114 protein-coding genes, 1 tRNA gene and 1 pseudogene (1 of these 116 only partly in view) are annotated in these 110,958 nt (G+C 62.8%); 51 read left to right on the top strand and 65 right to left on the bottom strand.

Going from position 1 to position 110,958, the window contains the following annotated elements; genetic code table 11:
- Positions 1-190 carry the 3' end of a cytochrome P450 gene (locus AB4136_RS09750; RefSeq protein ID WP_024923839.1) on the top strand. 1,058 nt of this gene lie to the left of the window's left edge, so the window shows 190 of its 1,248 coding nt (coding positions 1,059-1,248); its start codon lies off the left edge, out of view; it ends in the stop codon at positions 188-190.
- A 55-nt stretch (positions 191-245) separates the two neighbouring features.
- On the opposite strand, the gene AB4136_RS09745 is transcribed toward AB4136_RS09750, so the two are convergent.
- On the bottom strand, positions 246-1,121 hold the full coding sequence (locus tag AB4136_RS09745; RefSeq protein WP_051504864.1) for a metallophosphoesterase: 876 nt from the start codon (positions 1,119-1,121) through the stop codon (positions 246-248).
- A 292-nt stretch (positions 1,122-1,413) separates the two neighbouring features.
- Between AB4136_RS09745 and AB4136_RS09740 the strand changes: the two genes are divergently transcribed.
- Positions 1,414-2,226 carry a methyltransferase domain-containing protein gene (locus AB4136_RS09740; protein ID WP_024923841.1) on the top strand — a complete coding sequence of 271 codons (813 nt, stop codon included), beginning with the start codon at positions 1,414-1,416 and terminating at the stop codon, positions 2,224-2,226.
- A gap of 313 nt (positions 2,227-2,539) precedes the next feature.
- On the top strand, positions 2,540-3,595 hold the full coding sequence (locus AB4136_RS09735) for a DMT family transporter (RefSeq protein ID WP_171020921.1): 1,056 nt from the start codon (positions 2,540-2,542) through the stop codon (positions 3,593-3,595).
- Between the two features lie 104 nt (positions 3,596-3,699).
- On the opposite strand, the gene AB4136_RS09730 is transcribed toward AB4136_RS09735, so the two are convergent.
- The 5 genes from AB4136_RS09730 to AB4136_RS09710 form a co-directional block, all read right to left on the bottom strand.
- On the bottom strand, positions 3,700-4,050 hold the full coding sequence (locus AB4136_RS09730; RefSeq protein WP_024923843.1) for a cupin domain-containing protein: 351 nt from the start codon (positions 4,048-4,050) through the stop codon (positions 3,700-3,702).
- A 44-nt stretch (positions 4,051-4,094) separates the two neighbouring features.
- The gene (locus tag AB4136_RS09725) at positions 4,095-5,378 is read right to left on the bottom strand and encodes an O-acetylhomoserine aminocarboxypropyltransferase (protein WP_137900410.1); all 1,284 of its coding nucleotides are present in this window, start codon (positions 5,376-5,378) and stop codon (positions 4,095-4,097) included.
- A gap of 146 nt (positions 5,379-5,524) precedes the next feature.
- Positions 5,525-6,046: a CoA-binding protein gene (locus tag AB4136_RS09720; protein ID WP_024923845.1), complete on the bottom strand. Its 522-nt coding sequence runs from the start codon at positions 6,044-6,046 to the stop codon at positions 5,525-5,527.
- The gene (locus AB4136_RS09715) at positions 6,043-6,807 is read right to left on the bottom strand and encodes a GNAT family N-acetyltransferase (RefSeq protein ID WP_024923846.1); all 765 of its coding nucleotides are present in this window, start codon (positions 6,805-6,807) and stop codon (positions 6,043-6,045) included. Before AB4136_RS09715 ends, AB4136_RS09720 begins: the two co-directional genes overlap by 4 nt.
- Before the next feature lie 55 nt (positions 6,808-6,862).
- Positions 6,863-7,681 carry an enoyl-CoA hydratase gene (locus AB4136_RS09710; RefSeq protein WP_024923847.1) on the bottom strand — a complete coding sequence of 273 codons (819 nt, stop codon included), beginning with the start codon at positions 7,679-7,681 and terminating at the stop codon, positions 6,863-6,865.
- Positions 7,682-7,849: 168 nt separating this feature from the next.
- On the opposite strand from AB4136_RS09710, the gene AB4136_RS09705 reads away from it, so the two are divergent.
- Entirely contained in the window at positions 7,850-8,290 is a 441-nt protein-coding gene (locus tag AB4136_RS09705; protein WP_024923848.1) for a PaaI family thioesterase, read from the top strand.
- A 122-nt stretch (positions 8,291-8,412) separates the two neighbouring features.
- On the opposite strand, the gene AB4136_RS09700 is transcribed toward AB4136_RS09705, so the two are convergent.
- Positions 8,413-9,270, bottom strand: coding sequence for an NmrA family NAD(P)-binding protein (locus tag AB4136_RS09700; RefSeq protein ID WP_137900409.1), 858 nt, complete (start codon positions 9,268-9,270; stop codon positions 8,413-8,415).
- 155 nt (positions 9,271-9,425) lie between these two features.
- Here AB4136_RS09700 and AB4136_RS09695 point away from each other — a divergent pair, with 155 nt between their 5' ends.
- The 3 genes from AB4136_RS09695 to rpsI all read left to right on the top strand — a co-directional run bounded on the left by AB4136_RS09695 (position 9,426) and on the right by rpsI (position 11,014).
- Positions 9,426-9,854: a winged helix-turn-helix transcriptional regulator gene (locus tag AB4136_RS09695; protein WP_024923850.1), complete on the top strand. Its 429-nt coding sequence runs from the start codon at positions 9,426-9,428 to the stop codon at positions 9,852-9,854.
- 219 nt (positions 9,855-10,073) lie between these two features.
- Positions 10,074-10,535 (top strand): 50S ribosomal protein L13, encoded by a 462-nt coding sequence (gene rplM / locus AB4136_RS09690; RefSeq protein WP_024923851.1) that lies wholly within the window; start codon positions 10,074-10,076, stop codon positions 10,533-10,535.
- A gap of 2 nt (positions 10,536-10,537) precedes the next feature.
- The gene (gene rpsI, locus AB4136_RS09685; RefSeq protein ID WP_024923852.1) at positions 10,538-11,014 is read left to right on the top strand and encodes a 30S ribosomal protein S9; all 477 of its coding nucleotides are present in this window, start codon (positions 10,538-10,540) and stop codon (positions 11,012-11,014) included.
- A 112-nt stretch (positions 11,015-11,126) separates the two neighbouring features.
- On the opposite strand, the gene betI is transcribed toward rpsI, so the two are convergent.
- On the bottom strand, positions 11,127-11,735 hold the full coding sequence (betI, locus tag AB4136_RS09680; RefSeq protein ID WP_024923853.1) for a choline-binding transcriptional repressor BetI: 609 nt from the start codon (positions 11,733-11,735) through the stop codon (positions 11,127-11,129).
- 88 nt (positions 11,736-11,823) lie between these two features.
- On the opposite strand from betI, the gene choX reads away from it, so the two are divergent.
- Both choX and AB4136_RS09670 read left to right on the top strand, forming a co-directional pair.
- Positions 11,824-12,753, top strand: a complete 930-nt coding sequence (gene choX / locus AB4136_RS09675; RefSeq protein ID WP_024923854.1) for a choline ABC transporter substrate-binding protein — start codon at positions 11,824-11,826, stop codon at positions 12,751-12,753.
- Positions 12,750-13,559 (top strand): alpha/beta fold hydrolase, encoded by an 810-nt coding sequence (locus tag AB4136_RS09670; protein WP_024923855.1) that lies wholly within the window; start codon positions 12,750-12,752, stop codon positions 13,557-13,559. The genes choX and AB4136_RS09670 overlap by 4 nt, the downstream gene beginning before the upstream one ends.
- 56 nt (positions 13,560-13,615) lie before the next feature.
- On the opposite strand, the gene AB4136_RS09665 is transcribed toward AB4136_RS09670, so the two are convergent.
- Together AB4136_RS09665 and AB4136_RS09660 are read right to left on the bottom strand one after the other, a co-directional pair.
- A complete protein-coding gene (locus AB4136_RS09665) occupies positions 13,616-14,668 on the bottom strand; it encodes a glycerophosphodiester phosphodiesterase family protein (RefSeq protein ID WP_024923856.1) in 1,053 nt (350 codons plus the stop codon).
- A 187-nt stretch (positions 14,669-14,855) separates the two neighbouring features.
- Positions 14,856-15,479, bottom strand: a complete 624-nt coding sequence (locus AB4136_RS09660; RefSeq protein ID WP_024923857.1) for an invasion associated locus B family protein — start codon at positions 15,477-15,479, stop codon at positions 14,856-14,858.
- A gap of 219 nt (positions 15,480-15,698) precedes the next feature.
- Between AB4136_RS09660 and AB4136_RS09655 the strand changes: the two genes are divergently transcribed.
- On the top strand, positions 15,699-17,513 hold the full coding sequence (locus AB4136_RS09655) for an extracellular solute-binding protein (protein ID WP_024923858.1): 1,815 nt from the start codon (positions 15,699-15,701) through the stop codon (positions 17,511-17,513).
- A 34-nt stretch (positions 17,514-17,547) separates the two neighbouring features.
- Positions 17,548-18,228 (top strand): DsbA family oxidoreductase, encoded by a 681-nt coding sequence (locus AB4136_RS09650; protein WP_024923859.1) that lies wholly within the window; start codon positions 17,548-17,550, stop codon positions 18,226-18,228.
- A 153-nt stretch (positions 18,229-18,381) separates the two neighbouring features.
- On the opposite strand, the gene mfd is transcribed toward AB4136_RS09650, so the two are convergent.
- Both mfd and AB4136_RS09640 read right to left on the bottom strand, forming a co-directional pair.
- Positions 18,382-21,870, bottom strand: a complete 3,489-nt coding sequence (mfd, locus tag AB4136_RS09645) for a transcription-repair coupling factor (RefSeq protein WP_024923860.1) — start codon at positions 21,868-21,870, stop codon at positions 18,382-18,384.
- A 19-nt stretch (positions 21,871-21,889) separates the two neighbouring features.
- On the bottom strand, positions 21,890-22,192 hold the full coding sequence (locus AB4136_RS09640; RefSeq protein ID WP_024923861.1) for an FAD assembly factor SdhE: 303 nt from the start codon (positions 22,190-22,192) through the stop codon (positions 21,890-21,892).
- A gap of 216 nt (positions 22,193-22,408) precedes the next feature.
- Here AB4136_RS09640 and AB4136_RS09635 point away from each other — a divergent pair, with 216 nt between their 5' ends.
- The 3 genes from AB4136_RS09635 to recG all read left to right on the top strand — a co-directional run bounded on the left by AB4136_RS09635 (position 22,409) and on the right by recG (position 26,877).
- The gene (locus tag AB4136_RS09635) at positions 22,409-22,666 is read left to right on the top strand and encodes a hypothetical protein (RefSeq protein WP_137900408.1); all 258 of its coding nucleotides are present in this window, start codon (positions 22,409-22,411) and stop codon (positions 22,664-22,666) included.
- A 127-nt stretch (positions 22,667-22,793) separates the two neighbouring features.
- On the top strand, positions 22,794-24,665 hold the full coding sequence (locus AB4136_RS09630) for a RiPP maturation radical SAM C-methyltransferase (protein WP_024923863.1): 1,872 nt from the start codon (positions 22,794-22,796) through the stop codon (positions 24,663-24,665).
- Positions 24,666-24,768: 103 nt separating this feature from the next.
- Positions 24,769-26,877, top strand: coding sequence for an ATP-dependent DNA helicase RecG (recG, locus tag AB4136_RS09625; RefSeq protein ID WP_024923864.1), 2,109 nt, complete (start codon positions 24,769-24,771; stop codon positions 26,875-26,877).
- On the opposite strand, the gene AB4136_RS09620 is transcribed toward recG, so the two are convergent.
- The 6 genes from AB4136_RS09620 to AB4136_RS09595 form a co-directional block, all read right to left on the bottom strand.
- Complete coding sequence (locus tag AB4136_RS09620) at positions 26,829-27,581, bottom strand: DUF502 domain-containing protein (protein ID WP_024923865.1); 753 nt, start codon at positions 27,579-27,581, stop codon at positions 26,829-26,831. The genes recG and AB4136_RS09620 overlap by 49 nt on opposite strands.
- 153 nt (positions 27,582-27,734) lie before the next feature.
- The gene (locus AB4136_RS09615) at positions 27,735-28,313 is read right to left on the bottom strand and encodes a DUF2272 domain-containing protein (protein WP_024923866.1); all 579 of its coding nucleotides are present in this window, start codon (positions 28,311-28,313) and stop codon (positions 27,735-27,737) included.
- Positions 28,314-28,531: 218 nt separating this feature from the next.
- On the bottom strand, positions 28,532-30,355 hold the full coding sequence (glmS, locus tag AB4136_RS09610) for a glutamine--fructose-6-phosphate transaminase (isomerizing) (protein ID WP_024923867.1): 1,824 nt from the start codon (positions 30,353-30,355) through the stop codon (positions 28,532-28,534).
- Positions 30,356-30,514: 159 nt separating this feature from the next.
- A complete protein-coding gene (gene glmU / locus AB4136_RS09605; RefSeq protein ID WP_024923868.1) occupies positions 30,515-31,864 on the bottom strand; it encodes a bifunctional UDP-N-acetylglucosamine diphosphorylase/glucosamine-1-phosphate N-acetyltransferase GlmU in 1,350 nt (449 codons plus the stop codon).
- A 113-nt stretch (positions 31,865-31,977) separates the two neighbouring features.
- Positions 31,978-32,724, bottom strand: a complete 747-nt coding sequence (locus AB4136_RS09600) for a cytochrome c biogenesis CcdA family protein (RefSeq protein WP_024923869.1) — start codon at positions 32,722-32,724, stop codon at positions 31,978-31,980.
- Positions 32,725-32,865: 141 nt separating this feature from the next.
- Complete coding sequence (locus AB4136_RS09595; protein WP_024923870.1) at positions 32,866-33,069, bottom strand: hypothetical protein; 204 nt, start codon at positions 33,067-33,069, stop codon at positions 32,866-32,868.
- A 278-nt stretch (positions 33,070-33,347) separates the two neighbouring features.
- Here AB4136_RS09595 and topA point away from each other — a divergent pair, with 278 nt between their 5' ends.
- The 5 genes from topA (at position 33,348) to AB4136_RS09570 (ending at position 40,676) form a co-directional block, all read left to right on the top strand.
- Complete coding sequence (topA, locus tag AB4136_RS09590) at positions 33,348-35,909, top strand: type I DNA topoisomerase (RefSeq protein ID WP_024923871.1); 2,562 nt, start codon at positions 33,348-33,350, stop codon at positions 35,907-35,909.
- A 4-nt stretch (positions 35,910-35,913) separates the two neighbouring features.
- Positions 35,914-38,214 (top strand): ribonuclease R, encoded by a 2,301-nt coding sequence (gene rnr, locus AB4136_RS09585; protein ID WP_024923872.1) that lies wholly within the window; start codon positions 35,914-35,916, stop codon positions 38,212-38,214.
- Entirely contained in the window at positions 38,214-38,648 is a 435-nt protein-coding gene (locus AB4136_RS09580) for a DUF983 domain-containing protein (protein WP_024923873.1), read from the top strand. Before rnr ends, AB4136_RS09580 begins: the two co-directional genes overlap by 1 nt.
- Before the next feature lie 72 nt (positions 38,649-38,720).
- Positions 38,721-39,461 carry an NUDIX hydrolase gene (locus AB4136_RS09575; protein WP_024923874.1) on the top strand — a complete coding sequence of 247 codons (741 nt, stop codon included), beginning with the start codon at positions 38,721-38,723 and terminating at the stop codon, positions 39,459-39,461.
- A 30-nt stretch (positions 39,462-39,491) separates the two neighbouring features.
- Complete coding sequence (locus AB4136_RS09570; protein WP_024923875.1) at positions 39,492-40,676, top strand: MFS transporter; 1,185 nt, start codon at positions 39,492-39,494, stop codon at positions 40,674-40,676.
- Positions 40,677-40,681: 5 nt separating this feature from the next.
- Here AB4136_RS09570 and AB4136_RS09565 read toward each other — a convergent pair whose 3' ends face one another.
- Positions 40,682-41,404, bottom strand: coding sequence for a class I SAM-dependent methyltransferase (locus AB4136_RS09565; RefSeq protein ID WP_036253919.1), 723 nt, complete (start codon positions 41,402-41,404; stop codon positions 40,682-40,684).
- A gap of 155 nt (positions 41,405-41,559) precedes the next feature.
- On the bottom strand, positions 41,560-41,787 hold the full coding sequence (locus AB4136_RS09560; protein ID WP_024923877.1) for a DUF4287 domain-containing protein: 228 nt from the start codon (positions 41,785-41,787) through the stop codon (positions 41,560-41,562).
- A 373-nt stretch (positions 41,788-42,160) separates the two neighbouring features.
- Between AB4136_RS09560 and rpsF the strand changes: the two genes are divergently transcribed.
- The 5 genes from rpsF to AB4136_RS09535 all read left to right on the top strand — a co-directional run bounded on the left by rpsF (position 42,161) and on the right by AB4136_RS09535 (position 45,867).
- A complete protein-coding gene (gene rpsF, locus AB4136_RS09555) occupies positions 42,161-42,646 on the top strand; it encodes a 30S ribosomal protein S6 (RefSeq protein WP_024923878.1) in 486 nt (161 codons plus the stop codon).
- Positions 42,646-42,894 carry a 30S ribosomal protein S18 gene (gene rpsR, locus AB4136_RS09550; protein ID WP_024923879.1) on the top strand — a complete coding sequence of 83 codons (249 nt, stop codon included), beginning with the start codon at positions 42,646-42,648 and terminating at the stop codon, positions 42,892-42,894. Before rpsF ends, rpsR begins: the two co-directional genes overlap by 1 nt.
- A gap of 198 nt (positions 42,895-43,092) precedes the next feature.
- The gene (gene rplI, locus AB4136_RS09545) at positions 43,093-43,674 is read left to right on the top strand and encodes a 50S ribosomal protein L9 (RefSeq protein ID WP_024923880.1); all 582 of its coding nucleotides are present in this window, start codon (positions 43,093-43,095) and stop codon (positions 43,672-43,674) included.
- A gap of 156 nt (positions 43,675-43,830) precedes the next feature.
- Positions 43,831-45,108, top strand: a complete 1,278-nt coding sequence (locus AB4136_RS09540; protein ID WP_024923881.1) for an SAM-dependent methyltransferase — start codon at positions 43,831-43,833, stop codon at positions 45,106-45,108.
- Between the two features lie 213 nt (positions 45,109-45,321).
- Positions 45,322-45,867, top strand: coding sequence for a DUF6875 domain-containing protein (locus AB4136_RS09535; RefSeq protein ID WP_137900407.1), 546 nt, complete (start codon positions 45,322-45,324; stop codon positions 45,865-45,867).
- Positions 45,868-45,908: 41 nt separating this feature from the next.
- Here AB4136_RS09535 and AB4136_RS09530 read toward each other — a convergent pair whose 3' ends face one another.
- Positions 45,909-46,037, bottom strand: a complete 129-nt coding sequence (locus AB4136_RS09530) for a hypothetical protein (RefSeq protein ID WP_441931131.1) — start codon at positions 46,035-46,037, stop codon at positions 45,909-45,911.
- 45 nt (positions 46,038-46,082) lie between these two features.
- Between AB4136_RS09530 and AB4136_RS09525 the strand changes: the two genes are divergently transcribed.
- The 7 genes from AB4136_RS09525 (at position 46,083) to purF (ending at position 53,777) form a co-directional block, all read left to right on the top strand.
- Positions 46,083-47,033 carry a GNAT family N-acetyltransferase gene (locus AB4136_RS09525; protein ID WP_441931129.1) on the top strand — a complete coding sequence of 317 codons (951 nt, stop codon included), beginning with the start codon at positions 46,083-46,085 and terminating at the stop codon, positions 47,031-47,033.
- Positions 47,034-47,038: 5 nt separating this feature from the next.
- Positions 47,039-47,362: a YnfA family protein gene (locus tag AB4136_RS09520; RefSeq protein WP_024923884.1), complete on the top strand. Its 324-nt coding sequence runs from the start codon at positions 47,039-47,041 to the stop codon at positions 47,360-47,362.
- A 2-nt stretch (positions 47,363-47,364) separates the two neighbouring features.
- Positions 47,365-48,336 (top strand): small ribosomal subunit Rsm22 family protein, encoded by a 972-nt coding sequence (locus tag AB4136_RS09515; RefSeq protein ID WP_137900405.1) that lies wholly within the window; start codon positions 47,365-47,367, stop codon positions 48,334-48,336.
- 222 nt (positions 48,337-48,558) lie between these two features.
- A complete protein-coding gene (locus AB4136_RS09510; protein ID WP_024923886.1) occupies positions 48,559-50,046 on the top strand; it encodes a replicative DNA helicase in 1,488 nt (495 codons plus the stop codon).
- A gap of 47 nt (positions 50,047-50,093) precedes the next feature.
- Positions 50,094-51,497: a DNA repair protein RadA gene (radA, locus tag AB4136_RS09505; RefSeq protein WP_024923887.1), complete on the top strand. Its 1,404-nt coding sequence runs from the start codon at positions 50,094-50,096 to the stop codon at positions 51,495-51,497.
- Positions 51,498-51,522: 25 nt separating this feature from the next.
- A complete protein-coding gene (locus tag AB4136_RS09500; protein ID WP_024923888.1) occupies positions 51,523-52,221 on the top strand; it encodes a CvpA family protein in 699 nt (232 codons plus the stop codon).
- Positions 52,222-52,307: 86 nt separating this feature from the next.
- A complete protein-coding gene (purF, locus tag AB4136_RS09495; RefSeq protein WP_137900404.1) occupies positions 52,308-53,777 on the top strand; it encodes an amidophosphoribosyltransferase in 1,470 nt (489 codons plus the stop codon).
- Positions 53,778-53,805: 28 nt separating this feature from the next.
- On the opposite strand, the gene AB4136_RS09490 is transcribed toward purF, so the two are convergent.
- Together AB4136_RS09490 and AB4136_RS09485 are read right to left on the bottom strand one after the other, a co-directional pair.
- Positions 53,806-54,228 (bottom strand): DoxX family protein, encoded by a 423-nt coding sequence (locus tag AB4136_RS09490; RefSeq protein ID WP_024923890.1) that lies wholly within the window; start codon positions 54,226-54,228, stop codon positions 53,806-53,808.
- Positions 54,229-54,479: 251 nt separating this feature from the next.
- Positions 54,480-55,088, bottom strand: a complete 609-nt coding sequence (locus AB4136_RS09485) for a hypothetical protein (protein ID WP_036257101.1) — start codon at positions 55,086-55,088, stop codon at positions 54,480-54,482.
- Positions 55,089-55,269: 181 nt separating this feature from the next.
- On the opposite strand from AB4136_RS09485, the gene AB4136_RS09480 reads away from it, so the two are divergent.
- From AB4136_RS09480 to AB4136_RS09460, 5 genes are all read left to right on the top strand, one after another.
- A complete protein-coding gene (locus AB4136_RS09480) occupies positions 55,270-56,025 on the top strand; it encodes an SDR family NAD(P)-dependent oxidoreductase (RefSeq protein WP_024923892.1) in 756 nt (251 codons plus the stop codon).
- Positions 56,026-56,284: 259 nt separating this feature from the next.
- A complete protein-coding gene (locus AB4136_RS09475) occupies positions 56,285-56,530 on the top strand; it encodes a hypothetical protein (protein ID WP_024923893.1) in 246 nt (81 codons plus the stop codon).
- 147 nt (positions 56,531-56,677) lie between these two features.
- The gene (locus AB4136_RS09470) at positions 56,678-57,568 is read left to right on the top strand and encodes a DMT family transporter (RefSeq protein WP_024923894.1); all 891 of its coding nucleotides are present in this window, start codon (positions 56,678-56,680) and stop codon (positions 57,566-57,568) included.
- A 66-nt stretch (positions 57,569-57,634) separates the two neighbouring features.
- A complete protein-coding gene (locus tag AB4136_RS09465; protein WP_024923895.1) occupies positions 57,635-58,543 on the top strand; it encodes a DMT family transporter in 909 nt (302 codons plus the stop codon).
- A 265-nt stretch (positions 58,544-58,808) separates the two neighbouring features.
- Complete coding sequence (locus AB4136_RS09460; protein ID WP_024923896.1) at positions 58,809-61,028, top strand: AMP-binding protein; 2,220 nt, start codon at positions 58,809-58,811, stop codon at positions 61,026-61,028.
- A 10-nt stretch (positions 61,029-61,038) separates the two neighbouring features.
- Here the strand turns inward: AB4136_RS09460 and pssA are convergent, their stop codons facing one another.
- The 6 genes from pssA to AB4136_RS09430 all read right to left on the bottom strand — a co-directional run bounded on the left by pssA (position 61,039) and on the right by AB4136_RS09430 (position 66,784).
- Positions 61,039-61,872, bottom strand: coding sequence for a CDP-diacylglycerol--serine O-phosphatidyltransferase (gene pssA, locus AB4136_RS09455; protein WP_024923897.1), 834 nt, complete (start codon positions 61,870-61,872; stop codon positions 61,039-61,041).
- Positions 61,873-61,882: 10 nt separating this feature from the next.
- Entirely contained in the window at positions 61,883-62,629 is a 747-nt protein-coding gene (locus AB4136_RS09450) for a phosphatidylserine decarboxylase (RefSeq protein ID WP_275040860.1), read from the bottom strand.
- A 51-nt stretch (positions 62,630-62,680) separates the two neighbouring features.
- Positions 62,681-63,055 carry a YciI family protein gene (locus tag AB4136_RS09445; protein WP_036253915.1) on the bottom strand — a complete coding sequence of 125 codons (375 nt, stop codon included), beginning with the start codon at positions 63,053-63,055 and terminating at the stop codon, positions 62,681-62,683.
- Positions 63,056-63,153: 98 nt separating this feature from the next.
- Positions 63,154-65,040 carry an ABCB family ABC transporter ATP-binding protein/permease gene (locus tag AB4136_RS09440; RefSeq protein WP_024923898.1) on the bottom strand — a complete coding sequence of 629 codons (1,887 nt, stop codon included), beginning with the start codon at positions 65,038-65,040 and terminating at the stop codon, positions 63,154-63,156.
- Between the two features lie 22 nt (positions 65,041-65,062).
- Entirely contained in the window at positions 65,063-65,395 is a 333-nt protein-coding gene (locus AB4136_RS09435; RefSeq protein WP_024923899.1) for an ArsR/SmtB family transcription factor, read from the bottom strand.
- A gap of 63 nt (positions 65,396-65,458) precedes the next feature.
- Positions 65,459-66,784, bottom strand: a complete 1,326-nt coding sequence (locus AB4136_RS09430) for a LysM peptidoglycan-binding domain-containing protein (RefSeq protein WP_024923900.1) — start codon at positions 66,782-66,784, stop codon at positions 65,459-65,461.
- Positions 66,785-66,900: 116 nt separating this feature from the next.
- Between AB4136_RS09430 and AB4136_RS09425 the strand changes: the two genes are divergently transcribed.
- Positions 66,901-67,512: a TIGR00730 family Rossman fold protein gene (locus AB4136_RS09425; protein WP_024923901.1), complete on the top strand. Its 612-nt coding sequence runs from the start codon at positions 66,901-66,903 to the stop codon at positions 67,510-67,512.
- Between the two features lie 17 nt (positions 67,513-67,529).
- Here the strand turns inward: AB4136_RS09425 and rarD are convergent, their stop codons facing one another.
- The 9 genes from rarD to AB4136_RS09380 form a co-directional block, all read right to left on the bottom strand.
- Positions 67,530-68,438: an EamA family transporter RarD gene (gene rarD / locus AB4136_RS09420; RefSeq protein WP_024923902.1), complete on the bottom strand. Its 909-nt coding sequence runs from the start codon at positions 68,436-68,438 to the stop codon at positions 67,530-67,532.
- Between the two features lie 138 nt (positions 68,439-68,576).
- Positions 68,577-70,199: a citramalate synthase gene (gene cimA / locus AB4136_RS09415; protein ID WP_171021053.1), complete on the bottom strand. Its 1,623-nt coding sequence runs from the start codon at positions 70,197-70,199 to the stop codon at positions 68,577-68,579.
- A complete protein-coding gene (pip, locus tag AB4136_RS09410) occupies positions 70,196-71,146 on the bottom strand; it encodes a prolyl aminopeptidase (RefSeq protein ID WP_024923904.1) in 951 nt (316 codons plus the stop codon). The genes cimA and pip overlap by 4 nt, the downstream gene beginning before the upstream one ends.
- Before the next feature lie 16 nt (positions 71,147-71,162).
- Positions 71,163-71,639: a GFA family protein gene (locus AB4136_RS09405; RefSeq protein ID WP_024923905.1), complete on the bottom strand. Its 477-nt coding sequence runs from the start codon at positions 71,637-71,639 to the stop codon at positions 71,163-71,165.
- Complete coding sequence (locus AB4136_RS09400; RefSeq protein WP_024923906.1) at positions 71,636-72,127, bottom strand: GFA family protein; 492 nt, start codon at positions 72,125-72,127, stop codon at positions 71,636-71,638. The genes AB4136_RS09405 and AB4136_RS09400 overlap by 4 nt, the downstream gene beginning before the upstream one ends.
- A 4-nt stretch (positions 72,128-72,131) precedes the next feature.
- Positions 72,132-72,515: a VOC family protein gene (locus tag AB4136_RS09395; protein ID WP_024923907.1), complete on the bottom strand. Its 384-nt coding sequence runs from the start codon at positions 72,513-72,515 to the stop codon at positions 72,132-72,134.
- Positions 72,512-73,948, bottom strand: a complete 1,437-nt coding sequence (cysS, locus tag AB4136_RS09390; RefSeq protein ID WP_024923908.1) for a cysteine--tRNA ligase — start codon at positions 73,946-73,948, stop codon at positions 72,512-72,514. Before cysS ends, AB4136_RS09395 begins: the two co-directional genes overlap by 4 nt.
- A gap of 221 nt (positions 73,949-74,169) precedes the next feature.
- Positions 74,170-74,463, bottom strand: a complete 294-nt coding sequence (locus AB4136_RS09385) for a hypothetical protein (RefSeq protein WP_162531497.1) — start codon at positions 74,461-74,463, stop codon at positions 74,170-74,172.
- 90 nt (positions 74,464-74,553) lie between these two features.
- A complete protein-coding gene (locus AB4136_RS09380; RefSeq protein WP_024923909.1) occupies positions 74,554-75,336 on the bottom strand; it encodes an SOS response-associated peptidase in 783 nt (260 codons plus the stop codon).
- Between the two features lie 141 nt (positions 75,337-75,477).
- Between AB4136_RS09380 and AB4136_RS09375 the strand changes: the two genes are divergently transcribed.
- The 4 genes from AB4136_RS09375 (at position 75,478) to AB4136_RS09360 (ending at position 77,617) form a co-directional block, all read left to right on the top strand.
- Positions 75,478-75,909: an NUDIX hydrolase gene (locus tag AB4136_RS09375; protein WP_024923910.1), complete on the top strand. Its 432-nt coding sequence runs from the start codon at positions 75,478-75,480 to the stop codon at positions 75,907-75,909.
- Positions 75,910-75,950: 41 nt separating this feature from the next.
- Positions 75,951-76,328: a TIGR02301 family protein gene (locus tag AB4136_RS09370; RefSeq protein WP_024923911.1), complete on the top strand. Its 378-nt coding sequence runs from the start codon at positions 75,951-75,953 to the stop codon at positions 76,326-76,328.
- A gap of 138 nt (positions 76,329-76,466) precedes the next feature.
- Complete coding sequence (locus AB4136_RS09365) at positions 76,467-76,724, top strand: hypothetical protein (RefSeq protein WP_024923912.1); 258 nt, start codon at positions 76,467-76,469, stop codon at positions 76,722-76,724.
- A gap of 92 nt (positions 76,725-76,816) precedes the next feature.
- Positions 76,817-77,617, top strand: coding sequence for a hypothetical protein (locus AB4136_RS09360; protein WP_024923913.1), 801 nt, complete (start codon positions 76,817-76,819; stop codon positions 77,615-77,617).
- A 53-nt stretch (positions 77,618-77,670) separates the two neighbouring features.
- On the opposite strand, the gene AB4136_RS09355 is transcribed toward AB4136_RS09360, so the two are convergent.
- Both AB4136_RS09355 and AB4136_RS09350 read right to left on the bottom strand, forming a co-directional pair.
- On the bottom strand, positions 77,671-77,991 hold the full coding sequence (locus AB4136_RS09355; RefSeq protein ID WP_024923914.1) for a YMGG-like glycine zipper-containing protein: 321 nt from the start codon (positions 77,989-77,991) through the stop codon (positions 77,671-77,673).
- A gap of 122 nt (positions 77,992-78,113) precedes the next feature.
- A complete protein-coding gene (locus AB4136_RS09350) occupies positions 78,114-79,445 on the bottom strand; it encodes a dihydroorotase (RefSeq protein ID WP_024923915.1) in 1,332 nt (443 codons plus the stop codon).
- 70 nt (positions 79,446-79,515) lie between these two features.
- Between AB4136_RS09350 and ygfZ the strand changes: the two genes are divergently transcribed.
- Both ygfZ and AB4136_RS09340 read left to right on the top strand, forming a co-directional pair.
- Complete coding sequence (ygfZ, locus tag AB4136_RS09345) at positions 79,516-80,400, top strand: CAF17-like 4Fe-4S cluster assembly/insertion protein YgfZ (protein WP_024923916.1); 885 nt, start codon at positions 79,516-79,518, stop codon at positions 80,398-80,400.
- Positions 80,397-81,008 carry an HD family hydrolase gene (locus tag AB4136_RS09340; protein WP_024923917.1) on the top strand — a complete coding sequence of 204 codons (612 nt, stop codon included), beginning with the start codon at positions 80,397-80,399 and terminating at the stop codon, positions 81,006-81,008. Before ygfZ ends, AB4136_RS09340 begins: the two co-directional genes overlap by 4 nt.
- 7 nt (positions 81,009-81,015) lie before the next feature.
- Here AB4136_RS09340 and AB4136_RS09335 read toward each other — a convergent pair whose 3' ends face one another.
- Entirely contained in the window at positions 81,016-81,333 is a 318-nt protein-coding gene (locus AB4136_RS09335) for a DMT family transporter (protein WP_024923918.1), read from the bottom strand.
- A gap of 92 nt (positions 81,334-81,425) precedes the next feature.
- Between AB4136_RS09335 and AB4136_RS09330 the strand changes: the two genes are divergently transcribed.
- Entirely contained in the window at positions 81,426-81,791 is a 366-nt protein-coding gene (locus tag AB4136_RS09330; protein ID WP_036253907.1) for a winged helix-turn-helix transcriptional regulator, read from the top strand.
- 23 nt (positions 81,792-81,814) lie between these two features.
- On the opposite strand, the gene AB4136_RS09325 is transcribed toward AB4136_RS09330, so the two are convergent.
- The 3 genes from AB4136_RS09325 to AB4136_RS09315 all read right to left on the bottom strand — a co-directional run bounded on the left by AB4136_RS09325 (position 81,815) and on the right by AB4136_RS09315 (position 84,720).
- Complete coding sequence (locus AB4136_RS09325) at positions 81,815-82,087, bottom strand: DUF3303 domain-containing protein (protein WP_024923920.1); 273 nt, start codon at positions 82,085-82,087, stop codon at positions 81,815-81,817.
- Between the two features lie 66 nt (positions 82,088-82,153).
- On the bottom strand, positions 82,154-83,617 hold the full coding sequence (locus AB4136_RS09320) for a RimK family protein (RefSeq protein WP_024923921.1): 1,464 nt from the start codon (positions 83,615-83,617) through the stop codon (positions 82,154-82,156).
- The gene (locus tag AB4136_RS09315) at positions 83,614-84,720 is read right to left on the bottom strand and encodes a peptidase C39 family protein (RefSeq protein ID WP_024923922.1); all 1,107 of its coding nucleotides are present in this window, start codon (positions 84,718-84,720) and stop codon (positions 83,614-83,616) included. Before AB4136_RS09315 ends, AB4136_RS09320 begins: the two co-directional genes overlap by 4 nt.
- Before the next feature lie 303 nt (positions 84,721-85,023).
- Here AB4136_RS09315 and AB4136_RS09310 point away from each other — a divergent pair, with 303 nt between their 5' ends.
- Entirely contained in the window at positions 85,024-85,392 is a 369-nt protein-coding gene (locus AB4136_RS09310) for a hypothetical protein (protein ID WP_024923923.1), read from the top strand.
- A gap of 60 nt (positions 85,393-85,452) precedes the next feature.
- Here the strand turns inward: AB4136_RS09310 and AB4136_RS09305 are convergent, their stop codons facing one another.
- On the bottom strand, positions 85,453-86,238 hold the full coding sequence (locus tag AB4136_RS09305) for an anti-sigma factor family protein (RefSeq protein ID WP_024923924.1): 786 nt from the start codon (positions 86,236-86,238) through the stop codon (positions 85,453-85,455).
- Positions 86,235-86,753, bottom strand: coding sequence for a sigma-70 family RNA polymerase sigma factor (locus AB4136_RS09300; RefSeq protein ID WP_024923925.1), 519 nt, complete (start codon positions 86,751-86,753; stop codon positions 86,235-86,237). Before AB4136_RS09300 ends, AB4136_RS09305 begins: the two co-directional genes overlap by 4 nt.
- Here AB4136_RS09300 and AB4136_RS09295 point away from each other — a divergent pair.
- The gene (locus tag AB4136_RS09295) at positions 86,752-87,000 is read left to right on the top strand and encodes a hypothetical protein (protein ID WP_137902105.1); all 249 of its coding nucleotides are present in this window, start codon (positions 86,752-86,754) and stop codon (positions 86,998-87,000) included. The two genes, AB4136_RS09300 and AB4136_RS09295, sit on opposite strands and share 2 nt — an antisense overlap.
- Here the strand turns inward: AB4136_RS09295 and AB4136_RS09290 are convergent.
- From AB4136_RS09290 to rpoZ, 14 genes are all read right to left on the bottom strand, one after another.
- Positions 86,984-87,619, bottom strand: coding sequence for an outer membrane protein (locus AB4136_RS09290; protein ID WP_024923926.1), 636 nt, complete (start codon positions 87,617-87,619; stop codon positions 86,984-86,986). The two genes, AB4136_RS09295 and AB4136_RS09290, sit on opposite strands and share 17 nt — an antisense overlap.
- A 245-nt stretch (positions 87,620-87,864) precedes the next feature.
- Entirely contained in the window at positions 87,865-90,624 is a 2,760-nt protein-coding gene (locus AB4136_RS09285) for a DUF2339 domain-containing protein (RefSeq protein ID WP_024923927.1), read from the bottom strand.
- A 47-nt stretch (positions 90,625-90,671) separates the two neighbouring features.
- Positions 90,672-91,190 carry a PaaI family thioesterase gene (locus AB4136_RS09280; protein ID WP_024923928.1) on the bottom strand — a complete coding sequence of 173 codons (519 nt, stop codon included), beginning with the start codon at positions 91,188-91,190 and terminating at the stop codon, positions 90,672-90,674.
- A complete protein-coding gene (gene recO / locus AB4136_RS09275; protein WP_024923929.1) occupies positions 91,187-91,948 on the bottom strand; it encodes a DNA repair protein RecO in 762 nt (253 codons plus the stop codon). The genes AB4136_RS09280 and recO overlap by 4 nt, the downstream gene beginning before the upstream one ends.
- A 126-nt stretch (positions 91,949-92,074) precedes the next feature.
- Positions 92,075-93,214 (bottom strand): porin, encoded by a 1,140-nt coding sequence (locus tag AB4136_RS09270; protein WP_024927283.1) that lies wholly within the window; start codon positions 93,212-93,214, stop codon positions 92,075-92,077.
- 338 nt (positions 93,215-93,552) lie between these two features.
- Entirely contained in the window at positions 93,553-94,296 is a 744-nt protein-coding gene (locus AB4136_RS09265) for an antitoxin Xre/MbcA/ParS-like domain-containing protein (RefSeq protein ID WP_024926761.1), read from the bottom strand.
- A gap of 101 nt (positions 94,297-94,397) precedes the next feature.
- The gene (gene era, locus AB4136_RS09260) at positions 94,398-95,315 is read right to left on the bottom strand and encodes a GTPase Era (protein WP_024926762.1); all 918 of its coding nucleotides are present in this window, start codon (positions 95,313-95,315) and stop codon (positions 94,398-94,400) included.
- The gene (gene rnc / locus AB4136_RS09255; protein ID WP_024926763.1) at positions 95,312-96,040 is read right to left on the bottom strand and encodes a ribonuclease III; all 729 of its coding nucleotides are present in this window, start codon (positions 96,038-96,040) and stop codon (positions 95,312-95,314) included. The genes era and rnc overlap by 4 nt, the downstream gene beginning before the upstream one ends.
- 3 nt (positions 96,041-96,043) lie before the next feature.
- Positions 96,044-96,793: a signal peptidase I gene (lepB, locus tag AB4136_RS09250; RefSeq protein ID WP_024926764.1), complete on the bottom strand. Its 750-nt coding sequence runs from the start codon at positions 96,791-96,793 to the stop codon at positions 96,044-96,046.
- 90 nt (positions 96,794-96,883) lie between these two features.
- Positions 96,884-97,285, bottom strand: coding sequence for a holo-ACP synthase (gene acpS / locus AB4136_RS09245; protein ID WP_024926765.1), 402 nt, complete (start codon positions 97,283-97,285; stop codon positions 96,884-96,886).
- On the bottom strand, positions 97,282-97,875 hold the full coding sequence (locus AB4136_RS09240) for a DUF2062 domain-containing protein (RefSeq protein ID WP_024926766.1): 594 nt from the start codon (positions 97,873-97,875) through the stop codon (positions 97,282-97,284). Before AB4136_RS09240 ends, acpS begins: the two co-directional genes overlap by 4 nt.
- A 32-nt stretch (positions 97,876-97,907) precedes the next feature.
- Complete coding sequence (gene pyrE, locus AB4136_RS09235) at positions 97,908-98,486, bottom strand: orotate phosphoribosyltransferase (protein WP_024926767.1); 579 nt, start codon at positions 98,484-98,486, stop codon at positions 97,908-97,910.
- Positions 98,487-98,500: 14 nt separating this feature from the next.
- Positions 98,501-100,729 (bottom strand): RelA/SpoT family protein, encoded by a 2,229-nt coding sequence (locus AB4136_RS09230; RefSeq protein WP_024926768.1) that lies wholly within the window; start codon positions 100,727-100,729, stop codon positions 98,501-98,503.
- A gap of 109 nt (positions 100,730-100,838) precedes the next feature.
- The gene (rpoZ, locus tag AB4136_RS09225) at positions 100,839-101,240 is read right to left on the bottom strand and encodes a DNA-directed RNA polymerase subunit omega (protein WP_024926769.1); all 402 of its coding nucleotides are present in this window, start codon (positions 101,238-101,240) and stop codon (positions 100,839-100,841) included.
- 257 nt (positions 101,241-101,497) lie between these two features.
- Between rpoZ and AB4136_RS09220 the strand changes: the two genes are divergently transcribed.
- Together AB4136_RS09220 and AB4136_RS09215 are read left to right on the top strand one after the other, a co-directional pair.
- A complete protein-coding gene (locus tag AB4136_RS09220) occupies positions 101,498-102,088 on the top strand; it encodes a LabA-like NYN domain-containing protein (RefSeq protein ID WP_024926770.1) in 591 nt (196 codons plus the stop codon).
- Positions 102,088-102,771: a uracil-DNA glycosylase gene (locus tag AB4136_RS09215; RefSeq protein ID WP_036254921.1), complete on the top strand. Its 684-nt coding sequence runs from the start codon at positions 102,088-102,090 to the stop codon at positions 102,769-102,771. Before AB4136_RS09220 ends, AB4136_RS09215 begins: the two co-directional genes overlap by 1 nt.
- Positions 102,772-102,837: 66 nt before the next feature.
- Here the strand turns inward: AB4136_RS09215 and smpB are convergent, their stop codons facing one another.
- Together smpB and dapA are read right to left on the bottom strand one after the other, a co-directional pair.
- Positions 102,838-103,317 carry an SsrA-binding protein SmpB gene (smpB, locus tag AB4136_RS09210; RefSeq protein WP_024926772.1) on the bottom strand — a complete coding sequence of 160 codons (480 nt, stop codon included), beginning with the start codon at positions 103,315-103,317 and terminating at the stop codon, positions 102,838-102,840.
- 115 nt (positions 103,318-103,432) lie between these two features.
- The gene (gene dapA, locus AB4136_RS09205; protein ID WP_024926773.1) at positions 103,433-104,314 is read right to left on the bottom strand and encodes a 4-hydroxy-tetrahydrodipicolinate synthase; all 882 of its coding nucleotides are present in this window, start codon (positions 104,312-104,314) and stop codon (positions 103,433-103,435) included.
- Between the two features lie 266 nt (positions 104,315-104,580).
- Between dapA and AB4136_RS09200 the strand changes: the two genes are divergently transcribed.
- Together AB4136_RS09200 and AB4136_RS09195 are read left to right on the top strand one after the other, a co-directional pair.
- Positions 104,581-106,608: a lytic transglycosylase domain-containing protein gene (locus AB4136_RS09200; protein ID WP_024926774.1), complete on the top strand. Its 2,028-nt coding sequence runs from the start codon at positions 104,581-104,583 to the stop codon at positions 106,606-106,608.
- A 286-nt stretch (positions 106,609-106,894) separates the two neighbouring features.
- Positions 106,895-107,779 (top strand): alpha/beta fold hydrolase, encoded by an 885-nt coding sequence (locus tag AB4136_RS09195; protein ID WP_024926775.1) that lies wholly within the window; start codon positions 106,895-106,897, stop codon positions 107,777-107,779.
- A gap of 108 nt (positions 107,780-107,887) precedes the next feature.
- Here the strand turns inward: AB4136_RS09195 and AB4136_RS09190 are convergent, their stop codons facing one another.
- The 3 genes and pseudogenes from AB4136_RS09190 to AB4136_RS09180 form a co-directional block, all read right to left on the bottom strand.
- Positions 107,888-108,940: a site-specific integrase gene (locus AB4136_RS09190; protein WP_137900956.1), complete on the bottom strand. Its 1,053-nt coding sequence runs from the start codon at positions 108,938-108,940 to the stop codon at positions 107,888-107,890.
- 245 nt (positions 108,941-109,185) lie between these two features.
- Positions 109,186-110,114: pseudogene (locus AB4136_RS09185) on the bottom strand (porin).
- Between the two features lie 198 nt (positions 110,115-110,312).
- Positions 110,313-110,403: transfer RNA gene (locus tag AB4136_RS09180), tRNA-Ser, on the bottom strand.
- 178 nt (positions 110,404-110,581) lie between these two features.
- On the opposite strand from AB4136_RS09180, the gene AB4136_RS09175 reads away from it, so the two are divergent.
- Positions 110,582-110,958, top strand: a 377-nt coding sequence (locus AB4136_RS09175) for a porin (RefSeq protein WP_441931105.1), incomplete at its 3' end; no start/stop codon positions are given.

The raw sequence follows: 110,958 nt of genomic DNA, 5'->3' as shown, positions 1-110,958 counted from the left end.
CGACCAGAAGAACGTGTCCTTCGGCGCCGGCATCCATTTCTGCATCGGCGCGCCACTGGCGCGGCTGGAATTGCAGGTTTCGCTGAAGACGCTGTTCGAGCGCCTGCCGACGCTGAGCTTTGCCGAGAAGCCGCAGTTCCGCGACACCTATCACTTCCACGGGCTGGAAAAACTTTCGGTCCAGCGGTGAAAGAAAAACCCGACCCGCATGGCGCGGATCGGGTTTTGCCAGCGGATCAGACCGCTCAGATCTTGAGCGTGCGGCTCTGCTCGCGGCCGAGGCCACGAACCTCGATCTTGTCTGCATAGACTTCGACCACCGAATAGGCTGTTTCGGCCGGGGTATCGACCATGCCCTTGAAGTTGAGGAAATGCTTGCCCTTGACCTCGCCATAGTTGCCGGCGTGGTTGTGGCCGTTGAAATAGGCGACGAAATTGTCGAAGCCGGTCAGCAACTCCACGACCCGCTCCGAATCCCACATATTGTGTTCGTTCACCGGGAACACCGGGTAGTGGCCCATGACGATCACTTTTTCGCCGGCGAGCTGCGCCTTCTTCATCGTTTCGCCCAGCCAGGCGAACTGTGCATCGCCGAGCGAGCCGTTCCATGTCTGCGCGTTGACGGCGCCCTTGGCGGTCAACTCCTCCAGCCGCTTGGCGGCGATGTCGCGGCGCGGGTCGTCCTTCGGCGGTGCGAACAGGCTGACGTCGTTGCCGTCCAGCACGATGAAACGGTAACCGCCGCCGGTGAAGTCGTAATAGGCCTTCTCCATGCCGACGGTTCGGGTGACGGAGGTCAGATATTCGGCGGCGATATCGAAATCATGGTTGCCGAGCAGGAAGAAGTGCTCGTGCCTCAGCTTGTCGTAGAGCGGCAGGATATGGTTGTAGCTCTCCCAATGCCGGTCGATGATGTCGCCAAGCGTGGCGACGAACTGCAGGTCCTCCTTGTTGAAGGCCTCTATCGCCTCGGAAAGCTTCCACAGGCTGTTGGAATAATAGCGGTTGAGCTTCAGGTTCGGCACCACCGGCGCGTATTGCGGGTCGGCAACGATGCCGAAGCGGAAAAGCGGGCCGTTCTGCGCGGCGGCCTGGGAGACGGTGAAGCCCGCGAAGGGCATCAGCAGCGCGGTAGCAGCACCTGCCTGGAGGATGTTGCGGCGGGTCGGCATTGGAGCCTCCTTGCTTGTTGAAAAAACAGGCTGGGGCTACCGCGCGGCCATGACAGCGCGGTGACGGAGCCGCGCGAATTTCCCGAAACCGGCCTGACGGCGCAGTCCTCGGGCTGCTCCCCCACGTTCACAAGCGCTGCGCGAAGTTCCCTGCGCCAGCGTGGCGGTTCCGTGCTATCCTCGCCTTTTCGCAGGCATAGTTTCGCATCGCCGTACGTCTCGATGAGGGGGAGCGTGCACCATGCGGCAGGACAAATATCTGCTCGGCCGCGGCCCGGCCGAGGAAGCCAGGCTGAAACGGCAGATCGCCAATCTGGCGCCCGATTCCGATGCCCAGTTCGAGCGCATCGGCATCAGGCCGGGCGAATGCGTCATCGATCTCGGCTGCGGTCCGGGCGGCGTGCTACATCTGCTCGGCAAGCGGGTCGGCCCGACCGGACGGGTGCTCGGCCTCGAACGCAGCCCGCATTTCGTCGAGATGGCGCGGCGCTTCGTGGCCGACCATGCATTATCCCAAGTGGAAGTGCGCGAGGGCGACGCCTACGATACCGGGCTGGAACGCGGCTCCTTCGACGGCGCGCATATGCGGCTGGTGCTGGTCAACGTGCCGGAGCCACAGCGCATCGTGAACGAAATGGTGGCGCTGGTGCGGCCCGGCGGCTGGATCGCCAGTTTCGAGGCCGATTTCGTCGCCCATTTCTGCGACCCGCCGCTGCCGGCCTGGGATCGGCTGCTCAACGCCTACATCGCTTATTCGGCCGCGCAAGGCATCGACCTGTTCGTTGGCCGCCGCACGCACCGCCTGTTCCGCGAAGCTGGCGTCCGCGACATCCATGTCGACGCCGTCTACCATGTCTATCCGCCCGGTCACGATCGCCGACCGATGCTGCACCAATTCATCACCAATGTGCGCGACAGGATGGTCGACCAGGGTTTTGTCGCAAGCGACGATCTGGAAAACGACATGGCCGTGCTCGATGCCCATGTGGCCAATCCGGACGTGCTGGTGACCTCGCACACCTTCTTCAGGCTGTCCGGGCGGGTGCCGGGATAGGTGCAGCGATCGGCATCTCGACAAGTGCCGGCAAGTGGCTTGTGGCCTGCTCCGGCGCCAGCACGGCAATCGTCATCGCAGCCCCTCTGCTCCCAGCCTAGGCTGCACGGATCGCGCGACGGCGACCTCGATGTTCGCCCGCGGCGCGATGTGGTATAAGCAAAAGGCAATCAGCGACCAACGGATGTTCAAGGTCAGCTAACCGGTGAGCAGTCGTCCTCAGAGAAGGCCTTCCTACGATCGGTGCGACGACGACGCATAGTCGTCGGCATTCCCGCATCGCCGTCGTTTCAACCTTCTCATGAGGGCTACCATGCCATCACTGTCGCCACGCGTGGCGATCGTCGGAGCGTGCCTGTGCTGGGCGCTCGGGACGATCCTCAGCAAAACCCTGCTTTCCTCGTTTCCACCCGTCACCGTTCTTGTGTTCCAGCTTGCCCCGAGCGTCGTCGCCCTGTGGCTGGCGGTCGGCGCGACCGGCGCGCCGGTTCCGCCGCAACGGTTGCTGTTGCCGATCGCATTGCTCGGACTGCTCAATCCCGGCTGGGCCTATACGTTCAGCATGTTCGGCCTGACAAGCACGAGCGCCAGCGTGACGACGCTGCTGTGGGCGTTCGAGCCGATCCTGATCCTCGGTCTCGCCTGGACCTTTCTGAAGGAGCCGGTCGACCGCCAGCTCGCCATGCTGGTCGCGGCCGCCACCATCGGCGTGCTCCTGGTCAGCGGGCTGGTCGCCAGCGGCTCGACGCTTTCGACCGATATCGGCGTCGTCCTCATCCTTGCCGGTGTATGGTGCTGCGCGATCTACACGGTGCTGGCGCGCAACATCGACGCCGATCCGTTGTTTACCGTCGCCTTGCAACAGACGGTAGCTTTCGGCTGGATGCTGGCGATCTGGCCGATCGAACTGCGATCGGCGCAAATGCCACCCGTTGCGACAATCCCAATATCGGACATTGCTACGATCATCGTCTCCGGGCTGCTTTATTACGCCGCCGCCTATTGGCTCTATCTGCGGGCGTTGCGTTCAATGCCGGCAAGCATCGCCGGCAGCTTCTTCAACCTCATTCCGGTGTTCGGGATCATCGGAGCGTTTGTCTTGCTCGGCGAACGGCTGAGCCCGCCGCAGTGGTGCGGAGCAGTCATGATCGTCGGAGCGGCCATCATCGTGCTGCGGCGGAACTATGACGCGCCCGGCACGGAAGCGGATCGGCGCGACCCGCAACAAGAAAGACCGCTCTCAATGCTCGACGACCACCAACTCGACGATCTTGGCATAAGCCATGAACAGGCGGGCGAAATCGATGAGCAGGCAAGACATCGGCACGGACGGTGGGACACCTTCGCCTCAAGGTGGCGATCTCCATGACGACATGGCCGTTCTTGACGCCCATGTAGCCAATCCGGGCGGGCTGGTGAGGCCGCACACCTTCTTCAGGCTATCCGGGCGAGTGCCCGGATAGGCAGCGGCGATCAGAGCTTGATCACGTATTCCTTGCGAGTCGTTTCAAGCACTTCCCAGCTTCCCTTGAAGCCGGGTCTCAGAACGAAACTGTCGCCGGCACGCACGGTGCGCGCCTCGCCGCCCTCTTCCGCGATCACCGAGACGCCGGCGAGGATGTGGCAGAACTCCCACTCGTCATACACGATGCGCCATTTGCCGGGGGTCGATTCCCAGATGCCGGCGTAAAGGCCGCCATCGCGCTCCTCGGCATTCCAGGTGCGGAATTTCGGATCGCCCGAGACCAGCCGGTCGGGCGCCGGCGCACCATGTTCGGGCTCGACGCCGTCGACGGAAACGGAGAGGAATTTCGGCTCGGTCATGAAAAAGGCTCCGGTCTGATCCGGAGCCTTCTGTGCCATGCCAATCAGGCTTTGGCGAGCGCCTGTTCGAGATCGGCGATGATGTCCTCGATATTCTCGATGCCGACCGACAGGCGCACCGTGTCCGGGCCGGCGCCGGCCGCCACCTTCTGCTCGTCGGAGAGCTGGCGGTGTGTGGTCGAGGCGGGGTGGATGACCAGCGACTTGGTGTCGCCGATATTTGCGAGGTGCGAGAACAGTTCCAGCCCCTCGACGAACTTGACGCCGGAATCGTAGCCGCCCTTGAGGCCGAAGGTGAACGCGGCACCGGCGCCAAGCGGCGAATAGCGCTTCTGTAGGGCGTTGTTCTTGTCAGTCGGCAAGCCGGGATAAGACACCCAGGACACTTTCGGATGCTTTGACAGCCAGGCGGCGACGGCGGCGGCGTTGTCGCAATGGCGCTGCATTCTGAGCGGCAGCGTCTCCAGCCCGGTCAGGATCAGGAAGGCGTTGAAGGGCGAGATCGCCGGGCCGAAATCGCGCAGGCCAAGCACGCGGGTGGCGATGGCGAAGGCGAAATTGCCGAAGGTTTCGTGCAGCACCAGCCCGCCATATTCGGGGCGCGGCTCGGACAGCATCGGATATTTGCCGGACTTCGACCAGTCGAAGGTGCCGCCGTCGACGATGACGCCGCCGATCGAATTGCCGTGGCCGCCGATGAACTTGGTCAGCGAATGGACGACGATGTCGGCGCCGTGCTCGATCGGCCGCATCAAATAGGGCGTGGCCAGCGTGTTGTCGACGACGAGCGGAATGCCGTGCTTGCGGGCCAGCTCGCCGAGCGCCTCGATGTCGACGAATTCGCCGTTCGGGTTGGCCAGGCTCTCGGTGAAGATGAATTTGGTCTTCTCGTCGATCTGCTTTTCGAAGGTCGAGAGATCGTTGGTGTCGCCCCAGCGCACTTCCCAGCCGAAATTCTTGAAGGCATGGCCGAACTGGTTGATCGAACCGCCGTAAAGCCGGCGCGCGGCGACGAAATTCTCGCCCGACTTGAGCAAGGTATGCGCCACCAGCAACTGCGCGGCATGGCCGGACGCCACGGCAAGTGCGGCCGTGCCGCCTTCGAGTGCGGCGACGCGCTCCTCCAGCACCGCCTGCGTCGGGTTCATGATGCGGGTGTAGATGTTGCCGAACGCCTTCAGGCCGAACAGCGAGGCGGCGTGGTCGGCATCGTCGAAGACATAGGAGGTGGTCTGGTAGATCGGCGTGGCGCGGGCGCCGGTGGCCGGATCGGGTTTGGCGCCGGCGTGAACCGCGAGCGTGTTGAAACCGGGTGCGCGCTGGCTCATCGAAAACCTCCTGAAATAGCCCCTGAAAATCGCCGGGCATTCTTGGGCGAGCGGCGCGCTGAAAGCAAAGAAGATTTTGCCCCTGGACCGCTATTTTTCGAACAGCGGGCCAACGTTTCGACGCAACCGCGAAAAAACGTTCCGGATTACTTCTGGCGCACGCCGAAACTCTGGAACCCGGAACGCATGATCGGCCTTTTGGACGACAGCACGCCGGAATTGACGCCGGTCCAGCCGATCTCGCCGGACAGGCGGCCATATTCGATCTTGGGGCAGCGGTTCATCACCACCTTGATGCCGGCGGCTTCCGCCTTGGCGGCCGCCTCGTCGTGGCGCACGCCAAGCTGCATCCAGATCACCTTGGGCAGCGGGTCGAGCGCCAGCACCTCGTCGACGATGCCGGGCACCGCCGCAGGGGCGCGGAAAATGTCGACCATGTCGATCGGCTCGGGGATGTCGGCCAGCCTGGCATAGGTCAAACGGCCGAGGATTTCCTTGCCGGCATGGCCGGGATTGATCGGGAACACCGAAAAACCCTTGGCCAGCATGTATTTCAGCACGAACCAGCTCGGCCGCACGTCGTTGGCCGAGGCGCCGACCATGGCGATGGTCTTCACCGAATTCAGGATGCCGGCGATGTAGGCGTTGTCATAGGTATCGTGTTTCATGCTGCATCCGGTGCGAAGCGGTAGTGATAGCTGTAGAGTTCGGTGTTGAAGCCCAACGCCCGGTAAACCGCAAGAGCCGGATGGTTGTCGGCCACAACCTGCAGGCAGGCCTTGTCGGCGCCGGCGCCTTGCGCCCAGTTCATCAGCGCGCCGACCGTGCGCCTGGCGAGCCCCTTGCCGCGATGATCGGGATGAGTGGCGACCGATTCGACCACCAGCATGCCATGGCAGAGTACGCCATAGGCGATGGAGGCGGTGCGCCCGCCGGCGCGCGATGAAGCGAAGGCCTTGGGCAGGCCGATCGATGCCACCATGTCGCGGAAAATCAGCGGGTCCTTGGCCAGCCGGTCGCGCAGGTCGAACCAGCTTTCGGTCGGCTCCGTGGTCACGACAGTAGCCTCGGCATCCAGCGCGGATTGGCCGGCCAGCAAGGCAAGCAGCGTGCGCGTGCTGGCCTCGATGGTGTAGCCGCGCCGGTCGAGCTCGGTGGAAATCTCGCGGGTGAAATCGGTGAGGCGAAACACCGGCATTTGGCGAAAGCCGCGATAGAAGGTCTCGACGCGGTCGATCAGACCGGCATCGCAATGGCGCTCGCCGGCAAGCGGGTTGGCTGAATTAGTGCGCCGGATGCCGCCGCCCGAACGCCTGAGCAGCCAGCCGTCGGCAAGTTGCTCGACCGCCGCCGGCCATGCCTGCCGGCACGCCTCCTCGACATGCCAGACGGTGTTGGGCCGGATATCGAGGACGGGGCTGTTTTTCATGCGGGACAAGTCGCCAGGAGATGCGAAACGAACGACACGGCCACAGCCGGCCGCTTCACTCGCCCTTCCACTCCGGCTGCCGCTTGCCGATGAAGGCGCTGATGCCTTCTTCCGCATCGCGCGCCAGCATGTTGTCCACCATCACGCGGCCAGCATAGGCATAGGCGTCTGAAAGCCCCATTTCCGCCTGACGGTAGAAGGCTTCCTTGCCGGTTTGGATGGTCAAAGGCGATTTCGAAGCAATGGTTTGCGCGTATTTGGTCACGACCTGATTCAAGTATTCGCGCGGCACGATGCGGTTGACGAGACCGAAATCCTTGGCGGTGGTGGCATCGATGGTCTCGCCGGTTAAAAGCATTTCCATCGCCTGCTTGCGCGAGACGTTGCGCGACAGCGCCACCATCGGCGTCGAGCAGAACAGGCCGATGTTGACGCCCGGCGTGCAGAAGGTCGCCTCGTGCGAGGCTATCGCCAGGTCGCAGCTTGCGACCAGTTGCAGGCCGGCGGCGGTGGCCAACCCGTCGACCGCCGCGATCACGGGCTTCGGATGATGCACGATAGTCTGCATCAGCGCCGAGCAGGCGGCGAAGGTCTTTTCGAAAAACGCCCTGCCCCGGTCGGCTTCGCCGCGATGCGCGGTGAGTTCCTTGAGATCATGCCCGGCGCAGAACACCTTGCCCGAGGCGGCCAGGATGATGACACGCACGGAACGATCGTCGCGCAGCCGGTCGAGCTCGGCCTGCAGGGCGGCCATCACCGAAAGCGACAGCGCATTGGCCGGCGGGCTCGCCAGCGTCAGCCTTGCGATGCCATTGGCCTGTTCGGCAAACACGGGCCCGGCAGGCTCGGTCTTGATGGCGACGATTTCGGCCACGCGTGATCTCCGCAATTCATTCAGTCGGCGGCGACGGCCACCATGGAACAAAAGAACTAGCACGCTGCCGGTTGAAGGAAAGGCTTCCGCCGTGCTTTCTCACCCCTGCAAGATCATAACAGGCGCCGAATAGCCACCCATGCGCCACGACAGCAAACGGACCATGCCATGCCGAAGCAGGACAATCTGAAGCCAGTGCTGACGGCGCAAGAGGTCAATGCATTGCTGAAATCAGTCTATCCGCAACTCAACAACGACCTTCAGGCCTATGAGGCGGTCGACGTCTTTCCCGGCGGCTGCACGGTCAGGCTCAACGCCGACGAAAGACACCTGCGCCCCGGCGGCACGGTGTCCGGCCCCTGCCTGTTCACGCTGGCCGACATCGGCGGTTATGTCTGCGTGCTCTCGCATGCCGGGCCGGACGCGCTGTCCGTCACCACCAATCTCAACATCAACTTCATGCGCAAGGCCGAGGCCGGGCCGATCGACGGCCATTGCCGTATCCTGAAGCTCGGCAAGAACCTGATGGTCTACGACATCGATATCGTCGCCGGCGGCCACACGATCGCGCACGCGACCGGCACCTATTCGATCCCGCCGAAGCGCTGAGCGAGGCTTTCACGCCGTAGACCTCCCCCGATTTCGAGAGAGGTGTCGCCAAAGGCGACCGAGGGGCACGACGCTTCTCCAATCAGACGTAGCGCCCCTCCGCCTAGGCCGGCACTACCTCGTCACGCCGCTCGAGCCTGAAGCCTTCCCGCGATAGCGCCGATCGAATCCTCCAGCGAACGCGGCTTTTTGCCGGACAGAAGCTCGACGGAGTCGGTGACGGCGGCGACCCAGCCCTCGGCGACGGGATGAAAGATCGCGGCCAGAAGCTCGGCATAGCCCTGCGACAACCCGTTGCGGACGGTATCCGCGACGAAGGTGCGGTCGTCGACGGAACGGTATTGGATCGTGCGTCCGAGCGCGTTCGACAACAGCGCGGCCGCCTCGACATAACCGTAGGCCTTGGAACCGGTGAGCGCGAAGGCTTTGCCGTCGTGCCGGTCGCTGGTCAGCGCGCCGGCGGCGGCGGCGGCGATGTCGCGGGCATCGATGAAGCTCGTCTTGCCCTCGCCGGCGGGAACGCGGATTTCGCCGGCCTGGACGCCAGCCGCCCAATAGGTCGCGAAATTGTCGCTGAACCAGTTGGGCCGCAGAATGACGGACGGCGCGCCGGAGCGTTCGAGCCGCAATTCCAGCTGCCGGAACGGGATGGCGTCCGAGGCATCGACACCGATCGCCGTCTGCAACACGACCTTGATGTTGCGCGTGGCGGCTGCTTCGACGACGGGGCCGAGCAGGCCGACCTGGTCGAGATAACCGGTCGGCGACACCGCATAGATGCGGTCGACGCCTTCCAGCGCCGGCTCCAGGCCGCGCGGGTCGCTGAGGTCCAGCCGCACAGCTTCGGCACCGGCGGACAGAGCAGGCGTGGCGCTGCGGCTCGCTGCCTTGACCTTCTCGCCCTTGCCGAGGAGTTCGGCCACCAGCGGCGCGCCGACATTGCCGGTGGCAGCCAGAACCAGGATTTTTCCTTTGGACATATCAAGCTCCTTGACGCTTTCTTTTGGAAAGTGGGTTTCAAACGGAAGCTTGTTAGCGACTGGATAGCTGGGTAAAAAGAGAGCACTTCGCGGTTACAAGGTGCCGCCGCCGGTATGCAGGTTACCAGCAGGAAATCGCCTTCAAGGGATGCCCGATGCGCAAATACGATGTCTATGCCGAGAATTGCCCGACAAGGCTCCTGCTCGACCACATCGCCGACAAATGGACGGCACTTGTGTTGTGGAAGATCTCGCGGGAGCCGGTGCGCTTCAACCAGTTGCGGCGCGACGTCGAGGGCATCTCGACCAAGGTGCTGTCGCAGACGCTGAAACGGCTCGGCCGCGACGGGCTGATCCTACGTGAGGTCTTCCCCACAGTGCCGGTGACGGTGGAGTATTCGATCACCCCGCTTGGCAGGACGCTTTCGGAGAAGCTCTCCACCATCACGGAATGGGCCGAAGCCAACATCGATGCGGTGCTGGCGGCGCAGGATCGCTTCGACCGAGATTGCGCCTGCGCCGACAATGCGGTCACGGCCAATGGTGCCAAACGCGGGCTCATCCAGCCCGCCGGGATGAGGTAAAATAATACCTTTTTCATAACATGCTGTTTTTGAATGAATTTTCGGCGCGATGGCCACTTTTCGCGCCTTGACGGGGGCGTCACCCTCCCCTATAAGCCCATCCAAAGCAGCGGCCCGTAAAGGCCGCCGTTTTGTTATTGACCAAGGGCTCCGGCCTCTTGCCAATAAAAGCAACAAGAAACGCCTTCTTTTGAAGGTCCCAAACGAAAGCATGTAACCATGGCAACCTTTTCGCAGAAGCCTGCGGACGTGGTGAAGAAGTGGGTGCTGATCGATGCCGAGGGTCTCGTCGTCGGCCGTCTCGCCTCCATCGTCGCCAACATCCTCCGCGGCAAGAACAAGCCCACCTTCACGCCCCATGTCGACGATGGCGACAACGTCATCATCATCAACGCCGACAAGGTCGCGTTCACCGGCAAGAAGTACACCGACAAGGTCTACTACTGGCACACCGGCCACCCCGGCGGCATCAAGGAGCGCACCGCGCGCCAGCTGCTCGAAGGCCGTTTCCCGGAGCGCGTCGTCGAGAAGGCGGTTGAACGCATGATCCCGCGCGGCCCGCTCGGCCGTCGCCAGATGAAGAACCTCCGCGTCTATGCTGGCGCCGAGCATCCGCACACCGCCCAGCAGCCTGTGACGCTCGACGTCGGCGCGCTGAACGCCAAGAACAAGAGGGCTTGATAATGGCTGAGCTTTCCTCGCTCGCAGAACTCGGCACCGTCGCGCAGACCGCGCAGCCGGCTGCTCCGGTCCACGTCCAGAAGCTCGACAAGTCGGGCCGCGCCTATGCCACCGGCAAGCGCAAGGACGCCATCGCCCGCGTCTGGGTGAAGCCCGGCTCCGGCAAGATCACTGTCAACGACAAGGAATTCGGCGCTTACTTCGCCCGTCCGGTCCTGCAGATGATCCTCAACCAGCCGATCATCGCGGCCAACCGCGCCGGCCAGTACGACATCATCGCCACCGTCACCGGCGGCGGCCTCTCCGGCCAGGCCGGTGCCGTGCGTCACGGCATCTCCAAGGCGCTGACCTATTACGAGCCGGCGCTGCGCGGCGTGCTCAAGAAGGGCGGCTTCCTGACCCGCGACAGCCGTACTGTCGAGCGTAAGAAGTACGGCAAGGCCAAGGCCCGTCGTTCGTTCCAGTTCTCGAAGCGCTAAGCGCTTTTCGGAACCGAATACGAAAAGGCCGCCTCCGGGCGGCCTTTTTTGTTTGGGCTGGTGGCTAGCCAATCACCCGGCGACACCATTGCGCCAATGCCACGACAGTTCGTCAGACAGGCGCGGACAGAGCCCTCAGCCGCAAATCGAGATAGCCCCTCACCTGTGCGACAGCCGTGTCGCGGTCGACACTGCCCGCCTCCAGGCCAAGGCGCAGCCACAGCCCATCGATCAGGGCGCTGATACCGAGGGCGATGTCCCGCGCCTGTTCAGGCGCCACAAGACGAGACAGCCCCGACATCAGGTTTGAATGCATGCGGGCATGAATGACCTTCTGGATGCGCTTCAGCTTTTCGTCGCGCGGCACCTCGGCACACAGCGACAGCCAGGCGTGACAGGTCGGCGGCTGGAACAGCTCGGGCTCGAAATTGCCGTCGATCACCGCCTCGAGCCGCTCCATGGGTGTGCGCGCGCGTTTCAGCCGCGCCACGACCGCATCGCGAAGTGCGGCGTTGGCCTCGCGCATGGTGTGCTCGAAGAGTTCCTGCTTCTTGCGGAAGTAGTGCAGGACGATGCCCTTCGAGGCACCGGCGTGGCTGGCAACCTTTTCCAGCGTCATGCCTGCCACCCCCTCCTTTTGCAGAACGGCAAAGGCTGCCTGCCGCAGTTCCTTGCGGCGGATCTCGCTGATGCGGGTGAGTCTGGCTGGACGATCATGCATGAATCGAGATTGACATTTCTGCCCCTCCAGATCAATTATTGTCCCATGGGTCAATAATCATACCAAACGGATAATGGGAGCGCTCGACATGCGGAACTTCGCCATCATCGTCTTGATCGCCTGCGGCGTCGCCACCGAGGCCCACGCCGCCGATCCCGCCGGATGCAAGGCGGTTCGCATGGCGGAACCCGGCTGGAACGACCTCGCCTTCACCACCGGCGTGGCCCATGTCCTGTTCGAAGCCCTGGGCTATGAGCCGAAGAGCGATGTGCTGGGCATCAACGTCATCTACGAAGGCATGAAGAACAACGACCTGGACGTGTTCCTCGGCTACTGGGACCCGGCCATGGTGACCTACTACAAGCCCTACAAGGAGGACGGCTCGGTCGAGACCCTGAAGCTCAACCTCGTCGGGGCGAAATACACATTCGCCGTGCCGGCCTATGTCTGGGATGCAGGGGTCCGGGATTTCAAGGATCTGCACAAATTCGCCGACAAGTTCGGCCGCAAGATGTACGGCATCGAACCCGGCTCCAACCAGCTGATGATGGATGCCATTGCCGATCCCACGCTGGAACTCGCGAGCTGGGAAGTGGTGGAGTCCAGCGAAGCCGGCATGCTCTCGGAGGTCGGCTACAAGATCAAGGAAAAGCAGTTCATCGTCTTTCAGGGCTGGGCGCCGCATCCGATGAATGTCAGCTACGACCTGCGCTATCTGACCGGAGGCGACAAGTTCTACGGCCCCGATTTGGGCGCCGCGACGGTCTCCACCCAGACCCGAAAGGGCTATGCCGCCGCCTGCCCGAACGTCACGAAATTGCTGACGAACCTGACATTCAATGTGGCGCTGGAAAATGCCGGCATGGGCTACCTCATCAATGACGGCATGGCGCCAACCGCCGCGGGCCGCAAGGCGATCGCCGCGAACCCTGCACTGCTCGAGACCTGGCTTGCCGGCGTGACCACGTTCGACGGCCAGCCGGCACTGGCCGCGGTGAAGGCGAAGCTTGGCCTATGACAGGCACTGACGCGTGGCTGGGCCGCAAGCGCTTCGTCGACGCTGGCGGTGCCCGCATCGCCTATGTCGAATTCGAGGGGGCCGGCCCGCCGCTGCTCTTGCTGCACGGTTTTACCGACAGCAGCCGCAGCTTTTCGCTCATTACCTCGCAACTGGCGGGCCGTCGCCTCATCATCGCGGACCTGCCCGGCCATGGCGGCTCGGCGCCAGGCCATGATGGCTGGACGCCAGCCGATCTCGCCCGGCAGATGTCGGCCTTCATGACCGCCCTGGACATGGAGCCGGCCGTGCTGGTCGGACATTCGCTCGGATCGATGGTCGCGATCGAACTGGCGGCAACCCGACCTGGAGCGTTCGCAGGGCTCGTCCTGCTGGCGGCAACGTTGCAGCCCGAACTCGCCGATGATCACCCGGTCGTCGTTGGGGTGAACGCGTTGCGCGACCCTATCGACCCGAACGCTCCGTTCTTCGAGCTTTGGCATCACTGCCATCCAGGCGTGCCTGAGACATTTCTGGCGCGACTGGCCGAGGAGGCCGCCGCCATGCCGGCGCACAGGTGGCGTGCCATCCTGCAGGCTCTGCGCGACTGCGACCTGACCGAACAGGCGTCGCGCATCGACATGCCGGTCCTGATCATCAGCGGCGCGGACGACGATCTGTTCAGCAAGGCGCATCACGAAGCGCTGGCGGCCGCGTTTCCTGATGCGGTGGCGATGCGTCTTGCGGATTGCGGGCACAACCCGCACTGGGATTCGCCGAAACGGGTGGCAGCGGCCATCACGCAGGCATTTCCGGCCACGGTATAGAACACCCCCTGCTGCCATGACCGAAGCCCATGGTGCTTACGCCCCGGACGATGATCTCAGTTGATGCTCGCCGTCGTCGTCGGCATTTGCGGTCGCGCCATGCCATAGGGCACGCGATAGCCGTTGGCGGTCAGCCATTCGATCGCCGCGCGCGGCTCGTCGGTCTGGATGATGGTGGCGCCGCGCTCGGCCCAGAAACCCCAGCTCTCGGCCGGCAGGCTGGCCGCCACCGCCAGTTCGTCGCCGCGCCCGCCGGCAAGAGAGCCGCCCGGCTTGTTCAGGATGGCGTAGGTGTCGGCCCACAGATGCCAGTCGCCGCGCACGGCCGCCGCCCGCACTTTTGTCGAAAACAGCGCGCCGCCGGTTTCGGTCAGCCTTTCGGCACCGTTGCGCCAGTTGATCARCTCGATCGCATCGACGGCGAAGGCGCCGGCGACCTTGGCGACGAAAACCGGATCGCGCACGGCATCGTCGGCAACGATCGGCATGAACTGAAAACCGCGTCCCGCCGCCTTCAACGCCGCGCCCACCTCGGCGATGCGGGCGTCGTTCCAGATGTTTTCCTTGACCACGACCTCATTGGCCATGCCGAGGTCGCGCGCCTCGGCGATGATCGCCGGCAGCGCCTCGGTGCCCAGCTTGTTGTCGACATTGACCAGGATGCGGCCCCGGGTCGCCGATAGGAATTCGCGTAGCGTCGAGACGGTCTCTGGCGTGGCGACGCGGCCGGCCTCGATCACCAGCCGGCATGTCTTTATTTCGGTCAGCGTGCGTTCCGCCACCTCGCCGTTGCAGGTGGTCGTGCGGTCGAGCCAGCTGTCGTGCATGATCACCAGCACGCCGTCCTTCGAGCGACGGACATCGACCTCGACCATCTCGGCGCCAGCGGCGATTGCATCCTCGACGGCGGCCAGCGAATTTTCCGGGAACCGTGCCTTACCGGCCTGCAGCCCGCCGGAGCGATGGGCGACGACCATGACATGGTCGCGCCACTGGTTGGCGTTGTGCAGCCGCTCCAGGATCTGCGCGGCACGGCCGGTGTCGGCCGCCACCGCGGGAAAAGCCGCCAGCATCGCGGCCACCGCCGCGCCCAACCACGCCATCCGCATTGAGAATCGCTCCGTGCCGGACCAGTCGGCGCCGCAATAGCGGCCCGCCATGACGGCGCCGTGAACGAAGCCGGCTTGCGAAAGACGTGGCCAGGAACCCGCATCGCCGCCAGGCCAACAAAAAAGCCCCGCCGAAGCGGGGCTTTTTCGAATTCTCTACCGGGCGTTCAGGCGCCCTGGAAGACGATCAGTTGGCGGTCTTGGCCTTGTCCTGCTCTTCCTTGAGCTTCTTGGAGAAGTCCTGGTTGTTCTTGTTGACGAACTCCTGGAGCTTCTTCTGGCGGTCCTCGATGTCGGACTGCTGCATGGCCGGGCCGTCGAAGGCGGTGCCGAAGCCAGCCAGCGAAATCTTGATCGGGTTCGGCTGGTTCTGGAAATTGATCGAGGTCAGCGTGATCTGCTGGCCCTTCTTGAAGGACGAAACCAGTTGGTCGGTCAGCGGCACTTCGGCCACGCAGCGGTCCGGGAAGCAGATGACATAGTCAAGCTTCTGCGCCTTGCCGGCGTCGATTTGCAGGCCGATGCCGGGAGGCACCAGACGGCCGGTCGGCACGGTGACCTGGAACACCTTGCGGTTCACCTTGCCGCGCAGGTCGATCAGGCTGACGCCGGTGATCAGCTGGCCGTTGTTGGCGGTGGTGATGTTCTGCACGTTGCAGATGTCGACGTCTTCCTGCTTGGTGCAGGCCTTGAACCAACCCTGCGGGATCTGCTGCTGGGCGGATGCAGCCGGAACGCCAGCACCCAGCACACCGGCGACGCCGGCAACCATGAGCGGGAGGCGGAAAGCTTTGCTGTTCAAGCTCATCATATGATGGAATTCCTCTAACGTGATCCCCGAGCGGCCTTCGGCCCTTTGGCGTGCTACCTCTTGCCCAAATGAGGCAACAGAATGGCTTGGTCGGCGTGTTACACCGGCATTGCAGCCGAATCCAGCCCAACGACCGTATTTCTTGGCTATGACCACGGTACGGCCACAGCTCATGCTAGGTTGCGTCCCGAATCACACAATCTCGTTCGAGGATACGGCATGAGCCGCTCGTTTCCCTGGCTGACCGCCGCGTTTCTTCTGCTCGGCAGCGCACTTGCCCAGGCCGAGCCAAAACACGGCATCGCCATGCAGGGCGAGCCGGAACTGCCAGCCGGCTACACGCATTTCCCCTATGCCGACCCCGAAGCGCCGAAGGGCGGCAATGTCACCTATTGCGTGGTCGGCTCGTTCGACAATCTCAACCCGTTCATCATCAAGAGTCTGCGCACCACCGCGCGCGGCATGATCGACACGGTCTACGGAAACCTCGTCTTCGAGCCGCTGATGCAGCGCAATTACGACGAGCCGTTCGGCCTCTACGGCCTGCTAGCCGACACCGCCGATATGAGCGAGGACCGCAAGTCGATCGAATTCCACCTCGACCCCAAGGCCAAATGGTCGGACGGCCAGCCGGTGACGCCGGAAGACGTTCTGTTCAGCTACAACGTCTTCACTGAAAAGGGCCGCCCGCCCTATTCCGACCGCATGAAGAAGATCGCCAAGCTGGAGAAGACGGGCGAGCGCAGCGTGCGCTTCACCTTCAACGACCAGTCCGACCGCGAATTCCCGCTGATCATCGCGCTGACGCCGATCATCCCCAAACACGCCTTCAACAAGGACACGTTCGACCAGACCACGCTGAAGCCGCTGGTCGGCTCCGGTCCCTATACCGTGGCGCAGGTGGCGCCCGGGCAGCGCATCGTGTTCAAGCGCAACCCCGACTACTGGGGCAAGGACATCCCCTCCAAGCGCGGCTTCGACAATTTCGACCAGATCACCATCGAATATTTCCTGAACGCCAATGCCCAGCTCGAGGCGTTCAAGAAAGGCATCTGCGCCGTCAACACCGAGAGCGACCCGGTCAAGCGCGAGCGCGACATGGACTTTCCCGCCTTCAAGCGCGGCGACGTGGTGGCGGAAACCTTCAAGACCGGCATTCCGCCGGTGGTCACCGGCTTCCTGTTCAACACCAGGCTGGCGAAATTCTCCAACCCTGAGGTGCGCCGCGCGCTCGGCATGCTCTACGACTTCGAATGGGCCAACAAGAATCTGTTCAACGGCCGCTACACCCGCACCATGAGTTACTGGCAGGGGTCGGAGTTGTCGGCGCTCGGCCACCCGGCCTCCGACAAGGAAAAAGCGCTTCTGGCACCCTTCCCCGGCCGCGTGCCGCCGGACGTCATGGACGGCAGCTGGCGTCCGCCCGTCACTGACGGCTCGGGACAGGACCGCAAGGTGCTGAAGGCCGCCTTCGACCTGTTCAAGACGCAGGGCTATCACATCGAGAACGGCCAGATGCTCGACGCGCAGGGCCACCCCTTCGGCTTCGAGATCATCACCGCTTCGCAGGACGAGGAGCGGTTGGCCGCGCTCTACCAGCGCACGCTCGCCAAGATCGGCATCGCGGTGACCATCCGCGCGCTGGACGGCGACCAGATCCAGTCGCGCAAGCAGCGCTACGATTTCGAGTCGCTGATCGGGGCCAGCGGCTTCAACAATTCGCTTTCGCCCGGCATCGAGCAGACCATGCGCTGGGGTTCGGCCGCGGCCAAGGTCGACGGTTCGTTCAACCTTGCCGGCGTCGCCGACCCGGCGGTGGACGCGGCGATCAACGCCATGCTGAACGCTCACAGCAAGGAAGATTTCGTCGCCGCGGTGCGCGTGCTCGACAGGCTGCTGATCTCGGGCAACTATATGGTGCCGATGCAATACAATGCCGAGCAGTGGATCGCCTATTGGAACTACCTGGATCACCCCAAGGCGACAGCGCTGTTCGGCTACCAGTTGCCGGTGTGGTGGCGTAAGCCGAACTGAGCTGGGCCGAACTGAGTTGCCGAAAGGATCGAGGATGAGCGAGACAACCTCCCTGACCATCGATGTCGTGTCGGACGTCGTCTGCCCCTGGTGCTTCCTCGGCCAGAAACGGCTGGAGCAGGCGATCGAAGCGGTGAAGGATGTCGATGTCACGGTGCGCTGGCGACCCTTCCAGCTCGACCCGACCATTCCGGCGGAAGGCAAGGACCGCAAGGCCTATATGCAGGCGAAGTTTGGCGACGGCGACCGGCTCAAACAAATTCACGCCAACCTCGTTTCGCTCGGCGCCGCGGAAGGCATCTCTTTCGACTTCGACGCCATCAAGGTGGCACCCAACACGCTCGATGCCCATCGCGTCATCCGCTGGGCCGGGCCGGTCGGCGAGGCCGTGCAGAACCGGCTGGTGACCGGCCTGTTCGGCGCCTATTTCGAGCGCGGCGAAAACACCGGCGACCATCAGGTGCTGATCGCGGCCGCGCGCGAGGCGGGCATGGACGCCTCCGTCGTGGAAACGCTGTTGCCGACCGACGCCGATGTCGAAGCCGTGCGCACCGAGATCGCCACCGCCGCGCGCATGGGCATTACCGGTGTGCCGTGTTTCCTGATCGAGGAGCGTTATGCGGTGATGGGCGCGCAGGACACCGAAACGATCGCCGACGCGATCCGGCAGGTGGCCGCCGCCAAGGCACGCGGCGAGCTCGACAAGGCGGGGTAACCGCCCCGGCATATGAATGCCGCCGGCCAACGCGGATCACCGTGCCATATTTCTCGGCGGCCCACGCGAATCCAGGTCCCGGCCGCGCTTCCCAATGGATTCCGGGTCGGCGCTCGGCTTCGCCTCGCTTGCCCGGAATGACGACCGGATGTTCTACGCTACCAGCTTCGCCAGTTGCGTCATCACCACGGCGGAACCTGCCAGGCGCTTTTCGGCCGTCGGCCAATCGCGGATGAAGACGACACTCTGGTCCGGCCTGATCTTGGCCAGGGAGCCCTGCTCGCCGATGAAGCGCACCAGCCCGGCCGGGTTGGAGAACTCCTTCTTGCGGAACTGCACGACCACGCCCTTCGGCCCGGCATCGAGCTTCTCGACATTGGCCCGGCGGCACAGAACCTTGATGAAGACGATCTTCAGCAGGTGCTTCACCTCTTCCGGCAACGGGCCGAAACGGTCGATCAGCTCGGCGCCGAAACCGTCGATCTCCTCGGTGGTCTCAAGGTCGCCGAGGCGGCGGTAGAGCGCCAGCCTGAGCTGCAAGTCCGGCACATAGCTTTCCGGGATCATCACGGCGGTGCCGACGGTGATCTGCGGCGACCAGCCGGTGTCGGCCACCTCGCCGCTGTCCTTCACCTCGGCCACCGCCTCCTCCAGCATCTGCTGGTAGAGTTCGAAGCCGACCTCCTTGATGTGGCCGGACTGCTCTTCGCCGAGCAGATTGCCGGCGCCGCGGATGTCGAGGTCGTGGCTGGCGAGCTGGAAGCCGGCGCCGAGCGTGTCCAGCGACTGCAGCACCTTCAGGCGGCGGTCGGCGGTGTCGGTCAGCTTCTTGTTCGCGGGCAGCGAGAACAGCGCATAGGCGCGCACCTTGGAGCGGCCGACACGGCCCCGGAGCTGGTAGAGCTGCGCCAGGCCGAACATGTCGGCCCGGTGCACGATCAGCGTGTTGGCGGTCGGGATGTCGAGGCCGGATTCCACGATGGTGGTGGAGAGCAGCACGTCGTACTGGCCATCGTAGAAGGCGTTCATGATGTCGTCGAGTTCGCCGGGCGGCATCTGGCCGTGGGCGACGGCCACCTTCAGTTCCGGCACCTCAGCCTTGAGGAAATCCTGGATTTCCGACAGATCCGAAATGCGCGGCACGACGTAGAAAGAATGGCCGCCGCGATAACGCTCGCGCAGCAGCGTCTCGCGGATGACCAGCGGGTCGAAGGGCGAGATGAAAGTGCGCACCGCCATGCGGTCGACCGGCGGCGTGGCGATCAGCGACAGTTCGCGCACCCCGGTCAGCGCCAGTTGCAGCGTGCGCGGAATGGGCGTCGCCGACAGCGTCAGCACATGCACATCGCTCTTCAGTTCCTTCAGGCGTTCCTTGTGCTTGACGCCGAAATGCTGCTCCTCGTCGACGATCAAAAGACCGAGGCTCTTGAAGGAGATTGCCGAGCCGAGCAGCGCATGGGTGCCAACGACGATGTCGACGGTGCCGTCGGCGATGCCCTTCTTGGTCTCGGCCAGTTCCTTGGCGCCGACCAGCCGCGAGGCCTGGCGCATCTTGACCGGCAGGCCGGAGAAGCGCTGCGAGAAGGTCTTGAAATGCTGGCGCGACAGAAGCGTGGTCGGCACCACCACCGCCACCTGGAAACCTTCCATGGCGGCGATGAAGGCGGCGCGCAGCGCCACCTCGGTCTTGCCGAAGCCGACGTCGCCGCAGATGAGGCGATCCATCGGGCGGCCGGCGGACAAATCCTCGGTGACGGCGTCGATGGCCGACTGCTGGTCGTCGGTCTCCTCATAGGGGAAGCGCGCGGCGAACTCGTCATAGAGCCCGTCGGCCGGAACCATGGCGGGCGCGGCGCGCATCTGGCGCTCGGCGGCGATGCGGATCAACTGGCCAGCCATGTCGAGCAGGCGGCGCTTCAGCTTCGCCTTGCGCGCCTGCCAGGCGCCGCCGCCCAACTTGTCGAGCGTGGCTTCCGCCGAATCCGAGCCGTAGCGCGACAGAAGCTCGATGTTCTCGACCGGCAGGAACAGCCGGTCGTCGCCGGCATAGCGGATTTCGAGGCAGTCGTGCGGGGCGCCGGCGGCCTCGATGGTCTTCAGGCCGACGAAGCGGCCGATGCCGTGGTCGGCATGGACGACGATATCGCCATGCGACAGCGAAGCGGCCTCGGCGATGAAATCGGCGGCGCGCTTCTTGCGCTTGGAGCGCCGCACCAGGCGGTCGCCCAGAATGTCCTGCTCCGCGACGACGACGAGCGCGTCGGTCTCGAAGCCGGTCTCCAGCGGCAGCACGGCGAGAGCCGCCTCGCCCGGCGCCAGTTTTTCAACCTCGGCCAGCGACGCGACCGGCTTGAAATTGCCGAGATGATGTTCGGCCAGGATCTGGCCGAGACGGTCGAGCGAGCCTTCGGTCCAGCCGGCGACGACGACGCGGCGTTTGGCGGCGCGTTCCTCGGCGATGTGCTTGACCGCCACGTCGAAGACATTGGCGTTGGGGTCGGCACGCTCCTCGGCGAAAGAGCGGCCGGCGCGCGAGCCGGCGTGGAATACCTTGCGGCCGCCGGCGTCCGGCGCGTCGAAAGGCGTGAACTCGATCGCCTCGCGTTCGCCGGTCGCGGCCTTCACATCGTCGGGCGCCAGATACATCAGCCCCGGCGCCACCGGCTTATAGGGAACCGCGTCCTTCAGCGCCGCGTCGGCCTGCTTGCGGCGTGCCTCGTAGTGATCGACGATCAGGTCGTGCCGCTCGCTCAGCGCTTCGTGCGCAAGGTGATCGAACACCACCGGCGCGTCTGGCAGGTAGTCGAAGACCGTTTCCAGCCGCTCGTAGAAGAACGGCAGCCAGTGCTCCATGCCGGCGAAACGACGTCCCTCCGAGACCGCCGCGTAAAGCCCGTCGTCGCGCGACGGGGCGCCGAAAGCTTCGATGTAGGAACGGCGGAAGCGGCTGATGGTTTCCGGCGTCAGCGCCACCTCGCTCATCGCCTGCAGCGACATCGACTTGCGCTGGCCGCTGGTGCGCTGGCTGGCGACATCGAAGCTGCGGATCGATTCCAGCGTGTCGCCGAAGAAATCGAGGCGCAGCCCTTCGCTCCAGCCCGGCGCGTAGAGGTCAAGAATACCGCCGCGAACCGCGAATTCGCCGACATCGCGCACCGTCGGCACGCGCTCGAAGCCGGAATTCTCCAGCCGCGAGATCAGCTTGTTCATGTCGACCTGGTTGCCGGGACGGGCATGGAAGGTCTGGGCTTCCAGCAGTTCGGCCGGCGGCATGCGCTGCAACAGGGCGTTGACGGTGGTGAGCACGATGGCACGGTGCGGTTTGCGCGCCAGAGCAACCATCGCCGCCAGTGCATCCAGCCGGCGCGCGGCGGCGTCGGAGCCGGGCGAGACGCGATCATAGGGCAAACAGTCCCAGGCCGGCAGTTCGAGCACCGGCAGGCCGGGCGCGGCGAAGGCAAGCGCCTCGACGATGGTCGGCAGGCGTTGACCGTCGCGGGCCACGAACAGCACCGGGCCGTCGGGCGCGATCTCGCTCGCCGCCTGCACCAGCGCGAAGGCCTCGAAGCCGTCGGCGACGCCGTCGACGATAAGGGAAGTAGCGCGGCCCTTCGGCAGACCGATTTTGGGGATCAGAACCATGGTCGTTTCAATGTCGGGCTTAGAATTCGATCGTTTGGCGCGACGCCAGGATCTTTTGCAGGATCGGCAATCCGGTATCGGCCGGCACCGGCTCGCCACCGGTCAGCCAGGGCATCAGCACCGTATCGGAGATTTCGAGGAGCCTTTCATATTGGTCAATCTCGTCGGCGGTCAAGGCGGCGATCTCGCGCTCCGCGAAGTTGCCGAGAATCAGGTCCACCTCAAGCATGCCGCGATGCCAGGAACGGAACAGAAGTTTCTTGCGGCGCGGGTCCAGATGCTCGTTCGTCCGCTCTGCATTCAATGCTGTCGTTGCGGTCATGGTGGCGGCGTCCCTCACTGGCAGGGGCGATATAGCGTGGATAGGAGGCGGTGTCAGCCTCGCAACGCCTGACCGCGTACGGCTCATGCCAGCAACTGCCCAATCGGCCGCTTGGCAGGCCGACTGTGACCGCGCTCACAGTCGTGCCGGCGATTTTCTGGTCATCTGCGCCAGCAAATCAGCCGCATCCGTCTCACAGCAACAGGGAGTATGAACATGGTCAAGGCAACCACCATCAAGACACCCAGTAAGACCGCTGTTTCCAGCTTGAAAAGCACAGACGTCAAGTTCGGCGACAGTTTTATCAGCGACCCGTCCAAGGCCCTGAAGGCCAAGGGCCTGGTCATTTCCGACGCCGAGGCATCACGGCTTTCACGCGAAGTCGAAAAGCTGAGAGCGCGCCCCGGTGGCGGCTTGGCGGGGTCGGCGGCCGCTGAAACCGAAGTCACCGTGTCGGTCGGCGTCAAGTTCTGACCGACGCTTAAGCCTGGCCGGCGAAATTCCGGCCAGGTCAAGAGAACCCGGCATCCGTCCGTCGTCCCAAGCCTTCCGCGCCGCCAGCCGGTGCGGAAGGCTTCGCCAAAAACCGCGCAGGTGCACAATGTTCGACGCTGACTATAGAATGGCCGACATCCTGGTGATCGTGCCGCCCTTCGCCAGCCCCGACCGGCCGGCACTCGGGCCCCATGTGATCGCGGCGCGCGCCGAACAGGCCGGCTACCGGGCAAAGGTTCTCTACGCCAACCTCTCTTTTGCCGGCCGCATCGGGGTGCGGCGCTACCAGAAACTTTGCGGAACGCCCACCGGGCTCCTGATCGGGGAGCGGATCTTTGCCCGTGCCATGTTCGGAGCGCGGGCGGACCGCCGCATGGAACCCGAGGTCGAACGCGCCATCGCCGACGCGACCGGTCCGTCGGTCGTCACGCTCGACTGGCTGCAGAATGCGGCCGAGCAATGGACCGATGCCTTTGCCGACAATCTGGCGAAGATGCCGGCGCGGATCGTCGGCTTCAGCACCGTCTTCGAGCAGACGCTGGCGGCACTATCGATCGCTAAGCGAACCAAGGCGGCCGCGCCGGACAAAATCTTCCTGCTCGGCGGCGCCAATGTCGACGGCATCATGTCGGAAGGCATCCAGCCGCTCGCAGGCTCGATCGACCACATCTTCTCGGGCGAGAGCGATGTCACCTTCGTGAATTTCCTCGACGGCCTGCATGAGGCGAAGCCGACCCCGGACAGGATCATCCGGGGCGAGCCGCTGGAAGCGCTCGATGAATCGCCGACGCCCGACTATGACGACTATTTCACGCAGCTGGCGCAGACCGTGGGCTGCGACATCCATCCCGACGGGTTGCGCCCCGAAGAAATCTGGCTGCCCTACGAAACCAGCCGCGGCTGCTGGTGGGGGGCGAAGCAGCATTGCACCTTCTGCGGCCTCAACGCGAACGGCATGCAGCACCGCCAGAAGTCGGCCGAGAAGGCATTCAGCGAGCTCACCGAACTGGTCGCCCGGCACAAGGCGACGCGGATCATGATGGTCGACAACATCATGCCCCATTCCTATTTCTCGACCCTTTTGCCGGAGCTGGCCAAGGCCGAGAACAAGGTCGGCATCTTCTACGAGCAGAAGGCCAATCTTTCCTTCCAGAAGATGAAACTGCTGAAGTCGGCGGGGGTCGAGCGCATCCAGCCCGGCATCGAATCGCTTGCGACCTCGGTGCTGAAACTGATGCGCAAGGGCAGCACACTCAAGATCAACCTCGACTGCCTGCGTTTTGCCCGTGCGCTGGGCATTGAGGCGGCATGGAACCTGCTGACCGATTTCCCCGGCGACGAGGACGCCGCTTATGAAGCGACCGCCAAGCTGATCCCGCTGCTCCAACACCTGCAGCCGCCGGTAGGGGTCGGCCAGCTCAGCATCGAACGGTTCAGTCCGTATTTCGACAAGCGGGACGACTACAAGATCACCAATGTCCGTCCCATACCGGCCTACGGGCTGGCCTTCCCGGCGATCGAACGCGCCGACGACATGGCCTATCATTTCATCGGCGACTACGATTCCAGCCTGAGGCGAAGACCCGACCTTGCCCGGCGTCTGGGCGACGGCGTCGCGGCCTGGAAGGCGGCGTGGGCGCCGGACCGCACCATGCCGGTTTTGTGCGTTCTCGACCTGTCGCCCGGCCGTTATTTGATGATCGACACCCGCGCCTGCGCCCATGTCGACGCCGAAATCCTCAACGAGGCAACCATGGCGGCTTATCTCTCCGGGATCGGAGAGGACGCCGTTTTGAAGCGCGCACTGGATTGGGGCTATCTGCACGACGACCACGGGCTGCTGTTGCCGCTGGCAACCGCGTCCGAAAATCTGTTGGAGCGGTTTGAAACGCGGGCCGGCGCGGGCAGATGCGACCCAGCTTCGGCTGGTCCGACGCAGACAGGGTTCGTGATGCCCAAGGGAGCGACAGCACCATGATAGAACCCTGTCGGCGACGGACAGTCGGCCCCACTTGCAGTTCCCTGTGGTGCCGGCTGCATACGGCTTGCGCAAACAGCGGGTTCCGCGCTTATTGCAGGCCATGCGCCCTTCGCTGCTCGATCCGTTATTCTCGCCCATCACCGCGCTTGCCGGCGTCGGGTCGAAGGTCGCCGCCCTGATCGAAAGGGTGGTGCCGGCCGATCTTGGCGACCGTGACGCACGCGTCGGCGATCTTCTGTTCGTCCTGCCCAATACCGTCATCGACCGGCGCAACCGGCCGGGTATCGCCTATGCGGCCGAGGGCGCGATCGTGACGCTGGATGTGCGCATAGACCGCCACCAGCCACCGCCGCGCGGCAACAAATCGGTGCCCTACCGGGTCTACGCCCATGACGATACCGGCGAGATCGCGCTGACCTTCTTCCATGCCCATGCCAGCTATCTGGAAAAGGCGATGCCGGAAGGCGAACAGGTGGTGGTGTCGGGCCGCATGGAGTGGTTCAACGGCCGCCCGAACATGGTGCATCCCGACCACATCGCTCTGGCCAGCGAAGCCGGCAGCCTGCCGCTGGTCGAGCCGGTCTATCCGCTCACCGCCGGGCTTTCGACAAAGGTGTTGCGCCGTGCCATCGGCCAGGCGGTGGGCCGCGTGCCGACGATGCCGGAATGGCAGGACGGCGCCTTCATGCGACGCCATACTTTTCCGGCCTTCACTGCCGCGCTCGACCGCGTGCACAACCCCGAAAGTCCACTCGATGCCTTGCCGGACAGCGTCGCCTGGCGTCGGCTTGCCTATGACGAATTCCTTGCCGGCCAGGTGTCGCTGGCGCTGGTGCGGGCCCGCGTCAGGAAGCTTTCCGGCCAGCCGCTGACCGGCAGCGGCGCGATCCTCGAACAACTGCGATCCGCCCTGCCCTATTCGCTGACCGGTTCGCAGGAAACGGCGCTTGCCGAAATCCTGTCCGACCTTGCCGCGCCCGAACGCATGCTGAGGCTGCTTCAAGGCGATGTCGGTTCCGGCAAGACAGTGGTGGCGCTGCTTGCCATGGCGCACGCGGTCGAAGCCGGCGGCCAGGCAGCACTGATGGCGCCGACCGAAATCCTGGCACGCCAGCACCTCGCCACCATCCAGCCGCTGGCGGAGAAGGCCGGCCTCAGGACAGCCATCCTGACCGGACGCGAAAAGGGCCGCGAAAGGACCGAGACCTTGGCCGGTCTTGCCGACGGCACGATCGACATCGTCGTCGGCACGCATGCGCTGTTCCAGGAGGCCGTCGCCTTCAAGAACCTGGTCTTCGCGGTGATCGACGAACAACATCGCTTCGGCGTGCACCAGCGCCTTGCCATCACGGCCAAGGGCGACGCACCCGACATGCTGGTGATGACGGCGACGCCGATCCCACGCACGCTGGTGCTGACCGCCTTTGGCGACATGGATGTGTCGAAACTCACCGAAAAACCGGCGGGACGGCAGCCGATACGAACCGTGACTTTGCCCCTGGAGCGGCTCGACGAACTGGTCGGCCGCATCCGCGACGCGGTGGCGGAAGGCCAGAAGATCTACTGGATCTGCCCGCTGGTCGAGGAATCGGAAGAGATCAAGCTGATGTCGGCGGAAGATCGCTTCGCCTCGCTGAAGCCCGTCTTCGGCGAGCGGATCGGCCTCGTGCACGGCCGCATGAAAGGGGCCGAGAAGGACGAGGCGATGCGCGCCTTCAAGGAAGGCGAGACACGCGTTCTGATCGCCACCACAGTGATAGAGGTCGGCGTCGACGTGCCGGACGCCACCATCATGGTGATTGAGCACGCCGAGCGCTTCGGCCTTGCCCAGTTGCACCAGTTGCGCGGCCGCGTCGGGCGCGGTTCGAAACCGTCGAGCTGCGTCCTGCTCTACAAGGACCCGCTCGGCGAAACGGCCAAACGCCGGCTGTCGGTGATGCGCGAGACCGAGGACGGCTTTGTCATCGCCGAGGAGGACCTGAAACTGCGTGGCGAAGGCGAACTGCTCGGCACGCGCCAGTCCGGTACGCCGGGATTCCAGGTGGCGCGCATCGAGGCGCATGCCGATCTTTTGGAAGCCGCGCGCGACGACGCAAGGCTGATCCTGACGCGCGACCCGGAATTGCAGGGCGAACGTGGGCAAGCGCTCAGGTTGCTGCTTTATTTGTTCGGGCGCGACGAGGCGGTGCGGCTCTTGCGGGCCGGCTGAGGCAAGGTGCCGGCCGGCGGGTTGGCAAGATCGATCAAGCGCCCGTCCGGTCCCTTGATCTTCTTCTTGGGGTCAGGCGCGACGAGACCGGCCGACACGATCAGCCGCGCGCCTTCCTCGATGGTCATGTCGAGCATGACGATCTCGGATTTGCGGACATACATCAGGAAGCCGGTGGTCGGGTTGGGGGTGCAAGGCATGAAGACGCCAAGCAGCGGGTCGCCCTCCACATCGAGCTTCTCGTTGATCTCGGTGTGTTTTTCGCCGGCGACGAAGACCAGCGACCAGACATCCTTGCGCGGGTATTCGACCAGTCCGACTTGCCGGAACATGTCGTTCCTGTTGGACAGGACGGTTTCGAAGATCTGTTTCAGCGAACCGTAGATACCGCGCACCAGCGGCATGCGACCGAGCAGGCGCTCGCCGAAGCCCACCACGGCGCGGCCGACGATGTTGGCTGCCAGGAAACCGATCAGCGTGACGAGGATGAGCGCGACAATCAGCCCGAAACCGGGCACCGGGAACGGCAGATAGGTATCGGGACTGTAGCGCGCCGGGATATAGGGTTTCACCCAGGAATCGACCCAGCCCACGAACGACCAAGCGATATAGGCGGTGATCGCCAGCGGCGCGCAGACGACGAAACCGGCGAGGAAATAGTTCCTCAGACGGGCCATCGCCGAGGTCTTGTGGCTGTCGGACATACGATGCTCGGTGGATTGTGCGCTGCACTTATCTTAGAGCATCAAGTCATCTGCCCGACAACCGATATTGCGTTGCGACCTGCTGCCGACGTTTGCCGGAGGCGCCCATGCGGGTCGCTCCGGCACAGAGCGCGGCACTTCTTGTGCGACGGGCTACTTCAGCGTTTCGATGACGCAGATGAAGCGCGTGGGGTCGGCAAGGGGCTGCTTGATCAGACCGTTCGACTTCAGCCGAACGACCCGGTCGCCAACAGTGTCGGCCTCGTTGCCACCGACAGTGCGGACATAACGCCCGCTTCCGTCGGAACCTTCCTCGACGACGACCGCGGAATGCGATTCGTAGGCGTGATTTGCCGCCGCGTGCGCGAAGTCGAAATGGTTCCCGTTGCGGTTGTTTTGGATGATGTCACCGATCTTCGGGGCGTAACTGACGATGGGCCGTCCCCGGAAAACGCCGGTTTCGGCCTTGCCGTTCTTGATCGCCTGGAAGACGAATTCGGAATGCCTGGGCGCGAAACGGAACTCCGACGACGTTGCACCGGCCGATTTCACGAAAAAGGACACGAAAACCGCCGACCAAGGCGTGCTGACGCCTGGAAACCCCAGACCAAGGTCGCCCCAGTATTTTCTGATCCGCGTCGCCATCCTCGACGTCGTCTCATGATGGCCACCGTAATTGTCGTACTCGGCCTCCGCCAGCGAGGCCAGTTTGGTCGCAAAAGCTGTCGCCATGTCGATCCCCCTCTCCTGAAAAGAAGGATGATATTCGGATCATCAGCAATTTCAACTATTAGTTACATAATTCAAATATATGCGTCTTTAGATTGTAGTCCTGCCGCAGGGCATTGCGTAGGCTGAATTACGGAACTTCGATCGAAACGACAAAGCCGTCGCGGCGCGAGGGCTTTGGAAAGGAGACAGCTTGGTGAAAAGCGGAGCCCCAGAGAGGGCTACTCCACCGTCACCGACTTGGCCAGATTGCGTGGCTGATCGACGTCGGTGCCCATGAACACGGCGGTGAAGTAGGCCAACATCTGGACGGGCAGCGCATAAAGGATCGGCGCGATGATTTCGGGCACGTCGGGCAGCACGATGGTATCGATGGTGTTGACTGTCGATTTCTCGGCACCCTTCTTGTCGGTGATCAGGATGATCTTGCCGCCGCGCGCCGCCACTTCCTGCATGTTCGACACGGTTTTTTCGAAGATGCGGTCGTAGGGCGCGATGACGACGACCGGCATGTTCTCGTCGATCAGCGCGATCGGGCCATGCTTGAGCTCGCCGGCGGCATAACCCTCGGCGTGGATGTAGGAGAGCTCCTTCAGCTTGAGCGCGCCCTCCAGGGCCAGCGGGAAATTGGTGTCGCGGCCGAGATAAAGCACGTCACGATGATGGGCGAGGTCGCGCGATACCTTTTCGATCTGCTCTTCCAGCTTGACGACCTGGCTGGCGAGGCGAGGCGCCTCGGCCAATTGCTTGACCAGCTTCTGCTCTTCGTCCGGCGAGATGTGTCCACGCGCCACGCCGGCACGCACCGCAAGCGCTGCCATCACCGAAAGCTGGCAAGTGAAGGCCTTGGTCGAGGCGACACCGATCTCAGGACCGGCCAGCGTCGGCAGGATGACGTCCGCCTCTCGCGCCATGGTCGATTCGCGCACGTTGACGACGACGCCGATCGGCACGCCTTCCTTGCGGCAATAACGCAGCGAGGCCAGCGTGTCGGCCGTCTCGCCCGACTGCGACACGAACAATGCCGCGCTGTTCTTCGACAGTGGCATTTCGCGGTAGCGGAATTCCGAAGCGATATCGATGTCGACCGGCAGGCGCGCCAGACGTTCGAACCAGTATTTGCCGATCAGGCCGGCCAGATAGGCCGTACCACAGGCCGAGATCGCCAGACGATCGATCTTGGCGAAATCCCAGGGCAACTCCAGCGCCTTGGCCTTGCCGTTGGTGAAGTCGATGTAGTTGCCGAGCGTGTGGGAGATGACCTCCGGCTGCTCGTGGATTTCCTTGTGCATGAAGTGGCGGTGGTTGCCCTTGTCGACAAGGAACGAGGTGCCGATCGACTGCTGGCGCTTGCGCTCGACCTTGTTGCCGTCCATGTCGAAGATGGCGATCTCGTTGCGACGCACAACCGCCCAGTCGCCATCCTCCAGATAGGTGATGGAGTTGGTGAACGGCGCCAGCGCGATGGCGTCCGAGCCCAGATACATCTCACCTTCGCCGTGGCCGACGGCGAGCGGCGGGCCGTTGCGGGCGCCGACGATCAGGTCCTCGTCACCCTTGAACATGATGGCCAGCGCAAAGGCACCCTCCAGCCGTTTCAGCGCCTTGTGGGCGGCTTCGACCGGCTTGGCGCCTCGCGCCATTTCGCGCGAGACGAGATGCGCGACGACTTCGGTGTCGGTCTGCGAAGCGAAGTTGTAGCCGTCGGCGATCAATTCATCGCGCAATTCGGCGAAGTTCTCGATGATGCCGTTGTGGACGATGGCCACGCCGTTGGAGAAATGCGGATGCGCATTGGTTTCGTTCGGAACGCCGTGCGTCGCCCACCGTGTGTGGCCGATGCCGATGGTGCCGTCGAGCGGTTCGGCGTGCAGCTTGCGCTCAAGATTGACCAGCTTGCCCTCGGCGCGGCGGCGCGCGAGCTCGCCGTGTTCGATGGTGGCGACACCGGCGGAATCATAGCCGCGATATTCGAGCCGCTTGAGCGCGTCGACGATCAACGGTGCGACAGGCGTGTGTCCGACAATTCCAACAATTCCGCACATGAGGGATGCCCCGATTCCTTGCGACCAAAACCCGGTCGCTGTTTAGTCGACCGCCACAGCTTGAGAAAATCACATTGCGTTTCGACCAGTCTTTTGACTTAGCCCGCCGCTGTGGCCTCGTAAGACAAGCGTTCCGTCAAGTCCAGCGGCGAGAAACTCTCACTTCTTCGCGGCGGAAGCTTGACGCGCGCGCAACTCCTTGCCCTTTCCAGGCAAGGTTTTCTGGCGCGCGCGGCCGAAAGCCAAAGCATCTTCTGGCACGTCTTCCGTAATCACGCTGCCCGAAGCGACGTATGCGCCGTTGCCGAGCTTGAGCGGGGCCACCAGCGACGAATTCGAGCCGACGAAAGCGCCCTCGCCGATATCGGTGAAGAATTTGGAGTAGCCGTCATAATTGCAGGTGATGGTGCCGGCACCGATGTTGGCGCCGGCGCCGATGCGCGCGTCGCCGATATAGGTCAGGTGATTGACCTTGGCGCCAGCCTCGATCCTGGCGTTCTTGACCTCGACGAAGTTGCCGACCTTGGCCTTGGCCGCAAGGTCCGCGCCGGGGCGCAGCCGGGCAAAGGGCCCGATATCGGCACCGGTTGCCGCTGTCGCGCCCTCGATATGGCTGAAGGCATGGATCTTGACGCCGCCGGCTATTTTGACGCCCGGGCCGAAGACGACATTGGGTTCGACGACCGTATCGGGTCCAAGCTCGGTATCGTGCGAAAAATAGACCGTTTCCGGCGCGATCAGCGTGACGCCCGACAGCATCGCCTGTTGGCGGCGGCGCTTCTGCCAGATCGCTTCGGCCTCGGCGAGCTCGGCGCGGTTGTTGATGCCGAGTGCATTCTCGAAGCCGGCCTCGGTCGCGACCACATCGAGGCCCTTCGCTCCGGCGATCTCGACGATGTCGGTGAGGTAATATTCGCCCTTGGCATTGGCGTTGCCGACCGCGTCCAGCAATTCCAGCGCATGCCGGCCCGAGACCGCCATCATGCCGGCATTGCAGAAGCCGATCTTGCGCTCCTCGTCCGTGCAGTCCTTTTCTTCGCGGATCGCCACCAGCTTGCCGGCTTTCTCGATCAAGCGACCGTAGCCGGCTGGGCTCGGCGGACGGAAGCCGATAACCACGACGGCCGCGCCGGCGGCAAGCTTCGCCCGCGCCTCGCCAAGAGCCGCGGCGTCGATGAGCGGGGTGTCACCGAACATGACCAGGATGTCGTCATACCCCTTGGCCACCGCATCGCGCGCGGCCAGCACGGCATGGGCGGTTCCCAGGCGCGGTTCCTGCACGAAGGTGCCCGCGCCAGGCGCGAATTTCGCCGCCGCCTTGCGCATCTCGTCGGCGCCATGGCCGATGACGAGCGCCAAATCCGTCGCCCCCGCCGCCTCCGCCGCCTTCACGACATGGGCGACCAGCGGCAGCCCGGCGATCGGATGCAGGACCTTGGGCAGCGCGCTTTTCATGCGCGTGCCCTCGCCGGCGGCAAGGATAACGGACAGGCAGGTTCTAGAGGTCATGAGCAGCTACCGATGGAGAAGAGGTGGAAGCCTTCTAGCATCGGCGCGATATGGTACCAATACGGTTAAATTCCGAGATGCCGGTTAGAGCGCCGGCGTGACAGGCCGGAACTCTAACCCAAGCGGCCGAGGGCCGGAAAATTCTCCAGAAGCCAATAGGCCATCACCTGCACGCCGCCGGTCAGGAAGAAGACGCCGGCAACCACAAGCAAGGCGCCGATCGCCTTTTCGACACGGCCGAGATGCAGGCGGAACTTGCCGAGGAAGCGCATGAAGGCACCGGAAAACAGCGCCGCGATGAAGAAAGGAATGCCGAGGCCGAGCGAATAGGCGGCGAGCAACAGAGCGCCCTCGCTCATCGTCTCGCGCCCGCCGGCAAGTGTGAGGATCGGGCCGAGCACCGGGCCGATGCACGGTGTCCAGCCAAAGGCGAAGGCCAGGCCCATGACATAGGCCGCTACGGCGCTGGCCGGCTTGCCCTGCGACTGGAACCTTGCTTCGCGCGACAGGAGCGGAATGCGCACGATGCCCAGGAAATTCAGCCCCATCAAGATGATGAGCGCGCCGGCGATCATCGCCAGCGGTTCCTGGTAGACACGCAACAACCTGCCGATGGTCGAGGCGCCGGCGCCAAGCGCGACGAAGACCGTGGAGAAGCCGAGCACGAAGGCGATGGAGGCGATCAGCAATGCGCCGCGCGCGCCGGCCTTGGCGGCGATGCCGGCATTACCGCGGAAATCGTCGACCGAAACGCCCGCCATATAGCAGAGATAAGGTGGCACCAGCGGCAACACGCATGGCGACAGAAACGAAATCGCCCCTGCCCCGACTGCGCTGATATAGCCGATGTCCAATGCCATTCGCCGCTCCGTCCGATGCGAACGACGATATAGCGTTCCAAGCGCCCAGGCTCCAATCACCATTCTGTGGCAAGTCAGCGCAGAGCCTACTCGATCAGGTCAAACCAATGGGAGGAAAGCCAGCCCCTCGACAGCCGTCGTTCAGGCGTTGCCTTTGCGCCTCACAGGGTAGACCCGTGCCGGCCGCTCGTTTCGAATGATGTCTCCCGCTTCGATATAAGCCATCTCGATGAGATAGGTCAGCATGTCGAAACGTTCGGCTTCCGCCATGCCGCGCAGTTGGCCGAGCATCGCATGCATATAGTCGAGTGTATCCGTGCGCCCTTGCGGATAAGATTGAGGCATCGACAGAACCTTCCCCCTGCAGCGAAACTGAATTCAGCTTCATCGGTCCGCGACGTTCGACTTCGCGAAGGCTACACAGCGGACCGTCCGGACAGTGTATTATGACAATCTAAAATTGCAATATTGATGCATAACACCCAAAAGTTGCATCGCGTTGTAAGCCGCCAATTTACCCCCGCCTCTTGACCAGACTGAAAAGCACGGCCATTTGACGGGCGGATTTTCAGCTTCCCGCGCCACGGTTCCCGGTTTGGCGCCGCACAGGAATGCAGTCGCACATGGACGTCGTCGTCGTCGAATCGCCGAACAAGGTCAAAAGCATCAACAAATATCTGGGCAAGAACTACAAGGTTCTGGCCTCGTTCGGCCATGTCCGTGACCTGCCGGCCAAGGACGGTTCGGTGAAACCCGACGATGACTTCGCCATGTCGTGGGCAGTCGACACTGCCTCCGCGAAACGCCTGTCCGAACTCGCCAAGGCGGTGAAAGAAGCCGACGGCCTGATCCTCGCCACCGACCCGGATCGCGAAGGCGAAGCCATTGCATGGCACGTGCTGGAAGTGCTGAAGCAGAAGAAGGTGCTGAAGGACAAGCCGATCAAGCGTGTCGCCTTCAACTCGATCACCAAACAGGCGGTGCTCGACGCCATCGCCAACCCGCGCGAGATCGATCCGCCGCTGGTGGATGCCTATCTGGCACGGCGTGCGCTCGACTATCTGGTCGGCTTCACGCTTTCGCCGGTGCTGTGGCGCAAACTGCCCGGCGCCCGCTCTGCCGGTCGCGTGCAATCGGTCGCGCTGCGTTTCGTCTGCGACCGCGAGGCCGAGATCGAGCGCTTCGTGCGCGAGGAATACTGGCAGATCGCCGCCATCCTCGGCACGCCGCGCAATGAAAACTTCGAGGCACGGCTAACCGCCTTCGACGGCAAGAAGCTGCAGAAGCTCGACATTTCCTCGCAGGCCATGGCCGACGACATCAAGACGATGCTCGAAGGCGCTTCGTTCCGGGCACTGTCGGTGGAAGCCAAGCCGACCAAGCGCAATCCGGGACCGCCCTTCACCACCTCGACGCTGCAGCAGGCCGCGTCGTCGCGGCTCTCCTTCTCGGCGCAGCGCACCATGCAGGTTGCCCAGCGCCTCTACGAAGGCATGGACATCGGCGGTGAGACCACCGGCCTGATCACCTATATGCGAACCGACGGCGTGCAGATGGCGCCGGAGGCGATCGCCGCCGCCCGCGATGCCATCGTCAAGGAATTCGGCGCGAAATATCTGCCGGAGAAACCGCGCCACTACACCACCAAGGCCAAGAACGCCCAGGAAGCGCACGAGGCGATCCGCCCGACCGACTTCAACCGCACGCCGGCCGAGATGCGCAAATTTCTCGATGCCGACCAGGCCAGGCTCTATGAGATGATCTGGAAGCGAGCGATCGCCAGCCAGATGCAGCCGGCGGAGATCGAGCGCACCACGGTGGAGATCGAGGCGAAGAACGGTGCGAAGACCGCCGGTCTGCGCGCGGTCGGATCGGTCACCCGCTTCGACGGCTTCATCGCCGCCTATACCGACCAGAAGGACGAGGATTCGGAGGACGAGGAAAATCGTCGTCTGCCCGAAATCCGCCCCGAGGAAACGCTGAAGCGCGAACAGATCAGTGCCACCCAGCATTCGACCGAGCCGCCGCCGCGCTATTCGGAAGCCAGCTTCATCAAGAAGATGGAAGAGCTCGGCATCGGCCGGCCGTCGACCTATGTCGCGACGCTGAAGACGCTGGAAGATCGCGATTACATCAAGATCGAGAACCGCAAGCTGATGCCCCAATCCAAGGGCCGGCTGGTCACGGCCTTCATGGAAGGCTTCTTCGAGCACTATGTCGAATACGACTTCACCGCCTCGCTCGAGGAGAAGCTCGACGAAATCTCCGACGGCAAGCTCTCCTGGAAAGACGTGCTGCGCGACTTCTGGAAGGATTTTTCCGGTGCAGTCGACGGCATCAAGGAACTGCGTGTCACCGAGGTGCTCGATGCGCTGAACGAGGAATTGGCGCCGCTGGTTTTCCCCGAGCGCGAAGACGGCTCCAACCCGCGCATCTGCCCAAAGTGCGGCACCGGCAACCTGTCGCTGAAACTCGGCAAATTCGGCGCTTTCGTCGGCTGCTCGAACTATCCCGAATGCGGTTTCACGCGCCAGCTCGACGGGCCGAACGGCAATGGCGAGAACGGCGCGGTCGAGGACGGCACCAAGGTCCTCGGCAAGGACCCGTATACGGCAGAGGAAATCACCCTGCGCTCCGGCCGCTTCGGACCCTATGTCCAGCGCGGCGAAGGCAAGGATGCCAAGCGTTCCAGCCTGCCCAAGGGCTGGGCGGCGGCGTCGATCGACCACGAGAAGGCGCTGGCGCTGCTTTCATTGCCGCGCGATGTCGGCCAGCATCCCGAAACCGGCAAGATGATCTCGGCGGGCCTCGGGCGCTATGGACCGTTCGTGCTTCACGACGGCACCTACGCCAATATCGAAAGCATCGAGGACGTGTTTTCTATCGGCCTTAACCGCGCCGTTTCGGTGCTGGCCGAGAAACAGTCCAAGGGCAAGGGTGGACGCAATGGCGGCACACCGGCGGCCCTGAAGGAGCTTGGCGACCATCCGGCCGGCGGCGGCAAGATCACCGTGCGCGACGGCAAATACGGTGCCTATGTCAATTTCGGCAAGATCAATGCGACCTTGCCCAAGGACAAGGACCCGCAATCGGTCACCATGGACGAGGCGGTCGCGCTGATCGCCGAAAAGGAAGCCAAGGGCGGCGGTGGCAAGAAGCCATTCCGCGGCAAGAAGAAGGGGTAAGACATTGGCGCGCAGGATCTCCGGACGAAGCCATGGCGATCCCCGCGCTGCCGATACCCGCCGGGGGCCGCGCGACCAATATCGCCCCTCCCGTGACGAGATCCTGCGTTACATCGCGGAAAATCCCGACCGCTCGGGCAAGCGCGAGATCGCCAAGGCCTTTGCACTGCGCGGCGACGATCGCGTCTGGCTGAAGGAGCTGCTGCGCGACCTCCAGGACGAGGGCCTGCTGGAGCAGAAACGCAAGCGTCATATTCGGCCCGGGGCCTTGCCCCATGTGACCGTGCTCGACGTGATTGGCCGCGACGACCAGGGCGGCCTTATCGGACGGCCAGCCGAACATCAGGGCAATGGCGAACCGCCAGTGGTCTCGATCCGCGCTTCGCGCGGCGGCCCGGTGGCCGGCATCGGCGACCGCGTGCTGGCCAAAACCTTCCCGACCGACGAGGTCAGCGGCCCCGCCTACACGGCGCGGATCATGAAAGTGTTCGAGAAACGCAGCGATGCGGTGCTCGGCGTCTTCCGCGTGCTGAAGGACGGGACTTTCCGCATCGAGCCGGTGGAACGGCGCCAGCCCGAACTGATCGTCGACAAGGAATTCCAGAACGGCGCCAAGCATGGCGATCTGGTCGAGGTCGAGCCTTCGCGAGCCGGCCGCTATGGCCTGCCGCGCGCCAAGGTGCTGACGGTGCTGGGTTCGCTGACCAGCGAAAAAGCGGTCTCGATGATCGCCATCCACGCACACGACATCCCGCATATCTTCCCCGCCGATGTGCTGGCCGAAGCCGAAGCGCTGAAGCCGGTGACGCTGCAGGGGCGCGAGGATTGGCGCGACCTGCCGCTGGTCACCATCGACCCGGCCGACGCCAAGGACCATGACGACGCCGTCTATGCGATACCGGACCCGGATGAGCATAATCCCGGTGGCGTGGTGGTGACCGTGGCCATCGCCGATGTCGCCGCCTATGTGCGGCCGAACTCGGCGCTGGACCGCGAAGCGCTGAAGCGCGGCAACTCGGTCTATTTCCCGGACCGGGTGGTGCCGATGCTGCCCGAGCGCATCTCGAATAATCTGTGCTCGCTGCGCGAAGGCGAGGACCGGCCGGCGATTGCCGTTCGCATGACGTTTTCGGCGGAAGGGCGAAAAGTCCGGCATACATTCCACCGGGTAATGATGAAATCGGCGGCCAAGCTTGCCTATCCGCAGGCTCAGGCGGCAATCGACGGCGCAACCGACGAGAAGACCAGCCCCATCCTCGACGGCGTGCTCAAGCCGCTATGGGACGCCTATGCAGTACTGAAGCGCGGCCGCGACGCGCGCCAGCCATTGGAACTCGACCTTCCCGAACGCAAGATCCTGCTCAAGGAAGACGGCACCGTCGACCGCGTCGTTGTTCCGGAGCGGCTGGATGCGCACAAGCTGATCGAAGAATTCATGATCCAGGCGAATGTCGCCGCCGCTGAAACGCTCGAGGCAAAAAAACAGGCGCTCGTCTACCGCATCCATGACGGACCGACGCTGGCTAAGCAGGAATCGCTGCGCGAATTCCTGCAGACACTTGGCCTGTCGCTGGCCCGCGGGGCACAGATGCGGCCAAGCCAGTTCAATTCCATCCTGGAACGCGTTCGCGGCGCCGACAATGAAGCGCTGGTCAATGAAGTCGTGCTGCGCTCGCAGAGCCAGGCCGAATACAACCCCGACAATATCGGCCATTTCGGCCTGAACCTGCGCCGCTACGCGCATTTCACCTCGCCGATCCGCCGCTATGCCGACCTGATCGTACATCGCGGACTGATCGCCACGCTCGGCCTCGGGCCGGACGGGCTGACGCATGGCGAGGAGGAAAGATTGGCCGAGACCGCCGCGCTGATTTCGGCGGCGGAGCGCCGCGCCATGGCGGCGGAACGCGAAACCGTCGATCGCCTGATCGCGGGCTATCTGGCGGAACGGATCGACGAGCGCTTCGACGCGCGCATTTCAGGCGTGACCAAATCAGGACTTTTTGTCCAATTGCCACAATTTGGCGCAGATGGTTTTATCCCGGTGTCGTCTCTGGGTGACGATTACTATGTGTATGACGAAACGGCGCGTTCGCTTTTCGGAGAACGCAGCGGCAAGGGATATCAGCTCGCCGACCGGGTAGAAGTTCGCCTGGTCGAGGTGGCGCCAATGGCTGGCGCCATGCGCTTTGAAATGCTGAGCGCTCCCAAACCCCTGCCCGGCTCGAAACGATCGTTCCACAAGGCAAAGGGCCGCGCCCGCGCCTCGCAATCGCGTTCAGGATCGCGCGGCAGGAGACGATGATGCAACAGCAGGTTTTCGGTGGCCAACAGCAATCCGCGAGGGTAGTCCGCCCGCTTTGGCCGGCGCTGAAGCGCGGCTTTTTCTGCCGTTGCCCGAACTGCGGCGAAGGCAAGCTGTTCCGCGCCTTCACCAAGACCTTCGACAATTGCCAGGTCTGCGGTGAGGAATTCCATCACCATCGCGCCGACGACCTGCCGGCCTATCTGGTGATCGTCATCGTCGGCCACGTCGTCCTTGGCGGTTTCATGGGCGTGGAAGCCACCTCGACGCTGACCACGTGGCAGCATCTGGCGATCTGGGCACCGTTGACCGTCATCATGTCGTTGGCGTTGCTGCAGCCGATCAAAGGGGCCGTCGTTGGCCTGCAATGGGCCTACTACATGCACGGCTTCGGCGGCGAGGTCGACCATATCGAGGGGCATCCCGAGACTTGAGCCCGGGCTGGCGTAATCGCCAGCCGACGCGAACCTCTTTAATTTGACATGAGTTTCCGCTAGGTCGGTCGCATGCGAGGTATGACCAAGGCGGAAGTCGACAAGGCCGAGCGCAACGATGTGGCGCTTGGCGAGGGGCCGAAGCGTCCGCGCGATGCCGCGACCCTCATTCTGCTCGACCGCAAAGGCAACGATTTCCACGTGCTGATGGGCCGCCGTCATGCCGGCCATGCGTTCATGCCCGGCAAGTTCGTGTTTCCCGGCGGCCGCACTGACCCCGCCGACAGCCGCGTGCCGGTGGCAACGCAATTGCATCCGCAGGAACAGGCCAAGCTGACGGCAGGCGCCGGACGTACCGGCCCGGTCCGCGCTCGCGCCATTGCATTGTCAGCCATCCGCGAAACTTACGAGGAGGCCGGGCTGCTGATCGGCCGCAAGGGCGCGCTCACCACCGGCAAGCGCGACTGGCAGGGTTTCGTCGAGCACGGCGTGCAGCCCTCCCTGGAGGCCGTGCGCTTCATTGCTCGCGCCATTACGCCGCCCGGCCGCGTGCGCCGCTTCGACACACGTTTCCTGGCGGCATGGCGCGACGACGTCGCCGTTGCGCTGCCGGATGGCGGGCCGACCAACGAACTCGAAGAGCTGGTCTGGCTGCCGGTCGGCGAGGCCAAACAAGCAGACATTCCGACGATCACCCGAACTATCCTGGAAGAACTCGAGAAGCGCCTTCGCGACGATCCGCTGTTGCGGCCCGGCGGCGCGGTGCCGTTCTACAGGATGCTCCACAACCGCTTCGTGCGCGAAGTACTTTAACACGAAAATCTTCCAGCTATCGGACATCGCATGACGGTCGAAACCAAGTCGCAGGACGAGGAGAGCGTACACTGGCTGCCGATGATCGCGGCCATTTCCTCGATCAGCGTGGTCGGCATCGCCATCGGCCTCGGCATGCCGCTGCTCAGCGTCATCCTGGAATCACGCGGTCATTCGGCGTCGATGATCGGCCTCAATACCGCCGTGGCCGGCCTCGCCTCGATCGCAGGCGCACCGCTGGCGACACCGATCGCCACGCGCCTCGGCGTCGCCTGGACCATGCTGATTATGATCGCCGCCGGCGCGCTCGCCTTTGTCGGCTTCCATTTCGCGACCGCGTTCTGGATGTGGTTTCCGTTGCGCGTGGTGCTGCATATCGCGCTGACGGTCCTGTTCATCCTGTCCGAATTCTGGATCAGCACTTCGGCGCCGCCGAAGCGGCGCGGTCTGGTGCTGGGTATCTATGCCACTGTGCTGTCGCTGGGTTTCGCCGCCGGGCCCTGGCTGTTCTCGCGAATCGGCAGTTCCGGTTTCCTGCCCTTCGGCGTCATCGTCGTACTGGTGATGATTGCCGCGATACCGGTCCTGGCAGCCCGCAAGGAAAGCCCGCCCATCCGCGCCGAAGGCGAGGAGACCAGTGGCTTCCTGCAATATATCTGGCTTGTTCCCACGGCCACCGCGGCCGTCCTGGTGTTCGGCGCCGTGGAAACCGGCGGTTTCGCGCTGTTCCCGGTCTATGGCAACCGTATCGGCTATTCCGAGGCGGATGCAGCACTTCTGCTGACCATGATCGGCCTCGGTAACGTGCTCTTGCAGATACCGCTTGGCATGATCAGCGACCGGGTCGGCGACCGCCGCTACCTGTTGTTGATCTGCGCCGCCGTCGGGCTGCTCGGCACACTGGTGATGCCGCATCTTGCGCAGAACTGGTACCTGATGGCGGCCCTGCTGTTCGTGTGGGGCGGCGTCGTCGCCGCGCTCTACACGGTCGGCCTTGCCCATCTCGGCTCGCAGCTTTCAGGACATGAACTGGCATCCGCCAACGCCGCCTTCGTGCTTTGCTACGGTGTCGGCATGGTGCTGGGGCCACAGGCGATCGGCATCGGCATGGACGCTTTCGGCCCGTCCGGCTTCGGCGGCGCGCTGTCGCTGTTCTTCGCCGCCTATATGGTGCTGGCGATCGGGAGGCTCGCGTTCAGGCGGGGACCCGGCTAGAGCCGTCAGGGCAACGGACGCGCCTTCAGCCACAGAAACAGCGGCATGCGGACCCAGTTCTGCAGCCCCGCCCATTGCGAGCCGGTGTCTGGAACAGGCTCCCGCAGCGCGGTGATGGCAAGACCTGCCTCCTCCAGCGCGGCCATGTAGTTCTGCAGAGGCTGCGACCAGCCGGCGAAGCGCATGCGCAGTCCGTCGCGTTCTTCCGCGCCCTCGAAATGCTCGCGGCCGAAATAGGTGCCGTCGACCACGAAAGGCATGCCCGGCCGTTCGCGATCGAACCGGCCGCGATCGGCGAAGGGATGCACGATGGAGACGAACAGCGTGCCGGATGGGCGGAGCACGCGCCGCATTTCCGTCACCGCGGCCGGAACATCCTCGACATCCATGAGCACATTATAGGCCATGACGAGATCGAAGCTGGCGGCTTCGAACGGCAAGGCGTTTGCGGGGGCAACTTCGTAGCGATCAGCCGAATCGGCGCCCCGGGCAGCGGCAACGAACGCCGCCACCGGGTCCGTCGCGGTTACGCGATGGCCGCATTCCTTGAGGAGCCTGGAGACCCGGCCTTCGCCGCAACCGACTTCCAGCGCTTCGCCCGTGCCCTGCCCGACAAATTCGCGCAAGGCGGGCCGGTAGGCCCAGAAGGCATCGTGGTTGGGCGCACGAGCCCATTCGATCCACTCGGCAGCGACTTCGGACCAATGGTCGTGATCTTTCCTGCTCATCCGAGGCTCCATGCTGGTGGGGTCTGAGGCGATCAGCCGTGATTGCTCAGTCGCGCTCCTCGCACAACCAACCAAATCGGCCTCAAGGATGTTCCAGAAGCGGGAATCGCTCCGGTGACGGTCGCTTCCCGTCGTGAGAAACGGCCCGGCAGTCGTCAGTCGCCGGGCTTTCTCTTGCCCGTCAGCAGCGCGTAGACGGCCATGGAGTGCCCGTGGCCGAGGTCATAGTCGGCCTTCAGCCATTCGATGATCTGGCCGGCCTTGACGCTCGCTTTAAGTTTTCCACCTTCCGAGAAGCCTTTCGCGTCGGCGAGGCGCATCAAATCCTCCGGCCCCTGACCGGTCTTGTTCTTGATCGTGTCGAGATAGGCCTGGAACGACATGGACTTCCCCTCTCAAAGCTGTGAAGGCGGCACTATGGGATTGTCGAACAATTCGGACAATGGTTAGCTTCCGGCCATCAACAAGGCAGTCGACCAGCCCGTTATTACCCCGCCACTGACCGGCAAGGGTTGTGTTCCAGCCAAATTCCTGTATAGACGCGCGCAATCTGCCGGTCCCAGCTGGGGGCTGAACGGAGGGCCGGAGGTTTCTTCAAGGAACCGCCGCGTGAAGCGAAAACGCTTCCGCCTCCCGTGTCTCCGCTCTCGACCGTCTCGTCATGCTCCTTTCTTCTCCGCGTTTGCGGGTTAAGAGAAGTTGCAGAGGCTTTAGCCGCCGGGAACCGGGAGAGAAACGAAGAAAGGCAAAAGCACTATGGCTCTTTACGAACATGTGTTCCTTGCCCGGCAGGATCTGTCGCAGCAGCAGGTCGATGAGCTCGTTGAACGTTTCAAGGGCGTCATCACCGCAGGCGGCGGCTCGATTGGCCGGGTCGAGAACTGGGGACTGAAGTCCCTCACCTACCGGGTCAAGAAGAACCGGAAGGCATACTACACGCTGATGGACCTGACCTGCCCGCCGGCAGCGCTCAACGAGATGGAGCGCCAGATGGGTCTGTCGGAAGACGTCCTGCGCTTCCTGACCATCAAGGTCGAGAAGCACGAGGAAGGCGTCTCGGCAATGATGCAGAAGCGCGAAGAGCGCCCTGAGCGCGGTGGCTTCGGCGACCGTGACCGCGGCGATCGTGGCCCGCGCTCGTTCGGCGACCGGGATCGCGGCGACCGTGGTCCGCGCTCGTTCGGCGACCGCGAAGACCGCGGCCCGCGCCCGCAGCGCAGCTTTGAAGGGGGTGCAGAATAATGGTCGACATCAACCAGATCCCGACCCGGCGCCCGTTCCATCGCCGCCGCAAGACCTGCCCGTTCTCCGGCGCCAACGCCCCGAAGATCGACTACAAGGACGTGCGTCTCCTGCAGCGCTACATTTCCGAGCGTGGCAAGATCGTTCCGTCGCGCATCACCGCCGTCAGCCAGAAGAAGCAGCGTGAACTCGCCCAGGCGATCAAGCGCGCCCGCTTCCTCGGCCTGCTGCCCTACGTGGTCCGCTAAGCGCCTTTCCCCGCGGGCGGTTGCCGCCTGCGGGGTTTTCCCGGCCGTGATGGGCACGACCGGTGAATCTAAAATCCCGAGTTGGGTCTTTTGACCCTAACTGCCTCGACAGGCAGGACAGCGAAACCGGCGCCAGGCGCCCTTCACTTCCTGACTGTCTCCCGAACAGCGCCCGCTATGGCGCATATGGAGAAAACTATGGAAGTCATCCTTCTCGAACGCATTTCCCGCCTCGGCCAGATGGGCGACACCGTCAAGGTCAAGGACGGCTTCGCCCGCAACTTCCTTTTGCCGAAGGGCAAGGCGCTGCGCGCCAACGAAGCCAACAAGAAGAAGTTCGAAGGCCAGCGCGCCCAGCTCGAAGCTCGCAACCTCGAGCGCAAGGCCGAAGCCCAGCAGGTCGCCGACAAGCTCGACGGCAAGAGCTTCATCATCGTCCGCTCGGCTGGCGAAACCGGTCAGCTCTACGGCTCGGTCTCGACCCGTGACATCGCCGATCTCCTGACCGCGGAAGGCTTCACCGTCGCCCGCAACCAGATCGAGCTCAACCACCCGATCAAGACGATCGGCCTCACCAATGTGGCGATCGCGCTGCATCCGGAAGTCGAAGTCACCGTCACGCTCAACATCGCCCGCACGTCGGAAGAAGCCGAGCGTCAGGCCAAGGGTGAGATGCTGACCACCGCCGAAGCCATCTATGGCGACGACATCAACGAGAATGCCCGTCCGGACAGCTTCTTCGACCCGAACGCCGAGTTCGAGGGCGAAGAGGAAGCCTGATCCTTTCGGGATCTGTCACAAATCTGGCCTTGCAGCTGGATCAAGAAACCGGGCCTCGCGCCCGGTTTTTTTATGCCAACGGAACTTTTTGGCGCGCTCGCCTTTTTTGAAGGATTGGACAGCACGGCTGTCACTATCGTTCTTTGAGGGTTCGTCATGAATGTTTTCCTGGAACGCATTGCCCAACGCATCGTGCGCAGAGGCAACCTGGCCATCACCGGGCCAAACGGAGGGACCCGCACCTTCGGGGACGGAACCGGCCCGAAAGTGCATATGGTGATCCACACCCGCCGCGCCGAGCGCGCCATCACGCTGCATCCCTCGCTGGCCATTCCGGAGGCTTTCATGGAGGAGGAACTCGACTTCGTCGAAGGCGACGTGCTGTCCTTCCTCCAGCTCGTCTATCAGAACACCGGACTTTCGTGGGCGGAATCGACCTGGGGCAAGTTGCTCAACTCGGCGCGGCTGACGATCCGCCCTCTGCAGCAATTGAACAACGCCTACCGGTCACGGAAGAATGTGGCGCACCACTACGACCTCTCCGGCGACCTCTACAAACTCTTCCTCGACAAGGACATGCAGTATTCCTGCGCCTATTTCGAACGACCGGACATGACGCTCGAAGAGGCGCAACTCGCCAAGAAACGGCACATCGCCGCCAAGCTGAAAGTGCGGCCGGAGCAGACCGTGCTGGATATCGGCTCGGGCTGGGGCGGTCTTGGTCTCTATATCGCCGAGGCTTTCGGAGCCGATGTGCTGGGCGTGACGTTGTCGACCGAGCAGCACCAGGTGTCGACCGACCGTGCCCATGCCGAGGGCATGGACCGGCAGGTCCATTTCGAGTTGCGCGACTATCGCGACCTATCCGAACGCTTCGACCGCATCGTTTCGGTCGGCATGTTCGAACATGTCGGCATCAATCACTACAAAACCTTCTTCGACAAAAGCGCCAAGCTCTTGAAACCGGACGGCGTGATGCTCTTGCACACGATCGGTCGAACCGGACCGGCTACCACCACCAATGCCTTCATCCGCAAGCATATTTTCCCCGGCGGATATATTCCGGCCTTGTCGGAGATGATGCCACATATCGAGCGCTCGGGCCTGGCGGTGACGGATGTCGAGATCCTGCGACTGCACTATGCCGACACGCTCAAGCACTGGCGCGAGCGCTTCCTGGCCAATCGCGACAAGGTCAAGGCGATCTATGACGAACGCTTCTGCCGCATGTGGGAATTCTACCTCTCCGGTTCGGAAGCGTCGTTCCGCTGGCAGGACCTCGTTGTGTTCCAGATCCAGCTCACGCACAAGAACGACGTGCTTCCGGTGACGCGCGACTATATCGGCAAATGCGAAAAGGCGCTCGAAGTGCGGGATGCGCCGCAAAAGCCGCTCTTCGCCAAGCCGGCAAGGCGCCGGAGGGTGAAAGAGTGAGGAAGAAGACCAACAGCGGCGCGGCTAGCGCCGCTTGTTGAGAACAAAGCTAGACGCCTCGTCAATGGTTTCGTAAACCGGAGCTGATATCGCGAGCCTGGGGTTTGAGGCTGCGCCATGCTCGACAAAATCCCCGGGCCGACCGGGTCGCTCCCACTTGTGACGATAGCCGAGGCCCGCACCGTCGCCGCCTCGGACGGAGCCATGTCGACATTGCTCGGCTGGGTCGAGTCCTACCTCATGCGCGATCACCCCGACCTTGGGCGAACTGGAGCGGTCTGCCCGTTCACCCGGCAGGCGGCGAAGATCGACACGGTCAGGCTGGCGATCTCGAGCGCCGACGCCGCCAATGAAGAAGAGGCCTTCGCGCTGATCCGCAGGGCCTTCAGCGAGCTTGAGAAAATCCCCTGCAAAGCCGGGATGAAGCATTTTCGCACCGTGATCGTCGGCTTTCCGAATTGCAGCGATGACGAAGGCGTCGCCATGCTGCAACGTGTGCAGGCAAGGCATAAGTTTTATTCGCTGAGCCGCTTTCGCATGATCGGCTTCATGCATGCAGGCAACGAGGCGCCTGGATTGTGGAACCCCGCGTTCCGGCCATTGCGCGCGCCGCTGCCCGTGCTCGCCATCCGCCATCTGGTCGAACAGGATGCCCCGTTTGCCGCACGGCACCCGCTGCTTCTTGCACCGTTCCTGATAAAATTCCGCTTCGACGGCGCAAAACGTATCCTGGCCTACTGGCGGGCACAAAAGACGTGACCCGGACCACGTCGAAATCAAAGCAAAAAGGCGTCGAAGGATCAGACCTCGATCTTCGAGTGGTCGACACGGTCGAAGGTTTTCAGTCGCTCCAAGACGACTGGAACGCGCTTGCCCAGCGCTCCGCGGCTCCGCACCAGCTGTTCCAGGATTTCGGCTTCCTCCGCCATTGGGTGAGCCACTATCTCGGCGCCCGGCACCGCCTGCAGATCATCGTGGCGTATCGCGGCACGAACATCGTCGCGATCCTGCCTTTGGTGCGCCAACGCTGGCTCGGGCTGGACACGTTGCGCTTCATGGGCATTCCGGTCGCACGGTTCAGCGACCTTTTGATCGACGCGGACGCTGGAGAACCCGTTGTTCAGGCGCTACGAGCCAAGATCGGCGCTCTGCGCGCCGACATCATCGATGCGCCGCTCGTGCGTCAGGATTCGGCGTTCGTCCGCGTCGGGTTCGATCAGGACGCCGCGGTTCTATCCCGGCTTGATGCTCCCTTTTGCGTGCTGGCCGACCGCATAGGCGACGACGGCCCCGGCCCCGCCTATTCGGCCAAGATCCGCTCGAACTATCGCCGCAGGGTGCGCAATCTGGCGGGACCGGGCGAATTGCTGATGCGCCAATATCAGGCGGGGCCGGAGGCTGCCGGGCTGGCCCATGCGGCAGTTGTCATGAAGAAAGCTTGGCTGGAACGCGAAAAGATCGGCGCACCCACCCTTTTCGATCCCCGTTTCGAAGCTTTTTTCGCTAGAATGGCCGGCGATCAAGAGGCACTGGCGTCCATCAACGTCTCGACGCTTGAACGGGACGAGCGGCCCATCGGGATCGACCTGTCGTTCGACCACAAGGGCCATTGCTTCGGCCATGTCATAGCCACCGACGCCTGCGCGGAAAAGGACGGGGCCGGCAGTGTGCTGGTGCATCACGTGTTTGCCACCGCCAAAGCACGCGGAAATACCGTCTTCGAGCTGCTGACTCCCGCCAGCGAGCACAAGATGCGTCACGCCGACGGCGTGACCAAGGTGCGCGACCTCGTCATTCCGCTGAGCGTCAAGGGGCGGATCGCCTGCCAGGCCCTGCTGGTGCACGGACTGCCGGCGGCGAAGTCGCTGCTGCGGCGTTTTCCGGCAAGCCTGACCCGTGCCATTGCCTCGCGGACAGGCTATTAGACCTGATGGGTATTGTTCTTTTCGTCGCGGCGGCGGTCGCTGAAATCGCCGGTTGCTTTTCGTTCTGGGCCTGGTGGCGGCTGGAAAAATCGCCACTTTGGCTTGTTCCCGGCGTCATCTCGCTGATGGCTTTCGCCTGGCTGCTGGCGCTTGCCCCCACCGATGCCGCGGGACGTGCCTATGCCGCCTATGGCGGCATCTATATCGCGGCCTCGCTGCTGTGGCTGTGGCTGGTCGAAGGCGTGCGTCCCGACCGCTGGGATATCGTGGGAGCAGCAATCTGTATCGCCGGCGCGTCGCTGATCCTGCTTGCGCCAAGGAGTGCATAGAAGTGGAGTTGCCGGCGCAGTTAAAACAGGCGGTCGAGAGGCTGCTGGATGGGTTGCCGCTCAACACGCTGAAACAGGCTTCCAGAACGCTGTCCGACCGCTATCGGGCTGAGGTTCGCGACGGACGCCTGCATATGGGCGACGACATTGCCGCCAAGGCCTACCTCGCCACGCGCCTACCCGCCACCTATGCCGCCGTTCGGGCAAGTCTCGAGGCAACCAGCGAGGCGCTGCCTAATCTCGCGCCCAGAACATTGCTCGACATTGGTGCTGGGCCCGGCACGGTGCTGTGGGCGGCGTCCGACCTGTGGCCGTCCATCGAGGCAGCGACGCTGTTCGAAGCCAGTGCCGCCGCGCGCAAGGTCGGGCAGATGCTGGCTGGAGAGAACATCGCAGCCGAGATCCGCTGGCTGCAGGGCGACGTGACCGTCGACCTTCCCGACATGGCGGCCGTCGATCTCGTCACCATGGCCTATGTCATGGACGAGGTTGCGCCTGCGGCGCTGCCGAAACTCATCGACCGCCTTTGGCGCCTCACCGCCGACACTTTGCTCATCGTCGAACCGGGAACCCCGGCCGGCTGGCGCCGCATCCTCGATGCAAGAACACAGCTGATCGCAAGCGGAGCACATATCGCGGCGCCCTGCCCGCATGCGGAGCCCTGCCCGCTTGTCGCTCCCGACTGGTGTCACTTTTCCCGGCGCGTGGCGCGCTCACGCCTGCACCGGCTGGCCAAGGAAGCCGAAGTGCCGTGGGAAGACGAGAAATTCATCTACCTCGCCGCATCCCGTACACCCTCAGCTTTGCGCCATTCACGCGTACTGGCACCGCCAAAGGCCGGGTCGGGTAAGGTCTCGCTGAAACTCTGCCAGCCGGATGGCCTCGCATCAGAGCGCTTTTTGACCAAGCGCGACGGCAAAATCTTCAAGGCGGCGCGGCGGGCGGACTGGGGCGACAGCCTCGTTCAGGGCTGACTTCGATTTAACCAGGTTCTTGATATGTTCCGGTTATTCGGCTAGGTTTTGCGTCTTGTCGAGTCAAACAGATTCGGGGCATCGGAATATCGTCCTGTGGACGAAGATGCCTGGCTGTGAATCACGGTAAACATCGTCGACTGATCCGGCACTGATGCAGATAAGTCAGCATCGATCCGCTGCAGTTCTGCTACCGACAGATGGGATCAGGATCGGGGAATCATGGCGGAAGCAGCTCTCAAATTCGGCGCGGCGGAAACGCCGCTTTATCGCGAGGCGCCGAACAACATCGAGGCCGAGCAGGCGCTGCTCGGCGCCATGCTCGTCAACAACGACGCCTTCTACCGCGTCTCTGATTTTCTCAAGTCCGCGCATTTCTACGAGCCACTGCATCGCAAGATCTTCGAGGTCTCGGCGGAACTGATCCGTATGGGCAAGATGGCCAACCCGGTGACCATCAAGACCTTCCTGCCCGCCGACGAGAAGGTCGGCGACATGACCGTGGCGCAATATCTGGCCCGGCTGGCGGCCGAGGCGGTGACGGTCATCAACGCCGCCGACTATGGCCGCGCGATCTACGATCTGGCCACACGGCGCGCGCTGATCACCGTCGGCGAGGACATGGTCAACATCGCCTATGATGCGCCCGTCGACATGTCGCCGTCCGAACAGATCGAGGACGCCGAGCGCCGCCTGTTCGAACTGGCCGAAACCGGCCGCTACGATGGCGGTTTCGAGGCGTTCACAGATGCGGTCAAGACCGCCGTCGACATGGCCAACGCCGCCTATATGCGCGACGGCCACCTGTCCGGCATCTCCACCGGCTTGCGCGATGTCGACCGCAAGCTCGGCGGCCTGCAGTCCTCCGACCTGATCATCCTTGCCGGCCGCCCGGCCATGGGCAAGACATCGCTGGTCACCAACATCGCCTTCAACATCGCCGAAGCCTACCAGCCGGCGCAACAGGCCGACGGCTCGTTCAAGGCCGCCAATGGCGGCGTGGTCGGCTTCTTCTCGCTGGAAATGTCATCCGAGCAACTGGCCACCCGTATCATTTCCGAGCAGACCGAGATTTCGTCATCGAAGATCCGCCGCGGTGAAATCACCGAGGCCGATTTCGAAAAGCTGGTCGCCTGCGCGCAGACCATGCAGAAGATCCCGCTTTTCATCGACGCCACCGGTGGTATCTCGATCGCCCAGCTTGCCGCGCGCGCGCGCCGCCTGAAGCGTCAGCGCGGTCTCGACGTCATCGTCATCGACTACGTCCAGCTGATGCAGGGCTCGGCCAAATCCTCGCAGAACCGCGTGCAGGAAATCACTGAAATCACCACCGGCCTGAAGGCCCTGGCCAAGGAACTCAATGTTCCCATCATCGCACTGTCGCAGCTGTCGCGTCAGGTCGAAAGCCGTGACGACAAGCGCCCGCAGCTGTCGGACCTTCGCGAATCGGGCTCGATCGAGCAGGACGCGGACGTCGTCCTCTTTGTCTATCGCGACGAATATTACCTGCAGAACAAGCAGCCCGAGGAAGGCACGCCGGAATATGAGGACTGGCGGATCAAATTCGAGAAGGTGAAGGGCAAGGCCGAACTCATCATCGCCAAGCAGCGTCACGGCCCGACCGGCACGGTCGACCTCGCATTCGAGGGGCAATACACCCGCTTCTCCGATCTTGCCGAAGAACATCACCTGCCCGAGCGGTTCGAGTAACGCCTTGATTTGCATCCCTGCATCGCAGCGCAACCACGGCCGCGTTCATGGCTAAGTCGCGCGTCCAGTTCATCTGCCAGAATTGCGGCACGGTGCATCAGCGCTGGGCAGGCAAATGCGACGCTTGCGGCGAGTGGAACACGCTGATCGAGGAAGGCACCGCCGGCGGCATCGGCTCTGGGCCCGCTTCGCTGAAAAGCGCCCGCAAGGGCCGTGCCGTGGCGCTGACCACACTTTCCGGTGACATCGAGGATGCCCCGCGCATTGCTTCGGGCATCGGCGAGCTCGACCGCGCGACCGGCGGCGGCTTCGTGCGCGGCTCGGCGTTGTTGGTCGGAGGGGATCCAGGTATCGGCAAATCGACCCTGCTGACGCAGGCGGCGGCAGCGCTTGCCCGGCAAGGCCATCGCATCGTTTATGTTTCGGGCGAAGAGGCGGTGGCGCAGATCAGGTTGCGCGCCCAGAGGCTGGGCGCGGCATCAGCGCCGGTCGAGCTGGCCGCCGAAACCAATGTCGAGGACATCCTGGCCACGATCGCCGACGGCAAACGGCCGGACCTGGTGATCATCGATTCTATCCAGACGCTGTGGACGGACCTTGCCGATTCGGCACCCGGAACCGTCACGCAGGTGCGCGCCGCCGCCCAGGCGATGATCCGCTACGCGAAATCCACAGGCGCGGCGATCGTGCTGGTAGGCCACGTGACCAAGGAAGGCCAGATCGCCGGACCGCGTGTCGTCGAGCACATGGTCGACGCCGTCCTCTATTTCGAAGGCGAAGGCGGACACCACTTCCGCATCCTGCGCACGGTCAAGAACCGCTTCGGCCCCACCGACGAGATCGGCGTCTTCGAAATGTCCGACAAGGGGCTGCGCGAAGTGGCCAATCCATCCGAGCTTTTTCTCGGCGAACGCCACGCAAAGTCGCCCGGAGCCGCCGTTTTCGCGGGAATGGAGGGCACCAGGCCGGTGCTGGTGGAAATCCAGGCGCTGGTCGCGCCGTCGTCGCTCGGCACGCCGCGGCGCGCCGTCGTCGGCTGGGATAGCGCGCGGCTGTCGATGATCCTTGCCGTTCTGGAAGCCCATTGCGGGGTACGTTTCGGTCAGCACGACGTCTATCTCAACGTTGCCGGCGGCTACCGCATTTCCGAGCCGGCGGCCGACCTCGCCGTGTCGGCCGCCCTGGTGTCGTCGCTCACCGGTCTTGCCCTTCCCGCCGATTGCGTCTATTTCGGCGAAATCAGCCTTTCAGGCGCCGTGAGGCCGGTTGCGCATGCGCAACAGCGTCTCAAGGAAGCGGAAAAGCTGGGCTTCGGAAGCGCAGTCCTGCCCTTGGGCAGCGAGGAAATTGCCGGGGGGATAGGCGCCGGTGCTTTCCAGCCTACCGAGCTCGCCGATCTCGTAGCGCGCATTGCCGGCACCCGCCGCAGTCGCACTCCGGAAGACGAATGACAGGGCATATGGAGTAGGCGAAGACATGCCGATTACGCTGCTTGACGGAATTCTCGCCGGCTTCACTCTCGTTTCCGCGATGCTCGCGATGGTTCGCGGCTTCTCGCGCGAGGTTCTGTCGATCGCCTCATGGGCGGCGGCGGCAGTGGCGGCTTACCTGTTCTACAAGCCGGTCATCCCCTACCTCAAACCCTATATCGACAACGAAAAGATCGCGATGGGCGCTGCCGCCGGCATCGTCTTCGTGATCGCGCTAATCGTCGTGTCGATCATCACGATGAAGATCGCTGACTGGATCATCGACAGCCGGGTCGGCGCGCTCGACCGGACGCTGGGTTTCCTCTACGGCGCGGCGCGCGGCATCTTGGTCGTGGCTGTCGGCCTGATGTTCTTCAACTGGCTGGCCGGCGACAAGGCTCCGAACTGGATCGCCGCATCGAAGTCGCGCCCGCTGCTGGAATCGATCGGCAAATATATAGAGAGCGTGTTGCCGGAAGATCCGGAAAAGACGATTCTCAAGAAGCTCAACAAGAACGGCATGCTGCCCGAAGCCGGGACTGGAACGGCGCCCGCGGCTGGCGAGGCACCCGCTACCGGCGCGCCCGCCAACGAAAATGCGGCTCCCGACAACAACGCCGCTCCCGACGACGAAGCGCCCGCCGACCAGCCTCCCGCAGGCGGCAACGCCCCTGCCGGCGGCAATGCGCCGGCTACGAATAACTAACGATGGTGTGAACCGTCACGACTGCACGTTGCTTTCGGAGCGCTACCGCCTTATATCGCGGCTTTAGCGGACAAGAGGCTCCCGGCATGGCAGACGCAGCAGACGTGCTTTGCGCCGAGGCGGACGACCATTTCCACGACGAATGTGGCGTCTTCGGTATTTTCGGCCGCCAGGACGCGGCCGCCATCGTCACACTCGGGTTGCACGCGTTGCAGCACCGTGGCCAGGAGGCGGCCGGTATCGTCTCCTATGACGGTACGCAGTTCCATGTCGAACGGCATGTCGGCCTGATCGGCGACACCTTCACCAAGCAGGCGGTCATCGACAGCCTCAAGGGCAACCGCGCCATCGGCCACACCCGCTACGCCACCACCGGCGGTGCCGGCGTGCGCAACATCCAGCCCTTTTTTGCCGAACTCGCCGACGGCGGTTTCGCGGTTGCGCACAACGGCAACCTCACCAACGCCATGACGGTGCAGCGCGCCTTGCAGAAGCAAGGCTCGATCTTCTCGTCGACCTCCGACACCGAAACCATCCTGCACCTGGTCGCCACGTCCAAGGAGCGCGACCTCAATTCGCGCTTCATCGATGCCGTTCGCCAGATCGAAGGTGCCTTCTCGCTGGTTGCGATGTCGTCGAAGAAGATGATCGGCTGCCGCGATCCTCTGGGTATTCGCCCGCTGGTGCTGGGCGATCTCGACGGCGCCTGGATCCTGGCCTCCGAAACCTGCGCGCTCGACATCATCGGCGCGCGCTTTGTCCGCGACCTGAAGCCGGGCGAGATGGTGGTGGTGACGGCCAAGGGCATCGAAAGCATGTTCCCGTTCGAACAGCAGAAGTCACGCTTCTGCATCTTCGAATATGTCTACTTCGCCCGCCCCGATTCTTCGGTCGAGGGCCGCAATGTCTATGAAGTACGCAAGCGCATCGGCGCCGAACTTGCCATGGAAAGCCCCGTCGACGCCGATCTCGTCGTGCCGGTGCCGGATTCGGGCACGCCGGCGGCAATCGGCTTCAGCCAGGCGGCCGGCCTTCCCTTCGAACTCGGCATCATCCGCAACCACTATGTCGGTCGCACCTTCATTTCACCGGGCGATTCCATTCGCCACATGGGTGTCAAGCTAAAGCACAACGCCAACCGTCGCATGATCGAAGGCAAGCGCGTGGTGCTGGTCGACGATTCCATCGTGCGCGGCACCACCTCGCAGAAGATCGTGCAGATGGTGCGCGACGCCGGCGCGAAGGAAGTGCATATGCGCATCGCCTCGCCGCCCACCCGCGCCTCCTGCTTCTACGGCGTCGACACGCCGGAGAAATCGAAGCTTTTGGCTTCGCGCATGTCGATCGAAGAGATGGCGGAATTCATCCGTGTCGATTCGCTCGGCTTTCTGACCATCGAGGGCCTCTACCGGGCCGTCGGCGAAGCCGGCCGCAACGACGAACAGCCACAGTTCTGCGACGCCTGCTTCACCGGTCAGTATCCGACCCGGCTGCTCGATCATGAAGGCACCGACAATGTGCGCACGCTGTCGCTGCTGGCGACCAACGGGCAATAAGGTTTCGGTCCGCCCTTAAGCTTCCGCGTCAGTTCGCGGAAGCCGCTTCGTCCTTCCAGACAAAACCTTTTCGCAGCGCCAGTCGTTCACCCGGTCCATGCACGGCGGCGAACAAAAGCCCGGCCAGGAAGGTGAAGTGGTCGATGAAGAAGCCGAACTCGTCCTGGTTGGCTTGCCAGTGCGACGGACCGTGGAAAGCAAAGGCCAGAAAGACCACATAGGCTCCAGCGAGCAAGGCGGCGTCGGAAAAGTAGGCGCCGGTGAGGAAAGCCAGAATCAGCCCGACCTCGAAGATCGCCGCCAACCAGGCCAACAGCAGCGGAAACGGAAGACCAGCCGCTGCGATGTAGGCGGCCGTATTGGCCATGCCGGCAAATTTGAAGCTGACGGCCATTGCAAAGACAGCGGCGAAAATCAGCCTGGCGACGAGAATTACGATTGTGCGGCCCATGGTCTCCTCCTGTGAAGCCTCGTTTCACCTTCAAGGACGTTGAAGCGCAGCCGTTCCCGACAGCGGCGCCGAAAATTCCCGCGACCGGCCTTCAAGTGATCATCCAACCCCACGGTCGTTCAACCCGAGCACGATGCCGATTGCAGCGTTGGCGAAGACGAGCAGACGATCTGCGCGCGACCATGACAGGAGAGTTGCGGACAACACTGTCCCTTCGCCGCGGTGTCGGAAATCTTGATGGGCGCCCGTCATCAATGCTCGGCGGGCACGATGCCAAAAGTGACGTTTGAAGGACCGCGGATGACTTGTTCGGTACCCAATCCGCCCAATGTGCCCGGTCCCAATGGCAGGTCGTCCACCGGTCCTTTCAGCAACTGAGCCGATTTCTTGGCCCGCGCCTCGCTCTGGACAACGATAAGGCCACCCTCCGACATCATTTTGCGGCACGTCGAGCCGACATTTTGCATGTAATATTGGTAGATGTCTTCGCCGGACGGTGCCTTCGCCTCCCTCACCGTATAGCCCTGAACGCGCATCTTCCGATAAGGCATGCGGATGGTCGGCACGCCCGGCACGGTTAAGGTGATGGCCTCGCCAACGACCCGATCCGTGATCGTGTCGTCGGACTCGTCCCCCATCACAACACCCACCGCCTTTATCTTGCGGTTCTCCATGTCTTTCTGGCAGACCTGAGTGATCATGCCGCCCGATTTCACCCTGTAGATATTTTTAGGCTCCAGCCGTTTGCCAGCCGTCACGCTGAGCGGAATTGCCGACGTTCCGAGCACCTGATTGGCCGCATAGGATGTGCATCCTTGCACAAGGACCACGACACCAACGACACAAGCTACTTTTCTCATATGGTTCCCCCATCAATTTCGGCAACCTAAAATAGAATTGCTATCAAAACAATATTACAGGTTGTAGAGGCGGCTATAGGCAAAAATGGGCTGCGTCCATCTCGCCCCTTGCCAAACGGCGCTGAACCGTGTTTCGCGAGGCTCGGAGTTTCCCGTCAAATCTCAGCAGGTACTGGCAGAAATGACACTTGACCTCACCGGCCGCCTCGCCGTCGTTACCGGCGCATCGCGCGGCATCGGCTACCACATCGCCAAGCAGATGGCGGCGGCGGGCGCTCACGTCATCGCGGTCGCCCGCACCGTCGGCGGGTTGGAAGAGTTGGACGACGAGATCAAGGCCGAACGCGCCCGGACCGGGAAAGGCGAAGCAACGCTGGTGCCGCTCGACCTCGCCGACATGACCGGCATCGACCGGCTGGGTGGCGCCATCCACGATCGCTGGGGTAAGCTCGACATACTCGTGGCCAATGCCGGCGTCCTGGGCGTCATTTCGCCGATCGGCCATGTCGAAGCCAAGGTCTTTGAGAAGGTCATGACGGTCAACGTGACGTCGACATGGCGACTGATCCGTTCGGTCGATCCGCTGCTCAGGCTTTCCGATGCGGGTCGCGCCATCGTGCTGTCGTCCGGCGCCGCCCATTCGGCGCGTGCCTTCTGGGCGCCCTATGCGGCCTCGAAGGCAGCAGTAGAGGCGATGGTTCGCTCCTGGGCCGACGAAACCAGGAACTCGCCGCTGCGGGTCAACGCCGTCGATCCCGGCGCTACTCGCACCGCCATGCGCGCTCAGGCCGTACCTGGCGAAAACCCGGACACCCTGCCCCATCCTTCTGAGATCGCGGCCCGGATCGTGCCGCTGGCCAGTCCTTCAGTGACGGAAACCGGCATGATCTTCCAAGCAAAGCCGAACCGCTGGGTGTCGTACCAGATGCCGGCCTGAGATCGGCTGTTCTGAGGAGAAGGCCGTCATCGGGGGCAAGCCCCCGTTCGGCACCAACCGTCGCAGGCCCGTCGGCAATGGCACGATCCGATTTGTGGAAGAAACATACGGACTTAGGCGTTCACATTTGGAGGCAACGAGCCCCAAAGGTTGATCCGATCTTCGAGGCTCCGCGTCACCGGTGCGCTTTCACCTGCCGGCAAGACTTGCTAGGCTCGCGCAACCCGTCATCTCCAATCCGCAGAAAAGAGGATTCCCCATGTCATCGACCGTTGCCCTGGTCTGGTATCTCGTGGTGGCCGGCCCGCAAGGCGGCATGGTGGTGCTGCCAAGCACTTTCGACAAACGCGAACAGTGCACTGCGGCCATAGCCGAATATCAGAAGCAGCCGGCGCCGGTGGGCTGGGCGGTGCAGTGCGTCCCCAGCGCCTCGCCCTATGCCGACATGGGAGACGACGAGCCGGGCGCCTCGCAAGTGCCGCAGCCGGCGCAACCGGCTCAGTAAGGACGCATTGTTGCTACACTGCGCCAACGCAACCACTTCTGTGGCTTAGCAGCGCTGATGATGCGCCTCGTGTAGCCTAGCGGCTGCGGTGGGCTCTGAAACAATCGAGATTCGGGTTCGGCCGCCTCAGCAGTCGCCGGACTCGTCATGTCAGAAGTCGTCCTCACCGATACACGCGAGAAAGTGCTGGCCGGCATCATGCTGACCAGTTTTTCCTATCTGCTGTTTTCGTTCCAGGATGCATCCATCAAGCTCTTGGTGGTGGCTGCGCCAGTCTGGCAGATCCTGTTCTTCCGTAGTGCCACGATCCTTGCCGGCTGCGTTGCCACCGGCGGCTGGAGACTCCTTGCGGATTCGGCGCGTTCGCCGATCCTCAAATCCATGCTTTTGCGCAGCTTTCTCATCCTGGCGGCGTGGCTTTGCTATTATACGGCCGCCAAGGATCTGCAGCTCGCCGAACTGACCACCATCTATTTCGCCGCGCCGATCATCGTCACCGCCTTGTCGATCGTCGTGCTGGGCGAGAAGGTTCCCTTGCTGCGCTGGGCAGCGGTGCTGATCGGTTTTGGCGGCGTCTTCGTCGCTTGCGATCCTGCCAGGCTCGGCTTTTCACTGCCGGTGATCCTGGTGCTGGCAGCGGCCGCGCTATGGGGATTGTCCATCGTGCTTCTGAGCAAGGTCGCCTCCCAGGAGCGCACGACGGTGCAACTCGTGCTCAACAACGGCTTCTTCCTGGTCATCGCCGGCCTGCCGCTGTTCTGGACCTGGCAGACACCCGGTTGGCAGGAACTCCTGCTGCTGATCGCCGTTGGCGCCTTTGGCGGCCTCGGTCAGTATTTTCTGTTCGAAGGCATGAAACGGGCGCCCATCTCCATCATCGCTCCGTTCGAATATACGGCGCTCGTCTGGGCTTTCGCGCTCGGCTTCCTGATCTGGGGCGACGTGCCGCGCAGCGAAGTGTTCATCGGTGCGGCAATCATCGTCTTCGCCGGCCTCGTCATCGTCGCCAGCGAGCGCTTCCGCAAACCGGCCGCCTGAACGCGCATTCCTGCCAGAAGGCTGTCAGTAGCCCGGCGCTATCGTGATGCAGCGCCGGAGGAGCCGATGACACCACCAAACGGGGTTTCGAACGAACGAACGCTGGGCATCCTGCTGGTCTCGGCATCGGCGATCGTGTTCGGCCTCACCGGCGTGCTGACCAAATCGATTTCGGCCGACGCCCTGACCGTCTCCTGTTGGCGCGGTTTCGTCGGTTTCCTGCTGATCGGAGCCTATGTGCGCTGGCGTCCCCGAAGGGCAGGCGAAAAGCCCAACATGCGGCTTGGCTGGCGTGGATGGTTGGTGGCCGTGGTCGGTGCAGCCGCCAGCATTGCCTTCATCTCGGCCTTCAAATTCACCTATGTCGCCAATGTCGCCGTCATTTACGCGACAGCGCCCTTCGTGACCGCCTTGCTGGCATGGCTGCTCGTGCGCGAGCCATTTCGAGCGCCGACGCTGGCTGCGGCCATTGTCTCGCTCACCGGCGTTGCCATCATGGTTCATTCCGGGTTCGGGTCCGGCAATCTGTTCGGCGACGGGCTCGCGGCACTGATGACCATCGGCAGCGCGCTCTACATGATCATGATCCGCGCGTTTCGCGACACGCCGGTCGTCTGGGCCGGTGCCGTCTCGGCCTTTCTTCTCTTCATATTCGGTTGGTTCGTCACCGACCCTCTGGCGATCACCACCTGGGACGCCGTGCTGCTCGTTGTCTTCGGGGCATCGTTCGCATTGGCATCGATCCTCTGGACCGAAGGCAGCCGACTCATTCCGGCGCCGGAATCCGCACTATTGGGCGCGGCGGAGGTACCCGCCGCGGTATTGCTGGCTTGGCTGTTCCTGTCGGAGGTGCCGCCTGCGGCCAGCATATTGGGCGGCGCGATCGTGCTTGCCGCGGTTCTGGCTCACGGCGCCCGCGATTGGTTCAAGGCACGGCGGGCAGCGGCGCTGCCGGTAGCGTCACCATCAAAATAGTCGCGCTGTCACGGAACCATCATGTTGCACACGCATTATTGTCTAGCGGGCCACGCTCTAGTCCCCCCAATCCCCCGGCCCGCTCCCCCTCCAGAGCCGACCTCTTGGTCGGCTTTTTCTTTGTCGTCGGCAGTGCGCGTCTTCCGCATTGACCTTGGCATCACTTCGGATAGGTTTTGCCCCGGCAAGGTCGGCGATCGACTACGCTAGATTGAGCGTCCAAGCGGACGCGCGACACCCTGACCGGCATTGGGAGTGACGCGGTATGATCCTGACCCTGGGGCTGCTCGCAGCACTCGCGATCGCCTGGTTGCTCGTCGGCCTTGTCGAGAAGGTCCGGCTAGGCCTCAGCCTCGCGCAGGCGCTGCTCTACACACCGTTCAAGCTGGCCTATCGCATCGCCGATCACCGCATCAGGCTCGCCCGCGACAGCGACGCTCCAGTCATCTACGTGATCGTCCATCAGTCGAGAATAGACCCGGCGCTAATGCTGTCGCTCCTGCCGGAGGATACGCTTCACATTCTGGACGAGGCATCGGCGCACTCCTTCTGGCTAGAACCGTGGCGGGAGCTTGCTCGCACCATCGCGTTTAATGCCGAACATGTCTTCGTCAGCCGCAGGCTCGTGCGCGTTCTCAAGGGACGCGGCCGGCTGGCCGTCTATTTCCCCGACGCCGTGGAACCGGACGTCAAGTCGTTCCGGCTATACCGCGCGGTCGCCCGCATCGCCATGCAGGCCGACGCCCGCATTGTGCCGATCTTCGTCGGTGGCGCACGCTGGCTGCCTACGTCGCTCACGCCCGCCAACAAGGCGCCGCGGCGCTGGTTCCCGAGGCTCGACATCAGCGTGCTTGCGCCGATGACCGTGGACGAGCTGGCGGCGCGCGGCGGCGAGCCGGCGACCAATGGCAGCAACGCCCTGTTCGATCGCGTCGCCGAAGCCCGCTTCGCCGCCACCGACCTTACCCGCAGCCTGTTTCAGGCAATGCGGGACGCCGCCGACCGTTTCGGGGCCTCTCATCCGATCGTCGAGGATGTGGTTTCGGGGGCTCTGAGCTACCGCCGCCTTTTCGCCGGCGCACGCATCATCGGCCAAAAGGTCGAAGCCAAGACGGCACCGGGCGAGGCCGTCGGCCTGCTTCTGCCCAACACCAATGGCGTCGCCATCTCCCTGCTCGGCCTGCTGTCGGCCGGGCGCGTGGCAGCCATGATCAACTATACGGCCGGGCCGGCAAGCATCACTTCGGCCGTACGCACAGCGACGATCCGCACCATCGTTTCCTCGCGCGCATTCGTCGAGAAGGCGTCGCTTTCGGATATCGTCGAGGCAGCGCAAGCAGGCGGCGCCCAGTTCCTGTGGCTTGAGGAGTTGCGCGACGATACGTCGTCACTGGACCGGCTGAGCGCCATGCTTTTCTGGCGATGGCCGCTGCAGCCGCAGGATGCCGCCAAGCCTGCCGTCATCCTGTTCACGTCCGGTTCGGAAGGCGCCCCCAAGGCGGTGGTGCTTTCCAATCGCAGTTTGCTGGCCAATGCGATGCAGGCCGAGGCGCGCATCACCATTTCGCCTCTGGATATCTTGTTCAACGTCCTGCCGGTGTTCCACTCATTCGGACTGACCGGCGGTACCATCCTGCCGCTGCTGACCGGCGTGAAGGCGTTTCTCTACCCTTCGCCGCTGCACTACAAGATCATCCCCGAGATCGCCCGCAAGGCGCGGCCGACGGTCATGTTCGGCACCGACACCTTCCTGGCCAACTATGCGCGCCATGCCGGCGACGGCGACTTCTCCAGCCTTCGCTTCATCGTGGCCGGGGCCGAGCCGGTGAAAGCGGATACGCGCCGCATCTATCGCGAGCGTTTCCAGGCCGAGATCATCGAAGGCTTCGGCCTGACCGAGGCGGCCCCCGTCGTGTCGGTCAATACGGCGATTCACAATCGCGAGGGGACTGTGGGCAGGCTGCTGCCCGCGATCAAAATGAGGCTCGACCCGGTCGAAGGCATAGAGAATGGCGGCAGGCTGTGGCTCGACGGACCCAACATGATGATGGGTTACATGACCGCCGACCGCCCCGGCGAGTTGCAACCGCTGCAAGGCTGGCACGACACCGGCGATATCGTTTCCGTCGACCGCGACGGCTTCATCACCATTCGCGGCCGTGCCAAGCGCTTCGCCAAGATCGCCGGCGAAATGGTATCGCTTGGCGCAGTCGAGATGCTGGTGCAGTCGCTCTGGCCGGAGGACAACCATGCGGCGGTGGCCGTGCCCGACAAGCGCCGGGGAGAGCGCATCGTGCTGGTGACCACGGCCGACGAGGCCGAAGCCGATGCGCTGCGCAAGTTCGGCAAGGCGCATGGCGCCGCCGAACTCATGGTGCCGAACGACATCGTGAAGGTGGACGCGCTTCCTGTTCTGGGCTCAGGCAAGACCGATTATGTGTCAGCGCGCAAACTGGCGATGGAACGCCTGGGACTGCCGGCCTGAGCGGTTGGGATCAATTCTCGCCGTCGACGACCTTGTGGTCGACATCCGGCGGCAGAACCGCCTCGCCTTCCTTCTTGGCACGCCGCGAATAGGCCCTGACGCTGAACGGCAGGAAGACCAGGTAGGCTAGAACCGAAGCGGTCAAGGTGTGCCAGGGATAGCTGACCAGAAGCAGCATGTAGAGCACGACGGCCAGGATGACCGGCAGCACCCGGTCGCCCGGTATCTTGACGCTCTTGCCGGAATAGACCGGCAGGCGGCTGACCAGCAGGAAGGCGATGAGCACCGTGAAGGCCACGCCGGCAAAAGCGATCGGCCGCGTCGGCGGCATGCCGAGGAAAGCGAGATAGAGCGGCAGCATGACAAGCACGGCACCGGCAGGCGCCGGCACGCCAACGAAATAGTCTGCCTGCCAGGCTGGCCGGTCGGTCTGCTCGTCAAGCACGTTGAAGCGCGCCAGGCGCATGCCGCAGGCAATCGCGAACAGGAGGGCGGCGATCCAGCCCGGTGAACCTGCCCTGTCCAGGAGATAGGCATAGAGCACCAGGGCCGGCGCCACGCCGAAATTGACGATGTCGGCCAGCGAATCCATCTGCGCGCCGAATTTCGAAGTGGCCTTGAGCAGCCGCGCCAGCCGGCCATCGATGCCATCGAGGAAGGCGGCGAGCAGCACCATCACCACGGCTGTCTCGAACCGGTTCTCGAAAGCGAAACGGATGCCCGAGAGACCGGCGCAGATCGCCAGAACGGTCACCAGATTGGGCAGAACCATGCGCAGCGGGATTTCGGTGATGCGCGGCCCGCCAAGACCATGCGCCTCGAACTTCTTGAAGGGAGCGCCCATCGCGCCGTCCCTAGGAGATGCGCACCAGCGGCGCCGCCTGGGCACCGCCGAACTCGGCAATCACCGTCTCGCCGGCCACGGCGGTCTGGCCGACAGCCACCCGCGGCGCGGCATTCGCCGGCAGGAAGACATCGACACGCGAGCCAAAACGAATGAGGCCGAAGCGTTCGCCGATCGCCAGCGTACCGCCGGTTTCGGCCCAGCAAACAATGCGCCGCGCCACCAGGCCGGCAATCTGCACGGCAGCCACGGTGCCATTCGGGCTTTCAATGACGACGCCGTTGCGCTCGTTTTCCTGGCTCGCCTTGTCGAGCTCGGCATTGAGGAACTTGCCCGGCCGGTGCTCGATACGGGTGATGCGACCGCGCACCGGGGCGCGGTTCACATGACAGGAAAACACGTCCATGAACACTGAAACGCGGGTCATCTCGGTGGTGCCAAGACCCAGCTCGCGTGGCGGTATAGCCGGTCCGACCGCGGAAACCACGCCATCGGCGGGGCTGATCACCAGCCGGTCGTCAACGGGCGTGACACGCTCCGGATCGCGGAAAAAATAGGCGCACCAGGCGGTCAGGATGAGACCGATCCAGAACAGGATCGACGAAAAATAGCCGAGCAGCAGCGTTCCAGCGCCGAAAGCCGCGATGAAGGGATAACCTTCGCGGTGGATCGGCACGAACGCGTTCTTGACCGTATCGACAAGATTCATCGGGCTGGGGCGGCTCTGTTTCGGGTTCGGCTTGTCTACCGGAAACACTTCTCCGCCGCAACGCGGCAATCCGGCATCACTCGGATATCCCGCTGCAGCTTACGGCCGGGCGAGCGATGCACCGGGCACATAGAGCATGATCGGCCGCACTTCATAGACAGCGCTGGGATTGGCGCGGCGCAGCTCCCGGGCGGCCTCGACCGCTTCTTCCTGGCTCGGGAAATCAACCACATAGAGGCCAAGAAGCTGTTCTTTCGTTTCCGCGAAAGGGCCGTCTATCACCATGCCATCGCCAAGGCCTCGAACAGTTTGCGCCTGTTCGACGGGACCGAGCCGGGCCGCAGGCCCCATATGACCCTGCGTGACCAGCCTGTCGTGGGTCGCAAGCAGATCGTCCATCAGCGCGGCGTCTTCCTGCGGCGTCCACGATTCCACGACACCCTCGGCATGATAAGCGAGAATAGCGAAGAACATCGGCTGCTCTTTCTCCGTAAGGCCCCCTCACCGGCCGAGCGCCACCGAACATCCGCCAGCTGCCCCAGTCAAGAGCGCAGCTGTTCGGATGCGATGGTTCAGGACACCTCTGCCGTTCGCCGACGCACGACGACGCCGAGATCGTCGCTTTCGCGGGCAAGACGCAGACGCTCCTCCGCCTCCGTCGCCTCGCGCTGACGATCCCACATCGACGCATAGAGGCCGCGTTGCTGAAGCAGGTCGGCATGGGTGCCGCGTTCGGCGATCTGCCCGTCCTTCAGCACAATGATCTCATCGGCCGAGATGACGGTTGAAAGGCGGTGGGCGATGACGATCGTGGTGCGGTCTTTCGAAACGAGATCAAGCGCCGCCTGGATTTCCTGCTCGGTGTGACTGTCCAGCGCCGAGGTCGCCTCATCGAGAATGAGGATCGGCGGCGCCTTCAGAATGGTCCGGGCAATCGCCACGCGCTGTTTTTCGCCGCCCGAGAGCTTGAGGCCGCGCTCGCCGACCATGGTCCGGTAACCGTCCGGCAGGCGCTCGATGAAGGGACCGATCTGGGCGAGCTCGGCTGCGCGCCTGACTTCTTCCTCTTCGGCGTCGACGCGGCCGTAGCGGATGTTGTAGGCGACGGTGTCGTTGAACAGGACCGTATCCTGCGGAACCATGCCGATGGCCGAGCGCAGGCTTTCCTGTGTCACGTCGCGCACATTCTGTCCGTCGATCAGCACGGCTCCGTCCTGCACGTCGTAGAAGCGAAACAGCAGCCTCGAAATCGTCGACTTGCCGGCGCCCGACGGGCCAACGATGGCCACCGTCTTGCCTGCCGGAACCTCGAAACTGACGCCTTTCAGGATCTTGCGGTTGGGGTCGTAGGAGAACTGCACGTCGCGAAATTCGACGCGACCGGAGGCGACCGCCAAAGGCTTGGCATCGGGCTTGTCGAGAACCTCCTGCTGAACATCGAGCAGATCGAACATCTGCTCGATGTCGGTCAGGCCCTGCCTGATTTCGCGGTAGATGAAACCGATGAAGTTGAGCGGCACCGAAAGCTGGATGAGCATGGCGTTGATGAAGACGAAGTCACCGATCGTCTGTGTCTTGTTCATCACCTCATAGGCCGACATGCACATGACGACCGTGGTGCCGAGGCCATAGATGACGCCCTGGCCGAAGTTCAGCCAGCCGAGCGACGTCCAGATGCGGGTGGCGGCGCTTTCGTAGCGCGCCATGGAGCGATCGAAGCGGGAGGCTTCCATCGCCTCGTTGCCGAAATATTTGACGGTTTCGAAATTGAGCAGGGAATCGATCGCCTTGGTGTTGGCGTCGGTGTCGCTGTCGTTCATGTCGCGGCGGATGGCGATGCGCCAGTCTGAAGCCCTCACCGTGAACCAGACGTAGAGGGCAACCGTAACGGCGACGACCGCGACATACTTCCAGCCATAGGTGAAGCCAAAAATGCCGGCGGTGAGCGCGAACTCCAGCACGGTGGGCGCCGTGTTGAGCATGATGAAGCGCACGATGGTCTCGATGCCCTTCGTGCCGCGCTCGATGATGCGAGAGAGGCCGCCGGTGCGCCTTTCCAGATGAAAGCGCAGCGACAGCTGGTGCATGTGAACGAAAGTGCGATAGGCGAGCTGGCGCACCGCATATTGGCCAACGCGGGCGAACAAAGCGTCGCGAAGCTGGTTGAAGCCAAGCTGCACCAGTCTCAGCACATTATAGGCAATGACCAGCGCGATCGGCGCGAGCAGGATAGCCGGCAGGGGTGGCGTGTATTTCCCCTCGCCGGTCAGGGCGTCAGTGGCCCATTTGAAGAAGTAAGGACCGGCCACCAGAACCAGCTTGGCGACAACCAGCAGCAGGGTTGCCCAGGTTACGCGCCAGCGCAGATCCGGGCGGTCGGCCGGGTACATATACGGCCATAGATTGCGCAGAGTCTTGAATGTGGAGCCTGAGTCGGCGGAGACGGTTTTGTCGGCCACTGTTCTTGCCTTGTTATTTGGTTCAACCGGTCTGACAGCAGGTCTCGACCAGGGCGGAGAGCGAAGCCGAGACGCTGGCGAGCGCTTGATGATCAACCGCGTAGCGCGAGCGTTGCCGGTCCGGCGTAAAGCGAACCAGCCCGGCTTCGACCAGTATTTTCAGATGTTGCGAGACTGTGGATTGCGCGAGATCGAGATGATCCACCACTTCGCCGCAGCAGCAGGAATTGCTGGCGGAAAGGCGCTTCAGGATTTCAATGCGCGCCGGATGCGCCAGCGCAGCAAGCTTTGCCGCGACGGCCCGAGTGTCGGCGAGATGCCCCGCCCCGCATGTCTGTGAAAGCGATGTTTGCATGGTTCATCGTCGATAGACGATGAACCTATTTTGCGCAACCTAGCCGAATGGGCGAATGAGGTTCTATTTCGCGGTCGTCATTTGGTCGCCGAGCGTGTTCATGTCGGCGGTTTCGCCTTCTTTCGACTTCTGCGGCAGCTTGAAGACCTGGCCCGGCCAGATGCGGTCCGGATCGCGGATTTGCTCCTGATTGGCCAGATAGATCGTCGAGTAGCGCATGCCGTGGCCGTAGACCCGGCGCGAAATGCGCCACAGCGAATCGCCGCGGCGAATGATGACCGCGTGGTCGACCTGCTCGAGTTTTGCCGCGGTGCTGCCAGCAGCAGCAGTCTCCGGTGCCTTTGTTTCGGCCGGCGCCGGTGCAACGGCGGCGACCGCCTCCCCCGGCTCGCGCTGGAAGGGAACAGCAGCGCGGGCGACCACCTTGGTGCCGTCGGCATCGAGCGCGTCGACACGCACCGTGTAGTTGCCGACGGGCAGATCGCGCGTCGCTTCGACAAGGAACTGACCCTTGGGCGAGGTCAGGGCTTCGCCGAGCAGCATGTCATTGGCATAGGCCCGCACCTTGCGGCCGGGATCCGCCGTGCCAGCGACGAAAACCTTGCCACCGTCGATCTCGACGGCCTCGACCACGACCTTGGACACCTCAGGGGACACTGCGGGCGAACCCGGTTCGGCCGGCTTGGCAGGTTCAGCCGATGCCGTCGCCTGTGCCGCGGGCTGCGCGGCCGCCGCAGGCTGTTCGGCCGCGGGAGCGGTTGCCGCGGGAGCTGCCGCTGTTTCGGCGCCAGCCTTCTCCTCTGGCTTCGGAACCGAAAGCAGCGTTGCCGCCTTGCCCGGTTCCTCGACCATGGCAAGGACTTGTCCGTTGGGCTTTTCGGGGATGGAGACGACCGCAGTCTGCGCCGAGGTTGCGACCGTATTGGAAGGCGCGGTCGCATGCAGCTGCAGTTGGTAATTGCCGGGCTTGAGCGGGTTTTCGAGCACGATCGCGAAGGCACCGTCCGGCCCGGCCGTTGCCGAACCGAGCACCGTCGTTCCCTGGACGACATCAACCTTGGCGTTGGCGGCGGCATTGCCGGCAATGACCACCGAGCCATTGCCCTCCACGCGCACCACATCGAAGGTGGGAGCGACCGGTCCGGCGACCGCCGGTTTCGTCTCAGCCGGCTTTTCGGCCGCTGGTGTCGCGGCCGCCTGCTGCTGCGCTGGTGCCTGCTGTTCCGAAGGCTGCGGCGTCGCCGGCGCGGCGGGTGCCACGGCCGCGACCTGTGCCGGCGGGGCCGGTTTCAGGAAGGGGTCGAGTGCCCCTGAGACATAGGCGACGCCCGCAACGGCGGCTGAACCACCGGCAGCAAAAAGCAATGCTCTGACAAGCGCCGTAGCCATATTCGTTCTGCCCCCTTAGCCACCTATCAACGGTCTAGCTGCTTTTGCCGAATCCGACAAGAAAAAGCCCGCTTCCAGACTTGACCGCGATGATGGACGGCATCACCAATCGAACCATGAATACGATTCGATCCGTGTGCGTGTATTGCGGCTCCTCTCCGGGCCGTGACGGCATCTATGTCGAGGCCGGACGTCTGCTTGGCCACTCGCTCGCGCGTTCAGGCCTGCGCCTTGTCTATGGTGGCGGCACCAAGGGCGTCATGGGCGCCGTTGCCGATGGCGCGATGCGGGCCGGCGGCCAGGTGATGGGCATCATCCCACGCTTTCTGATGAACCGGGAAGCGACCGAAAGTGCCCTCGACCGGCTGCATGAAGTGGTCGTCACCGAAAACATGCACCAGCGCAAGCACAGGATGTTCGAGGAATCGGACGCCTTCGTCGCCTTGCCGGGCGGCATCGGCACGGTCGAGGAAATCGTCGAGATCATGACCTGGGCGCAGCTCGGCCATCACCGCAAGCCGATGGTGTTCGTCAACGTCAAGGGTTTCTGGAACCCGATGCTGGCGCTGATCGACCACATGACCAGCGAAGGCTTCATCCATACCGCCCACAATGTGAAGCCGCTGGTGGTGGACGATCCTGAGGCGGTGGTCGCGACCATTCTTGCCACCGGCGCCAGCGTCGATGCGCCGACGGGCGGCGTGTCTTCGGTCATCGACAAGATGTAGGTGCCTGCGCTGCCTGCTCAGCGCTGCCTGCTCGCCGTCAGCATCGACCAGGAATAGATTGCCAGCGCCGCCCAGATCAACCCGAAGGCAATTGCGTTCACCGTGTTGAACGGTTCGCCGAAAATGAAGACGGCAATCAGGAACACGATGGTCGGCGCGATATATTGCATGATGCCGATGGTCGACAGACGCAGCAGACGAGCGCCGAAGGCAAACAGCAGCAAAGGCACGGCCGTAACCAACCCGCTTCCCATCAAAAGAAGCGTATCCGTGCTGTTGCCGGTTGCGAAATGCCCTTGCCCCGTCGAAGCGAGCCAGACGGCATAACCCAGCGCTGGGACCGACAGCAGCAGCACTTCAAGCAGGAACCCCTGGCTCGGACCGATGGGCAGCGTCTTGCGGAAAAACCCATAGGCGGCGAACGAGAAAGCCAGGGCCAATGAGACCCATGGCAGCTTGCCGCTTTCCACGGTGAGCACGATGACCGCGACAGCCGCCAAAGCCACCGCCACCATCTGCAACTTGGTCAGGCGCTCGCCAAGCAGCAAAGCCCCGACCACGACATTGACAAGCGGGTTGATGTAGTAGCCCAGCGCCGTCTCGACCGTGCGGTCGACGGCGATGGCCCAAACATAGATGCTCCAATTCACCGTGATCAGGGCAGCGGTCAGCGCCGCCATGGCCAGCATGCGTGGTGAGCGCAACGCCGCCTTGAAATCGGCGGTGCGGCCGAGCCAGATCAGCACGGCGGCCGCAATCGGCACCGACCAGATGATGCGGTGCGCAATGACCTCGGCCAGCGGCAGATGCGCCACCGCCTTCATGTAGAAAGGCAACAGCCCCCACAGCAGGTAGGCGCAAAGCGCCAGCACAAAGCCACGGCGGGCGTCGGAATCGGCTTGGATTGGCACAGTCTGGCTCGTCATGGCCCAACCCTATGCGCCAGAGAGCAAGCCAAGACCATCAACTATTTCTGATGGGTCATAGATTTTCACTGATGGATTGCACGGAACAGAGCAGTCCGGCGATCTTCGCGCGGAACTGCCTAAGGCCACCTCGAGGTTCTATTCCGCGGCCACCAGCCCGGCCATCTCGCGGTTCTTCATCAGCTTGTAGATGATGGAATCCATCAGCGCCTGGAAGGACGCGTCGATGATGTTTTCCGATACGCCGACCGTCCACCAGCGCGCGCCGGTGGAATCATGCGATTCGATCAGCACGCGAGTGATCGCCTCGGTGCCGCCATTCAGGATACGCACCTTGAAATCCGCCAGTTCGAGATCGCCGATCTCGTTCTGATACTTGCCAAGATCCTTGCGCAAGGCGAGGTCGAGCGCATTGACCGGGCCATGGCCTTCGGCCACCGACATCTTCTCCTCGCCGTCCACCATCACCTTCACGATGGCTTCCGACACAGTCCGCAACTGGCCGTTCGCGTCGAACCGCCGCTCGACCATGCAGCGGAAGGAGGTGACGGCGAAGAATTCCGGCAGGCCAGTCAGCATCTTGCGCGCCAAAAGTTCGAAGCTGGCGTCGGCGCCTTCATAGGCATAGCCCTCGGCCTCGCGCTCCTTGACCACGGAAATAAGCGCGTCGAGGCGTGCGTCGTCCTTGGGCACATCGATGCCGCGCCGCTTCAGTTCGGCGAGAAAATTCGCCTTGCCGCCCTGATCGGAGACCATAACCCGCCGGCGGTTGCCGATTTTTTCCGGCGGCACGTGTTCATAAGTCTGCGGTTCCTTGACCAGGGCCGAGGCATGAATTCCCGCCTTCGTGGCAAAAGCCGAAGCGCCGACATAAGGCGCTTGCGCTTCCGGCGCTCGGTTCAGCAATTCGTCGAAGGCGCGCGATAGGCGCGAAATGCCCGTCAATTGCTCGGCCGATATGCCTGTTTCGAAGCGGTCGCTGAAGGCCGGCTTCAGCATCAGCGTCGGGATCACCGAAACCAGATTGGCGTTGCCGCAGCGCTCGCCGATGCCGTTCAGCGTGCCCTGGATCTGGCGCACGCCGGCCTCGACCGCCGCCAGAGAATTGGCAACCGCCTGGCCGGTGTCGTCATGGGCATGAATGCCGAGGTGATCGCCAGGAATGCCGGCACTGATCACTTGTTCGACGATGGCGCGCACCTCCGAAGGCTGTGTGCCGCCATTGGTGTCGCACAAAACCACCCAGCGCGCGCCGGCTTCGTAAGCCGTCCGCGCGCAGGCCAGCGCGTAGTCGGGGTTGGCCTTGTAGCCATCGAAGAAATGCTCGCAATCGACCATCGCTTCCTTGCCGGCCGCCACCGCCGCGGCCACCGAAACGCGGATCGAATCGAGATTCTCCTCATTGGTGCAGCCGAGCGCGACACGGACATGGTAGTCCCAGCTCTTGGCGACAAAGCAGATGGCGTCCGACTTCGCCTGGATCAAAGCAGCCAGACCCGGATCGTTCGACACGGAAACGCCGGCGCGCTTGGTCATGCCGAAAGCGACGAATTTTGACCGCGCGGTGCGTTTTTTCGCGAAAAACTCCGTGTCGGTCGGGTTAGCGCCGGGATAACCGCCCTCGACATAATCCATGCCGAATTCATCCAGCATGCCGGCGATCGCAATCTTGTCCTCGACAGAAAAGTCGATGCCCGGCGTCTGCTGGCCGTCGCGCAAAGTCGTGTCGAAGAGATAGAGGCGATCGCGTTGCATGGTCATTTACCGGCGTATTTGTCCGTCGCGCGGATCAGGCGATCGAGGATGCCCGGCTCCGAATAGGCGTGGCCAGCGCCCTCGATGAGGTGGAAATCGGCCTTCGGCCAGGCCTTGTGCAGCGCCCAGGCATATCGCGCAGGGCACGGCATGTCGTAGCGGCCATGGACGATGGTGCCGGGAATGTCCTTCAGCTTGTGCGCATCGCGCAGGAGCTGGCCTTCTTCCAGCCAACCGGCATGGACGAAATAGTGGTTCTCGATGCGCGCGAAGGCGATGGCGAAATCGTCCTCGCCGAACTTGCCGCTGGTTTCGGGGTCCGGCAGCAGTGTGATCGTCTCGCCTTCCCACAGGCTCCAGGCCCTGGCCGCCTCGACCTGCTTTTGCCGGTCGCTGCCAACCAGCCGCTTGCGGTAGGCGGCCATCATGTCGCCGCGCTCCTCGACCGGGATCGGCGCGACGAACCGTTCCCACTTGTCGGGGAACATTTCCGACACGCCGGACTGATAATACCATTCCAACTCGGCGCGGGTCAGCGTGTAGATGCCGCGCACGACCAGTTCGCTGACGCGGTCGGGGTGCGTTTCGGCATAAGCGAGCGCCAAGGTAGAGCCCCAGGAGCCACCGAAAACCAGCCATTTGTCGAAGCCGGCCATCTCGCGCAGCCGCTCCATGTCGGCGACCAGATCCCAGGTGGTGTTGGCATCAAGCGAGGCATTGGGCGTGGACTTGCCGCAGCCACGCTGGTCGAACAGCAGGATATCGTAGAGCTTCGGGTCGAACAGCCGGCGATGCTTGGGCGAAATAGTCCCGCCCGGACCACCGTGCAGGAAGACCGCAGGCTTGGCACCCTTGGTGCCGGCGCGCTCCCAATAGACGGTGTGGCCGTCGCCGACATCGAGCATGCCGGTCTCGAACGGTTCGATCTCCGGATAAAGTGTACGCAAGTCCAAGATCACAGCTCCAAAATCACAGTTTCAGTCCGCTATGCGGCCAATTGTCGGTTTCCTGGTCCGGATGCTGGAAGGAGATGATCTGCTCCTGCCGCGCGTAATAGTCCGGATTCTTATGGATGGGCGCCTCGAATATCTTCTCCACCCACGGCAGCCGCGCCGGGTAGTTGACCTGGTGCACTGGCGCGAGATCGCTGCGGTCGTCGAAACTGCCGATCGAGATTTCCAGACCGTCGGGTTGCTTGTAGGTCATCGGCGTGCCGCAGCGCTTGCAGAAGCCGCGTGCGATGTTCACCGACGACTGGAAATAGGTCGGTTCCTCGTGCACCCATTCGACGCCGTCGATGGGCACGGTGACGAAGGCGCCGAAAAACGAACCGAACTGCTTCTGGCACATGCGGCAATGGCAGATGGAGGCGTGGCCCAATTTGCCGCGAACACGGAACCGCACCGCCCCGCACTGGCACCCACCAGTCCTGATCGTCTCTGTCATGATCTGTTCTCCGGAGGCCAGGTTTCAGTATCGTGATCGGGATGCTGGTAAGAAACCATCGACGTGACGAAGGGCAAAGATTCGGGATCGTCCTCGGTCACCCCGCCCGGCAGGGACGGGATGGTATCGACATAGGGAAGTTTCGCCTCGATGCCCCATTGGATGGTCGGCGGGATTTCTTCCGGGTGATCGAAGGCAGCGATTGCAAGCGCGATGCCGTCCGGTGCCTCGAAGGTCAAAGGTGTGCCGCATTCCGGGCAAAAGCCGCGGCGGGCGAAATTCGAAGACTGGAAGTGCTTCGGCTCGACCCGTGTCCAGGTCAGCCTGGCGCCGCCGACGGAAACCAGCGGCTGATAAAAATTGCCGCTCGCCTTCTGACACATGCGGCAGTGGCAGATCGAAGCGTCGCCGAGCACGCCTTCGACGCGAAAGCGCACCGCGCCGCATTGGCAGCCGCCCGCATACACAGGTCTGTTGTCGAGGCTCATCGTCTTATCCCGGCCTGTGGCAGACGGCTTCGATGTTGTTGCCGTCCGGATCGAAGACAAAGGCCGCATAATAGTGCTCGTGATAGTGCGGGCGCAGGCCCGGACCACCATTGTCCTTGCCGCCGGCCGCAAGAGCAGCCTTGTGGAAAGCGTCCACGTCGGCGCGGCTGGTCGCACCGAAGGCATAGTGTCGGCCAGGTCCGGGCACTTTCGCCTCATGCAGCCAGAACACCGGTCGATCACGGCCATAGCCACCGACCTTCTCGCCACCCGTATATTCGATAGGCACCATGTAGAGCAGCGAGGCGCCCAGCGGCGCCATCGCCTTGTCGTAGAAGGTCTTGGCCGCTTCGAAATCGACGACGGAAATGCCGGTATGATCGATCATCTCTTCACCTCCCAGGTCGTTACGCGTTCACCCGTCGCCGGGTCCTTGCCATCCTTCAACTGAATGCCTTGCGCCAGCAATGCGTCACGGACGCGGTCAGCCTCGGCCCAGTTCTTGGCGGCAATGAAAGCGAGACGTTCGGCAATGGTGTTCGAAACCGCCTGTTCGTCAATGGTCGCCGTGGCAAGATTGAAACCGAGGAACTGAAGTGCCGTCTTGAGACCGGCCGCAGCCTCGTTTCCTTCCGATGCTTCGGCGGCAAGCTGCGTCAGAACCTGGAAGGCCGGGTAGGTAGCGAGATCGTCGGACAGCGCCTCGACAACCGCCTCGGGAAGCCGGCCGCTATCGCCGGTTGCCAGATCAGCCGCGCGCTTCCATTTGCGAAGCGTGTTTTCAGCCTCTTCCAGTTTGCGCACCGAAAAATCGATCGGCTCGCGATAATGTGTCATCAGCATGGCGAGGCGCAGCACCTCGCCCGGCCATTTGCGGCCGCCGAAAGTTTCGGTCTCCAGCAATTCGTTGATGGAATAGAAGTTGCCCAGGCTCTTGGACATCTTCTGACCCTCGACCTGCAGGAAGCCATTGTGCATCCACACCTTGGCCATCCCATCGGTGCCGTGGGCGCAACGCGACTGCGCGTTCTCGTTTTCATGGTGCGGGAAGATCAGGTCGAGACCGCCACCGTGAATGTCGAAGACTTCGCCAAGATAGGCCGCGCTCATCGCCGAGCACTCGATATGCCAGCCCGGCCGGCCCCGACCCCAGGGCGAATCCCAGCCGGGCTCTTCCGGCGAGGAGAGTTTCCACAAGACGAAATCGCCGGGATTCTTCTTATGCGCGTCCACGGCGATGCGCACGCCGGCCTGCTGTTCGTCGAGCGGGCGTTTAGAAAGCTGGCCGTAGTCGACCATGGAGGCCGTATCGAACAGGACTTCGCCTGCGGCTTCATAGGCATGGCCGCGTTCGATGAGAGATTGAATCAAGCCGATCATGTCGGTCCTGCCGTCTGATCGGGGCTGGACGAAGTCCGTCGCGCGCGGCTCGAAGGTCGGCGGCAAGCAACCGAGCGTGGCGACATCCTTGTGAAACTGGTTTGCCGTCTTTTCGGTCACCTTACGGATCGCCTCGTTGAGCGACAGCTTTCCGGTCGCGATGTCGCTACCGAAATCACGCAGCGCGCGCGCGTTGATCTTGTCGTCCAGGTCGGTGATGTTGCGGACATAGGTGACGCGGTCGGCGCCATAGACGTGCCGAAGCAGCCTGAACAGCACGTCGAAGACGATCACCGGCCTGGCGTTGCCGATATGGGCGAAGTCGTAGACGGTCGGGCCGCAGACATACATGCGCACATTGGTTGGGTCGATGGGGACAAAATCCTCCTTCGTCCTGGTCATCGTATTGTAGAGGCGCAGGCCCTTCGAACCCTCAGACATTCATCCCCTTCCCGGCCTATCCAGGCCGCCGCGCATAGGCGCAATTCAAACCCAGCCTGCTGGCCGGGGCGTTCGTCTACTCAGGGAGAAAATTGAGGCGAAAACGTCCGGACCAGCGCGTGCGCTAGCCAATAATGCAAATGCCACAAATGGCGAATGACGTTTTCATGCGCGGCTTTATCGCGCCCGGCCGTGTTGCCGTCAAGTCGCAACTTTCCGGTTCAGGCCAGGTTGATGACAGACCATGTAGCCGAACAACCTTTTGTTAAACATGTGGGTTCAGTGCTATAGTATCCGCCTGTTCCTTTGAAAGGCGTCACGATTTGGTCGGAATCGGCCATCATTTGCAGCGTCATCAACGTGAACTTGACCTTGGGGAAGTCGAAATGCCACGCAGCAAGCAAGAAGCCAGTCGCGCCAAACAACCAGCGCTCGCCAGTCAATATCGGGCCATAGGCCCGGCGGCCATCGCGGCCGCCCTGCTCCACACACCGAAGAGCAAGAAGCCCGCGCACAAGATTACCTCGCCGCGCGCGGCCTGATCGACTGACCGGCCTGGCGGTGCAGGTCGATGCGCGCCGACACGGCCGGCGCATCCACAAAGACTAGAACAGCGACATCTGATCCGTATCGTCGCCCGGCTTTTTGCGTCCGGGCTTGGCAGCCTTTTGTTGCGGCGCATCGCCCTCGGACGAGGCGACGAATCTCTCCTGAATCTCCGGCCCGGTATTGGCGACCTTGTTGACGAGATCCGAGACCGGAATCGCCTCGAAGAAGCCAGGCTCGGCGGGCCTCAGAAGATCAGCCACGTCACGTGGTTCCTGGCCACGGCAATCCAGCCAACGCGAAAAATCGCCGGGATGGATCACGACCGGCATGCGATCGTGGATATGGGCAATGTCGGTGTTGGCGGCGGTCGTCATGATGGCGCCGGTGTCCATTTCCGAGCCGCCCGGCTCCGCATAGGTCTCCATCAATCCGGCGAAGGCGACCAGCCCGCCATGGGCCGGCCTTATCCAATAGGCCTGCCCTTTCCTGCCGCCGGTCTGCCGCCATTCATAGAAGCCGCTGGCAGGCACCAAGGCGCGACGATGGCGCATCGCCGCGCGAAACGAGGCTTTCTCGGCTGCACTTTCCGAGCGGGCGTTGAGCAGAAGCGGAAAGTCGCGCGTATCCTTGACCCAGGCCGGGATCAGTCCCCAGCGAACCAGAACAGCGGTTCGGTCTGAGCGATTTGAGCCCGGATCGCGCGGCGCGCCGGCCAATGTCATCAGCACCGGCTGGGTGGGCGCGATGTTGTAACGCGCCGGAAACGGTTCGATCTCGTCAACGCCCAGAAATGTCGCCGTCTGGTCCGGCGTCGCGGTCAAGGCGAAACGTCCACACATGGTGCAATCTCTTTGATGTCTGGCCCTGAAGGTGGTGGTGGAACCACGCCGCCGCAACCGCTAAAGCTCGATCCGGTACCGCGATCCACAGCCAAGGCTTTGATCGCGAACCGCAAGGAAGCCTGCCAGAGGCCGAATGTCATGACCAAGAAGCAACCCATACCATCGGTATCCGTGGCAGTCGTGCGCGGTGACCGTGTGCTGCTGGTCAAGCGGGCAAAGCCGCCCTCCCAGGGCGTCTACGCCTTCCCCGGAGGAAAGGTGGAGGCCGGTGAGGCGTTGGAGACGGCGGCAAAACGGGAACTTCTCGAGGAGACCGGCCTCGTGGCCGCTGATTTTCGTCCCCTGATCGAGATTTTCATCGACGGCTCGGTCGAAAGTCATCCGGCCGACTATCTCCTCACGGTTTTCGGAGCAGGCTATATCGGTGGCGAGGCGCAGGCCGCCGACGATGCAGAGACCGCTGCGTTCTACACGCTGGCGGAGATGGAGACGATGCCTCTGGCCGGTTCGGTCTTCTCGGTTGCCCGCGATCTGCTCTCACCACTGAAAAAGCCTTTGGGCGACGCCTGAAGGCGCCTTGCAGGCGACAGATTGTTTGTCCACAAAGCGTTATGGTTCGCGCCTTCGCCCTTCTTGTCCTTGGTCTGGTCCTTGCCGTCGGCTCCCCGGCGCGGCCTGCCACTGCCGCCGAGGCTCCGTTCGAGCCAGGCCTGATGCGGCTGGCCGAGGTTCTCGGGTCGTTGCATTTCCTGCGCAATCTGTGCGGCGAAAAGAGCGACCAGTGGCGGACCGAGATGGAAAAGCTGCTGACCTCGGAGAATCCCGCTCCGGAACGTCGCGCACGCTTCATCGCCGCCTTCAACCGAGGCTATCGCTCGTTCGGCAGCACCTATACGCAGTGCACCGCCTCGGCCAGCGAAGCCATCAGCCGCTACATGAAGGAAGGCGAAACGCTGTCGCGCGACATCGCCTCGCGCTACGGCAATTAGCAAGCTGTTAACTTTTTCACCATTGTGGCAGCACAGCATCACAGTGCTGTGCTAGGAAACTTAACGGGACATTAAAGGGACGGTTCGAGTTTGATCCTCATTTGACGGATCACCGCTTGAAAAGGGTGGTAGTTGCGTATGGAACACACAGTCAGCGATATCGACGCCCTCGTCAGGGAAGAAAAGCGCCTGACGGCAGTCGAAAGTCACAACGAGGCCTGGGCCGAAGGTCTTTCGGCCGGCATCGAGGCCGACATCATCGCTGAGGCGGCGCTTGAGACCGCTTTTTGCGAGATGCTGCGAGCCAATGGAGAGACAGCGGCCCTTGCCCTGCTCGACAGGATGCGTGAAAAGGTGATTGCCGGGGCGTTTGGGCCCGACCAAGTAAGGCACTGATCCTGACGCCTGGCGCTGAATAGCGGGACTGCCTCCCGCTACGAAGCGGCATACCGACCGGGCTGTTGCCCGGCAGCATGGAGAGGCGGCCGGTGAGAATTTCTTCCTTCGACAGACCTCGTGGCCTGGCGTTCGGGGTTGGCCTGCTCGCATTGACGCTGCCGCCGGTGTGGGTGACCACTGTCCGTCCCGCCGCCGCGCTCAGCGAAATCAAGCACGACGACGTTCAGCAGCCCGCCAAGCCGCAAGCAGCCCCGGACAATGCGAAGCCGGGCGCCGTGCCACTGCCGGACCCGATCCAGCGCATACCGCCGGCCAACAAGCCTACGCCACCCGGCCAAGATGAGCCGGAGCAGGTTGAACCAGCCAAACCCAATGAGGGTGGCGGCAACCTTGCCAGACCGCAGGTCGACCCCGCCGCGCCATTGCCGCCGGTTGAATACGACCTTTCCAAATTACCCGAGCCCGTGCGTCGCATGCGCGATCTCATCGTGGAAGCCTGCAAGAGCGGCGACATCGAAAAGCTTCGCCCGCTGATCGGCAGCGGCGATACAATCACGCAACTGTCGCTGACCGACATCGAGGGCGACCCGGTCACCTTCCTGAAGGGGCTGTCCGGCGATACCGAAGGCCAGGAAATCCTCGCCATCCTGCAGGAAGTTCTCGACGCGGGTTATGTGCGTCTCGACCCGGGTACGCCGCAGGAACTTTATGTCTGGCCTTATTTCTTCGCCTATCCGCTGGCCAAGCTGGACGCCCGCCAAAGGGTCGAGCTGTTCAAGATCGTCACCGCCGGCGACTACGAGGACATGAAGCAGTTCGGCACTTACATCTTCTACCGCGTCGGCATCACGCCGCAGGGGCGCTGGACATTCTTCGTCGCGGGCGATTGAGACCGCGCCCATTCGCGCGGTGAGCGGGAAAGAAAGCCCTTAGCGGCCTGTTTCTAGTAGCCGCGACGGTAGTAGCGCTCGTCGCAAGGCGCGGTGAAGATGCGGCCATAACGGTCCTGATAGCGGCACATCTCCTGATCGCGCGGCTGCGGTCCGCCGGACGTTGCTAAAACCGCGCCGAGCAGCGCGCCGGCACCGGCACCGATCAGGGTGCTTTCCGTGTTGCCGCCGATCGCCTGACCGACCAAAGCGCCACCGGCCGCACCAAGTGCTGCGCCACCGGTCGCCCGCTGTTGCTGCGCGGTCTGCGAGCAGGCGGTGACGGCAAGCGTCATCAATACCGCACCGGCAGTCGCGAGTTTGGAAAGGCTCATTGGGTCGTCTCCGTAATGTCCATGCGGACGATGACGGAAATCTTACTGATCCAACATGAACGCAGGCTGTCTGAACCACCCAGCGAAAGGGGCCGCGCCTCTTTGCGGAGTGGAAAACACCGTCATCCAATCACCGCTTCGGAGAATTCCACCGCCCTGCCCTGCGAAGGCGTGGCGATGTCGCCTTCCCACATGACGCGACTTCCCCGGATGATGGTGCCGACCGGCCAGCCGGTTACCTGCTTGCCATCATAAGGCGTCCAGCCGGCACGCGAGCCGGCCTGGGCGTTGGTTATGGTTTGCCTGCGCTTCATGTCTACGACGGTGAAGTCGGCATCGTAGCCGGCGGCGATGCGGCCCTTGCGCGCCATGCCGAAGATGCGGTTCGGGCCATGGCTGGAGAGATCGACAAAACGCTCCAGGGTCAGGCGACCGGCGTTCACATGGTCCAGCATGATCGGCACCAGGGTCTGCACGCCGGTCATGCCGGATGGAGAAGCCGGATAGGGTTTTGCCTTCTCGGCCAGCGTATGCGGCGCGTGATCGGAACCCAGTACGTCGACAACGCCCTGACCGATACCGTGCCAGATGCCGTCACGATGACGGGCGGCCCGCACCGGCGGGTTCATCTGCAGCAGCGTGCCGAGGCGGGCATAATCGTCCGCGCTCATGGTCAGATGATGCGGGGTCGCTTCGCAGGTAGCGACATCCTTGTGCTGTTGGAGAAAGGCGATCTCCTCGGCCGTCGAGATGTGCAGCACATGGATGCGCGCACGCGTTTGGCGCGCGATCCGCACCAGCCGCTCGGTACATTGAAGTGCGGCGATCTCATCGCGCCAGATGGGGTGCGAAGACGGGTCGTTCTCGACGCGCAGGCCGAGACGTTCGCGCAGCCGGAATTCATCTTCTGAGTGGAACGCTGCGCGACGGCGCGTGTTGCGCAGGATCGAGGCGACGCCCTCGTCGTCCTCGACCAGCAGATCACCGGTGGAAGAACCCATGAACACCTTGATGCCGGCAGCGCCCGGCAGCCGCTCCAATTCGGCGACCTCGCCGGCATTGTCGCGGGTGCCGCCAACCCAGAAAGCGAAGTCGCAATGCATGCGGCCCGTCGCGCGCTTGATCTTGTCGGCCAGCGCCGCTTCGCTGGTGGTCAGCGGATTGGTGTTCGGCATCTCGAACACGGCCGTGACGCCACCCAGCACCGCCGCGCGGGAACCCGTCTCCAGGTCTTCCTTGTGCTCGAGACCCGGCTCGCGGAAATGCACCTGGCTGTCGACCACTCCGGGCAGCACATGCAGGCCATGGCAATCGATGGTCTGGCCGGCCGACGCCGCACCCAGATCGCCGATCGAGGCGATCCTGCCATCCTTGACGCCGATGTCGCGCAGGCCGATGCCGTCATGATTGACGACCGTGCCGCCCTTGAGGATGAGGTCGTAGATCGCTGCCATCCGCTCCGGCCCTTGTGTGGGAATTGCCTGCGGCTTACGTAATGGCTCTCCGAATTGCAAGATCAGGCCCATGCCGACAACCTTTCTCGCCGACCGCGCCCTTGTCTCCGTTTCAGGCCCCGATGCCGAACACTTCCTGCAAAACATCCTGACCGTCGATCTCGACGGGCTGGGCAACGCGGAAGCCAAACCGGGCGCATTGCTGGCGCCGCAGGGCAAGATCCTGTTCGATTTCCTGGTCTCCCGTGCCGGCGAAACCGCGTTCCGGCTGGAATGCCGCGCCGATATCGCTGACGATTTCGTGCGCCGCCTGATGTTCTATCGCCTGCGCGCCAAGGCCGATATTTCCAAGCAGGATCAAACCGTTGTTGCCGTTTCATGGCGATCTGATTCAAACGCTTCGCAAAGTGATTCCGCTGCTTCAAGCGTTGATTCAAGCAAGGGCGCTCGCGACACCCGCTTCGGCGCTCGCGTCTTCCGCTTCTACGACGCGCCATTGCCCACACCCGATGCCACTGAAGCCGACTGGCATGCCTTCCGCCTTTCGCATGGTGTTGCGGAAAGTGGCGACGACTATGCGCTGAACGACGCCTTCCCACATGACGTGCTGCTCGATCAATTGGACGGCATCGGCTTCAAGAAGGGCTGTTTCATCGGCCAGGAAGTGGTTTCCCGCATGCAGCATCGCGGTACGGCGCGCCGGCGCGTGTTGCTGGTCGAGGCCGATTCTCCCCTACCCGCTCCGGGTACGGAGTTGACGGTCGACGGCCGCCCGGTCGGGACGCTCGGCTCGGTCTCCGGCATGCATGGTCTTGCGATCGCCCGCATCGACCGCGTCAAGACGGCGATGGATGCCGGCCAGGAAATCAGCGCCGGCGGCGTTACCCTGTCGCTTGCCATTCCCGGTTGGGCGCGCTTCACCTTCCCGGAAACCGCCGGCTCGGAAGACGCCTGATGGCGGACCGCGTCGGCGCCCCGTCGCGTGCCTGGCAGCGCATGCTGTCGGGGCGGCGCCTTGACCTGCTCGATCCCTCGCCGCTCGACATCGAGCTTGGCGACATCGCGCACGGGCTTGCCCGCGTCGCCCGCTGGAATGGCCAGACTTCGGGGGACCACGCTTTTTCGGTGGCCCAGCATTCGATCCTGGTGGAGGAGATCTTCCGCCAGATCGTACCCGCCGCCTCGCCGACGGCACAACTGACGGCGCTGCTGCACGATGCCCCCGAATATGTGATCGGCGACATGATATCGCCGTTCAAATCAGTGGTCGGCGGCGGCTATAAATCCTGCGAGGAACGCCTGCAGCACGCCATCCATCTGCGCTTCGGGCTGCCGGCGGCGACCGCGCAAGGTGTGAAGAAGGACATCAAGCGCGCCGACCAGATCGCTGCCTATTTCGAGGCTACGGCTTTGGCCGGCTTCGACCTAGCCGAAGCGGCCGAGTTTTTCGGCCGCCCGCGCGGGTTTTCCGCCGATCAGTTCGACCTGACGCCGAAACCGGCGAAGCAGGTCGAAAAGGCGTTCATGGCGCGCTTCCAGAAGATCGAAAGCGCCTTGCGCTGAATTTGCCTCAGCCTTCGACGAGGCGCAGGCCAACAACACCGACGATGATCAGCGCAATACAGCCGAGCCTCAGCGGAGTGGCCGGATCGCCGAACAGCACGATGCCAAGTGTGGCGATGCCGATCGCGCCGATGCCGGTCCAGATCGCATAGGCTGTGCCGGCTGGCAGATGCCGCATGGCAAAGGTGAGAATGAAAACGCTGAGCAAAGCGAAGAACAGGCCGCCAACGCTCGGCCAGAAACGCGTCCAGCCTTCGGCGTATTTCAGCGAGACGCCCATCGCGATCTCGACTACGCTGGCGAGCAGAAGAAGAAACCAAGCCATTCCGGCCTCCTTTGATGTTCAGACGAAGGCTGATTTGTGTTAATGGGAACCAAAGTGCAATTACGCACCTTTTGGTGCCTATAGGTTTTTCGATGGCTGCTCCCAACGTCTATGATTCCGCCTGTTCCGCGCGGCTTGCGCTGGAGCTCATCGCTTCAAAATGGGCGATGCTGATCCTGCCCGCCTTGTCGGCGGGCCCGATGCGCAACAGCGCGCTCTTGCGCAAGATCGGCGGCATCTCGCAAAAGATGCTGACGCAGACGCTGAAGGATCTGGAGCGCAACGGGCTGGTGATCAGGCGAGACATGCAGACCGTGCCGCCGCATGTCGAATACAGCCTGAGCAAGCTTGGCGCGTCGCTCAGCGAGGCGTTGATCACCCTCGATCTGTGGGCGGAGCGATATTCGGACGATCTCGATGCCGCCCGCGGGCGCTTCGATGCTGGATTGAGGCCCTGACTTCGCGGTGGCGGCTTACAGCGTCAGAGATGGGGGCTGAGCCCGACCACCGTATCCTTGCTGGTCGCCACCGGCACAATTTCGAAACCGACAAGGTCAGCCCATTCGACGACCCAGCGCTGGACCAGCGTCACGTCGTCGGCCTCCACCAACATGAAGCAGCGGCTCATGTCGGCGGCAACCCAGCTGTGATGGACGACGAAGCCCTCGGGGGCGAGCCGGCCCTTGTCACGGAAACGGCGATAGATCGCCTTGGGATCGCCGCCGCGAAAATCCTCGATAACGACGAACTGCATAAATCGCCCTCCTGCCTGAACCCGGCTAGCGGTGCCTGCGGCGGCCGGTATCAGGCCAGCCGCCAGCTATTTTCCGTTCCGCTCCAGGCGGTCGAGGAACCATTGCGTCAGACGCACCCAGACCTCGTCCTTCTCGCCGGTATCCTCACAGCCGTGGTCGAGATTAGGGTTGTCGTTGACCTCGATGACGAAAACGCCGTCCTTGGTCTCCTTGAGATCGACGCCGTAGAGGCCGTCGCCAATACAGCGGGCCGCCTTGACAGCCGTTTGCACGGCATGGGCCGGCGCATCCTTCAAGGTGAAGGTCTTGAAACCGCCTTCGTCCGGCTTGCCGGCACGGTCGTGGTTGACGATCTGCCAGTGCTGCTTGGCCATCAGATATTGAACGGCAAACAGCGGCTCGCCGCCGAGCACGCCGATGCGCCAGTCATAATCGGTCGGAATGAATTTTTGCGCGACGAGCAGGTCGGAATCCTCCAGCCACTCCGTCGCCAGTTTCTTCAACTCGCCGAAATCCTTGCATTTCTTGACACCGCGCGAGAACGCGCTGTCCGGGATCTTCAAGACCAGCGGAAAGCCAAGCGTATCGGCGGCGACTTCCAGGTCGGACGAACCGGCGATCATCACCGTCAGCGGCACCGGCACATCGTTGAACGCCATCAGCTCGTTCAGATAGACCTTGTTGGTGCAGCGGATCATCGACAGCGGGTCGTCGATCACCGGCATGCCTTCCTGCTGGGCACGGCGGGCGAAACGATAGGTATGGTTCGAAATCGAGGTCGTCTCGCGGATAAACAGTGCGTCGTAGTTGGCGACCCTGGCCAGATCCTTCTTGGTGATCGGCTCGACCTCGACGCCCATCTTCTCAGCGGTCTTCGCCCAATAACGCAGTGACGAGATTGCCGAAGGCGGCAGTTGCTCGTGCGGATCGACCAGCGTCGCGAAAGTATAGCGCGCCGGCGTGCGCGCCTTGGTGTCGCGCCATTCGCGGCCGGTGTAGACATCCAGGCATTCGAGGAAGCGCTTCTCCTCGTCTTCCGTCATGCGCGCAAGCGGGTAGAAACCGATCTTGCGGATCGAGGCCCACTCGCCGCCATCGGTGATGGCTACCTCGAGTGCCGGCGCCCGGAACCAGTCGAACAGAAGCTTGGCGAAACGGTCCCAGGCCTTGCTCGGGCCGATGCCGAAGAAGACGTGCATCTTGGCTGGAAAGGCGCCACCAAGATCCTTGCGGCACTTGTTCAGGGCCAGTTCCAGTTCCGGCAGCGCATGCTCGTAGAGCTTGCGTTCGGACAGGTCGATCATCGTCTCGACGGTCGGGATGACCTTGTGGCCACGCGAGCTGGCGAGCAGCGAGGCATAATAACCACGGCTCTGGTAGTCATATCGGTTGGAGAGGTTGATGACCTTCGGGCGCTGCCCGCGGAAGAGGCCCGGGTGCGCCAGATAATCGCGGCTGGTGATGATCTTGTGCGGCGTGGCCACCTGGTCGATGTCGTTCTGCCTGCCGGTGAGGATGACCCAGGTCATTGTCTGTCACGCGCTCCAAGGATGATGGCAGCGCGCAGCCCGTCGCGTCCGAACTGCGCCATGTTGATGAAGATGTCGTAAGGCACGGGAATGTTGGCAGCGTCCGACTCGGTTTCTTCCCGCTCGTCCTCGACCCACGGGTCATGGATCAGGATATGGTCACCGTCGTCGCCGATCGCCAGAACCCAGTGCGGAACTTTCTTACCGAACATCAGGAAGCCGCTGACCAGAACGACAACCAGCTTGCCGGCGGCGATCGCGGTGCGAATGTCGTCGATCGAAAAGGCGTTGTAGCGCACGGGAATGTTGTATTCGCCCGCACGGCGCTGGAAGTCGATCTGCGCCAGTTGCATGACCCGGCGTTTCTCGGTGCTGCGCACCGATTGCAGGAAAAGCGGTCCGTCGAAGGAGACGAAGACCTCAGCGGAAAGTCCGTATTCGAAGGCCGCCACCGCCAAGCCGAACGGCTCGCAACCGCCCGGACCCGACATCATGAAGACGGTGGTCGCCTCGCGCCACAGGCGCACTTCCATCACCGGATCGGGCCGAAAAGTGCCGTCGAAATTCGCCATCGCCATCATCAGGCAGCAAGGCCCGCAAGTGAAATCGCAGGTCTGCTCGTAGAAGGGCACCGAGGTGGCAACCGGCACATGGCCACGCAGCGTCTTTTCGTAACGCAACGCTGGCGTGCCGTCCTCGTAGTAATCTGTCTCGCGCCCGATCCGACGGTAACCGGACTGTTCGTAGATGCGGATGGCGCGGGCGTTGTCCTCGCGCACTTCCAGCCGCAGCATCATGCGATCATGCTCGAAGGCGACGTCCTCAGCCGTATCGAGAAGCAGGCGGCCAATGCCCTGCCCTTCCCGCCCCGGTCCTGTCGCGATGGAATAGAGCCGCGCCACGCCGCTGCCCTTGCGAAACAGGATGATCGCATAGCCAGCGACCTTGCCGTCGCTCTCGGCGATCAGCGTTTCGGCGGTTTCGCGCTCGATCAATTGCCTGAACGAGCGGCGCGAGATGCGGTCGGTGGGAAAGACGGCGTTTTCGATGGCGGCAAGGTCATCGACGTCGGACGGGCGGGCCGTGCGGATTTCGGCAGGCATGAGGGCTTAAGAAACCTCGGTGCGTGGCAGGGAAAGTGCCCAATCGAAACGTCGTCGCGCCAACCGGAAAGCCGACGCATGGTCAGCGTTTCGCGCTTCGATTTGGGCTGAATTGTGACAGATTCCGCTGGCTTGCCAAGCGATATAGCGGCTCTCCCCACCGGACATGCAAGCGCTCCAGTGCAAGTGTTTGACTACCGGACGATTGTCTCAAGCGACAGCGACGATCACACCCGGCGTCCAAACAGCGAGCCCACAACAGATGGTGCTTTGCAGCCGGGCTCTGCCATGCCACCAAGGGGCATGACCGCCCACAATCAGCAGCAACCATCCCGACCCTGGCCGAAATGGCTTGGATGGCTCGGCCTCGCCATCCTGGTCGCAGCCACGCCGGTGGCGTTGCTGGCCATGTCGATGCCGGCGAACGAATACAAGGCCGGGGGCGTGGATGCAGTCGATTGCGACGGGCCGATCTCGGCGCTTCTGTTCGCGATCCCGGCTTTGCTGCTCTACGGCGTTGGCGCTGTGGTGAACGGGCACTATTTTCGCGACCGGCTCAATCTGGTCATCGCCGTCATCTGCACGGTGGCCTGCCTGTTGATTGCGGCCAACATCGTCGGGGCAGCGAGGGAACAGATGCTGATGGACCGCGATCCCCAAGTCTGCGGATGACGCACTGTCAGCCCGAGCAACCCTCAGTCCCGAAGCCACGCCCGGTCAGACGGTGCGGTGCTAACTCGCGATACCCGCAACCAGTTGCCCGTAGGCGTTCCTGGCAACCGCGGCGAGCCGTTCGCGCGGCAATGAGCCAACCACGGCGCAGCCATAACCCTTGTCCAGCCAGTAAACCGCCGTCGGGCCGTTCTGCGCGGCATAGGTGCCCTTGGCGTTGCTGCCCGAATCGCCGGTGACGAACAGCGAGATACGGTTGCCTTCCTCGTCTTCGTAGAGGAGCATCGCCGCCTTGCTCTCGCCGGCAGGCAGCAACCGTCCGCCGACGAGCTGGAACCCGTCCGCGGTCAAATCAGGCGCCACCAGCCTCAAGCCGAGTCGCGCCGACAGCCATGTCTGCATGTGCTCCTTGTCGGATGCAGGCACCTCGACGGCGTGGCGTTTCTCGGAGGCGTAGATGGCGTGCGCGGCGACCGCTTCCTCGGCAAGCCGATCTCCGGCCGGATCCTCGAAGCCAAAGTCCCGCGTGCCGACGGCAAAGCCGCCCGCACCGCCGACCGCGAGTAACGCCGCAGCAGCGGCGGCCTGCCACCAAGGCGACCGTCTTACCCGAGAAACACGTTCCTTGCCCGCAACCATGTCGGTGAAGCGGGCAGGCAGCGGTTCTTCAAGAACCCCGGCGAACGCGGCACGCAGCGCCGCACCGTCGGCGTCATAGCGGCTGCCCCTCGCCTTCATCTCGGGATTGCTGTCCAGCCAGCTCTCGAACGCGGCGCGCTCCTCGGCCGGCAACTCGCCATCCAGAGCAAGGTGGATATCGCGTTCGGTGAAATCGCGTGCGGTCATTTCTCGACCACCCTCAGCGATCGACGGCGCGCCTTGTCATCGAGCAGCACGCGCAAATCTTCGCGGCCTCGCGATATGCGCGACATCAGCGTGCCTGCGGGAATACCAAGGATGCCGGCGGCCTCGGCATAGGAGAAACCTTCAATCGCCACCATGACCAATGCGGAGCGACGCTCGGGACTGATCGCGTGCAACGCTTCGATGATCTCGCGGGAAGCGAGACTTTCAACCTGGATTGCCGGCACGGCCAGCGCCTCGTCGCCATCCAGCGACAGCATCGCCGCTTCGCCGCGCCGGTTCACCTTGCGCATCTGGTCAATGAACAGGTGGTGCATGATCGTGAACAGCCATTTCCTCGGGCTTTCGCCAGTCTGCCAGTTGTCCAGCCTGACCAGGGCCCGTTCCAAGCAATCTTGGACGAGATCGTCAGCGGAATCGCGGTCGCGCACCAAAGCGCGCGCATAGCGGCGCAAGCGCGGAATCTCACCAAGGATCGCTGCCTTCCTCTCGTCCATGAGCGGCGGTTCGCCAATTTCTTCCGTTGCCGGTCGATTGAACGCGCCTTCGCCGATCGGCGCAAGCAGCGCAAATACCCGCTTCGTTGCCATCGTCAGGAAAACGGCGGCCGACGAAGGATTATTCCCGATCCTGAACGGTAAAATGCCCGAAAACGACAACGCCGCCGATCCTTGTGGATCGGCGGCGTTGCGACGACTGAGCTGGAACAGTCTTCGTTTTGCCGGTGTCAGAACCGGTAGTTGACGCCCATGTTGACGGTGTGGGCGGACAGATCGGCCGACCGCTTGGCACCGTTGCGCAACGTGTAGTCGACGTCGCCATAGTTGACGTAGTTGTATTCGACCTTGGCCGAGACGTTGCCGGCGAAGGCCTGCTCGATACCGCCACCCAACAGATAGCCGCCTTTCCACCTGCCGCCGGATGCAACGGTACCGCCAGGCTTGACCTTGGTCATCGAATAGCCCGCCGTGCCGTAGACAAGGGTCTTGTCGAAGGAAACGCCGGCGCGAACCTTGGCGGCGCCGATCCAGGTGCGCTTCAGTTCGGCACCATCGTCGAGTTTGTGCTTGGCGCCCCTGGAATAAGAACCGTCAAGTTCCGCACCATAGACAATGCCGCCGCTCTGGAAGTTCGTGCCGAGCTGGCCGCCGAACTGCAAGCCGCTCTTGCTCGAGAACGGGTTCGGGAAACCCGAGGACGACGTGCCGAGATGGCCGCCGACATAGCTGCCCGACCAGTTGTAGGCAGCGTCCGAATAGTTTTGCGAGCCGTAGTTGTTGGATGCCAGATCGGCTGCCGTGGCCGGCACGGCGAAAGGTGCAAGGCCAGCGAACATGACGAGAAACAGATTTCGCTTGGTCATGGTTTTTAGCTCCGAAAGTGATTGAGCTGCGGAGCGGTTAGCTCCGCAGCCCGTTGACAAGGCCTCGACCGTACGGCGACTGGGGAAGCAATCCGCCGGTCAGGCCCCGTGCACCAGCTAGCTGGTTGCATGCGGAAGATGACCGCTCTGGATTACGCCAACATTGCGCAAAATTTAGCAAAAACAAATATTTATCGGTAATATTTGAGTAACGTTCCTTAAATTTCTCTTAGCATCGCGGCTACCTACCGAGCAGCACGCGACAGCAGGCGCTGGTAGAAAAGCCCGATGCCGATCAGCACGGCGCCAAGCCCGATGAAGGACAGCGCGCGCAGCACGCCCTCCAGCTCCGACATGTCGAACAGGAAGACCTTGAGCACCGCTATTGCAATGAGGGCCGCCGAAGCAATGCGCAGCACCTGCGAACGGAACCGCACGCCGACCACCAAAAGAATCACGCCGAGCAGCAACCAGAGCGCGGAATAGCTGTAGGTTTCCACCTGCTCCATGCCGCTCCACAGACCGATGAACTCGCCCTTGAAGAAACGCCGCACCGACAGGGTCGCATAGGCGAAAGCCAGCAAGGCTCCCATCAGAGCCAGCATCGCGGAGTACCATTTCGGCCGCTTGCCGCGCGCATAGTAAGCCAATGCGCCAGCCGCCAGGGCTGGCAGAAGATAAGCTAGGAAGAGCAGGTTTAAGACAGGGATGCGGCCGGTCGATTCGTCGGTGAACAACGGATTGAGGATCGCGAAGTGCTGGCTGACAATCGTCAGCGCCGACACGACGCCCGCGATCAGCGAGCCATAACGCAACACTGAACTCGGCGAACGCATGTCGATGCTGATCAGGATGGCGCCGGCGCCGAGCGTGATCAACGTGTAGATGGCCTGCTCGGCCAAGGTGACATGGCCGTCGTCGATGACACCGCCATGCATGGCATGGCGCACCAGCATGGCAACGCCCAGCAGCGCAAACAGCGCGGATCCGGCTTCCATGGCAAGGCGCGGTCGGCCATCGGTGGTGCGCGCCAACTGCCAGGCGGCGAAGCCAAAGGCGAGCGCCGGCACGCCATAACCAGGCAACAGCCAGTTGAAGACTGGCGTTCTGGACAGGAAATCCGCTCCGACGATCGTCGGGTCGAAGGCGACACGCGCCAGCACGCCGACCACGGCGCCGACGGACAGCCAGCCCAGTACCGGATAGCTGCGCCAGCGCGTGGCCAAGGCGGGCACAACCGCCGCAGCACCCAACAGAACCGTCGTTATGCCTGACCCGAATGCCATGTGCAGCATCAGGACCGCGGCAAGACCCGCGCCGACAAGGGCGAAGGAAACCGCCGGCCCACCTGTCAACTGCGGTTCTTCGGCACGCGCGATCCATTCGCCGCCCGCGACGAGGGCCGCAAGCAACAGCAAGGAAATCAGGGCGTAGACAAGGTCGCGGTCGAGATTGCCGAAGGTGACCCAGAGCGACAGGACGATGACCAAGGGTGCAACAGCCGCCCAAGCGGCCCATGAAGCCGACTGGACAAGGCTGGCCGAGACATGGCGGCGAGCGCTCCACAAGCCGGTCCCGAGGAAGAGCAGACCGAGCAACAGGCCGATGCGAACCATCGAGGTTCCGGCCGCCGCCGCTACCGGCATCGTGTCCATCACCGCGTAGCCGGAAAAATCGATCGACGCGGTCGCGAGAGGCGTCAGGCGCAGATAGGCGAAGACCGTCGCCACGCCTGCACCGAAGAGCAGCGGCAGCGCCTGAGGCCTGAACAGTGCGGCCGCAAGCAAGGCGGCGATCAGAATAGTCGCCGGCCAGGCGCCCCCGATCTCGGCGAAGCGTGGTTCAACGAACAGCAGCAATGCCGACAAGGCCACGAAGATAGCCGGAGCGAGCGAGGGCAGATCGAAGCCGAGCGTCGCCGAAACGGCGTCCTGTTCCTTGCCGAGCCAGACGAAAGCGAGCACGACAAGCGTGACAAGGCTGATGAAGACCAGGACCGAAAAACCCGGCATCGGCGCTTCGATCATGTAAGCCACGGTCCAAAGGCCGACGCCGGCAAAAGCGGCCGCCATCAAAGGCGTCCAGCGGCGGATCCGGGCGATGAACCCGGTCGCGACCAACACAATGGCCAGATAGCCGAACAAGGCCCAGGGGTTGGGTGACTGCGATGCAACGAGCATCGGGGTCGCCAACGAGCCGAGCAAGCCAATTCCGGCCAATGCCTGGCCATGCACAAGGGCCGCGGCGATCGTCGCGACACCAATCAATCCAAGCAGCACGAAAGCCGCCGCCGGACCGATGAAGCCGTAGATGCCATGCGCGGCATAGACGGTACCAAAAAGGGTGAATGCGCCAGCAGCGGTCAGGATCGCCGGTATGTAGGCGCCGGCCGCACCTTCGACCGGCACCTTGTAACCAGTGCGGCGGATGAATTCTCCACCGCCGATCAGCAGCAATCCAAGGATCGCCGCCATTGTGAGGCGCAAACCGGGGCCAAAGATACCGGCTTCGATGCTGTAGCGGACGAGGAACAGACCACCCAGGGCCAGCGCAATGCCACCGACCCAAACCGCCCAACGGGTGCCCAGCGCCGTTTCTATATCCGGCTTGCGCGACGCATCCGCTTGCGCGGGCGAAGCTTCCGCATCGCCGGCGGCCTCCGCCCTGGCGCTTCCCCATGGCCCGGCGACGGCCTCTTCAGGGGCATTGGCCTGATGTGCGGCCGGCCGCACGCTTTCCTCTTGGGCCGCTTCCACCCGCAGCGTTGCAGGCGACGTGGTTTCGGCCTGAGCCTTGCCAGCATCCGGTGCCGCTCCGGCGGAAATTGCCGTCGTCTTGCCGGCCGAGGTGAGGATTTCCTCCAGCGCGGCTTCCGATTTTGCAGCTCCTGGAACTGCCATACCGCGCAATTCGGCAAGATCGCGCTCGATCCTCGACAGCTGCGAGCGTTGCCGCAATACGACCACGAACAGCACGACAAGCGCGATGATGCTGATTGTATCCAATGCGAAAATCCCCGAGTCTGACAGTTTCCGAGAACTACAGATACGCCCTATCTGGCAGCCAAATTGCCCAGTGGGAAGATCGAACAGGTTTCCGTGCCGAAAGCCAGCAGTTTGCCTGCGCTGTCCTTCAGGCTCGCTTCCGATACCGCCAGCGTACGCCCCTTGTGGATGACCCTGCCTTCGCAGACCAGTTCGCCGCTATTCGGCGTGATGGGGCGCATCAGATTGACCTTGAACTCTGCCGTGGCATAGGCCTCGCCCTTCGCAAGCAAGGTTTGTACGGCACAGCCGAGCGCGGAATCCAGGATGGTCGCCGCCCAGCCGCCATGCACGCCGCCCATGGGATTGAGATGCTTCTCATTGGGCACGCCACGAAAGACCGCCCGCCCCTCCGCCACCTCGGTCAAGCCGAAATTCATCTGGTAGGCCATCGGCGGGGTCGGATATTGGCCATCGACAATGCGCTGTAGGAATTCCAGCCCCGAACAGTCAGCGATTTCGGCATGCGGGATGGTGCCTACACCCATGGGCGAGACCAGATCCGGGTAAAGCTCCATTGCGCTCATGCGGCGTTGTCTCCCGTAATGGCCTTCGGGCCGGCATGATGTTTGCGCAGGGCCGCGAGAAATCCCGAACGCGCATCGGGCGGTTCGATGCCGCGCGGCTCGTAGACATGGCGCCTGAAGAAGAAACCGGTCAGGCGAAATGCATCCTCGATGGCGTCTGGGTCGGCATGCTGCCCGCCGCCTCTCTGCAGGAAGCCCGGCAACACCAGCATCTTGTCGTGCCACGGCGCGCCCGCCTCGCGCGACACCGCCCTGCCCGATTTCGGCGAGACATAGGTCAGATCCTGCCTGGTACCCGTCGCGGCACATTCCGTAAGATCGAGGCCGAAACCGAGTTCATCGAGCACCAGCAATTCGAAACGCGCCACCAGTTCGCCGGCAAGATCCGCATCCTGGAGATGTTCGACGATCACGCCCAAGGTGGCGTAGAGACCGTCATGCCGGTCACGCTCCGGCAACAGGCGCAGATGCGCGGCCAGAAGCTGCAGGCCGTAGACGGCGACGGCGCTGTCCATCAGCCGCGCAGCGTTCATCTCGATCGCTTCAGCCTGGAACGTGCCCAGATGCTCGTCCAGCCGCGCGCGCCAGATCAGATCGACGCGATTGCCAGCCTGGAGCACCGGCTGGATCTTGCGCGAACGACCGCCGCGCACGAGGCCGAGATGCCTGCCATGCGTTTGTGTCATCACCTCAAGGATGGCGCTGGTTTCGCCATGCTTGCGGGTGCCGAGAACGATTCCCTCGTCGCGCCATTCCATGGGCGGAGATTTGACGCCTTCTGAGACGAAATCAAGAAGCAGGCGAACAACCGGACAGTTGCTGCCGCCAAACGGAAACGGCCCGCGACGATTGTCGCGGGCCGCAAAACCAGGGTTTGAAGCTGATTAGAAGTTGCGCTGGAAGCGGATGATGCCGCCCAGGCTGTTCTTCTTGTCGGCCTTGGTCCAGGTCGAGCCTGCCTCGCCGTAACGGCCGTTGTGGAGGAAGTCCACTTCGGGCGTGATGGTGAAGCCGGGGACGATTTCGTAGGCAACGTTGGCGGCAATCGCGAGATTGCGGTTGTCGTCATACGAGATCTGGGTGTTGAACTTGGTCTTGGAGTTGAACTTGTAGGTACCGCCACCCCAGACAGCCCAGTTGCCGCCCCAAGGCTTGTACTGGTTGCGGTCGATGTTGTCGTCCGTACCGTAACCGCCCATGACGAAGAGGGTGAGGTCGCTGGTGGCGTTCACGTCGAGGCGAACCTTGCCGGCCCACTCTTCGAAGGCGCTGTTGTAAGCAACGACGCCGGTCACCGAACCCCAGTCACCCTTGTACTTCACACCGCCGACGACGTGCGGAACATAGCTGTCGATGGTGTTGTTGTCGGAGACCCAGGTGTCGCCAACGCGCTTGACGCGCGAATAGCTGCCGGCGCCCTGTTCGAGCGACACGATCGCCGAGAGGCCGTTGCCGGCATCGAAGGTGTAGCTGATCAGGTTGGTGTCCTTGCCGCCATACGGGATGATCGTGTCCTGGATGACGTTACCGGCGTAGCCGATGAAGGTGTCGTAGGCGGTTTCGTCCTTACCGACGCGCAGACCACCGAGCTGGATCCAGGCGAAGTTCAGCGACACCGACTTGTTCTGCGCGGTGCCGTCGGCATTGGTGTTGCCGAACTGGAAGCGGGTTTCGGTGTAGGTCTTCAGGGTGCCGAGCTCGGTCTCCTGACCGGTCCAGGTCTTCAGCGCGAAGCGGGCGTTCTTGTAGTAGGTGTGCTGCCTGTCGCCGTTCAGGCGATCATTGGTCACCGAACCGTCGAAGGTGCCGATGTCGCCGAAGCCGGCGTCATAGCGGAGATAGCCGCCGACGCGCAGGCAGGTTTCGGTGCCCGGGATGTAGAAGTAGCCAGCGCCGTAGACGTCGCAGATCTTGACGTATTCAGCGGGTTCCGGTTCGGCAACGACGACCGCATCGGCCGCACGCGCGCCGGAGACTGCGAGCAGTGCCGCAGCCGAGCCGAGCAGAAGGCTCTTGATGTTCATTTTGACCTCTCCAGTCAATTTTTCAAAATGTGTTTTCGTGTTCTCGGCCGAGGGCCAAAAAATGCCAACCGCCTGTTGAAGGAGGCACGTCAGCGCGCTCTTTCGATCGGGACAATACGCATCGAATTCTCGCTTTCAATGAATATTGCACCGCACAACGCCGTCCGCGCGGATTCAACGGAAGCTTGTTGTATATTTACAACTAAGATGTTGATTTTAAACAGATTTTGGCACAAACGGCACAACGACAGAAAACTGTCATAAAAGGCGCACTCTTCGTCGAATAATATTCTCGAAAGGAGCGTAAAGGGCGGTGAAACAACCGGGAACGAAGGCGCTCAGGTCGTCTGCGGAAGCTGGTCCGTGCTGGCGGAAACCGCCGCCGCGGCGCGGATGACATCGTCGGATCGATCCTTGGTCAAAAGGTCGATCGGAGCCTCGCCATCGAACTCCGCGGCTGGTCGAATCAGCCACGACCACGCGGTGCGTGGATGCCCAATCAATTGCAAAACCTCGCGAATGCCCGGCACCGGCCGGCCATCGACGAATTGGGCGAGCGGAAAGACATGTTTCCTGCCGCCGGTACGCAGCGCGATGACCTCGCCGCGCCGCTGCCAGCGGTGCAGCGTGGAGCGCGGTATCCGCAGCGTCTCTTCCAGATAGGTCGAGCCGGCCACCTGCCCTGCCCAATCCTCGATGAGCGCCGACGCCAGCCCGCCACGCTGCGGCTGCGAATCGCTGGCCATCTCGGATTGCGAGGCGGCGGACGTCTCCATCGAATCGAGCTGGCCTCTTGCCGACGTCGATTCGGTTTCTTGCGCCGCGTCGGCCAGCAGCAGCCTGACGATCTTGGGCGCCAGCTTGGAAGGGTTCTTCAGGGTAGCCGAGAGCGCTCTGTGCTGGCGCGGCGACAGATTGATGATCGCGGTTGCAACGCTGCCGCCGACGATAGCCGCCAGCTTCACGGCATTCTCGGATGTCTCACCACCGCGACCGCGCAGGGCTTGTTCCAGCGCTGCCGCAACAACTCGCTCGAGCTCAGAGCGGACAACGCCGCTTGCCGCGCTGTTGAATTCGTTCATTCGCATCATTCCGCCGCTGCCTCGGCATGGGGATGATGCCTAGGCTGTACACGGCTATAGGTGCGGTTTGTGACAGTTGCGCGACTGGCGCTGGCGCCCGGTCAGTGCGGGAAATCCAGCCCCATCTCGCGGTAGCGCTCGGGATCGTCGCCCCAGTTCTCGCGCACTTTCACGAACAGGAACAAATGCGTCTTCTGTTCGAGGATCTCGCCGATCTCCCTGCGCGCGGCTTCGCCAATGGCGCGGATGGTTTCGCCCTTGTGGCCGAGAACGATCTTCTTCTGGCTGTCGCGCTCGACATAGATGACCTGTTCGATGCGAACCGAACCGTCCTTCTTCTCTTCCCATTTCTCGGTCTCGACATGGGAGGAGTAGGGCAATTCCTGATGCAGGCGCAGATAGAGTTTCTCGCGGGTGATCTCGGCTGCCAGCTGGCGCATCGGCAGGTCGGAAATCTGATCCTCCGGATAATACCAGGGACCGGACGGCAATGTCGCAGCCAGATAGTCGAGCAGGTCCTTGCAGCCGGAGCCGGTCAAGGCGGAAACCATGAATGTCCTGTCGAACGCGACGCGTTCGTTGGCAGTTTTCGTCAGCGTCAGCAGCGCTTCCGGTTTCACGCGGTCGACCTTGTTCAGCACCAGAACCTTTGGCTGGCGCACGTCCGCCAACCTGTCGAGGATGGCGTCGGCGTCGCCCTTGATGCCGCGCTCGGCATCGATCAGCACCAGGACGATATCAGCATCCTTGGCGCCGCCCCAGGCGGTCGTCACCATCGCGGTGTCGAGGCGTCGCCTCGGCTTGAAGATACCGGGCGTGTCGAGCAACACGATCTGAGCGGCGCCATGGGTGGCGATGCCACGCACCAGGGCACGCGTCGTCTGCACCTTGTGGGTGACGATCGACACTTTCGAGCCGACAAGCTGGTTGATCAGCGTCGACTTGCCGGCGTTCGGGGCGCCGATCAGGGCGACGAAGCCCGAATGCGTGGCCTGCTCACTCTCACCGATCGACGTCACGGCATATCCCCTTCTTCCGGAACCCAGACGCCCTCTCGCACCAGAAGGGCCGTGGCGGCAGCCTGTTCCGCCTCACGCTTCGAACGACCGCTGCCGGTTGCGGGCGCCCTTTCGCCAACCTTGACCCGAACGGTAAACACCGGATCGTGGTCCGGCCCCTCGCGCCCTTCGATACTATAGTCAGGCGTGGCGCCTGTCGCCTGGTGCGCCCATTCCTGCAACTCTGTCTTGGGGTCGCGACGTGCCGCGCCGACGGCGCCGGCACGCGGCTTCCAATAGGTGTGAATGAACCGCCGGGCAACATCGATGCCACCGTCGAGATAGATGACCGCGATCAGCGATTCCAACGCGTCGGCGCGCAGGTTGACCCGCTTGCGCTCGGCCAGATTGCGAACTTCGCTGCCGGCGCGGATCAACTCCGCGAGCCCGATTTCGTCGGCGATCTGCGCCAGGGTTTCGGCATTGACCAGAGCGTTCAGCCTGACCGACAGCTCGCCTTCCGGCGCGTTTGGGAAATCTGCGAGAAGCATGTCGGCAATAACAAGGCCGAGCACCCTGTCGCCGAGGAACTCGAAGCGCTCATAGTCGACACCGGCCTGGCTTCCACGCGCGCTGGCATGGGTCAGCGCCCGCTGCAGTCGCTGCGGGTCGCTGAAGGCGTGACCGGTTCGGCTTTCCAGGACGGCGGCAAGCGCGTCGGCTGTCAAACGCTTCGGTGCCGTCATAGGCTAGTGGACAAAATTGAAGAGGCGCGAGGCACGCATCTCGGACGGCCACTTCCAAATCTCGAGCGGGCTTGCACCACCGGAAATCGAGAAGAAGATGATGTTTGCGCGGCCCACCAGATTGTCGGCAGGCACATAGCCGACGGAGAAGCGGCTATCGCTGGAATTGTCGCGGTTGTCGCCCATCATGAAATAGTGCCCTTCCGGCACCTTGAACTCGCGCGTGTCGTCGCCGATGCCATTCGGCGTCAAATCGAGCGTATCGTAGGAGACGCCGTTGGGCAGCGTCTCGCGATAGACGTCGACCGGGCGATTCTGCTCGGTGATGTCGGGATTGTCGATCTGGCCGACCTTCACGCGCGGCACGCCGACATCGTTGATGAACAGCTGGCCGCCCTTCATCTGGATCTTGTCGCCTGGCAGGCCGACGACGCGCTTGATGTAGTCGACGGACGGATCCGGCGGGAACTTGAAGACGACGACGTCGCCGCGCTTCGGCTCGGAGCCCCAGATGCGACCCGAGAAAAGGTCCGGACCGAAGGGCAGCGAGTAGCGCGAATAGCCGTAGGCCCACTTGGTGACGAAGAGATAGTCGCCTTCCAGAAGCGTCGGACGCATCGAACCGGACGGGATGGAAAATGGCTGGAAGAACAGCGTGCGGATAACCAACGCCAGAAGCAAGGCCTGCACAATGACACTGACGGTCTCGCCAAGCCCGCCGCTTTTCTTGTCGGATTTATCTGCCACGCTCATCTCGTCCTCGATGCCTCGCCGGTTCATATACGGGGTCGTTGCCTGTCCGGCAACGCCCATAAGTCCTTCCAACGCCTATCACTGTGGCGCTTATGCGACAGGCAGCGCCTCGATAATCACAAAGGCTTGAGCGAGTGGGTAGTCGTCGGTGATGGTCAGGTGGATTGCGGCCCGGTGTCCTGCCGGAACGAGCTTTTCCAGTTGCTCGGCGGCACCGCCGGTCAAAACCATGGTCGGCTTGCCGCTTGGCAGGTTGGCAACGCCCATGTCGCGCCAATAGACACCTTGCGCGATGCCGGTGCCGAGTGCCTTGGCGCAAGCCTCCTTTGCCGCGAAGCGCTTAGCATAGGAGGCGGCCCGCATCCTGCGTCCCTCCGACCGCGCCTGCTCCACATCGGTATAGACACGCTTGACGAAACGCTCGCCGTGGCGCTCGAGCGACTTCTCGATGCGGCGGATGTCGATCAAATCGCTACCGATGCCGATGATCATCGCGTGGCAGAACCCAGATGGCCCACATCCGACGCGGGATGGCCGCGCGCGGCGCGCTCGGCCAGACGCCGGCGCTGCCGATCCTGGAATTTGGTCATGCCCCAACGGGTCAGGCCATAGGTGATCAGACCGGCCGTAAGACCCAGTGGAATGGCGCCAATGGTCATCGGCTTCAGCACTGGTTCCCAAAGCTGCGCGAAGCTCAGGTGACGCAACATGGCACCGAGATGCGCCGGCGGACCGCTGTGAGGAACATGCTCGTTCAACAGCAGCCTGCCGGTTTCCCAGGAGGCGCCCCACAGGAACGGTACCGTCAGCGGATTGCCCACGGCCGTTCCGATCGCCGCGGCGACGAGGTTGCCGGCAACCACCCAGCACACCACCGCGGCGATGACAAAATGCAGGCCGAGCGGAAAGAAAGACGCGAACACGCCGGCGGCGACGCCAGCAGCAACGGCATGCGGTGTCGCCTTCAACCGGACGATGCGCTTGGCGAAATAACGCAGCGAACGCGAAAGGGAGCGGCGCGGCCACAGCCAAATGCGCAACCGCTCGCTTAAACTCTCGGCTTCCCTTCGCTTGAACAGCATATGTCAGGCCAAACTCTATAGTGCCGCGATCGTTACAGCGCCCGGCTGCCGGGTTTAACCGCCGGCAGTGCGGCAAGTTCCGGCGGCAACTTGTCCGCAGGATACGCCGGAACCTCATACTGCGCGAGGGCAATCAGGGGCACCCCCACCTCGGTCTTTCCGGCTGAACGGTCGATGATGCAGGCAGCCGCCAGCACCTCCGCGCCAAGGTCGCGCAGGCAATCGATGGTCTCGCGGATCGACAGGCCGGTGGTGACGATGTCCTCGACGATGACGACGCGGGCGCCTTTCTCGATTTCGAAGCGGCGCAGCCGGAACACACCCTGCTCGCGCTCCACCCAGATGGCCGGTACGCCGAGATGGCGCGAGGTCTCATAGGCGGGGATCAGCCCGCCGACCGCCGGACCGACGACATAGTCGATCGGCCCTTCGACCTCTGCCCGGATCTTGCCAGCCAGTGCCTTGCACAGCCGTTCCGTCTTGTCGGCATGCATGAAAACACGCGCCTTCTGCAGGAAGACCGGGCTGCGCAATCCCGAGGTGAGGATGAAATGCCCTTCGAGCACCGCGCCCGCCGAGCGAAAGATATCCAGCACTTCAGCCGTGTTCATGCCTGCGGTTCCGATCATCCATTGACGCGCCGCGCATCGCTGACGCTGGAGTTTTCCTTGAGCTGCGACAGCAGCCGGTTCAAATGCTTCAGGTCCCAGACCTCGATGTCGATCAACATTTCGGTGAAATCGGGCGCGGTGCGCACCATCGACAATGTGTGGATGTTGGCATCGTTAGCGGCCACGACTTGCGCTATATCAGCAAGCGATCCCGGCGCATTGATGGCAGTCACCGAAATACGTGCGGGAAACCGCTCGCGATTGTTCTCGTCGATGTCCCAGCGCACGTCTATCCACCGTTCCGGCTGATCGTCGAACGCCGTCAGCGACGGCGACTGGATCGGATAGATGGTGATGCCGGACCCCGGCTGGATGATGCCGACGATACGATCGCCCGGCACAGCACCCTCCGGCGCGAAACGCACGGGCAGATCACCACGCACGCCGCGGATCGGCACGGCGGCATCCCTGGGCTGGCTCTTGTCGCGCCGCGCGGCACGGCCCGGCATCTGGAAGAGCATGCCGGCGGCGTTGCGTATGCGCGACCAACCCTCTTCGCGGTGCTTGGGCTGGGCAACAGTGACGCGCTCGTCCTTGTAATCAGGGAACACCGCCTTCAGCACATCCGCCGAAGCGAGTTCGCCGCGGCCGACGGCGGCCAGCACATCCTCGATGTCCTTGCGCGCCAGGCGGTGCAGCACCGGCTTCAAGCTCTCCTTCGAAAAGGTCTTGCCGCCGCGTTCGAAGGCGCGCTCCAGAATGCGCATACCGAGGCCGGAATACTGCTTGCGGATGGCGTTCTTGGTAGCCCGGCGGATGGCGGCGCGCGCCTTGCCGGTGACCACGATCGATTCCCAGGCGGCGGGTGGCACCTGCGCCTTGGAACGGATGATCTCGACCTCGTCGCCGTTCTTCAGTTCCGTCATCAGCGGCATCACGCGGCCGTTGACCTTGGCGCCCACGCAGCTGTCGCCGACGTCGGTGTGGACGGCATAGGCAAAATCGATCGGCGTCGCGCCACGCGGCAACGCGATCAGCATGCCCTTGGGGGTGAAGCAGAAGACCTGGTCCTGGAACAGCTCCAGCTTGGTGTTTTCCAGGAAATCCTCGGGATTGTCGCCCTCGGCCAGCTGCTCGATGGTGCGGCGCAGCCAGGCATAAGCGTTGGTTTCCTTGGAGATCGTGTGGGTGGCGCCGTTGGTCTTGCCCTTGGCATCCTTGTAGATCGAATGCGCGGCCACGCCATATTCGGCAATCTTGTTCATCTCGCGCGTACGGATCTGCAGCTCGACACGCTGGCGCGACGGACCGACGATGGTGGTGTGGATCGAACGATAGTCGTTCTGCTTGGGGGTCGAGATGTAATCCTTGAACCGGCCGGGAACCATCGACCAGCTGGTGTGGATCAAGCCCAGAGCGCGGTAACAGTCCTCGATCGTGTCGACGACCACGCGGAAACCAAAAATGTCGGACAGTTGTTCGAAGGACAGCGCCTTGGCTTCCATCTTGCGGAACACCGACCAGGGCTTCTTCTGCCGGCTTTTGACGCCAGCCTTGATGTTGTGTTTCTCGAACAGGGCCGAAAGCGCGTTCTCGATCTCGGCGAGCACACCCTTGTTGCGCTCCGATATCTCCGCCAGCCTGGCGGTCACCGTGCGGTAGGCTTCGGGATTGATGAAGCGGAAGGCGATCTCCTCCAGCTCCTCGCGCATGCCCTGCATGCCCATGCGCCCGGCCAGCGGCGCATAGATTTCCATCGTCTCCTCGGCGATGCGCACGCGCTTGTCCTCGCGCATATGGTCGAGGGTACGCATGTTGTGGAGCCGGTCGGCGAGCTTGACCAGGAGAACGCGAACGTCCTCCGAAATCGCCAGCAACAACTTGCGCAAATTCTCGGCCTGCTCGGCCTTCTTGGAAACAAGGTCCAGCTTCTTGAGCTTGGTCAGCCCTTCCACCAGCTTGCCCATGTCCGGACCGAACAGTTCGTCGATCTCGGCGCGGGTCGCGGTGGTATCCTCGATCGTGTCGTGCAGCAGGGCGACCGCGATGGTCGCCTCGTCGAGATGCATGTCGGTGAGGATGGCAGCAACTTCGAGCGGGTGCGAAAAATAGGGATCGCCGGAAGCACGCTTCTGGTGGCCATGCTTCTGCATGGCATAAACATAGGCCTTGTTGAGCAGCGCCTCGTTGACGTCGGGCTTGTAGCGCTGCACGCGCTCGACAAGCTCATATTGACGCATCATGGGCGGATTCTCGCAAAGCTCAAATGAATCATGCGCCGCAGCGACGGCGGCGCATGTCACAAATAGCCACGAAAACTATGGCGCGAAAGGGCCGAAGCCCCGTCGGCTATCAATAATCGTCGTTCTTTTCCGGCGCGACCAGGCCTTCGATGCCGGCCAGCAGGTCTTCTTCCGTCATACGGTCGAAAGTGATGTTCTCTTCCGGCTCGTCGGCATCGGCCGCGACGGCAGTGCCGGTCTGATCGGTGATCGCTTCGCTTTCGGGCGCTTCCGGCTCGTCGACCTCGACATGCTTCTGCAGCGAGTGGATCAGATCTTCCTTGAGATCGCCGGGCGAAAGCGTCTCGTCGGCGATCTCGCGCAGCGCCACGACCGGGTTCTTGTCGTTGTCGCGCGGCACGGTGATCTGTGCGCCCTGGCTGATCTGGCGGGCGCGATGGCCGGCCAACAGCACCAGCTCGAAGCGGTTGTCGACCTTGTCGATGCAATCTTCAACGGTTACGCGGGCCATTCGATGCCCCTTTCATGCTCTTGATCTATTGGAAATCTGGCGGGCTCCATAGCCCGAACCAGGCCGGATTACAAGCACGACGCGCCTCGGCTGCCTTTGCCGGCTCGCGATTGATCACAATTTCTTGCGCAGCCCCTCTTGCTCTTGGAATGCCATGATGCCGGCGTTATTCCATCAAGAATAAGGGCCTGGGTATTTTCTATGAAACCTTGCCCTACGTACTTATCGCGCCTCTTATTTTCAAGAAGGATATTGCCGTGTTCGATCCACGCGAAAAAATCGCCCTTTTCATCGACGGCGCCAATCTTTACGCGACCTCGCGCGCACTCGGTTTCGATATCGACTACAGAAAGCTGCTGGCCAGCTTCCAGAAGCGGGGCTATCTGCTGCGCGCCTATTATTACACCGCGCTTGTCGAGGATCAGGAATATTCCTCGATCCGCCCATTGATCGACTGGCTCGACTACAACGGCTTCAAGGTGGTGACCAAACCCGCCAAGGAATTCACCGACGCCGCAGGGCGCCGCAAGATCAAAGGCAATATGGACATAGAACTGACGGTCGACGCGCTGGAGCTCACCGACGTCGTCGACCACTATGTCATCTTCTCCGGCGACGGCGATTTCCGCACGCTGGTGGAAGCATTGCAGCGGCGCGGCCGCAAAGTTTCCATCGTCTCGACCATGTCTTCGCAACCGCCGATGATTTCCGACGATTTACGCCGTCAGGCCGACCACTTCATCGACCTTGCGACCTTGAAGAACGAGGTCGGTCGCGATCCGAACGAACGGCCTGTCCGCCGCGCCGAGCCGGCTGTCGCGCATGATGATGACGAAGACGAATATTGATGGTAGCAGGCGGCATGCCCGCCTCGACCGAACCCTCCCACGATTGCCCGCTCTGCCCTCGCCTGCATGATTTCATCGCTGGCTGGCGCGAGCGTGAGCCGGCCTGGTTCAACGGTCCCGTTCCGGCGTTCCTGCCGCGTGACGCCGCGGCAAGGCCAAGCGAAGACAATGTGCGCCTGCTCATTGTCGGCCTTGCGCCCGGCCTGCGCGGCGCCAATCGCACCGGACGCCCGTTCACCGGCGACTTCGCCGGCGACCTACTTTACTCGACCCTGATTTCGCATGGTTTCGCGCGCGGCAAATTCGAGGCGCGCCCGGACGATAGCCTGGAACTTGTCGACACGGCGATCGTCAATGCGGTGCGCTGCGTGCCGCCGGAGAACAAGCCGACCGGACCGGAAATCGCCACCTGCCGGTCGTTCCTCGTTCCGACCATAGGCCGTTTTCCGAAGCTGAAGGCCATATTGACGCTCGGCGCCATCGCGCATCAGTCCACCGTGCGCGCGCTCGGCCTGCGTGTAGCGGCCTTCCCTTTCAAGCATGGCGCGCACTATCAGGCCGGGAACGTTGCTTTGTTCTCCAGCTACCACTGCTCGCGCTACAACACGAATACCGGCGTGTTGACGCAGGAGATGTTCGTGAAGGTCTTTGCCAACATCAGGGATAAGCTCGGTCCGGCCTGATGCAAGCTCGGTACGGAGGGTAGCGGCAAGCCGGCCACCCCACCGTTCGCATGGTAACGTTGAGCCTCAGCCCCGTTCCTTCAGCAGCCTGCCTTTTTCGCGAGCCCAGTCGCGCTGCTTTTCGGTCTCGCGCTTGTCGTGCAACTTCTTGCCGCGCCCCACCGCGAGCAGCAGTTTCGCCCGACCGCGGTCGTTGAAGTAAATCTTCAGGGGCACCAGCGTCATGCCCTCGCGCTCGATGCTTTGCGAGAGCCTCGCCATCTCGCGCTTGTTCAACAGCAGCTTTCGGCGCCGGCGCGGCTCATGGTTGAAACGGTTGGCCTGCAGATATTCCGGCAGATAGGAGTTGATCAACCAGATGCCGCCGTCTTCGACCGAAGCGTAGGAATCCTGGATATTCGCCTGCCCCTGGCGCAACGACTTGACCTCGGTGCCGGTCAGCACCAAGCCGGCCTCGATTGTGTCGAGAACCTCATAGGAGAAGCGCGCCTTGCGGTTTTCCGCGGCGACCTTGTTGTTGGGATCGGCTTTTCTGACCTGGTTCATGGCATCAATTTCAAATGATTGGCGATGCGTCCCCGCAAACGGAGTGTTGGAAACGCATCTGAAAAGAAGCCATCAAATGGTCATGCGAAGCTAGCCCCGCAAGAGCCGTAACAGCTTAGTTGATCAACCCCGCAACGCGCATGGCCGCATCGATCTTGGCGGCCGTGCTCGCTTCGACCGTCATCAGCGGCGAGCGCAGGACATTTTCCACCTTGCCGAGACGCGACAATGCGTATTTGGCGCCAGACACGCCCGGCTCGACGAACAGCGCCTTGTGGAGCGGCAAAAGCTTGTCCTGCAGTTCCAGCGAACGTTCCTTGTCGTTGGCGAGCGTTGCTTCCTGAAACTCGGAGCAGAGCCGTGGCGCGACATTGGAGGTGACTGAAATGCAGCCGACACCGCCATGCGCGTTGAAGCCCAGCGCGGAAGCATCTTCGCCCGAAAGCTGGATGAATTCCTTGCCACATGTCGCGCGCTGCTCGGACACGCGCTCGATCTTGCCGGTCGCATCCTTGACGCCGACGATGTTCTTGAATTCGCTGGCCAGCTGCCCCATCGTCTCGGGCATCAGGTCGATCACCGAACGCGGCGGGATGTTGTAGATGATGATCGGCAACTTGGTCGCCTTGGCCACCGTGGCGAAGTGCTGATAGAGCCCGCGCTGGGTCGGCCTGTTGTAATAAGGCGTCACCACCAGCGCCGCGTCCGCACCGGCTTCCTCGGCAAACCGCACCAGGCCGACCGCTTCCTCGGTGTTGTTGGAGCCCGCTCCGGCAACCACCGGCACCCGCCCCTTCGCAACTTCGATGCAGACCTTCACCACGTGGCGATGTTCTTCATGCGAAAGCGTGGGCGACTCGCCAGTCGTACCGACCGGAACCAGTCCCTTTGTGCCTTCCTCGATCTGCCAGGCGACAAGCGCGCGAAAGGCTTTCTCGTCGAAACGCCCGCTCTTTTCGAACGGTGTCACGAGCGCAGTAAGCGAGCCTCTCAGCATGTCTTCAAACTCCACGGACCCAGAGGGTTCCAAGCTTCGGTTTCAATGTTTCTCTTGTGGTGCCAAACGGCAGTTGGCCCCAGCCCATCGAAGGGCCGCGCACCATAGTCTCGACACTGTTCTGGAGCAAGTAGAGCCGGTGCAGAAGACGGCAAACGAAACAGAGGCGCTAACCTTTCGTTCACCATCTCTTCATCGCGGCTCACTAGGCTCTTTGCAATCGATGCCTATCTGTAGCGCGCAACCACTTTGAACAGACCGGAATCATGACCGCCAGACGGTTCTATCGTTATGCATTGTTTGGGGCGCTGGTCGCGCTGGCGCCTGCCATCGCGATCGGCAGCAGCGCCGACACGCGACCGACCGAAGCACTGCCCATGTTCCCGGCTCCCGACAAGGCGAGCCTGCCCGTCTTCGATCTCACCCAACTGAAAAGCGGGCTGGACGCCCTCACCGCCAGGAACTTCGCCGCGGCGCGCGCGGCGCGCGACAATCTGCCGGTCTCCTCGCTCGACCATCATATCCTGGCTTGGGCGATCGCGCTTTATGGCGGCGACAAGGTGCCATCCGATGAGATCACGGCGGCCGCGCAACTGCTGCCTGGCTGGCCTGGAATGACGACGCTGCGGCGCAACAGCGAACGCGCCCTCGCCCGGGAAAACCCGACGCCCGATATCGTCATCAAGGCCTTCGACGGCAGCCGGCCGCAGACGGCGGAAGGAACGATCGCGCTGGCCAGGGCCTATGTGGCGAAAGGCGACGCGAAGGCGGCACAGTCCGTCCTGTCACCTTTCTGGCGCACGGAAAAGCTGGAGGCCAGATACGAGACGGCCATCATCAATGAGTTCGGTCCGATCATCCCGGTGGCGGATCACCGCTACCGCATGGAGCGCATGTTCTATGCCGATCGCGTCGATTCCGCGCAGCGCGTCGCGACACTCGCCGGCGCGCAGCCTTTGGCCGACGCCTGGGCGGCCGCCTCGCAAGGCGACAAGAAGACACCGAAGCTTTTGGCAGCCGTGCCGGCCGACCAGCGCGGTGCCGGCTACCTGTTTGCCCAGGCGGAATATCTGCGCAAGCGCAAGAAGTTTGCTGAAGCGGCAGCGGTTATGCTGAAGGCGCCGACCGACCGTGCCGCGCTGGTCGATCCCGACGCGTGGTGGATCGAGCGGCGCGTGCTGTCGCGCGAACTGGTCGACCAGGGCGACATGAAGACGGCATACAAGATTGCCGCCGCGCATGCCGCTGAAAGCCCGATCAATGCAGCGGACGCTGAATTCCACGCAGGCTGGTATGCGCTGCGTGGGCTGAACGACCCGGCCAAGGCGGCGGAGCATTTTTCGCGCATCCCCACTCTGGCACAGGGCGCCCTTTCACTGTCGCGCGCTTATTATTGGCTCGGCCGCGCCGCTGAAGCTGGCGGACCGGGCGATGCCAAGGCCTATTTCACCAAGGCATCGCTCTTTGGCACCACCTTCTATGGCCAGCTCGCCGGAGAGCGCGTCGGCAACCGTACGCTGAACATTGCCGACCCGCAGTCCAGCGACAGCGACCGCTCGACCTTCGCGGCGCGTGAGGCGGTGGCGGCCATCACGCGGCTGCAGGAAGCGGGCTATCAGCGCTTTGCCGACACACTCTATCTCGATCTCGCCGGCCAACTGACCAGTCCTGGCGAATTGGCATTGCTGGCCTCGATGGCCGAGAAACAAGGCAATCATTTCCTGGCGCTTCGGATCGGCAAGATCGCCGCCGCCAATGGCATCAATGTAGGTGCATTGTCGCACCCGATCGGCGTCATTCCTGACAGCGCCAATATTTCCGGGTCGGGCAAGGCGCTGGCCTATGCCATTGCCCGCCAGGAAAGCGAATTCAATGTCAGCGCGGTTTCTCGCGCCGGTGCACTCGGCCTGCTTCAGCTGATGCCCGGCACCGCAGAACAGCTGGCGAAAAAGGCCGGCATGGCCTTCAGCCAAGCCAAGCTGACCACCGACGCCGGCTACAACGCTACGTTGGGGGCGACGTTTCTTGGGCAGCAGTTGGACCGCTACAACGGCTCCTATGTGCTGACTTTCGCCGGTTACAATGCCGGACCGCGCCGCGCCGACCAATGGGTTGCCCGGTACGGCGACCCGCGCGGCAAGAAGATCGACGAGATCGTCGACTGGATCGAGCGGATTCCGTATTCGGAAACAAGAAGTTACATCCAGCGCGTGATGGAAAACTACGAGGTCTACAAGATGCGGATCTCCGGCCAGTTCGACATTGTCGGCGATCTGGTCGATGGGCGAAAATGATCGCCCGAAACGCCTGTCTTCAGATCGCGGCCATAGACAACCTGTAGGTGAAATAAAAGGTCAAAAGTGGAAATAACCGCCACCGCTTGTGAGCTGTAAAATGGAATCGTCTTCCTGTTTCAATGACCTGCGCGATTTTCGCGGAAAGGTTGCGGATTTTTTATTCACGCCACGCAATATCCCTCGATAATCGGCTCGATTGCGTTGAACGAACGCCTGATTTGACGACGCCTCCTCTCATCTGTAGCCCTTTGAAGAAGACTACGGCATCGGGAGGCACTTCGGCGTGGCGGAAGCTTTTTCGGATTTCTTCTATTCCGCCCCGGACGGGCTGAAGCTGCACGCCAGGGTTTATGGGGAACAGCATGGCGAGGTCCTGCCAGTCGTCTGCCTGCCGGGCCTAACCCGCAATGCACGAGACTTTCATGAACTGGCGCTTTGTCTGTCGACCTCCGCGGAAACAAAACGCAAGGTTGTCGCCGTCGACTATCGCGGCAGGGGACAATCCGCCTACGACCCCAATGTGGCCAACTACAATGTCGGCATTGAAGCCGGCGACATTCTGGCCGGGCTCGACGCGCTGGGGATTTCGGAAGCGGCTTTCATCGGCACCTCGCGCGGCGGGCTGATCATCCATGTGCTTGGCATGATGAAACCCTCGGTGCTGAAAGCCATCGTGCTCAACGATGTCGGCCCGGCGCTGGAAATGGCGGGCCTCGCGCACATCAAGTCCTATCTGGAAAGGGCGCCGCGGCCGGAAAGCCTCGACGAGGCCGTTGAGGCGCAAAAATCGGCACACGGTGCCGACTTTCCGGCACTTGGCGATACCGACTGGCGACGCATGGTGGCAGCCATCTATCGTACCGAAAACGGCAAGCTCACCCCGGACTTCGACCCGAAACTGGTGGATACGCTGGCTGGCGTCGATCTGTCCAAACCCTTGCCGACCCTATGGCCGCAGTTCGACGCGCTGACCTCGATACCGATGCTGGCCATCCGCGGCGCCAATTCAAGGCTGTTGTCTGGTGAGACCCTGAATGAAATGGCGCGCCATCACCCGACATTGCAGACGGTGACGGTGCCCGGCCAAGGCCACGCGCCTTTCTTGGAGACAGGTGATCTGCCGCAACTGATCGCCAATTTCATCGATCGATCGGAGCGGCAATCATAGCTTCGGCCGCTCGTCGCATTCACGAGATCGGCCAAGACACCTCAAGGCATCAATCGTAGGGTCTTCTTCGAATGGATCGCGCCCAATTCGTTTTCGAACCGAGCACGATCAGGCGCGCTTTTTCTCTCCGACAGCGGTCGAGGCCTTCTTCGCACGCGGCTTACGGGCCTTCACGACGGCCGGGGCAGCGGCTTCCAGCGGCGAAACAGCGGCCGCATTGGTGCTTTCGACGGGCCGCGTTTCAAGAACCACGACACAGCTGTCGAGATCGTTCGTCGCCAGATGGGCGTAACGCATGGTCATTTGCAGCGTCTGATGGCCGAGCCACATCTGAACGCGCCTGATGTCGATGCCGCCCTGAACCAGCCTGGAAGCGCAGGTATGACGCAGGATGTGCGGCACGACTTGGTCGTCTGCGCCGAGGCCGACTTCCTGCTTCGCTTCGTTCCAGATCTGGCGGAATTGCGGCTGGTTGAGCATGACGAACGGGCCTTTCGGCCGCCGGCCTTCACCCGAAAAAGCGACTGTGTCGCGCGCGCGCTGCGTCAAAGGAATGGTGCGGCTGCGGCCGGATTTGGTGATCCAGAAGCTGACGCGCATCGGCTGCAGATCGTTCCAGATCAGCCCGAGGGCCTCGCCGAGGCGGCAGCCGGTGTCGACCAGGAAGACCGAGAGCCGGTAAGCGTCTTCGCTGCGGCTGCGAATGGCCGCGAACAGCCGCGCCTCCTCGTCCTTTTCGAGGAAACGGATTCGTCCCGCCCGCTCCTTCTGGCGGCGGAACTCTGGCAGACTGTGGATATCCCCCATTTTTTGAGCCTTGCGCAGCAATTTACTGAGCGCAGCCATCTTACGGTTGATGGTTGCGTTGCTGTTGCCGCGTTGGCGCAGGGTACCGATCAGGTTGTCCAAGGTGCCTTGGTCGAACGTACTAAAGCGTTCGCCAAGCAAAATCTCGTCTATTTCGCCGATGAACGAACTGACATTGTATTTATGCCGTCCATCGTCCCACAATATGTCGCGATAGGCTGAAAATAGTTCGCCGATCCGATAGGATTTCACCTCCCTTATATTGCCGGTGTTGTATTTTACCCGGATATTCTGAGACGTAAAAACTGCAAATCGATCGGAGAGCGTGCTCTCCTGAAGCGCGTCTTGAGACATCTTTTTGCCACACCCCCCTGTGGATGCCCAAAGGCTTAACCACAAGGAGCCGTCCTTTCAAGAGAGCAACTTGCAATCGCCTCATTCCGGCAAACAACCGGAATCCCTTCGAAGCGACCTGCAAACTTGCTTCAGCTACCGTTCCACCCCCTTGATCCTTCTTCGTTCCCAAGCCCAACGCAGAAACAAAAGAACCCGGGCGCGGAACGCCCGGGTTCGATATGTCATAGGAGACGCGACATCTCTTAGAAGTCGCGCTGGAAGCGCAGGATACCACCGACGCCGTCGTTCTTGACGGGGTGATACTTGCTGCTGGCGCTGTTGAAGTAGTCAACTTCAGCCGTGATGGTGAAGCCCGGAACCAGCTGGTGCGCAATGTTGGCAGCGAGACCGAAGGTCTTGCCCTGGTCGTACGACGCCTGCACGTTGAACGAGGTCTTCTCGTTGAACTTGTAGGTACCGCCACCCCAGACAGCCCAGTTGCCGTCCCACTGCTTGTAGTAGGTGTGGTTAACACCCTTATCCAGGTCTTCGCCGCCGTAGCCGCCCATCACCCAGAGATCGATCTGGTCGGTAGCCTTGACGTCGACGCGAACCTTGCCGGCGACTTCTTCCAGATTGCTGTCGTAAGCGACAACACCGACGATGCCACCCCAGCCAGCGGTGTACTTCACGCCGCCGACGATGTGCGGGACATAGCTGTCGATCGTGTAGATGCTATCGCCCTGTTCGAGCGAGACGATCGCCGAGAAGCCGTTGCCGGCGTCGAAGGTGTAGCTGATCAGGTTGGTGTCGAAACGGCCATAACCAACGATCGTATCGTCGATGACGTTACCGGCATAACCCGAGAAGGTGTTGAAAGCCGATTCGTCCTTACCGACGCGCAGGCCACCGAGCTGGATCCAGGCGAAGTTCAGCGAAACACCCTTGTTGCTGGCTTCATTGAAACCACCAACCTTGCCGCTGTCGAAGTTGAAGCGGGTCTCGGTGTAGGTCTTCAGGGTGCCGAGCTCGGTCTCCTGACCGGTCCAGGTCTTCAGCGGCCGTAGACGTCGCAGATCTTGACGTATTCAGCGGGTTCCGGCTCGGCAACGACGACAGCGTCGGCGGCGCGCGCACCGGAGACTGCGAGCAGTGCCGCAGCGGAGCCGAGGAGAAGGCTCTTGATGTTCATTTTCTGACCTCCAGTCAGAATCGAACGTCATTTTCGTTGGCGTAGCCGGTGAATGCGGCATATCGCGTTGTTATTGCTTCGTTTTCTTGTTCAGAAAGACGCCGCCCCGCCATGACAAGCACCGCGTTGATTGCGCCGCATAGCGTAAACGCCACTCAGTTAAGGGCGCGGACGATTTGATTTGAGCTGCCTGGAAGGTGGCGGAGAGGATGGGATTCGAACCCACGAGACCCTTTTGAGGTCTACTCCCTTAGCAGGGGAGCGCCTTCGACCACTCGGCCACCTCTCCGTTGCCGGGCTGGATAAAGAAAAGGCCGGCCACAATCAATAAGCCAACGCAGTTCGAACTCAAAAAACCGCGGCATCCACAGCGACGATTCTCCTGGGAGCCGGTCGAGCACTGCGATTCTTGAGAAGATTCGCCCGGAAACGCTGCTTTTCGGGACCTGGCGGAACCTCCTTGGTTAATGAGAGCTTTCCGCCATGGGCAAAATCGTGTCATTTGTGCAACAACGCTACCCGATCACGTCCGGACTGCCCTTCCGCCTGCACGATCCTTATTGAACCGGGCCGCCCGATGGGTAATGTCGATCTCGAAGAAGCGGCGCGCAGCGCATCTTTTTCAGCATGGGGATGGGGCAGGGAACGCTGTCCTTCAGCAAAAAATACCCAGACCCGTTTTTAAACTTTTGACTGGAGGTCAGAAAATGAACATCAAGAGCCTTCTCCTCGGCTCCGCTGCGGCACTGCTCGCAGTCTCCGGTGCGCGCGCCGCCGACGCTGTCGTCGTTGCCGAGCCGGAACCCGCTGAATACGTCAAGATCTGCGACGTCTACGGCACGGC

The sequence above is a fragment of the Mesorhizobium sp. 2RAF21 genome (assembly GCF_052115345.1).
GTDB classification, from domain to species: Bacteria; Pseudomonadota; Alphaproteobacteria; order Rhizobiales; family Rhizobiaceae; genus Mesorhizobium; species Mesorhizobium terrae.
Note: the sequence above shows the minus strand (reverse complement) of the source record. Positions and strands in the feature narration are given on the sequence as shown.

Excerpts from the sequence above, each read along its gene's own strand:
- AB4136_RS09565 (WP_036253919.1), bottom strand. The coding sequence starts at position 41,404 with ATGAGCAGGAAAGATCACGACCATTGGTCCGAAGTCGCTGCCGAGTGG.
- glmS (WP_024923867.1), bottom strand. The coding sequence starts at position 30,355 with ATGTGCGGAATTGTTGGAATTGTCGGACACACGCCTGTCGCACCGTTG.
- AB4136_RS09490 (WP_024923890.1), bottom strand. The coding sequence starts at position 54,228 with ATGGGCCGCACAATCGTAATTCTCGTCGCCAGGCTGATTTTCGCCGCT.
- AB4136_RS09330 (WP_036253907.1), top strand. The coding sequence starts at position 81,426 with ATGGCTGCTCCCAACGTCTATGATTCCGCCTGTTCCGCGCGGCTTGCG.
- AB4136_RS09380 (WP_024923909.1), bottom strand. The coding sequence starts at position 75,336 with ATGTGTGGACGTTTCGCCTTGACCGCGACGCCGGACCAGACGGCGACA.
- AB4136_RS09635 (WP_137900408.1), top strand. The coding sequence starts at position 22,409 with ATGGTCAAGGCAACCACCATCAAGACACCCAGTAAGACCGCTGTTTCC.
- AB4136_RS09730 (WP_024923843.1), bottom strand. The coding sequence starts at position 4,050 with ATGACCGAGCCGAAATTCCTCTCCGTTTCCGTCGACGGCGTCGAGCCC.
- AB4136_RS09740 (WP_024923841.1), top strand. The coding sequence starts at position 1,414 with ATGCGGCAGGACAAATATCTGCTCGGCCGCGGCCCGGCCGAGGAAGCC.
- AB4136_RS09705 (WP_024923848.1), top strand. The coding sequence starts at position 7,850 with ATGCCGAAGCAGGACAATCTGAAGCCAGTGCTGACGGCGCAAGAGGTC.
- choX (WP_024923854.1), top strand. The coding sequence starts at position 11,824 with ATGCGGAACTTCGCCATCATCGTCTTGATCGCCTGCGGCGTCGCCACC.
- acpS (WP_024926765.1), bottom strand. The coding sequence starts at position 97,285 with ATGATCATCGGCATCGGTAGCGATTTGATCGACATCCGCCGCATCGAG.
- AB4136_RS09445 (WP_036253915.1), bottom strand. The coding sequence starts at position 63,055 with ATGTTCTTCGCTATTCTCGCTTATCATGCCGAGGGTGTCGTGGAATCG.
- recO (WP_024923929.1), bottom strand. The coding sequence starts at position 91,948 with ATGGAATGGCGCGACGAGGGAATCGTTCTCGGCACCCGCAAGCATGGC.
- AB4136_RS09430 (WP_024923900.1), bottom strand. The coding sequence starts at position 66,784 with ATGGCTACGGCGCTTGTCAGAGCATTGCTTTTTGCTGCCGGTGGTTCA.
- AB4136_RS09615 (WP_024923866.1), bottom strand. The coding sequence starts at position 28,313 with ATGGCGACAGCTTTTGCGACCAAACTGGCCTCGCTGGCGGAGGCCGAG.
- cimA (WP_171021053.1), bottom strand. The coding sequence starts at position 70,199 with ATGACCATGCAACGCGATCGCCTCTATCTCTTCGACACGACTTTGCGC.
- smpB (WP_024926772.1), bottom strand. The coding sequence starts at position 103,317 with ATGAACCAGGTCAGAAAAGCCGATCCCAACAACAAGGTCGCCGCGGAA.
- AB4136_RS09475 (WP_024923893.1), top strand. The coding sequence starts at position 56,285 with ATGTCATCGACCGTTGCCCTGGTCTGGTATCTCGTGGTGGCCGGCCCG.
- AB4136_RS09355 (WP_024923914.1), bottom strand. The coding sequence starts at position 77,991 with ATGAGCCTTTCCAAACTCGCGACTGCCGGTGCGGTATTGATGACGCTT.
- AB4136_RS09240 (WP_024926766.1), bottom strand. The coding sequence starts at position 97,875 with ATGCTGTTCAAGCGAAGGGAAGCCGAGAGTTTAAGCGAGCGGTTGCGC.
- AB4136_RS09295 (WP_137902105.1), top strand. The coding sequence starts at position 86,752 with ATGAGCGGCGGTTCGCCAATTTCTTCCGTTGCCGGTCGATTGAACGCG.
- AB4136_RS09290 (WP_024923926.1), bottom strand. The coding sequence starts at position 87,619 with ATGACCAAGCGAAATCTGTTTCTCGTCATGTTCGCTGGCCTTGCACCT.
- AB4136_RS09230 (WP_024926768.1), bottom strand. The coding sequence starts at position 100,729 with ATGATGCGTCAATATGAGCTTGTCGAGCGCGTGCAGCGCTACAAGCCC.
- AB4136_RS09300 (WP_024923925.1), bottom strand. The coding sequence starts at position 86,753 with ATGGACGAGAGGAAGGCAGCGATCCTTGGTGAGATTCCGCGCTTGCGC.
- AB4136_RS09560 (WP_024923877.1), bottom strand. The coding sequence starts at position 41,787 with ATGTCGTTCCAGGCCTATCTCGACACGATCAAGAACAAGACCGGTCAG.
- rarD (WP_024923902.1), bottom strand. The coding sequence starts at position 68,438 with ATGACGAGCCAGACTGTGCCAATCCAAGCCGATTCCGACGCCCGCCGT.
- dapA (WP_024926773.1), bottom strand. The coding sequence starts at position 104,314 with ATGCTGAGAGGCTCGCTTACTGCGCTCGTGACACCGTTCGAAAAGAGC.
- AB4136_RS09425 (WP_024923901.1), top strand. The coding sequence starts at position 66,901 with ATGAATACGATTCGATCCGTGTGCGTGTATTGCGGCTCCTCTCCGGGC.
- AB4136_RS09310 (WP_024923923.1), top strand. The coding sequence starts at position 85,024 with ATGACCGCCCACAATCAGCAGCAACCATCCCGACCCTGGCCGAAATGG.
- AB4136_RS09570 (WP_024923875.1), top strand. The coding sequence starts at position 39,492 with ATGACGGTCGAAACCAAGTCGCAGGACGAGGAGAGCGTACACTGGCTG.
- AB4136_RS09405 (WP_024923905.1), bottom strand. The coding sequence starts at position 71,639 with ATGACAGAGACGATCAGGACTGGTGGGTGCCAGTGCGGGGCGGTGCGG.
- AB4136_RS09720 (WP_024923845.1), bottom strand. The coding sequence starts at position 6,046 with ATGAAACACGATACCTATGACAACGCCTACATCGCCGGCATCCTGAAT.
- AB4136_RS09315 (WP_024923922.1), bottom strand. The coding sequence starts at position 84,720 with ATGCCTGCCGAAATCCGCACGGCCCGCCCGTCCGACGTCGATGACCTT.
- AB4136_RS09725 (WP_137900410.1), bottom strand. The coding sequence starts at position 5,378 with ATGAGCCAGCGCGCACCCGGTTTCAACACGCTCGCGGTTCACGCCGGC.
- AB4136_RS09200 (WP_024926774.1), top strand. The coding sequence starts at position 104,581 with ATGACCGCCAGACGGTTCTATCGTTATGCATTGTTTGGGGCGCTGGTC.
- rpsR (WP_024923879.1), top strand. The coding sequence starts at position 42,646 with ATGGTCGACATCAACCAGATCCCGACCCGGCGCCCGTTCCATCGCCGC.
- AB4136_RS09270 (WP_024927283.1), bottom strand. The coding sequence starts at position 93,214 with ATGAACATCAAGAGCCTTCTGCTCGGCTCGGCTGCGGCACTGCTCGCA.
- AB4136_RS09530 (WP_441931131.1), bottom strand. The coding sequence starts at position 46,037 with ATGGCGGAGGAAGCCGAAATCCTGGAACAGCTGGTGCGGAGCCGCGGA.
- AB4136_RS09350 (WP_024923915.1), bottom strand. The coding sequence starts at position 79,445 with ATGGCAGCGATCTACGACCTCATCCTCAAGGGCGGCACGGTCGTCAAT.
- AB4136_RS09670 (WP_024923855.1), top strand. The coding sequence starts at position 12,750 with ATGACAGGCACTGACGCGTGGCTGGGCCGCAAGCGCTTCGTCGACGCT.
- AB4136_RS09485 (WP_036257101.1), bottom strand. The coding sequence starts at position 55,088 with ATGAGAAAAGTAGCTTGTGTCGTTGGTGTCGTGGTCCTTGTGCAAGGA.
- AB4136_RS09320 (WP_024923921.1), bottom strand. The coding sequence starts at position 83,617 with ATGACCTGGGTCATCCTCACCGGCAGGCAGAACGACATCGACCAGGTG.
- cysS (WP_024923908.1), bottom strand. The coding sequence starts at position 73,948 with ATGTCTGAGGGTTCGAAGGGCCTGCGCCTCTACAATACGATGACCAGG.
- AB4136_RS09600 (WP_024923869.1), bottom strand. The coding sequence starts at position 32,724 with ATGGCATTGGACATCGGCTATATCAGCGCAGTCGGGGCAGGGGCGATT.
- AB4136_RS09460 (WP_024923896.1), top strand. The coding sequence starts at position 58,809 with ATGATCCTGACCCTGGGGCTGCTCGCAGCACTCGCGATCGCCTGGTTG.
- AB4136_RS09695 (WP_024923850.1), top strand. The coding sequence starts at position 9,426 with ATGCGCAAATACGATGTCTATGCCGAGAATTGCCCGACAAGGCTCCTG.
- AB4136_RS09640 (WP_024923861.1), bottom strand. The coding sequence starts at position 22,192 with ATGACCGCAACGACAGCATTGAATGCAGAGCGGACGAACGAGCATCTG.
- AB4136_RS09580 (WP_024923873.1), top strand. The coding sequence starts at position 38,214 with ATGCAACAGCAGGTTTTCGGTGGCCAACAGCAATCCGCGAGGGTAGTC.
- ygfZ (WP_024923916.1), top strand. The coding sequence starts at position 79,516 with ATGCCGACAACCTTTCTCGCCGACCGCGCCCTTGTCTCCGTTTCAGGC.
- lepB (WP_024926764.1), bottom strand. The coding sequence starts at position 96,793 with ATGAGCGTGGCAGATAAATCCGACAAGAAAAGCGGCGGGCTTGGCGAG.
- AB4136_RS09375 (WP_024923910.1), top strand. The coding sequence starts at position 75,478 with ATGACCAAGAAGCAACCCATACCATCGGTATCCGTGGCAGTCGTGCGC.
- AB4136_RS09325 (WP_024923920.1), bottom strand. The coding sequence starts at position 82,087 with ATGCAGTTCGTCGTTATCGAGGATTTTCGCGGCGGCGATCCCAAGGCG.
- AB4136_RS09620 (WP_024923865.1), bottom strand. The coding sequence starts at position 27,581 with ATGTCCGACAGCCACAAGACCTCGGCGATGGCCCGTCTGAGGAACTAT.
- AB4136_RS09500 (WP_024923888.1), top strand. The coding sequence starts at position 51,523 with ATGCCGATTACGCTGCTTGACGGAATTCTCGCCGGCTTCACTCTCGTT.
- rpoZ (WP_024926769.1), bottom strand. The coding sequence starts at position 101,240 with ATGGCCCGCGTAACCGTTGAAGATTGCATCGACAAGGTCGACAACCGC.
- AB4136_RS09435 (WP_024923899.1), bottom strand. The coding sequence starts at position 65,395 with ATGCAAACATCGCTTTCACAGACATGCGGGGCGGGGCATCTCGCCGAC.
- AB4136_RS09335 (WP_024923918.1), bottom strand. The coding sequence starts at position 81,333 with ATGGCTTGGTTTCTTCTTCTGCTCGCCAGCGTAGTCGAGATCGCGATG.
- AB4136_RS09480 (WP_024923892.1), top strand. The coding sequence starts at position 55,270 with ATGACACTTGACCTCACCGGCCGCCTCGCCGTCGTTACCGGCGCATCG.
- rnc (WP_024926763.1), bottom strand. The coding sequence starts at position 96,040 with ATGACGGCACCGAAGCGTTTGACAGCCGACGCGCTTGCCGCCGTCCTG.
- AB4136_RS09365 (WP_024923912.1), top strand. The coding sequence starts at position 76,467 with ATGGAACACACAGTCAGCGATATCGACGCCCTCGTCAGGGAAGAAAAG.
- AB4136_RS09470 (WP_024923894.1), top strand. The coding sequence starts at position 56,678 with ATGTCAGAAGTCGTCCTCACCGATACACGCGAGAAAGTGCTGGCCGGC.
- pyrE (WP_024926767.1), bottom strand. The coding sequence starts at position 98,486 with ATGAACACGGCTGAAGTGCTGGATATCTTTCGCTCGGCGGGCGCGGTG.
- recG (WP_024923864.1), top strand. The coding sequence starts at position 24,769 with ATGCGCCCTTCGCTGCTCGATCCGTTATTCTCGCCCATCACCGCGCTT.
- AB4136_RS09510 (WP_024923886.1), top strand. The coding sequence starts at position 48,559 with ATGGCGGAAGCAGCTCTCAAATTCGGCGCGGCGGAAACGCCGCTTTAT.
- pssA (WP_024923897.1), bottom strand. The coding sequence starts at position 61,872 with ATGGGCGCTCCCTTCAAGAAGTTCGAGGCGCATGGTCTTGGCGGGCCG.
- AB4136_RS09660 (WP_024923857.1), bottom strand. The coding sequence starts at position 15,479 with ATGATGAGCTTGAACAGCAAAGCTTTCCGCCTCCCGCTCATGGTTGCC.
- AB4136_RS09630 (WP_024923863.1), top strand. The coding sequence starts at position 22,794 with ATGTTCGACGCTGACTATAGAATGGCCGACATCCTGGTGATCGTGCCG.
- AB4136_RS09190 (WP_137900956.1), bottom strand. The coding sequence starts at position 108,940 with ATGTCTCAAGACGCGCTTCAGGAGAGCACGCTCTCCGATCGATTTGCA.
- rpsI (WP_024923852.1), top strand. The coding sequence starts at position 10,538 with ATGGCTGAGCTTTCCTCGCTCGCAGAACTCGGCACCGTCGCGCAGACC.
- mfd (WP_024923860.1), bottom strand. The coding sequence starts at position 21,870 with ATGGTTCTGATCCCCAAAATCGGTCTGCCGAAGGGCCGCGCTACTTCC.
- rplI (WP_024923880.1), top strand. The coding sequence starts at position 43,093 with ATGGAAGTCATCCTTCTCGAACGCATTTCCCGCCTCGGCCAGATGGGC.
- AB4136_RS09465 (WP_024923895.1), top strand. The coding sequence starts at position 57,635 with ATGACACCACCAAACGGGGTTTCGAACGAACGAACGCTGGGCATCCTG.
- AB4136_RS09280 (WP_024923928.1), bottom strand. The coding sequence starts at position 91,190 with ATGAGCGCAATGGAGCTTTACCCGGATCTGGTCTCGCCCATGGGTGTA.
- radA (WP_024923887.1), top strand. The coding sequence starts at position 50,094 with ATGGCTAAGTCGCGCGTCCAGTTCATCTGCCAGAATTGCGGCACGGTG.
- AB4136_RS09215 (WP_036254921.1), top strand. The coding sequence starts at position 102,088 with ATGGTAGCAGGCGGCATGCCCGCCTCGACCGAACCCTCCCACGATTGC.
- purF (WP_137900404.1), top strand. The coding sequence starts at position 52,308 with ATGGCAGACGCAGCAGACGTGCTTTGCGCCGAGGCGGACGACCATTTC.
- betI (WP_024923853.1), bottom strand. The coding sequence starts at position 11,735 with ATGCATGATCGTCCAGCCAGACTCACCCGCATCAGCGAGATCCGCCGC.
- AB4136_RS09540 (WP_024923881.1), top strand. The coding sequence starts at position 43,831 with ATGAATGTTTTCCTGGAACGCATTGCCCAACGCATCGTGCGCAGAGGC.
- rpsF (WP_024923878.1), top strand. The coding sequence starts at position 42,161 with ATGGCTCTTTACGAACATGTGTTCCTTGCCCGGCAGGATCTGTCGCAG.
- AB4136_RS09595 (WP_024923870.1), bottom strand. The coding sequence starts at position 33,069 with ATGCCTCAATCTTATCCGCAAGGGCGCACGGATACACTCGACTATATG.
- AB4136_RS09395 (WP_024923907.1), bottom strand. The coding sequence starts at position 72,515 with ATGATCGATCATACCGGCATTTCCGTCGTCGATTTCGAAGCGGCCAAG.
- AB4136_RS09700 (WP_137900409.1), bottom strand. The coding sequence starts at position 9,270 with ATGTCCAAAGGAAAAATCCTGGTTCTGGCTGCCACCGGCAATGTCGGC.
- topA (WP_024923871.1), top strand. The coding sequence starts at position 33,348 with ATGGACGTCGTCGTCGTCGAATCGCCGAACAAGGTCAAAAGCATCAAC.
- rplM (WP_024923851.1), top strand. The coding sequence starts at position 10,074 with ATGGCAACCTTTTCGCAGAAGCCTGCGGACGTGGTGAAGAAGTGGGTG.
- AB4136_RS09735 (WP_171020921.1), top strand. The coding sequence starts at position 2,540 with ATGCCATCACTGTCGCCACGCGTGGCGATCGTCGGAGCGTGCCTGTGC.
- AB4136_RS09575 (WP_024923874.1), top strand. The coding sequence starts at position 38,721 with ATGCGAGGTATGACCAAGGCGGAAGTCGACAAGGCCGAGCGCAACGAT.
- AB4136_RS09745 (WP_051504864.1), bottom strand. The coding sequence starts at position 1,121 with ATGCCCTTCGCGGGCTTCACCGTCTCCCAGGCCGCCGCGCAGAACGGC.
- AB4136_RS09305 (WP_024923924.1), bottom strand. The coding sequence starts at position 86,238 with ATGACCGCACGCGATTTCACCGAACGCGATATCCACCTTGCTCTGGAT.
- AB4136_RS09520 (WP_024923884.1), top strand. The coding sequence starts at position 47,039 with ATGGGTATTGTTCTTTTCGTCGCGGCGGCGGTCGCTGAAATCGCCGGT.
- AB4136_RS09265 (WP_024926761.1), bottom strand. The coding sequence starts at position 94,296 with ATGAACGAATTCAACAGCGCGGCAAGCGGCGTTGTCCGCTCTGAGCTC.
- glmU (WP_024923868.1), bottom strand. The coding sequence starts at position 31,864 with ATGACCTCTAGAACCTGCCTGTCCGTTATCCTTGCCGCCGGCGAGGGC.
- AB4136_RS09370 (WP_024923911.1), top strand. The coding sequence starts at position 75,951 with ATGGTTCGCGCCTTCGCCCTTCTTGTCCTTGGTCTGGTCCTTGCCGTC.
- AB4136_RS09650 (WP_024923859.1), top strand. The coding sequence starts at position 17,548 with ATGAGCGAGACAACCTCCCTGACCATCGATGTCGTGTCGGACGTCGTC.
- AB4136_RS09655 (WP_024923858.1), top strand. The coding sequence starts at position 15,699 with ATGAGCCGCTCGTTTCCCTGGCTGACCGCCGCGTTTCTTCTGCTCGGC.
- AB4136_RS09400 (WP_024923906.1), bottom strand. The coding sequence starts at position 72,127 with ATGAGCCTCGACAACAGACCTGTGTATGCGGGCGGCTGCCAATGCGGC.
- AB4136_RS09715 (WP_024923846.1), bottom strand. The coding sequence starts at position 6,807 with ATGAAAAACAGCCCCGTCCTCGATATCCGGCCCAACACCGTCTGGCAT.